A 115343-nucleotide genomic window follows, 5' to 3' on the forward strand; every position below is an offset into this window, starting at 1 on the left:
GACTAAAAAACTTAGCTTACAACACAGGTCAAACTATTTATCAAATTAAGCATAATTTGCTTTCTAATTATTTAATAGGACAACTAAAACGTCCAGATATTGCTATGTCAATGGTTTAGTCTTTAGGCGCTCGGTGCGGCTACGCCGCACCATCGCTTGTGCCAGTTGCGTAAGTCCTACTGTAAATAATTCCTATTTAATGGATTTATTTCCTCAAGGTGTTGGCTATGTTCCCAGTTGTCAATTATTACAACAATTACAACTGCGTCAACGGGATGATTTTCAATCTTTATTTGCTATGCAAACACCCACAGAAGACTTATATGAAAAAGATTTAGGTGCAGTTGCGGCAGTTAAAAAGCAATTTAATCAAAGTCATGTTTTAAAAAATGACAAAGCCACAAAATCAGCAATTATTCCCAATAATCAAAACCTGATTCAAGCTAATAATCTCTTTTTCTTCTGTCATGGTAGTTTCAATTCTAATTCTCCTCTAGATTCCTGCTTACAATTAGCTGATGAAATTCTCACTGTAGCTGATATCATCACTCACATTAAACTAGAAAAATGTCGTTTAGTTACCCTTGCTGCTTGTGAAACTGCCATGACAGATTTTACAAATAATAGTGATCAATATATTGGTTTACCTAATGGTTTTTTGTTAGCTGGTAGCACCAATGTAGTTAGCAGTTTATGGACTGTGAGTGCAACAGCTACAGCTTTGTTAATGGTCAGATTTTATCAAGAATTAAAACATGAATTAAAACATGAAAATAATCTAGTTTTAGCTTTGCAAACTGCCCAAAAATGGTTAAGAGATACAAACATCAGAGGTTTTAAACAATGGTTAGAAACATCATCATTAACTCTTGCTTATCAATCAGAAATCAGTAGATATTTTGATTTTGATATATTTGATATAATCAAAAAAGATCATGGTGAAAATTATCAACCCTTTTCATCACCTGTTTATTGGTCTGCGTTTTGTTGTATTGGTAAAGGAGTTTAATTAATCATGTCAATTAATAAAAAAGCCGCTATTGCTTTTATTCAAGTAATTGAAAATCAAGTTAATTTAATTGCTGATGAAAATTGGCAAGAATTAAATCAATTAAGTAATGAATTACCAGAAGATGATGAAGAAATAACCGAGAAAATAGAAGATTGGTTAAAATCTTATCCATCACTGTGCGAAGCATACAAACAAAAGTTAAAATCAATGGATAAATCTTTAACAGAAGATCATAACATAGGTCCAGGTGGTGCCAAATTAAACTCATCACAAAACCAATCTAGCCAATCTTCTAAAGAACTGATTCAAAATGCTATCAAAGAAAATTCACCTTTATCTAATAAACCCAATTCCAAAAGTGCTATCGCTTAACCCGACCTACTATAATTGATAGAACTTATTCCCATAATCAAAAATCACTATAGGACTCCTATTTGATTTCTGAACACAGAGATCCCCGACTTCTCGAAGAAGTCGGGGATCTGAAACCCTCACGGTTTACAAATCAAATATGATTGCTATATCAAAAAATCACTATCAAAAAATCACCATCAAAACCGTGAAGAATTTTAGTCTTACCCTCTATGCTTTTCATTTGCGACATACTTTCGCACACACACCTGATCAAGTTGTCGAAAAATCCAGCCTTATATGGGATAATTTAGCTGATATAGGTCTATCAGCTTTTCCTGCTACCAGTTTAAAAGATTTCAAATCAAATTTGATTTGTTATGAAAATGGTAAATATACACCTCAAAAGGAGATAGGAAGAAAAACCGAATGGTTAACTAACTCCCAAGATTTAGATTTAGGAAGTTTCTCAACTACAGACGGATTTCAAATTAATGTCAATTTAGAACCATTTTTGTTTAATGATACCTACGCAGTTGATTTAACATTGCTTTCAGAACCAGCAAATATTGATATTAATATATCCCAAATTCAACATTTTAAACCTAGTTGTTTTTTGCCTTACCGAATTCAAGCATCTTTAGGACAAACTTTATGGATTTATGGAGAAGTTGACACAAATAATACATATCAAGATTGTCAGTTATTAGCAGAAAAAATTGCTAATGCTTTAGTTGCTGGTACAAACTTAAATCCTGTTTTTAGAGACTCAGGAGAATTATTTGCTAGTTCATTATTTATCTATCAAGCAAATGATCTAAATGAACCAAATAATCCTGTTAAACAATCTCAAATTTTAATACTTTTAAATAATCAACTAAATAATCAACAAGCTAATACTGTGCAACTTATTACAGATGCTTATGAATGGTTATTAAATTTATTATGCTGTTATCATAAAATCCTCTTTATTAATTACCAAGCAAGTCAAAGTTATACCAATGCAAGAAGTATTTACAGTGATTTAGAGAAGCAAATTCAATATTTTCAAGATTTGATATCTAACAAAATAAAAATATCTGATTTAAACAAACTTTTATCAGAAATTCCTCAAAAAAGTTTTGACTATACAAGATGTTTACAAGATTTACAAATTCATAATACATCAGTGCAGACAAATATTAACAATTACCGAATTTGCTTAGATAAAATCACAGCAATCAATAATAAAATCAGTCCCCAGTTTTGGCAAAATTTCCTAGATAAAGAATGTCAAAAATCGCAAGAACAAATCCAAACTGATATTAACTATCTCACCCCAGGACAAGAATTATTTGGGCAATTTGTTGATACAATTCGTGGTATTGTAGAGACAGAACAAGCTAAAAGCGATCGCTCTTTAGAAACAACGGTACAAGTATTAGGTATAGGTTTTGGTGGTGGTGCAATAATTTCTGGTGTGATAGTTCAACACATAGATAAAATCAATCAACCCATACCAATTATATCTCCCAATAGTCCTCCTAATCCATTTTATGCTTCTTTATTTTTAAGTGTTATTGCTACTATTGTATTTATTTCTTTTGGTTGGTTAATCACTATCCGTAAATAATTTAACTACTGTTTAATTACAGTTAGCAATTAACCACCTCAATCATAATTATGCCCAAGCAATATAAGGTAATCGCGCTGCTACAGATTTAACCTGTTCTGAATTAGCTACTAATTGTCCACAAGCGTCCCAAGTTCCTGCCACAAAAGCGGTTCTTGTACCTTCACTCATCACCACAGGTATAGTAGAATCATTAATTAATACTTGCAATTTTTCCAAATCTATGGTAATGGAGGCTTGAGGGTTAGCCGTGACTAGTTCTTGTAATTGTTTAATGGAATTAGCATCTGTTGTTACGCAAGGAATACCCATAGCTACGCAGTTACCAAAAAAGATTTCGGCAAAACTTTCACCAATTAAGGCTTTGATACCCCATTTAGCCAGTGCTTGGGGTGCGTGTTCCCGTGATGAACCACAGCCAAAGTTACGATTAACGATGAGTATTTTCGCACCTTGATATTGTGGTAAATCAAATGGATGCTGACCATTGAGGGCTGTTCTGTCATCAATAAACGCGCCTTCGCCTAAGCCATCAAAGGTAATGGCTTTTAAATACCGGGCTGGAATGATACGATCTGTATCAATATCATCACCAATTAAAGGAACTGCACAGGCGGATATTTGTTTTACTTCACTTACCATTGTTTTAATGTTGTAATTCAATACACTATTATGCAAATAAAAATGTGGTGCAGGCATCTTGCCTGCTTTTTTCTAGCTTTGTGCTAAAGCACAACTACCAGTTTTATGTGCTAAAGCACAACTACCAGTTTTATGTGCTAAAGCACAACTACGAACCAATGACTTTATATCAGTTCGCGTACATCCGCCACCTCTCCTTTGATGGCTGCCGTAGCTACCATTGCAGGACTCATTAGCAGAGTACGACCTGATGCTGATCCTTGTCTACCTTTAAAATTTCGATTGGATGAGGACGCACTTATTTGTCTACCTTGTAGTTTATCAGGGTTCATGGCTAAACACATAGAACAGCCCGGTTCACGCCATTCAAAACCTGCTTGAATAAAGATTTTATCTAGTCCTTCTGCTTCCGCTTCTTTTTTCACTCTTTCTGAACCAGGAACAACAAACGCTTTTACTCCGGCTGCAACTTGTCTACCTTGGGCTATTTTCGCTGCTTCTCTCAAGTCGCTAATTCTACCGTTGGTACAACTACCAATAAAGCATACATCTATTTTTGTCCCTTGGATGGGTTGACCTGGATGCAAATCCATATAATTATAGGCTTCTTCTGCCACAAACCGATCTTCTTCGGCTAATTGTTCAGGTGTGGGTACTTTCTCGGTTACTCCAATACCTTGGCCTGGTGTAATTCCCCATGTCACAGTAGGAGGAATATCTTGGGCATTAAATACGACAATATCATCATATTCAGCATCCACATCACTACGTAAAGATTCCCACCAAACAACCGCTTTTGACCAATTTTCTCCTTGAGGTGCAAAGTCTCTAGTTTTTAGGTATTCATAAGTAATTTCATCAGGATTGACGTATCCACATCTTGCTCCTCCTTCAATGGCCATGTTACAAACGGTCATACGTTCTTCCATGTTCATTTTAGCAAAGGTTGTACCTGCAAATTCGTAGGCGTATCCTACTCCACCTTTTACGCCTAATGTACGAATAATGTGTAATATTACGTCTTTGGCATAAACTCCGGGTTTGAGTTGACCGTTTACTTCTATTTTACGTACTTTGAGTTTTGATAATGCTAGGGTTTGAGAAGCTAGTACGTCTCTAACTTGACTTGTACCAATCCCAAAGGCGATCGCTCCAAATGCTCCATGACTCGATGTATGACTATCACCACAGGCTATGGTCATTCCTGGCTGTGTTAGTCCTAATTCCGGCGCAATTACATGAACTATACCTTGATTTCCTGAACCTATGTTGTGAAAGGTGATCTTGTTTTCTTGACAACTCTTTTCTAAAGATTGAATCATCTCTTCGGCCATGGTATCCATAAAAGGACGGGCTTGGTTGTCTGTAGGTACAATATGATCTACTGTAGCAACTGTACGTTGGGGAAATAATACCTTTAAACCTCTGTCTTTTAACATAGCAAAGGCTTGGGGACTAGTAACTTCATGAATAAGATGAAGACCAATGAATAATTGTGTCAGTCCTGATGGTAGTGTTCCAACGGTGTGTATATCCCAAACTTTATCAAAGAGTGTTCCCTTGCTCATATCGGAAATACTATAAAAAATGTTTTATTCTACAACGATTATTTTATCATTACTTGATTTCACCTCGATTTTTAATTCTGTGTTTATGATGTCATTCTTCGTTGAGTCAAAATAGTTTTATTCCAGGATGCTATTTTTCTCATATAAATGATTTACTATAAGAATAATTCTGAACTGGAGAATTACTACTTGGTTGCAATTTTCAATTTTCAATTTTCAATTTTTAATTTTTAATTTTTTTTGTAAAATAACCCTTAGTAAAAGATAGCTTTTTCACGCTCACGCAAACACTAGTAATGGCATGATAGACCCAATGATTGTATCAAGCACTACACCTGAACTTGACTCTCTCCGTCAAAAATTAATTGCTGGGTCGGAAAAAGTCCAACAACAGCTTATCACCCAGTTGCTAGAATTGGGTGATGATGGTTTGAATGTATTACAAGAGTTTTTATTACAACGTCGTCATACTCTACCTACTTGGATTGATGGTAAAGTTTATCAAATTCTGTATAATTCTGATACACCTACAAGTCAGGAATTTCTCTTAAATCATTTTCCTCAAGGTCTTGTACCTCTCAAATCGGATGCAGGAATTGAGTACAATTCTTTACAAGAAGCTCTTGTACGTCAGGAATTTCAAGCTGCTGACTTGCTGACTATTCAAAAAATGTGTGAATTAGCAGGTCCCCAAGCAATAAAACGTAAGTGGTTATATTTTACGGAAGTAGAAGGGTTCCCTCGAACAGATTTACAAACTATTAATCGTCTTTGGGTAGTATATTCTGAAGCTAAGTTTGGCTTCTCTGTACAGCGTCAAATTTGGGCGGGTGTCGGTAAAAATTGGGATAATTTCTGGCCGAAAATTGGTTGGAAAAATGGTAATAATTGGACTCGTTACCCAGGAGGTTTTACTTGGGATTTAAGCGCACCAAGAGGACATTTACCTTTGTCTAATCAGTTACGTGGTGTGAGAGTTATTGCTTCTTTGTATGCTCATGCAGCATGGAATGAATAAATAAGTTAATTGTTAACTGTTGACTACTGACTGTTAACTGTTAACTTCTTCTTTGATATCTTATGAGGAGTAATTAGTAAAAATGGCCAAGGTTGTTTTAGAAAATGTAAAGCGAAAATTTAATAATGTCACTGCTATTGAGGATATTAATTTTCAAGTTCCTGATGGTGAATTTTGGGTTTTTGTGGGTCCGTCTGGATGCGGAAAATCAACGATTTTAAGAATAATCGCAGGTTTGGAATCTGTAACTTCTGGTAGATTATTTATAGGCGATCGCTTAGTAAATGATCTTCCCGCAAGACAGCGTGATGTAGCTATGGTTTTCCAAAATTACGCTCTTTATCCCCATAAAACTGTGGCAGAAAATATCGCATTTGGGTTAAAAATGCGAAAGATTGATCAAAATATTATTCAAGAACGAGTTGTAAAAGTCGCTGAATCTCTCGGTTTACAACATCTTTTAGATCGTAAACCTAAAGAACTTTCCGGAGGACAACAACAAAGAGTAGCATTAGGTAGAGCGATCGCACGTCAACCCCAATTATTCTTATTAGATGAACCCCTATCTAACTTAGATGCTCAATTAAGAGATGATACCAGAGCAGAATTAAAACAACTACATCAACAACTAGGAATTACCACAATTTATGTTACCCATGACCAAATTGAAGCAATGACATTAGCCGATAAAATTGTAGTTTTAAATCGCGGACATATTCAACAAATTGGCGATCCTGACAGTGTTTATCAACTTCCTGCTAATGAAATGGTAGCAAGTTTTTTAGGTAACCCTTCCATGAATATTATTCCTGCAACCTATCAACATCATAGCTTTAATTTAAGTGGTCAAGTATTAGATATTCCCCCAGAATTAGAAAATAAACTAACTTTAACCTCTGGAAAAAACATCAACATTGGTATTCGTCCAGAACATTTAAAAATTAGTAGTGAAACCGGAATTAAAGTAGAAATACAAGTAGTAGAACCTTTAGGAAGAGAGACATTAGTTCGCGCTAATTTAACTAATTCCCACCACTTGATAAATATCTTAATCCCTGGAAGTATGCGTTTACATCCAGGAGATAATCTATATTTACAATTGGACTTACAACATTTATTTCTATTTGACGTTACTAGTGGAAATCGAATCTTTCCAGTTTCATAATTCCTAATTATCAACCACTTTAAAACCTGTCTCCTTTAAAATTTCCTGATCTCCTTTTCTGACTATGAGAATAGGGGAACTGTCACCAGTTTCTCTAATTTCCTGTTCCATAATATAAACATAATCTTCATTTACCCAACCAGTAATACATTTACCATCACGACAGGTAATTTTTCCTCCTGTTAATTCTAAACATTTACCACTGTTATCACATCCTTTATAACTAATATTTCCTGTACCATTAACTCCATTCCAAGAATTATGATTTCCTGTGGTTATCGTCCATTTACCATTGCTAACAGTTTGGGTATCTTTGTTATTTTTGTTATTTTTGTTGTTATTATTTAATTGTCCACTAACTACATTAGTTCCCGTAGTTAGTGTTGCTGATGTTTGAATTTCAGGATTATTTCCCTTTTTTATGGATGATTTATCTTGAATAATCTCCATTTTATCCACAATAGATTCTTTGCGGGTTTTGCCACAAGGTTCTGCACTTTCACAGTCATTAACTGATGAGATTTTGTAAAATAAACGCACTTTTTTATTTAAAAACTTCTTTTCTTCCGGGCAAATCTCAAAACTAGCACCAACTTGAGACTCCCTTCCTTGATCATCTGTTAATGTCACATAACAAAGTAAATCTCCATTAACTAATGCTTTTATTGTTCCTGTTTTCGGTTGTTTAGTTTTTGGTTGTGTATTTTCACTACTGAAGGATTTTTCCCCTAATACTTTTTTAGGTTTTTCAGTTTCTTTCGTTTCTTTTACTTCTAATTCTGTTTCTTTTTCAGCAGTGGAAGTTATGCTTACTTCTGGTTTATTATCTGTATTATTAACAGTATTTTGTGATGTTTGTTTTACAGATTCATTACAACTAATCAGAGATAAACAACACAACAATAAAGAACTGATAGAGATGATTTTTTTCATGACTTTTAAATATTTAACCAAGCAATTACAACGGAAACTGCTGTAGCAGAAAGTTTAGACATTGAGTTATTATTTTTACCAGCCTATTCTCCTAACTTTTTAAAAATGCTATCTCTACTGCCATCTCTCAAACTCATCTGAGTGACAAACCAGAAATAGAATCCTTACTCACTCTTAAATTTCAGACTTTTAAAAAAAACTCAAGTTGTAACCTTGTAAAGTATATCATCATCATAAAACTATCATAAAACTATCATAAAACTATCATAAAACTATCATAAAATTATATTAAACCAAAAACTTACCTGTTTTTCAACCGGGCATTAGTCAATATAACATCTTAAAATTACAGCAAATTAATGACAAAATGCGATCATAGAATTTGCCTTCATTCTATAGCAAAATAATTTTATAGCCGATAACTGACTACTGACTACAGATAGCCAACAGCTAATATATTTCCATGAGAAACAAGCCAGCAATCTTCCCCACAGACAACCAGCAGCCATAAATTTTATCACATTCACTTAAACTTGCACCTGAATTGCTAATAATAACGGCTGTTGATCCAAATCAGGAAACTCAACAGACAGACAATAACTAGATTGAAACTCATTAACATCTAACTCAACGCTAGGCATTTCTGAAAACTCAGAAACCACAATATGAGCATCATGATCATGAAGTTTGAAAATACCCATAGTAGGTAATTCACCTTCCACATACAACCGTAGCAACTTACCTAACTTCCGTAACTGCACCTGTACATTTAAAGTACCTACACTAGTCAACCATTGGCGTTCCAGCACCGGTTGATGCCTGGAAACAGGCAAAGTTAAATTTTCCAACAACTGCTTGGCCGCCATCAAAGATAAAACCATTTGTTGACGTGGTAGCAGTTCAAAATAATCACTATCAATATTCGACGCAGCTAAGGAATCTGCCGAACGATAGCTACTTCTCAAAACCAAGCCAGCTAAATCATTAATAGTCTGAGGATCAGCAGGAAACATACTATCCACAACCTGAACTAACTTAGCCCCTAAAGGCAATGAGGAAGTAAGTAACCCTTGACACTTTTCTAACAACTGCCAAAACACCTTTTCTGGCAAAGGAATAGGTAAATTTAGCTTAGATTGGTGTACAGTCCACCCCCACACAGGAACTAGCATCAAAGATTCTTCTTCTACACAATCAAGATAATCTAGTACTTGTGTTTCCCAAGGGAATAAAGGAGGGTTTTGTTGGGCTTGGATTTGTAACCTACGCTTAAGTATAGCATGGAAACGTTCTTGCACAGTAGGAATTTCTCCCAATTGAAAGGTTTGGGGCTTCTTTTCTCAAATATCATAGTTTACCACCACATTTTATTGTTACGCGGTTACTATCATTGAGAATACTATTTACCCCGTCATTATCATCACATTGTAACAACCTAAATTCTTAAGTGTTGAAATTATAATCAGGAAATTATAAATTTCTCATACCTAAGTTAGATGATAGCATCATGAAGATTATGATTCACCATTCATGAGTAGATGCACTAGATCCGGAAACTAAGGAATTACGTATTTCCCAAGCCTGCTCCAAAATCTTAAACCAACGTTTTTGTAACTGTGCCATAGATATTTTCAGGGTTTTGGAAATTTTCTCATCTGTAAATCCCTGTTGTTTTAAATCCAAAATAGATTTCTGTGTATCATCCAACTGATATAAATAAGTTTCCCATTGATGAGGAGTTAAACCTAAATTTTTAGGTAAAGATGCTTCTAACCACTCATGTACCAGTTCCCAACGGTGTAACAAAGCAAAGCGAATTAAATGATACTTGAAACGCTGTTGTAAATAATCACGTTGACGGGCAGTTAAACCTAAAATTGACTCAATTTCCTGGGCTGATAAATCCTGAAGACGAAGAGCAAAATAATCAGCACAGTCAGACTGTTCTTTTTCCTGAAGATAATCCATCAATTCTGTAATTACCAGTGAACGTAAAGTATCTTCTTCCGTTTGTGTTTGTGTCGCCATAGCCAAACGTAGTTTTTGGATCGCTGGTTCTTCCCAACCACTATCACCTTCACCACTACTACTTTCGGAAGCCAGTTCTATGTCTACACTAGTTTCCTGTGGTTGTTGTTGAGAAAAAGTTTGCGCTCTTAAAATAATTAACTGTTGCTGACGACCAGGTAAAGGAATACGACGTTTACCATAGCGTTCAGTAAAAGCCATATATTCAGCTAATTCTAACAAAGTTTGAGGACGATAGGTAGGACCTATTTGGTTTTCCCGTCTAAAAGCATTTAAAGCCTCTAAATAGAAACCTTGTAAAAAATCTTCAATGATAGTTAACCGCCCTTGATAACTTAACTGTTTGTGAGGCGGGTTAACATAGCGATAAACAATGGCACTTAAAGTGCTATGTAATTCAACTCTGCCACGACTTGAGCCTAACTGATAGTAAGTTAAACACTGTTGTAAGCGATGTTTAGCCAAACTCATAGCCGAGGATTCGATATCCCCAGAAGATTGAATACGTTTGCTTTCTTGGCAAATGCGGAGGACTTCGTTGGTAATTCTCACCGAAACATCGTGACAATTTTGTTCAGAAGCCCTAGTAGATTGCTGAAGTTCCCTAAATAGGAATTGAAAGATAACCTCCACGCCGATTGAACTTTTTCCCTGAGTAGTTGCAGTTGCTGTTAAATTCATAATCCTAGTTCTCAAAAAGACTTTAACATACTTGAACAAGATTTGTGAAACTTTAGCAATTAGCTTAATGATTCTAAAAAATAACTTACATTGAGGGTGTAGAGTGCGGGGGAGGAGGATGGTGAGGTACAGGGAGAAAATTCTTTATTCTGACTCCTGGAACTCCCGACTCCTTGTAATGTTTTAGTTATTGCCCACAAGTTGTTAATACTCGTTATGGATTTAGAATCACAAATTCAATTGCTGATAGACAATGCACCCCAGGATGGCATTACACCACAACTTATGGTATCCATCGCTCCTGTTTTGCTTGCCATTGCCCAAAGGTTAAAACATCTCCAATACTTTATTGTCCAGAACGTGGATCAGGATTGGGTTGTTACCACATTAAGCAACCGTGCAAATCCAGGATTAGAAAAGCGAGTGGTTTACGCTGTATCTACCATACAAGATGTTTCCCTAATTTTAGATGCAGGGCTAGACCCTCAAGTGCTGACAACCTCCATGTATGTCACCCAACTTTTATTTCAATTAGTGGCTCTGAAGTCTGTAGATAGTATAATTTTTGTGGAAACGCCAGGAAGTATCACTAAGACTGTAGAAGTGCAAAGAACTGAGTTAGAAAGGTTAATCGAGAAGGAAATACAAAAATATAGACGTAAAATTGCCTCTCAAGTTCCTCCGAATATTGCGTAGAAAGGAGATCAAGGAGTCAGGAGATTGAGGAGTTAGGAGTCAGAATTTTCACCCCGCACTCCGGACTCTGCACCCCTACTCCCTAAATTTTTTAGTAAAGCCGACTGAGAACATAATCGCTCAAATTTATCAGGGCTTGGCGCGATTCTGACGGTTCTAAAATACTAATCTTCTCAGTTGCTAAACTAGCATGGTGAGCAGCTAATTCTCTAGCTTTTTGTATCCCTTGACTATTTTCGATCAGGGCTAAGGCTTGATCTAAATCGCCCTCTTGTGCAAATTCTCTTTCAATTAACACTTCTAAGTGAGCTTTTTCCTGTAACGCAAACAGAACCGGTGCTGTGAGATTACCACTTTTGAGATCAGCAAGAGCAGGTTTACCTAGTGTGTCTATTGAACCTGTGAAGTCAAGAATATCATCTACTATCTGGAAGGCCAAACCTAGATGACGACCATAATGATATAGGTGTTCGGCTATTTCTAAGGATGTTTCACTAATTAAACCTGCGGATTTCGCACTGTTAGCAATTAATGAGGCTGTTTTATAATAGCTTTTTTCTAGGTATGTCTCAATAGACAAACTGCTATCAAAACGATTTAGCCCTTGTTGAATTTCTCCGGCTGCTAAATCCATAATTACTTCTGATAGTAATTTAACCACTTGTAAATTGTCTAAGTTGGCTAAGTACCAAGATGATTGGGCAAAGAGAAAGTCTCCTGCTAAGACGGCAATGCGATTACCAAATAAACTATGAACTGTGGGTACTCCACGTCTTACATCTGATTCATCTACTACGTCATCATGTACTAGACTAGCTGTGTGAATCATCTCTGTAATTTCTGCTAGTCGGCGATGACGTGCTGTTATTGGCTGATCTAGCATGGTTGCTTTGGAGATCAACAATACTATGGCAGGTCTAATACGCTTTCCCCCAGCACCGAATAAATGTTCGGCGGCTGCATAAAGAATGGGGTGACGATTTCCCACTAGCTGTTTTAGGTTATCTGCCAATATTTGCAGGTCTGCTTCCACAGGGGTAAACAGGGAGGTTGCTGGGGTCATGGATGGGCGGACTCTGACTTTAGTTACGAAAGTTTACATAATTATTATAAACACTAAAAACCCTATTCTATCGTTGTTTTATGCTTGTGTGCAGGGTGCAGGTTGCAGACTGCGGACTGCGGACTGCGGACTGCGGAGTTTTGGAAGTCAGCAGTTTAATAATTTGGGTATGGCAAAGAGTTAACCCTGGTAATGTTGTTAAATGAAGAATTAAATAACAGTCAATTAATAGCCGTCTGGTTGTTATTATCGAAAATAAAAGTCCCACTGTCACAATTACGGAAAGGAAAATGCAAGAACCAGATTTTAAAGAAGCTCAATATCAGGAAACTACTATTCCTGGCATTAATACCCCATCTGCTAATCTTACCAAACTTCAACCTCCCAATCAGTCCCAAGAACAATGGCTGAAATATGGACAACAAATTTCTAGTTTTCTAGGTACTTTACCTAATTATGTTGGTAAGTTCTTTAATCAATATCAACAACCAATTGTTAGTATTGGCTTGGTGGTAACGGCAGTAGTATCTGTTAAGGTGTTATTAGCTATTTTAGAAGCTCTTAATGATGTTCCCTTGGTAGCTCCTACTTTTGAGTTAATTGGTATTGGATATTCTGTATGGTTTATCTACCGTTATTTACTCAAGGCTTCTAGTAGACAAGAGTTATCTGGTGAAATTACTACCCTCAAGTCTCAAGTTATGGGTAAAAATTCTCCTGAGTCTTAGTTTTTGTAATTTTTGATGTAATTTTCGATTTTTTGTAACCTGCCTTTGTCTTTTTTGGACTTGGGCAGGTTATTATACTAGCTATCAGCTATCAGCACATTATCATGACTATAAAACTCTTAAAATGCTGGGAATGCTATGAATTGTGTCCATTGCAGCAATTTCTTTTAAGGCTTGACGAAAATTTCCTTCACGCACATCATGGGTAACAACGACTATTTCTGCCATTTCTCCTTCAAAACCTGTTTGTACTATAGATTCTAAGCTGACTTTGTAGTTACCAAAACAAGTTCCTATCTTCCCGATCACTCCTGCTTGATCTTTGGTGAGGAAGCGTGTATAAAATCTAGTAACTATTTCGGAAATTGGTGTAATTTTACAGTAGTGTTGATGTCTACAAGCTAATAAGGGATTTGTTTTAGCTGTGTTTATTTTTAGGTGAGCTAGTAGGTGTAGAACATCAGCACACACGGCACTCGCTGTCGCTCCTGCACCTGCACCAGGTCCAAATAACATTACTTGACCTATTGGTTCACCTTCTACCAAAATAGCATTATAAACTCCATTAATGCTGGCTAATGGATGACTTTCCGGTACGAGAGTTGGATGTACTCTTACGGAAAGTTGAGTATTGCTATCATCTAAATGTTTGGCTATGGCTAATAATTTAATCACAAATCCTAATTTTGTGGCATAGGTAATATCGGTTTTTGTGACGCTTCTAATCCCTTCACAATATACATCTTCTCTATTAATACGTCCATTAAAACCTAATGAGGCTAAAATTGCTATTTTATCTGCTGCATCTAAACCATCTACATCGGCCGTAGGATCTGCTTCGGCATATCCTAAATTCTGGGCATCTGCTAATACATCATTAAAATCACTACCTTCATGAAGCATTCTGGTGAGAATGTAATTAGTTGTACCATTAACTATCCCCATGACTGCATTTATTCTATTTACGCTTAATGCCTGTTTTAAAGGTTGAATTACGGGAATACCACCACCTACGGCAGCTTCTAACATTACATAAACGCCTGCTGCGTTAGCAGCATCAAATATTTCTGCTCCAAATCGAGATATTACTGCTTTATTAGCTGTAACAATATGCTTACCATTTTTAATGGCTGTTAAAATCAAGGTTCGGGCAGGTTCTAAACCTCCTAATAATTCCACTACAATATCAATTTCTGGATCATTGACGATCGCTGGTAAATCTGTAGTGAGAATGTGATCAGATAATTGTACAGCACGGGGTTTATCGAGCGATCGCACTCCCACACGATAAATTTCCACTTCTTTTAAAAGAGAATTACGCCCTGTTACATCTTGCAATAATTGTACTGTACCTGTTCCCACAGTACCTAATCCTAAAATGCCCAATTTAATAGTCACAATAATTACAGTTCTCCTGAAAACTTAAATAAACTTAGATAAAATCTTATACGATCGACAATGATAACAACTGAAAGCACTCTAAGTGATAGCTTGAGAAAATTATACCGATTGAAAAGAGAGAATTTGATAGCGTAATAATCTTAACTGACTGAGCAACTCCACTTGAGCAGTAGCTACTTCATCACTTTCACCTCCCATTTGCCCAAATAGACGTTTAACTACAGGATAGGTAGGTAGAGTATTAGCTGTAATATCTTCTTGAGAAGCTAGGATAAAACCTGTTTCTTGAGCAAGTTGACGGTAGGTATTCAGAGTAAAAGTGCTATCCACATTACCATAGGTTTCTGATATAGTAGAATTAAGCATTAACAATTTAACAATGAAATTTACCACCTGATAGGATAGTAAAATGGGTACAAAATCAGAGATTGCCAGTTTACCGCCTGGTTTTAAAACTCGTTTTGCTTCTTGGAAAAAACGCTGTCTGCTAGGAAAATGAAAGATACATTCCACTGCTAAGACAACATCAAAGGAAGCATCATCAAAGGGGAGTTGACAGGCATCACCTTGTACAAATTCAATTGTATTAGAATTAATAGCTTTAACTTCAGATTTAGCGCGGTCTAGTTGACGTTCATCAATATTTATACCAACTAAGGACATATTATGAAAACGCTCATTCAAACTAGCGATAGTTCCACCAAAACCACAACCAGCATCTAAGAGAGAATGACCATCTTTGATATTACCTGAATCACAAACACGGCGACAAAGTTCTTCTGCTGCTATGGCAAAATTGGACACTGAACCATCAGCTTCTTTAGGATTTTCCCAATATCCCCAGTGTACATGACGACCGAAAGCTGCGACTATTTCGGCTGTTTGGGCATTATTTTGGCTAAATTGTTGGATAAGTTTGTCAAAATAGGGTAGATATAGATTAGTTTCAGCCATGATGGAATTATATATTAATGGTTTACTCAAGGTTTTATTTTGTATTAATAAGAGTCATTAGGGACAAACCCCCTGTAGTTGCCCAAGGAGTTAGGGGAAATAATTAATGATTCTTTCTTGTATAAGTAGCAAATTACGTTATTATGTGAAAGTTGTAAATCCTGTTTATGTAAAATTAGTGCATTTTGGTGAATTATGACATTAAATGGCATCAAATTTCATAAAAAAATTGTTTAATATGTTTAATAAAAAAATTGTAGGTAGAGAAACACCCCACCTACAAAAGTTCTATGAGTTGTTATACAACCGAGATTAATATGTTTCAACGTGCCAACGGTGTGCTTTTTTCAAATCTTTTTGATAAGCACTCCAATTAACACCTTCTTTAGCAGCAGCAGCACTTAGAGCAGCATCAATACCATCTTCCATGCCACGTAAACCGCAGATGTAAGTATGAGTTTTTTCATCCTTAATTAAATGCCATAACTGATCTGCATATTCAGCGACTCGATCTTGAATGTACATTCTACCGCCTTGAGCATTCTTTTGTTCGCGGCTGATGGCATAAGTTAAGCGGAAGTTTTCAGGATACTTTTCTTGCATAGCTTCCAACTCTTCCTTATAAAGAATATTAGGAGTAGTGGGTACACCAAACAATAACCAAGCAAAACCCTGAAATTGATATTCTGGGTTAGCTGCTCTTTCTGTATCATTAAACATCCGCCACAAGTAAGTCCGCATAGGAGCAATACCTGTACCAGTAGCTAACATAATTACATTAGCATCTGGGTCATCGGGTAGTAACATTTCTTTACCCACAGGTCCAGTTATTTTTACATCTGCACCTGGTTTAAGTTGGGTTAAGTAAGTAGAACAAACACCATAAACTGTTTCACCGCTTTCTGGATGTTTATATTCTAACTGTCTTACACACAGAGAAATGGTTTTATCATCAACATCATCACCATGACGGGTGGAAGCAATAGAATAGAGTCTCAGTTTTTCAGGTTTACCGTTTTTATCCACACCAGGAGGAATAATACCGATACTTTGACCTTCTATATACTTTAAGTTACTCCCAGAAAGGTCAAATTTGATATGTTGAACAATACCAATTCCACCTTCTTTAACTAAAGGCTCATTAGAGATACACTTACCAACAAATGGAGCATTAGGACGGTAAGTATTTACAGGAACTTCCTGTTTAGCTTTCCCTTGAGTCATAGTCTTACCTTTTTTATCTTTAGCAGGTGACTTAGCAAAGCCTTTTGCTTCGCCTTCAGAACTCACAGGTGTGCTTTTACCATGATCCTCACTCTTAGTAGCTACCTCTACAGGAAGTTCACTAACAGTGTTGCTAACATTCACTACTTCGGTTTCTGTAGTTGGCTCAACTTTTCTACCGACTTGTTGTAACGCTGTTACAGGGTGAATGCTGACAATTTTACCACCAAGACGAGTAATCCTTCGCATTTCTTGATTCATGCGATTGTAAGGTACTCTGATGAATACACTGCCACTTTTACGAATTTGGTAGTTTGTCAGTTCGGTTTCTGCGTTTTGATGCAAACCCACCACTTCGTAAATGAAGATGCGGCTACCTGATTCTACACTGGCAGCACCTTCAACAGCACCTTGATTGTACATTCCTTCTAACACTCCGATATGAAACTTAACCGTTTATAAAAAAACAATCCCATCTTTGTATCAGCTTTATTTTACCGGATTGTCGGCCAATAAAACTGGACTTGTGGGAAAATGACATTATTACTAATTTAACAATGTCTTGCTCAGTAAACTCGTCAAAAACAAGGTAGGCATGGTAAAAAACACACCTGATTACCTTCTAAATTAGAGGATAAGTCTTTGAGAGAATGTCAATGATGAATCACTTTAATCTTTTCTTCTGCAACTACAGATTTTTAGACTTTCGGACCTTAATCTACAATTATATGATCTTTTGATGCTAAGTAGTTGTGGAAAATAAATTATCGGGTGCGAAGTACGGAGTAATACTTCTGACTCAATCTGACTCAATAACTCCCGGCTCCCATACTTACGGCTGATAGCTGATAGCTAACTCCTTTAAAAATCCTAAATTTGTATCACATAAAGCAGAATGTTTATTAACTTCCTGGTAGGTGATATTTATTTTTGCTCAAAATTCTTGTAAGATTACACCCTCTTCTGTTAAAATCTAGTACAACACTAAGATGAAATACTTACCAGCAGTGAAATTAAGCTAATTAAGACGAGTAATAACTATATTCTGTATAGTTAATGTTACCCGATCAAATGTGTAATTAATTATTATGCTGGATAGAAAAGATACAAAGTTTACCACAGTGTACACTCGTATCTTGAAAATCTACTGTGAGAAAATTTATTGATTGTCAATTTTTTTAGTATTTTAGAGGAGATTTATGACAACTAAGCCCGAACGCGTGGTATTAATTGGAGTAGCTGGAGACTCTGGATGCGGTAAATCTACGTTTTTACGTCGTTTAATAGATTTATTTGGTGAAGAGTTTATGACGGTTATCTGTTTGGATGACTATCATTGTTTAGACCGCAAACAACGCAAAGAGACTGGTATTACTGCACTTGACCCCAGAGCCAATAACTTTGACCTAATGTATGAGCAAATCAAGGCGTTAAAGTCTGGTCAAAGAATTCATAAACCAATTTATAACCATGAGACTGGTATGATCGATCCTCCAGAATGGATTGAGCCTAATCATATTATTGTGGTGGAAGGTTTACATCCTCTCTATGATGAAAGAGTAAGAGAGTTATTAGACTTTAGTGTTTACTTTGACATTAGTGATGAGGTTAAAATTGCTTGGAAGATTCAACGCGATATGGCTGAAAGAGGTCATCGCTATGAAGATGTTCTGGCGCAAATTAATTCTCGTAAGCCTGATTTTGAAAAATTTATTGAACCACAACGGGAATTTGCCGATATTGTTCTGCAAGTTTTACCCACAAATTTAATTAAAAACGATACAGAACGCAAGGTTTTACGGGTACGGATGTTACAACGAGAAGGTAAGGAGGGTTTTGCACCTACTTATCTATTTGATGAGGGTTCAACTATTCAATGGACTCCTTGTGGACGTAAGTTAACCTGTTCTTATCCTGGTATTCATTTGTACTATGGATCTGATGTTTACTACGGTCGTTATGTGTCTGTGTTAGAGGTTGATGGTCAGTTTGACAATTTAGATGAAGTAATCTACATTGAAAATCATTTAAGTAATACTTCTACTAAGTATAAAGGTGAATTGACTCACTTGTTATTACAACATAGAGAATATCCTGGTTCTAATAATGGTACTGGTTTGTTCCAAGTGTTAGCTGGTTTGAAAATGCGTACTGCTTATGAAAGATTAACTGCTGCTGAAGCTAAGATGGCGGTAGAAGTGTAATAAGGAGTTAGGAGTCAGAATTTTCACTCCGCACTCAATGGTCAAAAGTCAAAAGTCAAGAGTCAGAATAAAAAATTTTGACTTTTGACTTTTCCTTACTCTCCGCACTTGGCATTGAGGTTATAAATAATAGTTTAATCAGCATAACATCACAGACTAAAACATCAATTCTACAAATCTTGTGTAACTGACAAAATTGGGAAATTCCCCATGGTATCCTGAAAGTATCCACAAGGTATAACATCTTATGTTACAAATATGTTAAACCTAGAGAATTGGCTTGTGAGCGATCGCTCCATACCATACCATATATAAAGCGATTCTAACTTAGCTATTACCTCCAGGATTATTTTACCTTATAGGTATTAATTCCATGAAATAATAAACCCACTCCCCAACCTAATAGGGGAAAAATTGCCCAAAAATATCCAGGACTAGTAAACAAATTTAGCGAAATCAAAAATCCATTTATTATCAAAAAAGCAGTTAAATGTGATTGAAATTCTTGACGTTTTTCTCTTTTAGACATTGTTTCCTGTTTAACCGATACTTGTGTTTTTAACCATTCTTGTTCTGCAATTTTAATTGCCTCTGAAGAAACACCTAATTCTGATGCTATTTCTATAATTTGTTCCTTGGTAAATTCTCCCTCTTGCTTACGTTTAAAAGCTACTTCGAGAATTTGCTGCATTTCCTGTGAATTGTAAGTCATTATCAATACCTAAAATGGTAAAAAATACTTTTGAGAGTTACTTTTGAAGCGGTAGATACACAAATATTAAAACAGAAATATATTGTTATTTACGTTATATCTAATCAACTATTAATGTAGTATTTAAAAACACAAATTTATTGATTTAGTCAGATCCCGGACTTCTTAAAGAAGTCCGGGATCTCAAGGGGATCTCAAGGTAAAAATTTACCATCCCAAACGTTTACTAATATCAGCAACATTAATCACAGATGCAACTAATTTATAACAACATTCTTGACGACTTTGCAATGAAGGCTGAAAAGGTTCACTTAAACTAATAGTTAATCTAAATTTATCAGCCTCAAAGTTTTCTAAATTGAGTTTTTCTATTACCTGTTCACAGGAATATATTCCCTCTTGCAAATAATTAAGTTTATTTATCCATATAGGATCAGTAATGGGTAAATCATAAGAATTACCACATAAAGAAAATAAACATCTAAAATTTTTCTTACCTTGAGAATTATGAGAATTATATTTGATGTGCCATTTTAATATTTCAGGATTAATCATTGCTAAAGAAGATTTTAACGGAGTTCTTTCTAAATCTTCATAGAGGATAAATTTATCAAAATTACCTAATAATACTGGTTGAGAAGAATTTTTTTCTATTTCTGGTTTAATTAAGTTTCGTGCTTGTTCTAAACTAGTTTGTCCTAAAATCTGCCATTTATAACTATAGTGAATCAGATAATTTTCTGGATGATGACATTTTGGTTGATGTTTGATTATCGGTATTCTAATAATATCAAATAATGCAGGTTCTTTACCATCTCTATCTGTGAAATGTTCTTGATATAAAGTTCCATCTTGTTTATTAGAAATTGGCCGTAACCATCCTGAACCATCGGTTTTTATTCCTGCTATGCAAATTCCACCATGTTTAGTAGATTTAGCCAGACAAATAATATCAACTGTTAGCATTTTTTTATCTTCTTTACACCCTAGTTACTAAAATTTACAGCAGTTTCCGTTAACCCTTGTAACACAGACATCTTGCTGTGTTCATAGTGTACCTCATGTAGATGGAATGTGCTATATATAATATAACAAAAGTATTGTAGTATTGTAGGGTGCGTCAGATATGACAAATCTGTTTATTAATAGAATTTACCCAGTCTGACGCACCTTATGTATCTATATATATAAGCTGTTGTGCTTTTAACTTGAATAATTAATACAAGCAAGATGCTTGTGCTACTGTAACTTTAGGTTTTTTAATTATACAGTGAGTGCTGCACATTAGCTTAACAAAAGTATTGTAGGGTGCGTCAGATATGACAAATCTGTTTATTAATAGAATTTACTCAGTGTGACGCACCTTATGTATCTATATATATAACAAAAGTAAATTATTTGTGAATAATAATATTACTGATTTATCAAAGTTATCAAAAAAAACAAGATCCCCGACTTCTTTAAGAAGTCGGGGATCAGAACCTACAAATGATGAATTTTGATACTTTTTTCTAGATTATTTTGCAAATATTCAGCTACTAAGCGACGATGACAATTATGGGGTTTTAACTCACTACACAATAAACAACTTTTATCTATGATATCTATAGATAATTTCCTTTCAATTTGTCTTTGTGTAATCAGTTGATTGAATTTTTCTTCATAGCTATGCCAAGTAATTTGCTTTTTTTTGTAAGCATCTAAAATATCTGGAGTTGGTGCTAAATCAAGAATATGGATATATTCAATTCCCGCAATTTTCTGAAGAAAATATTGTAAATCTTGCTTTTTGGCAAATCCCGCAAGTTGAGAAACATTATTTAATCTGGTATCAATTACTCGTCTTACTCCTGATTTAATCAAAGTTTCAAAAAATTGTTCTGCCTTTTTTTGGGTAAAACCAATGGTATATAAATTAATTGATTCATTCATAATTTTCTTCTACTTCTGTATAAGCTACTTTTTCACTATGTAATTGATAGGCTTTTTCTACTAATTCTCCACGAGAAAATGTTTTATCTAAACTTTGGGTATTTGACATATCAAATAAAGAAAGTTGTTGAGATTTACCAAGTAAATCTGGTAATAACTTATATAAATTATGTTGTTTTAAAACTCTGTTTTCTAATTCCTCATTAGTTTCTAAATCTCCATTTTTATGAATATGTAAAATATCTAAATCAGCGGTTTTATCAGCATTTTTCAAATGGGGACAAATTAAAATTGCTCGATGACAAACAATGGGATCCTGTTCGGCACACATTAAACTAATTTGATATTTTTGTGAACCTTGAATCACACGAGTTAAACCAATTTTAAAAGCCTCCGTTGCTGCTATTAAATCATATCTAGCCATACCATTTACATAACATTTTCTATCTTGGGGACGGGCACCTAAATTATTTCCTAAAGGAACATAAGCAATGTTAACATTTTTTAATACTGCTTGTAATGCTGCTTGATTAAATTGGGGAAATCGGCGACTATAGGGACTAGAACGTACATCAGCTAAGGCTGTTACTTGATGTTTTTGTAACAGTTCTATAAACGTTTCAATTGTATGATTAGAATGACCAATGGTGAATATTTTCATATAGCACAATTCCTTAGGAGTCAGATCCCGGACTTCTTAGAGAAGTGTGGGATCTTGTAGTGATAATTATAAAATTCACTAGTCAATTTTAAGTTAACATGGTTAAATAAACATAACAATCAATTATTATTATACATCATGAAAAAATATACAACACTCACAACTGCTTTTGTAGCTACCTGCGCTATTATGCTCACTGGTTGCGGAGGTGGTAATAATAACAATAATTCTGCTACGAATACAACTCCTACCACAGCAAGAGATAATACATCAAATAATACATCTAATGGTATTCCTTTAGGTATTGCTTTTGCACAAACCAGTAATGTAGCTTTATTGGGACAAGAAGGAATTGCTGGTGTGAAAATTGCGGAAAAATATTTTAATGATCAAGGTGGTATTAATGGTACACCAGTTAAACTAGTAGTGCAAGATACTGGAGGAGATGAAGCAGGAGCAATTAACGCTTTTCAAACATTAATTAATAAAGATAAAGTGGTGGGTATTGTCGGTCCTACTTTATCACAACAGGCTTTTAGTGCTGATCCGGTGGCTGATCGTGCTAAAGTTCCTGTAGTTGGAGGTTCTAATACTGCTGTTGGTATTCCCGAAATTGGAGATTATATTGCTCGTGTATCTTCTCCTATTTCTGTAGTTGCTCCTAATGCAGTGAAAGCAGCAATGAAACAAAATCCTAATATTAAAAAAGTGGCAGTTTTTTACGCCCAAAATGATGCTTTTAATAAATCAGAAACAGAGATTTTTCAAAATGCGGTTAAGTCTTTAGGTTTAGAAATTGTCACAGTACAAAAGTTTCAAACTACAGATACAGATTTTCAAAGTCAAGTCACTAATGCTATTAATTTAAAACCTGATTTAATGATTGTTTCTGGTTTGACTGCTGATGGTGGTAATTTGGTGAGACAATTACGAGAATTAGGTTACAAAGGTTTAATTATTGGTGGTAATGGTTTAAATACTTCTAATGTTTTACCTATTTGTAAAGCTTTTTGTGATGGTTTGATTATTGCTCAGGCATATAGTCCAGAGCATACTAATGATATTAATAAAATGTTTCGCAAAACTTATGTGGAATTATACAAAAAAGAACCTCCTCAATTGAGCGCTCAGGCTTTTACTGCGGTTCAGGTTTTTGTGGAAGCTCTCAAGGCTTTAGATAATAAGAGTAAGCTGAATAAATTACCATTACCAGAGTTAAGAACTCAATTAAATAAACAACTTCTCTCTGGTAAGTATGATACTCCTTTGGGAGAAATATCTTTTACTCCTGCTGGGGAAGTTGTGCAAAAAGATTTCTATGTAGCACAAATTAAAATGGACAAAGATGGCAATAATGGTAAATTTGTATTCATTAAATAAGCAATGCAAGCAAGATGCTTGCGCTACTATAATTTATTGCACATCAATTTAACATTAATTAAATTAAATAGAATTACATGGACATTTCTGTAGTTTTTCAAAACTTGTTAAATGGGTTATCCATTGGCGGTGTTTACGCTATTTTCGCTTTAGGATATACCTTAGTTTACTCAATTTTAGGAATTATTAATTTAGCTCATGGAGCAATTTTTACTTTAGGTGCATATTTTACTTATGCACTGATGGGTAATAATTTCGGTTTTAATGGTTTATTAGCTAATGCTGCTTTACCTATTAAATTACCTTTTTTTATGGCTTTAATTTTAGGTAGTGGTTTAGCTGGTTTAGCTGGGGTAATTATGGAAAGAGTCGCTTTTAAACCTTTGCGAGATAAGGGTTCAGACTCTTTACTAACTGTGGTTTCTAGTCTAGGTGTGGGGGTAGTAATTGTCAATTTAATTCAATATTTAGTAGGTGCGGAAAGTTATACTTTTCCAGGAGATACTTTTGGTAATTTACCCCCAGCAATTAATTTTGGCAGTGCAGAAAATCCTATTCCTATTCGCACTGTACAATTAATCATTTTTGGGGTTTCTGTGGTGATTGTTTCCCTAATGACCTATTTTATTAGTTATACTAAATACGGAAAGGCAATGCAAGCGATCGCTGAAGATCAAATAACTGCCAGTTTATTAGGAATAAACCCGGATAAATTCATTGTTCTGACCTTTTTTATTAGTAGTTTTTTAGCAGGTTTAGCGGGAACTTTAGTAGCTTCTAGTGTGAGTATTGCAGGTCCCTATTTTGGGATTGGTTTTGGTTTAAGAGGTTTAGCGGTAATAGTTTTAGGAGGTTTAGGAAGTATTCCCGGAGCAGTTTTAGGAGGGTTACTTATTGGGGTAATAGAAGCATTTGTTCCTAGCGAATATTCTGGTTATAAAGATGCTGTAGCTTTTGGTATTTTATTCATTATGCTAGTAGTTAGACCTCAAGGTTTATTAGGGAAGAAGTTTGTACAAAAGGTGTAGAATTATCCCCTATATTCCCATTAAAATCTATTTAAACTTTTTGTGTTAATACTGGTGAAACCTGGATTTTTGGTAATGGTTTTAATGGAGTATTAATAGGGGAATAACGACAATAACAAATAACCACTGATTCAAAAGTACCCACAGGTAAATCTGGTACATATTCTTCTACCTTGGAAACTTCCCAATCACCAATTCTATAATGTGTACTTGCACCTGGAAATTCAGGATCTACATATTCTTCAATTTGACGAAATTCCTTGAGTCTATAACCAGGTTCGGGAATAGGTTTTTTAGAACCATCATAATGTTCAGCTAGGATATCAGTGCAAGCTCCAGTATGAGATAATAACATTCTTTCCCAGTTTTCTAACTGTCCTTTATCCGCTTTAAAAATAATATATTTACTCATTTTCTGATTCCTCATCATAATTAAGAAATTCTGTTTCACCTGCGAAAATACAATCCACTTTGAGAATTTTATTATTAGTAGGTTCTACTTTCAATAATTGCCATCCGTATTTATCAGCCATTTCTTGACATTTATCTCTATCTGTTGCTGCGTGTCTGGAAATTTTTTCTTCATATGTCATTATGATTCTACCTGTTGAGATTTTTTATCTTGAGAAATAGCTCTTTTGAGAATAACCTTGGCTAATTGAGGAACACTGAGAAATTCTCTGGCTGCCCAATCTTCTAAGTATTTATACTCATCTTCTTCTATGCGAATTGTCATTTGGGGTTTTTTGGAAGGCATATCTCACCATGATTCACTACTTCTTAATTATCGTTCCTATTAGTATGATTGACTAATAATGAATCAAAATAGTTAGAGGTGAATCACTTGTAAATACAGTATCAACAGGTAGCTTATTTGTCAACTATATAAAAATCTGACATTAATCTAAAATTTTCTATCTTAAAAGTTGACATTGTTAAATTAATGTTCTAAGCTAATCATATAACCAGGCTCTGTTTGGAGGTCGAACTATGGATGGGGATAGATTTCACGGGCTTTCAGGACTTTATCAGAAGCCATATCAACAAATGTGTGAAGCGAAGTTTGATCTGAAGATATGTATTTGGATAACTATGGGGGCCTTCTTAAAGGATCTTAAGAAAAAAGGTGCTGCTCTAACTTTACTCAAGGTAAGTGATCTTATTTCTGAGCTTATAGGAGAAGAGTTTCAGGTAAAAAACCCGTTTTTGTTTTGGACTAAAGCCGAAATGTGTAAAGTATTGGCTAAAAATGGTCAATACGATTTACCAACTTTAACTATGTCCTGTGACAGTCCACATCGGCAAAAGCCAGTTCAGTGTGGTTACTGCTCCTCTTGTCTTCTAAGACGACAATCACTTGCAGCCTCAATCATCAAAGATAGAACTCGCTATGTAGTCTTACATGGAGAGCGACCAGTGAAACACCCTAGCCTATATTTCCTGAATATGCAAGCTCAGGTTCGCACTCTTGACTCTTTGTTTGCTATTTCCGATAACCCCTGGAAAAGTATCACCAAAAAGTTTCCAGTGCTGGATGATATTGTTGATCAAACAGCTATAGTAGAGAATTTATTACCAATCGAGATGCAAAATCGTCTAATTCAACTCTACAGAAATTATGTTTCCGAATGGAATGCGGTAGAGTCTCTAATTTCAAAGGGACTTTTAAACCAATACAGTGATCTCCAGATATCTAGCAAATATACTGTCTTATCTCAACCTCAATAAAGTTGAGGAAAAACATCATGGCTACCAACATTGTGGATAACATTGACCTGCGGACATTAGGAGAACTTCTCCAACAAGCGCGTAAAAAGTGCGGTATAACTCAAGCTGATGCAGCCAAAATTATTGACGCTGCACGTACCACTATGATTGCTATTGAAAAAGGGGAACGTCGTATTAAAGCGAACGAACTCATTAAACTAGCTCGCGCCTATGGACGTTCAGTAAGTGAGTTTGTGCGTCAACGTCCAATAGTACAACCTTTTGAAGTACAATTTCGCGCAATTTATCAACGCAGTCAAGAACAACAGACAGAAATTGAACCATTTATTTCTCAATTAGAGGAATTATGTCAGAATTACCTAGAACTTGAGAATATTATGAAAGCACCAATACCGCGCAACTATCCTTTTGAATATCAAGTAACAGATATGCCCATCAAAACTGCTGCGGAAAGTATAGCCGTTGCAGAACGTCAGAGATTAGGCTTAGGTGATGCTCCCATTTCTCAACTACGCGACATATTAGAACAAGATGTAGGTTTAAGGATCTTCTATTTGCCAATGCCAGCAAAATATTCAGAAATATATAGTTATAATGAGCAAGTTGGTGGTTGTATGGCCATAAATGCCCATCATCCAGAAGAACGTCGGCGCTGGTCAATGGCGCATGGATATCTGCATTTTTTAGCACATCGGCAAAAACCAGAGTTTCATTTTGATGGTCAATATCAACGTTCTCCCGAAAGTGAACAACTAGCAGAAACTTTTCCTAAGTATTTCTTAATGCCAACCAGTGGGCTATTAAAACGGTTTAATGATATGTACCGTACACACGGCAAATTTACGCCTACTAATCTGTTTACATTAGCACATTATTATGGTGTATCTGTACAAGCTCTAGTTTATCGGTTACAAGAAATGGAATTGTTACCTTCAGGAACTTGGGATAAACTACAATATCAGGGTTTAAAAGTTAGAAAAGTACAGGAAGAACTGGGTTTAGAACAAATTCCCCAAAGGGTTGATATGATGCCATTACACTATCAACATCTAGCAATTGAAGCATTAGATCAGGGTTTAATTACAGAAGGGCGTTTTGCTGAATTTCTCCATGTTGATCGTTTAGAATCGCGTCGTATTGCGGAAGTATTACGGGAATATTCAAGCGGAATGATGGAAGAAGATACGGATTTTGATTTGCGTCAAACACAAACTACTGGGAAGTGAGGAGTTTATATAAATTGTGATAAACATCAATCACTCCCATATTATTCTTGATGCTTGTTGTATTCTTAACCTGTGTGCATCTGGTCAATTTCTGGCAATTTTAAAATCTCTTCCTGCCGAAATTGTTATTACTACAGTTGTACAAGAAAATGAATTAAAAACACTGCAAAAACTTCAAGAAGAAGACAATGATGCTGTGTTAGAATTTGAGACAGCTATTACACAAGGTTTATTAAAAATTGTAGATTTTGAATCAGAAGAAGAGAGAGAATCATTTGTAAACTATGTTTTTGATCTCGATGATGGTGAAGCGGCAACTTTGGCTATTGCAGTACATCGAAAATGGGCAGTGGCCACTGATGACAACAAAGCTATCAAGTTTATTAAAAAGAATTTTCCTGATATTAAAATTTTATCAACTCCAGAAATAATTAAATATTGGTCAGAAAAAGAAAGCATTGATCATTTAATATTAAATAATGTACTCAATTCAATTAAAACTAAAGGACGTTATCAACCTCCAAAAAATGATCCTTGGCGAAATTGGTGGATAAATGCTTGTAATTGAGGATTAATTATTACCAGTATTACCAGAAATTCACGTCAAAATGGTTTATTTGGTTTTTCATTAAGTTGTTGGCAAAATTCCAAATCATCATCTACTGAATCTTGAAATGCTTGTTTTAATTCCTCTACACTCCTACCTTGAAATGTAATTACAGCACATTCCATCTACATGAGGTACACTATCAACACAGCGCCTGTGTTACAAGGGTTTGATCATTAATTTATGTGGTATTATTATCTAGCAAGATGTCCATATATTCCCCAAAATTGTATTTCTCATAATTCCTATGTCTGAATTTTTCTCAACTTACGGTTCTTTAATTGTCTCAATGGTTCTGGGATCATTATTAGGACTTTCTCTTTACCTCCCTTTAATGACTGGACAATTATCTCTAGCTAGTCCTGGTTTTTATGCTTTAGGTGGCTATATTTCCGCAATTCTTTCGACTAAGGTTTTTACCTCAAGCAATATCTCAAATCATAATTTATTTCCTATTCCCTTATTACTGTTAGAAATGTTAATTGCTGGCATAATATCGGGATTATTAGGTATTGCTGTAGGTCTACCTGTATTAAGATTAAGAGGTATTTATTTAGCGATCGCTACCATAGCATTTGTAGAAGTTTTACGAGTAATTTCTCTCAATTTAGATATTACCGGAGGTGCAGTAGGTATTTTCAATATTCCCCAACCTTTTAACAGCCAAGTTGAATATTTATGGATAGCATTACCATTATTAATTATTAGCATGGTGATATTTTATCGCTTAGAAAAAATCAGAGTTGGTAGGGCATTTATCGCCCTTTGTGAAGATGAATTAGCGGCCAGTGCTATGGGAATTAACCCCCGTTATTACAAAGTTTTAGCCTTTACTTTAGGATGTATTTTAGCTGGGGTTGTAGGGGCAATTAGTGCCCATTTTCTCAATACTTGGAATGCTCGTCAAGGAACATTTGACGCGAGTATTATCTATTTAACCTTTGTTTTAATTGGAGGTTCACGCAGTTTTTTAGGTGCGGTATTAGGAGGAATGGTATTTACTGCTTTACCAGAGGTATTAAGAAATTTAGCTGATACTGCTGGCCTACCTAATTGGTTATCTCACTTTTTACGAGATGGTAGGTTAATTATTTTTGGTTTGTTAATTGTCATTGGTACAATATTTTTTCCTCAAGGTTTAGTTACTCCTAATATTTTCCAAAATAACCTTTTCAAGAAAAGGTCTTAAATATAAGTTGGGTATAAGTTGGGTATAAGTTGGGTATAAGTTGGGTATAAGTTGGGTTCAGACAGGAAACCCAGCATTATATGCAGCAGTTTCCGTTATTATGAGGTACAAATGTTAATGATAAAACCCTTGTAACACAGGCATCTTGCTGTGTTCATAGTGTACCTCATGTAGATGGAATGTGCTGTAAATAACTATTCACCATTAATTTAGTAACGTCATAGCAAATTCCCACTTCCTGCTATTCAGACTTACTCACATCTGTTACTCGCCAATTTAATTTTAGGTTAACCCAAAAATTCCAAATTGTAGCTACAGCGATCGCCATTAACTTAGCTAAATATTGATTCATCCCCAAACTATTATACAGCAAATTAATTACTAAGGCTTGAATAATGATACCAGCTAAACAAACCACATTAAACTTCAGAAACCTTTTCAAACGTTGACGTTTTCCCTGTTGTTTGCGGGAAATATCACCAAAAGTCCACACATCATTCCACAGGAAATTATTGAGAATTGCTACTTCTGCTGACAAAATTGTACTCCGAGTTAAACCTAAAGTAATTACAGTACGCAGTAAATGGAATATAGCTAAATCAACAAATACACCACTAAACCCTACTGCACCAAAGCGGAGGAAACGACCAATGGGGAAATTGATTTTCTGGCGAATTTTCCCTAGTCTACCCGTAGATACCCGTAATCTAATTAGATGTTGAATATACTCTATATATTGTTTCCATGTTACCTTGCTTTCACCTTCATTACGTTCGCAGAATACATATCCTACCTCCGCAATTTCTCGAATATTGCCCCGACCGATCACTTCTAATAGAATCTTATAGCCTACAGGATTCATGGTGACATCAGCGATCGCACTCCGCCGCACCATAAAATAACCACTCATCGGATCAGTAACTCTACCTAACACTCCTGGTAGTATAATTAAACCTAAAACCTGCGCCCCACGAGATAAAAAGCGTCTTACCACACTCCAACTACTCACCCCGCCACCATCTACGTGACGACTAGCTAAAGCCAAGTCTGCTCCCGCTTTTATCTGATCTACTAATTGAGTCAATACCTCTGGAGGATGCTGCAAATCACCATCTATTACACCTAATATCTGCCCTCTAGCTGCTTGCCATCCGCGAATTACTGCCGAAGAAAGTCCCCGTTCCTCCACTCGTCGCATTACTCTTAACTGGGGATAATCAGGTACAAGAGATTGTGCTACCTGCCAAGTGAGATCAGGACTATCATCATCCACTATAATTAGTTCATAATTATTCAGCATTACTTCATCAAGAAGTGTGCTTAAAATAGATACAATTTTCTCAATATTGTCACGTTCTTTATAAGTAGGAATTACTAAAGATAGAAAAATGGCATCATTTTCGTCTATATTCTGTGTAACTTCAGGAATTTTTAATGTACCCGTTGGAACTGTTAATAAAGAATTAAATGGGTTTATATTCATAAAATATCTTTGAAGTTACAATTACTCACATGAAAGCGTTATTTTTCACAGATTTTTCAGACTGAAAAAAGAAAGTCGTGTTCATTCAACAGTAGAAATTCTTGCTTATAATAACAGCATTTACACTCATTTACACTATAGTTTACAAACATGACATTTATAATTCTTATAATTTTTATAATTTTAGGACTTAGACAAATGTGATACCAAAAATCTGATGTAGGGTACATCAGACATCAAGAATATGTTTATTTACATGATTTATGCTATATGATGCACCCTAGAATTGACTATCTAATTTGTAAGTATGAAGCTATATAATAAAATCTGTGAAAACAACGTGATTAATCTTACAGCACATTCCATCTACATGAAGTACACTATGAACACAGCAAGATGCCTGTGTTACAAGGGTTTTATCATTAACACCTGTACCTCATAATAACGGAAACTGTTGTATATAGCAACAGCTAATTTTTTTAGCAGATTAAATAATGATAAAGCACAAGACACAAACAGACTTTCACCTCAGTCACCTGTCACCTGCTATAATAGTCATCTTGACTAAATAATCAATAAAATGTCTGAAAATACATCACCAACCAACAAGCAGATTATTTTAGAAAGCAAAGCAATAACCCGCAACTTCGGCGGTTTAGTTGCTGTAAATAATGTTTCCTTGACAGTGAACCAACATGAAATATTTGGGTTAATTGGGCCCAATGGTGCAGGCAAAACTACCATGTTTAATTTAATCACTGGTTTAATTCCACCTGACCGTGGTGAATTATTATTTGCAGGTCAAGTAATTTCTCAATTATCACCTCATGAAATTGCTAACTTAGGTATTGCTAGAACCTTTCAAAATATTCGCTTATTTGGTGAATTGTCCGCATTAGAAAATGTCATTATTGGTGGTCATTTACATACTAAAAGTAATATAATTACTGGTGTTTTAGGTTTACCTAATGCAGCTAAAGAAGAGCAAAAAATCCGTGAAGAAGCCTTAGAATTATTAGAGTTAATCGGCTTAGGAAATCGTAGTCAAGAAAAAGCTAAAAACTTTGCCTATGGTGATCAACGTCGTTTAGAAATTGCCCGTGCATTAGCTTTGCAACCGCAAATTCTACTATTAGATGAACCAGCAGCAGGAATGAACCCTAGCGAAAAACATGAATTAAGTGAATTTATTAGAAATTTACGCGATCGCTTCAATTTAACCATAATTCTCATTGAACATCATGTACCATTAGTTATGGGTTTATGTGACAGAATTGCAGTATTAAATTTTGGACAACTAATAGCTTTAGGTGAACCTACTCTAATCAGAAATAACCCCGCCGTCATTCAAGCCTATTTAGGAGACAATAAAAATGATTAATCAGCAAAAAAAATTAATAGATGAAATTATCTTAGAATTACAAGAGATCAATGTAAATTATGGTGCTATTCAAGCCTTAAAAAAAATTAATTTAACGATTAAAAAAGGCGAAGTAGTAACATTAATTGGCGCAAATGGCGCAGGTAAAACTACTACACTCAGAGCAATTTCTCAAATAGTAAAATCCAAAAGTGGTAATATTATCTATAGTGGCAGAAACATTACTCACCGTCCTCCCCATGAAATTGTGAAACTAGGTTTAGCCCATTGTCCAGAAGGACGGAGAATATTAGCAAAACAAACAGTATTGGATAACCTTTTGTTAGGTGCTTACATTCGTTCAGATCAGGAAATTAAAAGCGATATTCAAAAACAATTTGATTTATTTCCTCGGTTAGCACAAAGACGAAATCAACTATCAGGAACTTTAAGCGGAGGTGAACAACAAATGTTAGCGATCGCCAGGGCTTTAATGAGTAGACCAAAACTGTTACTTTTAGATGAACCCAGTTTAGGGTTAGCACCTACCATTGTTAAAGAAATTTTCGCAATTATTCAAAATTTGCGCGCCACAGGAGTTACCATTTTACTAGTAGAACAAAATGCTAATTTAGCTTTACAAATTGCCGATCGCGGTTATGTTCTCGACGCTGGTTCTATTACTTTATCTGGTATAGCATCAGACCTGATTAAAGATGAGAGAGTTAAACAGGCTTATCTAGGATAATAAGCTAATGTCTAGCACTGACTGTATAACCAAAAAACCTGAAATTACAGTAGCACAAGCATCTTGCTTGTATTCATTATCCAAATGAACAGCACAACAACTTACCATCTGTTAACAAATAACTTCAATGATCAACTTATGTATTTACAACTATGAAGAAATCACCAGCTATCATTATCCTAAATCAACATAGTTTAAACATTGGCCGTAAAATTACTGATATTTTACCCAATTCACAACTTTATGGTTTAAATAATCGCACGGAAAATGTAGATATTACTTTTACTAATTTCGGGGAAACTGTGCGAGAACTATTTATCTCTGGTACTCCCATTATCGGTATTTGTGCAGCCGGAATTTTAATTAGAACTCTTGCCCCTTTATTAACAAATAAAGCCCAAGAACCTCCTATTTTAGCTATAGCTGAAGATGGTAGTGCCGTAGTCCCACTTTTAGGTGGTTTAAATGGAGTAAATGACTTGGCCAGGGAAATTTCTCAAACATTAAATGTGCAACCTGCTATTACTACCACTGGAGACTTACGCTTTAGAACTGCTTTATTATCTCCCCCAACTGGTTATTATTTAGCTAACGGGGAAAATGGCAAAAAATTCATTGCTGATTTATTAGCTGGTGCTACAGTTAAAGTAATCGGAAATGCCCCTTGGTTAACCAATAGTAATTTACCGATTGATGATCATAGTGAATTAACTATTATAGTCACAGAAAAGACAATTATTCCTCAAGTAAATACTTTATTATATCATCCTCAAAATCTCATTTTAGCCATTTCTCAAATTACATCAGAGTCTTTAAATCAAATTTATCAATTATTAGGAAATAACCAAGTTTCTCAACATTCTTTATCCTTAATTATTGCTCCTTTAAATTTAGCTGCAAATCCTATATTAACAGATATGGTCAATATTTTAAATCTACCAATTCGGTTTTTACCCAATAGCCAAAATTGCGATTTTCAGAGTTTAGCTAATCAATATAGTTGGAATATTATCACGTCTTTATCTGATCATCTGGCTATTTTTCAATCTTCTCACATTGTTGATCCTGAGAATATTGGACAACCTAGAGGTAAATTAGCAATTATTGGTACCGGTCCAGGTGCATCAAAATGGTTATCTCCCGAAGTTAAACAAATTTTAACATCAGCCACAGATTTAGTAGGTTATAAAACATACATTAATTTAATTGGTAAATTAGCGGATGGTAAAAATATCCATGAGTCAGATAATCGAGAGGAGATATATCGGGCAAAACAAGCCTTAAATTTAGCAGCCCAGGGAAAATATGTAGCTGTAGTTTCTTCAGGAGATCCTGGTATTTACGCTATGGCCGCAGCAGTATTTGAAGCTATAGATAAGTATTCACAACCAGAATGGCAAAGTATAGAAATTCAAGTTACTCCTGGTATATCTGCTATGCAAGCCGCAGCAGCTAGTATAGGTGCTCCCTTGGGACATGATTTTTGTGTAATTTCCCTATCAGACATTTTAAAACCTTGGGATATTATATCGCAACGTATTAGTAAAGCAGCAGAAAGTGATTTGGCGATCGCCTTTTATAATCCTGTATCAAAAGAACGCACTTGGCAACTAGCGGCAGCAAAAAAGATATTATTAGAACATCGCAAACCGCAAACTCCAGTTATTTTAGGCAAAAACATGGGAAGAACAGGACAAAAAATTAATGTAATTACTTTAGAGGAATTAGAACCAAATTTAGCGGATATGCGAACAGTAATCATTATTGGTTCTTCCCATACTCGCAAAATTCAACAAAATGATTATCAAAACTGGGTTTATACATCTCGTAGTTATAGTTATCCTCCACATATGTGAAGTGAAAAAATAGATCCTCTAGTCCCCGACTTTGAAAACGCCCTGCTACAAAAGGAGGAATAAATTCCTCACTACAAAAGGAGGACTAAAGTCCTCACTACAAAAGGAGGAATAAATTCCTCACTACGGTTAGCTGTTGTGCGATCGCCGATCCCGTACATTGCGTTAATGAAATGTAACGCAACTTTACTTATGTAATTTATACAAGATGTTTATACAAGATATCTATTATACATCCCACTATCGAATATCTATTAACTTTACATAAAAAGGTAGTATAATATAATATGAGCGATCGCCTGTGCCAGTTGCGTAAGTCCTATTTGCATAAAAAAGTAGCATAATATGAGCGATCGCTTCTCTTCGAGATACTGTGCGAATGCTCGCTGTAGACACCGCAATTTTGGAGAATCAAAACGCTCTGGTTAGTAAGAAGCGATCGCTACCACTACATCTATATACCCAATTTACTCAGCATGATTAGGTAAATTATTAGGATCAAATCCTTGCGATTGCAAATAAGCTATTAACCTTTCTTTCTCCTGACGTTCCTGTTCTGCCCGTTGACGTTCCTGTTCTGCCCGTTGACGTTCCTGTTCAATCAGTTCTAAAGCCCAAGGTAACAAATTACCTGTTTGATCCCACCATCGCAACCAATAGCCAGTACGACCTTCTTTTGTACCTTGCCAAGTTCCTAAAAATAGTCCCATTGACGCAATCCAATGACGACCATTTTCGTCTGGTTGCTTTAATTCATAACGTCCATTTTCCAGTTGATAGTATTCTAATAATCCTCCATCTGGATCAAAAATGATATAAATAGGAACTTGCAAAATCTGTTCATAAAAAAACCATTTTCCCGGCGGATAGGTACGTTTAAATGAATATTCCCCGCCGTCTTTATCTGACAAAAATTCCATAACCACAGCCGGTACATCCCCTTCTAAATAAGGTGTATAGCTTTTCCGTCCTGGTAATATTTCTTTAACTGAAGGTATATATAGCCAATCTGGTGCTTTGGCGATAAATTGATTATTTAATGTGGCACATAAAGCAAAATTAATAGCAATTAACATCTGTGGTTGAATAAAACCACTGATTTCTAAACTTTCACACAAAGCACCTGCTAAAAGTGGTTGTCCTGTATTGTCCACTGGTTCATCCTCTAGTTGAAAATCATCGGGTAACGCTTCCCATGAGATAACCAGTCCCATCTGTGATTTGCTGTCACTAAGTAGGGTTGCCATAAAAGTTACCTTTGCTTGATTTATTTTTATTCTATCATCTGAACTTGGGAGCATCCCCATTTTCAAAAAATAAACTTAGCCACTCTTTTCTTCCTGTTCTTCGTACTTAGGCATTCGATCCCGTTAAGGATACATGGTTTATTCATTACAGTCAGCTATTGTGCGATCGCCGATCCCGTAGGTTGCGTTAATGAAATGTAACCCACCTTTGCTTATGTAATTTATACAAGATTTCTATTATACATCCCACTATCCAATATCTATTAACTTTACATAAAACTTTACATAAAAAGGTAGTATAATATAAGCGATCGCCTGTAGCTTGAGTAATTCTTTACATAAAAAAGTAGCATAATATGAGCGATCGCTATCAAATTAGGTTCTTTCGGAGATTTTATGGTAATTGAAGATTGATTACCACAAAACCCTTAACGGGCAAGGCTTATACGCTATTATACCCAATATTTTTAATGAAATGCCGACAGAATAAGGCTTTCAATAACTTTAAACTGGTTTCTCCATAAAAAGTACCAAAGAACCGTTTTTTTATCTATCTGCTAATTATATCATTAGTATCAAGAATCATCTATTAATTCGCAACATCCAACACCCAAAAATATGGCTTACCTCCTACTGTATGACATATCCAGCAAGATTTTTAACTTTTTTACTGATTATTAGCCACTAATCACATTTCATCTGCTATAATAATTCTTGGGTTAACAAATTATATTTTTTAATCTTACCTAGAATAGATAGGTACTCATCTACACCTAAAATAACCTTTAATAGTTTAGATACAATAGTAACCATAGGTGCGAAGAGATATACTAGAGAATTTTCGCAGTTTTTCTGGCAGTGAATAAAGTTTTATCTATATATGCAATATAATATTGTTTTAATAATTTGAGTTGATAAATGATCACTTAAGGTACAAAGACTGTAAACTAGTTTTCACTAGCTGAGTGATACATCTTGTTCACGCCAAGTTAAGACATTCAATTACATTGTTTACTGAGTATATAAAATAATCTTTCTGGCAAAAAGATTATTTTGCAATGCCTAAATATAGCTAGAAATTTCCATAGACAGATTAACAATGAAGAAATTATTGATTTCTTTGTGTAAATTGTCATGGTTAACAAAATCTTGATTAAATTTTGATTAAAGGAGAGTTATTATGTCTGAATTTTTGCACCAAGTTACTCGTAGGAAGTTTATCATCACTGCTGGAGTTTCTGCCGGTGCTGTATTACTGAAAGGTTGTGTAGGCAACCCACCAGAACCAGGTAATACTGGTGGTACATCAACTCAAACTGCAACTCAACCAGCAGCTAATATTAGTCCTGAACAACAACCAGAAACCACAAAAGTTAAATTAGGATATATTCCTATTGTAGAATCTGCACCATTAATTATTGCCCAAGAAAAAGGCTTTTTTGCCAAGCATGGCATGACAGAAGTAGAAATTTCTAAACAAGCATCCTGGGGTTCTGCACGGGATAACTTAGAAATTGGTTCTGCTGGTGGTGGTATTGATGGTGGCCAATGGCAAATGCCCATGCCACATTTAATTACTGAAGGAAAAATTACCAAAGGTAATAAACCAATACCAATGTATGTACTGGCACAGTTGGTTACTCATGGTAATGCAATAGCGATCGCCAACAAACATCTAGGCAAAGGTATTGGCCTAAAACTAGAGGGGGCAAAATCCTTATTTGCCCAAATGAAATCTGCCACACCCTTTACCGCAGCCTTCACATTTCCCCATGTGAACCAAGATTTATGGATACGCTACTGGTTAGCAGCTAGTGGAATTGATCCGGATACAGATGTGAAATTATTAACCGTACCTGCGGCACAAACGGTAGCAAACATGAAAACCGGCACAATGGATGCCTTTAGCACCGGAGATCCTTGGCCATTCCGTTTGGTTAATGACAAAATTGGCTTCATGGCGGCCTTAACTGCGGAAATTTGGAAAAATCACCCTGAAGAATATTTTGCCTTGAGAGGGGATTGGGTTGATAAAAATCCCAAGGCCACTAAAGCCTTATTAAAAGGAATCATGGAGGCACAGCAATGGTTAGATAACTTTGACAACCGTAAGGAAGCAGCAGAAATTCTGGCAGCTAAAAAATATTTTGGCTTATCTTCCCCTGAAATTTTAGCTAATCCATATCAAGGTAAATATGATATGGGTGATGGTCGCAAAATAGATGATAAATCAATGGCTGCCTATTATTGGAAAGATGCTAAAGGTAGTGTATCTTATCCTTATCAAAGTCATGATTTATGGTTTATTACCGAAAATGTACGTTGGGGATTCTTGCCACAAGATTACATCACCAATGGTGCAGCTAAAGCCAAGGAACTCATCAAAAAAGTTAACCGCGAAGATATTTGGAAAGAAGCAGCTAAGGAATTAGGAATACCTGCGGCTGACATTCCTAGCAGTACCTCTCGCGGAGTGGAAGAATTTTTTGATGGTGTGAAATTCGACCCTGAGAAACCTGAAGAGTATCTCAAGAGTTTGAAAATCAAAAAAGTCAGCATCTAACCAAATTAATCATAAGTAGTTATTAGTCATTAAGTTAAGTCAATATTCAGTCATCAGCTAATAATTCAAGATAGGTAAGATCATCGAATTATTATTCAATAAAAAGATAGTCAATTGCCTAAAAAATATGAAGTTATATTAGCTGATTACTCAAAAAATATGTTATTAGTCATTAAGTTATTCACCGTTAATAAATTTGAGATAAATTTGAGGAAAAATCATGACCGTAGCCCAAAAACGCTCCCCTGCTTCTAAACTAGAGAATAACTTTTTATCAAATTTGCAAAAGCAATTTCCGGAACTATTTCCACCAGCGATCGCATTAGCTGTTTTTATAGCTATTTGGCAACTGTTTTCTTGGACACCAGGTGCAACATTACCAGGACCAATTCAAGTTATTCAAGATACTTGGATTTTGATTTTATACCCTTTCTATGATAAAGGTGGCACTGATAAAGGTTTATTTTGGCAAATTTTTGCTAGTTTACAACGGGTAGCTATTAGCTATACATTAGCCGCTATAGTTGGTATTGGTTTAGGCATTTTAATTGGTGTCAATAAAACCATGTCTAAAGCCTTAGATCCCATATTTCAGTTACTCAGAACTGTACCTCCTTTAGCTTGGGTTCCTATTTCCTTAGCTGCTTTAAGACAAAACGAACCAGCCGCATTATTCGTAATTTTCATTACTGCAATTTGGCCAATTTTAATTAACACTGCGGTAGGAGTAAAAGAAATTCCCAGCGATTACAACAACGTGGCTAAAGTTTTGCAACTTTCTAAAAAAGAATACTTTATTAATATCTTAATTCCTGCTGCTTTACCTTACATCTTTACTGGTTTGAGAATAGCTATTGGTTTAGCTTGGTTAGCGATTATTGCAGCAGAAATCGTTATGTCTGGTATTGTGGGTATCGGGTTTTTCATCTGGGATGCTTATCAAAATAACAACGTTAGTGAAGTAATTTTGGCACTAGTATATATCGGCGTTGTGGGTTTAATCTTAGATAAATTAATGGCAGCCTTACAAAACTGGATTTTACCAGAACAAAAGTAAAGGTTAACAGATCGAGGAGTCAGTAGATCAAGAAGTTACAAGAAAGAATTGAAAACTATTAAATTAATTTTTGATTCTTTCACCAATTACCAATCATTAAAAAAGCATTAAAACTATGTCAGTATTTGTTGCAGTTGATCAAATTGATAAAGTATTTGAATTAACCGGAGGCGGTCAATATATCGCTCTCAAAAACATTAATTTAGAAATCAGAAAGGGTGAATTTGTTTCTTTAATTGGTCACTCCGGTTGTGGAAAATCTACCCTTTTAAATATGATCGCTGGGTTAGATTTACCCACAGAAGGTTTAGTAACTTTAGAAGGTCAAAAAGTTAAAAAACCTGGACCAGATCGCATGGTAGTTTTTCAAAACTATTCACTATTACCTTGGCGAACTGTAAGAGAAAATATCGCCTTAGCAGTAGATTCAGTATTACATGGAATGCCTGTTTCTGAAAGGAAAACAATAGTTGAAAGACACATAGATATGGTGGGTTTACGTCCCCATGCTGATAAACAACCAACTATGTTATCTGGAGGACAAAAACAACGGGTAGCGATCGCTCGCGCTTTGGCAATTCGTCCTAAACTATTACTATTAGATGAACCTTTCGGTGCGTTAGATGCCTTAACTCGCGGTAATTTGCAAGAACAATTAATGCAAATTTGTGAAGAAAACCAAGTTACCGCAGTGATGGTGACACATGATGTAGATGAAGCCGTTTTGTTATCTGATAGAATCGTCATGTTAACTAACGGACCAGAATCGAAAATTGGCGACATTTTAGAAGTAGATATTCCTCGTCCTCGCAAACGCATGGAAGTAGTAGAACATCCCAGTTACTACACCTTACGTAGTGAAATGATCTACTTTTTAAATCAACAGAAAAGAATTAAAAAATTACGTGCGAGAAAAACACCAGCGATCGCCCGTCATGGTTTAGAAAAAGTAAATTTAGAAATTGGTTTTCTGCCCATTACAGCTTGTGCGCCCCTAGCAGTAGCTAAAGAAAAAGGTTTCTTTACCAAACATGGTTTAGATGAAGTTTCCCTAGTCAGAGAAAGCAACTGGCGCGGTATTGTAGATGGTATTTCTGGAGGTTATTTAGATGCTGCCCAAATGCCATCAGGAATGCCCATTTGGTTATCATTAGGAGGCAACAAAAACCAACCATTACCAGTGGTGACTTCCTTAACCATGACACGCAATGGTAACGCCATTACCCTAGCGAAAAGATTTTATGAACAAGGTGTACACAGTCTTTCTGACTTTAAAAACTACCTCCTCAAAACCCGTGATCAACTGCACAGAATGGGAGTAGTACATCCAGCATCCATGCACAATTTACTACTGCGTTATTGGTTAGCAGCAGGAGGAATTGATCCTGATGTTGACGTGGAAATGAAAAATATTCCTCCAGCGCAAATGGTAGTAGATTTAAAGGGTGGAACAATTGACGGTTATTGTGTAGGAGAACCTTGGAATTATCGCGCTGCAATTGAAGGTTCAGGCTTTACCATTGCCACAGACTTAGAAGTTTGGTTAGGACATCCTGGTAAAGTTCTAGCAGTCAGAGAAGACTGGGCTAACGCTTATCCCAATACCCATATTGCCTTAACCAAAGCATTATTAGAAGCCTGTAAATATTGCGCTGATCCTAACAATGCCCAAGAAGTGAGATTAATATTAGCAAGTCGGGAATATGTCAGCACCGACATTGAATTTATTCAACTCGAAGATCCTCACAGTGGTGCTTGCGATTTAGATCATCCCATGCGCGAATATGCCCATCATCAATTCTATGGTAGTTCTGCCATTAATCGTCCTAGCAGAAGTGAACAAACTTGGATTATGACACAATTAGCAAGATGGGGAGAAACACCTTTCCCTCGCAATTGGGTAGAAATTGTCGAAAGAGTTTGTCGAGTAGGTGTATTTAGTACCGCAGCTAGAGAATTAGGTTTAGATATTAGCTATACTCGTCAACCCATTGAATTATTTGATGGTAAACCTTTTAACGCTGATGATCCTTTTGCCTATCTCACAAGTTTAGAAATCAAACGTGATTTTTCTGTGGCAGAAGTTGTTTTAGATGCACCACGTAAAATTGCAGCGTAAAGCAGAGAGTCAGGAGTCAAGAGTCAGGAGTCAGAATAAAGAATTTTCACTCCGCACTCCACACTCCACACTCCACACCAGCAATTGTCAATTATCATCAAAACTATGCAAAACCCTACTCTGACTTTTACCAACACTCCTACTGAAAAGCAAATGAAATCACCTACCCAAATTCGTACTCGTCAGCCCTTTTTACAAATTCAAGATGTTACTAAAACATACCCCACTAAAAAAGGACCTTTTACCGTTCTTGATGGAGTGAATTTAGAAGTAGAACAGGGTGAATTTATCTGTGTAATTGGCCACTCTGGTTGTGGCAAATCAACTTTATTAAACATGGTTTCTGGTTTTAATACTCCTAGCACTGGCCAGGTATTATTAGAAGGACAACCTATTGTTAAACCAGGCCCAGATCGCATGGTGGTGTTTCAAAACTATGCTTTATTACCTTGGAGAACAGCTTTTGAAAATATTTATTTAGCTGTAAACGCTGTTTATCCTACTAAACCAGAAGCAGAAAAACGGGCTATTGTGAGAGATCATTTAGCAATGGTGGGTTTAGCAGATGCTATGGAAAAGAAACCCATGCAAATGTCTGGAGGGATGAGACAACGGGTTTCTATTGCGCGGGCTTTAGCTATTCGTCCCAAAGTGTTGATTTTAGATGAACCTTTTGGGGCGTTAGATGCTATTACTAAGGAAGAATTGCAAGAGGAATTGTTAAAGATTTGGAGTGATAATCGTTGTACAGTTTTGATGATTACTCATGATATTGATGAGGCCTTATTCTTGGCTGATAAGTTAGTAATGATGACTAATGGACCTCATGCCAAAATTGGGGAAGTGATGGAAATTCCTTTTTCTCGGCCTAGAGATAGAGCGAGAATTATGGAAGATCCTCAATATTATCAGTTGCGGAATTATGCGTTAGACTTCTTGTTTAACCGTTTCGCTCATGATGATGTAGGTTAGTCAGTATTGCAGATGATCCCTTATTTCTCTAATAATTAAGGGATCTCAATAATATAGTTTTATTGCAATTTTATATTACAAACATTTTTTAAGTTTCTCTCTCTGTCGCTTAACCCAATCTAAAAAATACTAACTGATTATATTCTTTTATCTCCAAATTTTTTTAGCAACTCAGAAACTTGTTGAGAATTTGAACTAGTCCAAATAGTATCTAAACCTTCTGTAGCGTGTGAATAAAAACCATCTTCTAACCAGTCTTGTTCCCATTGTTCTATTAACATCCTTTACTAGTCAATTTATAGTAAGCTAATGTGCAGCACTCACTGTATAATTAAAAAACCTGAATTTACAGTAGCACAAGCATCTTGCTTGTATTAATTATTCAAGTTAAAGGCACAACAGCTTACCAACAGTATCTTAATCCTCTACTCATATATTTCCTGTTAAAGATCGCAACATATAATATAATTATCCATCATAAAACTATTGTCAATATCTTTAAGTACACTGTCAATTATTTTAAAAATAAATAGAGCAAAAGTAGTGTCCGTTGGGTTAAGCAAAAGCGCAACCCAAAAACAGCTTTAATGAACTAATGATAAAAATGATTGATAAGTGCTTGTTTTTACGAGCATCTTTTTTTGCGGATTATTATAGATTATTTTATAGATTATTTTATAGATTATTGATTGGACTCTTCCTTGCTATAATCTGAAATTCAGATTAAGTTCACAAATTACCACTTGAGTAATGATTATTCCATATCAAACTTGATATTGTGTAGCCTATATGTCACAATGAAAGTAATATTTTAAGAGCAAATATCAAATGCAAGCAACACAACTTTCTTTTTTACCCCAAGAGGATGATCATCATCCTAGAAAACAGCAAAAGAAGCCAAAATTAGGGCGTTATGAGCGTATTAAGCGCGAACTAGATCAAGAAAATTCTGATCCATATAAGATATTTACTGATGTTAGTTGCCCAATAAGTCCATTATCTGAATATACTTTTGTAGATCTGTTTTGTGGTGCTGGAGGAATGACACAAGGTTTAGTACAAGCAGGATTTACACCATTAGCTAGTTTAGAAATTAGTCCTATTGCTTCTGCTACTCACAAAAAAAATTTTCCAAAATGTCATCATTTTTGTGGAGATATTGAACAATTTTCTGCTCAAGATTGGCTGGAAAAAATCGGTTCACCTCAAGTTAATGTTGTTGTTGGTGGTCCACCATGTCAAGGATTTTCAGTAGCAGGAAAACGTGATCCAAAAGATCCTAGAAATAGATTATTTTATGAATTTGTGCGTGTGGTTTCCGAAATACGTCCTTGGTATGTAGTAATGGAAAATGTACCGGGTATTTTAACAATACAAAAAGGAGATGTAAAGACAGCAATTATTGAGGCTTTTGAGTCTATTGGTTATCCTCATATTTCCGTAGCAATTTTAGAATCTGCTGATTATGGAGTACCACAAATTCGCCCCAGAGCTATTTTTATTGCTAATAGATTTGGAATGCCTAATCCTTATCCTCAAGCACAATTAAACCAAGAAGAATACAAACCTATTGAGTCGGCAATTTCTGATTTACCAGAATATACTCCCATACCAGAAATTAATCACGAGTGGACTAAACATTCACAGGAGTATATGGAACGTTTAGCAAAAGTTCCTCCAGGTGGTTCTTTATATGAAAAATATGCTGATGCTTTTAAAAGACAATATCCTGGTAAACCGAGTATGACGGTGAAAGAAAATCATGGTGGTACACATATTCACCCTTATTTAAACCGTGTAATTTCTGCTAGGGAAATGGCGAGATTACAAACATTTCCCGATTCATTTATTTTTGAAGGGACTATGAAAAAAGCTATGTGGCAAATTGGAAATGCTGTTCCACCACGTTTAGCAGAATGTATTGTTTATGCTCTAATTCCTTACTTAAATGATATTTTCTTAAACCACAAACCTACAGTTAATTTTGCTGATTTTCAACAAACTCACCTATCTTTTGATTAAGTGCATTACGCCAAGTTTCAAAATCATACCACCCACAACCAATACAACCTTTTTCAGCTTCATCGCCTCGTTGATGTTGAGAAGGCCAATCTTCACTTCCTTGATACCAGAATTTAATTCCAAAAGGTGTACCTCGTTTACCAATTTTAATACATCGTTCACAACTTCTTGATTTTAAAAGATTATGATTCCCAGAAGCATCTTTTTTGAGTAATTGAAACTTTTTTCTAATTTCGCTTTCACTCATAGGTGTTAAATATGGACTTTCACTTTTTCCCCAACGTTCCATAGGAAAACGATGATCAATTACTAACTCATGTTTTTCTCTTTGTCTTTGTTCTATGACATCTGTATATGAATAAACTTCGAGAATTTTTTTTATTAACTGACGAGGAATATTAGTAGGAGCATTTGCTTCTTGTCTTTCTCCTGTCCATCTATCCCAGTCTGTTTTCTTTTGACACACTTCGCAATATTCTTTTTTCGTTGCAATTACAAGTCCAAGACGCTGTTTAGTTCCACGTTGTAATCCCTGTATTCCACCACCACCTGCATACTGTTCTGATGCAATTTTTTTTCCTTCATGTGTACGACAATGCCATTTTTGATCTGATAGTAGTTCAAAAACTTTTGATTGAAATCTAGCATTTTTAAGTTCATTTCTAATTTTTTTGATCAAATCTTCTTCAGTCATTTTATTTTATCAGTTTCAATTTCCAGATTTTGCAGCATAACAGAAACACTAATACCTAAGCCATCTGCAAGACTTACCAGCGCAGTTAGAGAAGGGTTTCTCACTCCACGTTCTATACCAGAGATGTAAGTACGGTCTAAGTTAGCACGTAGTCCTAACTCTTCTTGGGAAATTCCTAACTCTGTTCTGTGTTGTCTGACCAGATAACCTAAAGCATTCAGAATTTTTTGTTTTGATTTGTCCATTTGCTTATTTTGAATGCTTGTGGACTATCAGTCTATAGACAATGTGTCACATTAATGGTTTTTATCCATAAAATTGACAAACACCACCAAATTCAATTTTTAATTGCCAATTTGAGCTAGTCCTAAGTTGACAATTTTATAGACAAAGCTATACATTTGTTGACAAAAGTCAATATATTTTAGTTGAAAAAATCAAATACTTGATATATAATCCTAACATATCAAGTATTGAATTAACACTGTCAAGTGAAGCGAAAACCAAGCAATAACGGTGATAGTCTTTTCAAGAATCTTGGTAAAAGAAAGACGCGTTGGGCACTCATAGTGTAAGTCTACAGAGGGATAACCGCTCCCATGCTCCCATTGAAGTAGAAAGTAAAGTCTAGTTTTGTCTAGGTTTTATATAGCAGATTACAGAACTTAGGCAACTGGCACATTGGTAGGGTGTGGTTCGACAAGCTTACCAACCACGTCACACAGTATAAATCATGTAAATAACCAAATTGTTGATATCTGACGCACCCCATAACAGATTTTTTAGTGTGACAGTTGCGTAAGTCCTATATAACAGCAGTTTCCGTTATTATGAGGTACAGATGTTAATGATAAAACCCTTGTAACACAGGCATACTTCGACAATCTCAGTACAAGTCTTGCTGTGTTTATAGTGTACCTCATGTAGATGGAATCTGCTGTATTATAAGCATTGCATAGTTTTATTACTCAACCTCCTTGCTTTTGCTTATGCTATTGTAGTAGAATAAAACTTAAATATTACACTTCCCTTTATCCAAATATGAGCATCTACCCAGATTTTCAAGCACAAGGCTATGATGTTATTGGAGAATTAGGACGCAACCGCGAAGGTGGTAGAATTACTTGGTTAGCAACAAATCTTAACACAAATCAACCAGAAGTAATCAAACAGTTTTGTTTTGCTCAAGCGGGTTCAAATTGGTCCGGTTCAGAAGCCCACGCACGAGAAATACAGGTACTTAAGGGATTAAATCATCCTGGTATTCCCAGTTACTTGCATTCCTTTGAAACCTCCGATGGTTTTTGTCTGGTTCAAGAGTATATTCATGCTTCTACTTTAGCAGAACCTCGCAGCTTTTCACCAGCAGAAATTAAACAAATTGCTATTAAGATTTTAGAAATTCTGGTATATTTACAAAATCGGATTCCGTCGGTAATTCATCGAGATATTAAACCAGAAAACATTTTAGTAGATGAACAAATCAATGTCTATTTAATTGACTTTGGTTTTGCTCGTATTGGTAGTCATGATGTGGCTGGAAGTAGTGTATTTAAAGGAACTCCTGGTTTTATTCCGCCAGAGCAAATGTTTAAACCGACAAATGCTACAGATTTGTATGCTTTGGGTGTAACTTTAATCTGTTTATTAACAGGAATTAAGTCAACAAAAATAGATCAATTACAAGATGCAGATGATCCTTATTTAATTAATTTTCGTCATCTTTTACCCCGGTTGAGTTTGCGGTTTATCGGTTGGTTGGAAAAAATGGTACAACCGAAACAAAAAGACCGATTTACTAATGCAGAAGCAGCTTTAGAATCACTCAAACCCCTTGATGTTATTCGTCTACCAGCAGTTGATTTTAGTGAGACGGTTTTAGAGTTTAAAGCCAATAGGCTGGGGGAAAAATTAAGAAGGGATATTACTATTAAAAATCCTATACCAGATACTTTATTAGAAGGTAAATGGGAAGTTGCACCCCATCCTCAAGACCCTCCCCATACACCAGATCATCATGCTTGGATTTCGCTTAGACCTGCTCAGTTTAGCAGGAATCATATTCGTTGTCAGGTTGAGGTGGATACGAGTAAATTAATGGCGGATAAGCGGTATAAACGTCAATTAATTCTTCATAGTAATGCTTATCCAGCCAGTCATACTTTAACTGTGAAGGTGCAAACGGCAGCTTTACCAATTGAGAAGACAAAATTGCCTTATTCGCTTTTAATTGGGAACTTTTTACTGGCTGTGGCTGTGCCTGTGGCTGCGCAGCGTGGGTCTGTGGAGGCTTTTTGGGTGCTTGCGTCTATTTTGATTTTTGGGTCTATGGCTGCGTTTGAGACCACTAAACTGACACTACCCGTATCAGGATTGGGAATTAGTGTAGGAACGGGAATAATAATAGGCTTTAACACATTTATTTTGTTAGCACTCACTGGAACAGGTTTAACCACACTTTTCATGCTGCTTTATCCACCCCTAAAAAGACGTAAATTAATTGCTAAATATCGTCAGTCTGAGAAATCTTTAATTAAGCCGTGAAAATATCAGTCATGTAGGTTGGGTTAAGCAACAGCGCAACCCAACAAAAGATATAATGAAGATGTCTGAATCAGGATATCCAGGATTTAAGGATTTTCAGGATGAGTGATTTTTGCTGAATAGGATAGCTATTATTGGTATCAACTTAACGTAACACCTTTAATCCACCTGGGAATGAATTACCACATAGCAAAAGTTATCTAAAGATAACTGAAATAATCCGAAAAATTTTTAGTAAACTTTAGTTTACTTTTGAAACTTTGCGTCTAACGCAAGTGCTTCGCTTCGCTGATGCGCGAAATAAATATCATACCCTAATTCAGCAACGCCCAAAAATAGCCCAAAAATAGCCCAAAAATAGCCCAAAAATAAATTAATAAAATACTTGCCAAGTAGATTTAAATACTGTTATCATATTGACTGATATCATGCCCGCCCCATCACTTAGGATATAGTTCATCATTGTATTGCCTTTTCCCAATTACCAATTACCCATTACCAGCCTCAACAAATATGATAAGTGTTCAACGGGACATGATATGATATATCACTTGTTACATCAAGTAAGGTGTATTTTTTATCATGGTCAAAAAACAACCAGGAAAACCCAAAGAAGCTAAAACTTATGGTCATAATCAGGAGCATCCATTAAGGCCAGATATTGGTACTGAAGCACAATTTAAGAAGAAAAAACCGCCAGTAACTTATCGCTATGATTCCTCTTTAGCACCGTCGTTAGAGTGGGATGATCACCCTGCTAGGGAACAAGCTGAATCGGAAATTAATGCTATTAGTAATTATTTAACGGAACTTTCTATACAGTTACAAAAAATAAATGATATTGAATCTAATTTAGATACTGAAAGTAAAAAAGCATTACAAGAATTAAAACAGCAATTAATTAAACAAGTTAATAAAGCCCAAGAATCATTAGATAAACTTCAATCTATGAGTCAACCTTTCCTGAATTGGACTGGTAAAGCTGAAAGGTTATCTTTTGATGTTCCTACCTTACCCTTATTTGTTCATGAAAGATTATCAACAAGGGCAATTATTGAAACTCTTAAAAGTCATAAATCTCAACTACCAGCAGAACAATTAAATTTATTTAGTGACCCCCAATGGTCAATTACTGACCAAATTCTGAGAGCTTATGAACACCAAGGGGACTGGGTAAACCGCATGATTTTGGGTGATTCCCTAGTAACAATGAACTCCTTACTACAGTATGAGGGTTTGGGTGGTAAAGTGCAGATGATTTACATGGATCCGCCCTATGGTGTGAAGTTTGGTAGTAATTTTCAGCCTTTTGTTAGGAAGCGGGATGTTAAACATAATGATGATGAAGATTTTACCCGTGAACCAGAAATGGTTCAGGCTTATAGGGATACTTGGGAATTAGGGTTACATTCTTATTTAACTTATTTAAGAGATAGGTTGTTGTTGGCTAGGGAGTTACTGACTGATAGCGGTAGTGTTTTTGTGCAAATTAGTGATGAGAATGTTCATCATGTTAGGGAATTAATAGAGGAAATTTTTGGACAAGAAAATTTTATTTCCCAAATTCCTTTTGTTACTTCATCTGGATTAGGTTCTAATTTATTGAAATCTGTACATGATTATATAATTTGGTTTGCTAAAGATAAAGAAAAAATAAAATATAATCAAGTTTATGAACTCAATCAAGATTTATTAAATTATTCTCAAGTAGATATTGAAGATGGAGTAACTAGAGGATTAAGTAATGAAGAAAAATTTAATGTGTCATTACTACCTAATAATGCAAAAGCATTTAGAACAGCAGATTTGAATTCATCAGGTGCTACTCAAACCTGTATTTTTACTTATGAATTTAATGGTAAAAAATATAATCCCGCTTCCAATAGAAGTTGGAAAACTAATTTAGAGGGAATGAAAAATTTAGAAAAAGCTAATCGTTTAGTAGCTGTTGGAAACACTTTAACTTATAAAAGGTATCATACTGATTTTCCAGTTAGAGAAATTTCTAACTTTTGGAAAGATACAATGCAAAGCACATTTGCAGCTAAAAACATTTATGTTGTTCAAACTTATACAAAAGTCATAGAACGCTGCCTCCTGATGACCACCTACCCCGGCGACCTTGTACTAGATATCACCTGTGGTAGTGGTACAACAGCCTATGTAGCCGAACAATGGGGACGGCGTTGGATAACTTGCGATGTAAGTCGAGTACCCCTAGCTTTAGCCCGGCAAAGACTATTAACAGCAACATTTCCCTGGTATGAACTCAAAGATGGTAACTCACCCGCCGGGGGGTTTGTTTACAAGCGCAAACAGAATAATAAAGGTGAAGAAATAGGGGGAATAGTCCCACACATCACCCTCAAGAGTATTGCTAATAATGAACCACCGGATGAAGAAATTTTAGTTGACCGTCCTGAAATAGATAACAACATTGTCAGAGTATGCAGTCCCTTTACTGTTGAGGGAACAATACCGCCACCAGTGGAAATGGAAGACCAGGAAGCACCGGAAACAGAAACGGTTGATATTGATAGCACAGCTTCATTCACTGACAGGATGCTGGAGGTATTACGGAAGTCTCCCAAACTGCATTTACCTAATAACAATACTGTCACCTTCACCAGTGTTAGACAACCTATCAAGAGTCAACACCTATCTGCTGAAGCAATGGTAGATGATAAACCAGTGGCTTTTGTGTTTGGACCCGAAAACGGTGCTATTGCAGAGGGAATACTTTTTCATGCAGCACAGGAGGCTAAAGCCAAACAATACCATCATTTGTATGTTATCGGTTTTGCGATCGCTGCTAAAGCCCGTCAATTTGTGGAACACTGCCATGAAACGATGGATATTCCCGCCACCTATATTCAAGCTACACCTGATTTATTAATGGGTGATTTACTCAAGAATATGAGAAGTTCCCAGATATTTAGCGTCTGTGGTTTACCAGAAATTAAAATTAGCAAAAATAAGGAGGATAAATACCAAGTTGAATTATTAGGTTTAGATATCTTTGACCCCGTAACAATGGACGTTGACCACCAACAAGGTAAGAATGTACCAGCGTGGTTTTTAGATACCGATTACAACAGTTTATGTTTTTATGTTAGACAAGCATTCTTCCCTCGTACAAGTGCTTGGGATAGCATCAAAAAAGCCTTAAAAGGTAGTTATGAAGATTCTGTTTGGGAACACCTAGCAGGAACTACTAGCGCACCTTTTGAAGCCGGAGAACATAAACAAATTGCGGTTAAAGTGATTGATGATAGAGGGAATGAATTGTTGGTTGTTAAAGAAATAAAATAATAGGAATAATCATGAAAATTTTTCTATACATCAGTGGTACTTTATCAAGTCTACTTTTATTCATGAGTGGTTGGGAAATGGTATCAATTAAAACTGAATCTTCCTCAGAAATACTTGGTCGTCAAACTATTCATGAAGTTTTTTATAACCGCATAGGAAGTGCTGCAATTGGATTAGGTTTGTTTACTGGCCCAGCTTTATTTGGACTAGCTACTTTAATTGGAGAAAAAAATAACAAAAAAAGTTAACAAATATTCATGATAAACCCATTATAGTGCGGGCATCTTGCCCGCAAGAATTATACAAATTAAATGCACAACAGCTTATTCTTATCTCCTCCTAATTCTTCCTCCTGACTCCTGACTCCTAGCCCTCACGAAAAGACTTTTTCAGCAAACCCTAATTATTACTCCTTGTAACTCTCTTGAATCAGAATCGCTATATTATTAATTATGAAGATAATAAAAAGGAATCAAAACCATGCAAACCATAGACATTAAAGCAGCCATACACCAAATTAATCAACTCCTAGAGATAGCAGCTACAGGAGAGGAAATAATTATTACCAAAGATAATCAACCAATGGTAAAATTAGTTTCCGTAGAAACTCCTAAAAAACGTCCACCTTTATTTGGTAGTGACAAAAATATTATTACCATTAGTGATGACTTTGATGAACCTACCATTTCACCATAATGACCCATTTGATAGGTTATTAATCGCCCAAGCGATAACAGAGAATATACCGATTTTAAATAGAGATATTGCTTTTGATAATTATAACATTAACCGAATTTGGGATTAACTAAAATGACCTATGAAGTCAACGAACCCATTCTAAACTCTCCCTTTGATGAACCCTCGCGTTATTGGTTTATCAGAGAAGGTTATGAACCCGAATTAAAACAAGGCCGCCGTCCTGCTATTGTTTATCCTCCCCGTGAAGGTGATATTAATTGGAATTTAGGAAAAGTTCTTAAACCTTCTCCTCCAGATGAATTTGCCCCTGGTTATGAAATGGTGTTAGTCAATCACATCAGGGAACGAGTCAAAGATTGGAGACAGCAACGTTATCCAGGAGTTACCCGCACCACCTTAGAACTGTTGGAATATTGGAATAGAGACGGTAGAGAAAGACGGTTATTTTTTGCCCAACGGGAAGCTGTAGAAACTGTAATCTTCTTGAAAGAAGCACGGGCTGATTTTCTTCAAGGTATTCATATACCCTCTGATGAACCCATAGACACCACACTAAAGGCTTTTATCCGCTATGCCTGTAAAATGGCCACAGGTTCAGGGAAAACCACCGTTATGGGAATGTTAGCAGCGTGGTCAATTCTTAATAAAGTTAATAGTCGTTCTGATTCCCGGTTTTCTGATGTAGTTTTGATAGTTTGCCCCAACGTCACCATTAAAGGCAGATTGCAAGAATTAAACCCCAACAATGGGGAAGCGAGTTTATATCGTACCCGTGACCTTGTACCATCCAATTTAATGGATAAACTCAGACAAGGTAAAGTTTTAGTTACTAACTGGCATATCTTTGAAAAAAGAACGCCTAGTACATCTGGAGATGACCCCGCCAAAGTTGTTAAAGTTGGTGTTCCTACCATAACCACAGAAACTATTAAAATTGCTGCTAAAAACGAAACTGCTAGAGGTACAAGATATTTAACCCTAGAAAGTTTACAACAACAAATTGCCATGGGGCAATTAGAAATTAGAGATGAGAAAAAAGATAAACAAGGTAATTTAATTTCAGTTCAGGTTAAGGCAACTCGATATTTAGAAAGTGATGCTGCTTGGATTAAACGAATTTTAGCCGATGCTATTGGTAATAAAGGTAATATTTTAGTATTTAACGATGAAGCCCATCATGCCTATAGAATTGCACCCAATGAAAAAGAAGATGACACAGATGATGATGAAATAGAAGAATACCAAGAAAAAGAAGCAACTATTTGGGTAGAAGGATTAGACCGTATTCATAAATATCGTGGCATTAACTTCTGTGTGGATTTATCAGCAACTCCTTATTATTTAAAATCAGCTAGACAAGATGGAAATAAACCTTTTGAATGGGTAATCAGTGATTTTAGTTTAATGGATGCTATTGAATCAGGTTTAGTAAAAATTCCCCAATTACCCATTAGAGACACCACAGGAGCAGAAATTTCGGACTTAGCATATTTTAATATTTGGAAGTGGATCATGCAGAAAATGACCCCAACAGAACGGGGTAAAAAAGGTGCAAGTCCTAAAGCAGAAGCAGTATTAAAATATACGGAATTTCCCATCACAATTTTAGGGAAAGAATGGGAAAAAATACGTCAACAATGGTTAGAAAGTGATGACCCTAGACCACCAGTATTTATCATTGTTTGTAAAAATACTAAAATAGCTAAATGTATTTATGATTGGATAGCAGAAAATCAAAAACCTGTCAATGTTCCACCTTGTAAAATTGAAACTTTAAGGAATACAGAAACAGAAATTAATACTATTCGTGTTGATTCTAAGGTAGTGGAAGAATTAGAATCTGGTAACACCAAATCTGATGAATCAAAATGGATGCGTTTTACTTTAGATACTATTGGTAAAACAGAATGGCTAAAGGATAACCAAGGTAAAAGTATCTACCCGGAAAACTTTGTAGAATTAGCTATTAAATTAAACCGTCCTTTACACCCACCAGGGCGCGATATTCGCTGTATTATTTCTGTGGGTATGCTAACGGAAGGCTGGGATTGTTTAGACTCAGAAACTGAAATTTTAACTCCTTCAGGATGGGTAGGAAGGGGACAAATAAAAGAAGGTGATTTAGTCTATTCACTCAACAAGGAAACAGAAAAATTAGAGCTAGTTCCAGTTTTAGAATATGGAGAAAGAAAAGTTAGACCTGATGAATGTATGGTTAAGATGGAAAGCCAACATTTGAACATCAGAGTAACAGAAGGGCATCAATTCCATATTAAATACCGCAACCCTAAAGATGGTGGTAATCTTAGCAAAAGTTTCCTGACCAAAACTGCTTATGAAATCTATGAAAGACGTAGTGCTTACTCCTTACCTTTAGCCGCAGAAACAGCATTTTCTTTTGTGGGAATCCCTTTAAATGATGATGAGATTCGTTTTATTGCTTGGTTTATGACAGATGGTGGTTTTTCTGGAGCTAAAGTTTTCATATCTCAGTCAAAACACTACCATAATGAAATTAGAGATTTATTAAATCGTTTAGAATTAGATTATACTGAACAGATAATCCAACCAGGAGAAAACAGTTTTGCTAATGCTAAACCTTATTATCGTTTTGTAATTCCTAAAGGTACACACAAAGGTTCACTAAACAGAAACGGTTGGATTAAATATCAAGACTATTTAGATAAGGATGTTTCTCCTTTACTACATCAAATGACTAGAGAACAATTTTTAATTTTCTGGGAAGAATTATTAAAAGGTGATGGAGAACAGCTTAAAAATAAATCAGGGTGGTTATGGTGTTGCGAAAAATCTCAAGTAGATGCTTATACTCAGATGGCTATTGTTAGGGGATTATCTGCAAGTTACCATGACAGAATAACCAACTCAGGAAAAGTTGTTTATCGAGTTAGTGTCAGAGATAGACAATGGATAACAACTGACCCCAATGATTATCGTTCTTCCAAAGCAGAATTAGAAAAACCATTACCTGAAGAAACTGTTTGGTGTATTCGTAACCAGAACTCAACAATTATTACCAGACGACATGGAAAAATTGTGATTTTAGGAAATTGCAACACAGTAACTCATATAATTGGTATTCGTCCTTTTATGTCACAGTTATTGTGTGAGCAAGTAGTTGGTAGAGCATTAAGAAGACGTAATTATGATTTAACAACAGATAATAAGTTTGAAGAAGAAACCGCTAAAATTTTTGGTGTTCCTTTTGAGGTGATACCCTTCAAAGAAAATCCATTAGGAGCAAAGCGCAAGCCAGAAAAACGTTATCATGTTTATGCAGTGCCAGGAAAATCACAATATAAAATTGAATTTCCCAGAGTTAAAGGTTATACCCAAGCAATTCAAAATAGGGTGACAGTTAATTGGGAGGCGATCGCTCCTTTAGAGATTGATCCTTTTAGAATAGCACCAGAAGTAGAAGTTAAATATACCATACCCAACAATCAAGGTAGACCGAGTTTAGCAGGTCCAGGGAAACTGGAAAGCATTGACCTTAACCCCTACCGCAAAGATAAACGGTTTCAAGAGTTAGCATTTGATTTAGCTAAGGATTTAACTGTAACTTATGTCAAATCAGAAAACTGTGAAGCACCACCCCATGTATTGTTTCCACAACTAAGGGCAATATGCGATCGCTACCTATCAGAAAAAGTAACAGCTTTTGCACCGGCGGACATATTAGATGTGTTTTTGTCACCTTATTATGGTTGGGTAATTGAGAGATTAGTAGAGGCAATACACCCTGATAAAAATGCTGGAGAAACCCCAGAAATACCAATTTATGACACTCATCGCGGCAAGGGTTCAACAGATGATGTGGACTTTTGGACGAGTAAAGATATTAGAGAAGTGGTGAAATCTCATGTTAATTGTATTGTTGCGGATACTTGGCAGTGGGAACAAGCAGCAGCTTATATTATTGACACCCATCCAGCAGTAGAAGCATTTGTTAAAAATGCCGGATTAGGTTTTACAATTCCCTACTTTGATAATGGAGAAAACCATGATTATATACCTGATTTTATTATTAGATTTAACACACCACAGCTTAATTATCTCATCCTAGAAACAAAGGGTTATGACTTATTAAGAGATGTTAAAAAACAAGCAGCTATGCGATGGTGTCATGCTGTTAATGCCGATGGTAAACATGGTTATTGGCAATATGCTATGACTGGATTAAAGGAGGTGAGACAGTTGATTGATGAAGCAGTAAAAATGTGTTTTTACAAGCTATAGCAATCATATTTGATTTGTAAACCGTGAGGGTTTCAGATCCCCGACTTCTTGAAGAAGTCGGGGATCTCTGTGTTCAGAAATCAAATAAGAGTCCTGAACACAGGCATCTTGCTGTGTTCATAGTGTACATCATGTAGATGGAATGTGCTGTAATTTAGACTTGTTAAAACACCTCTAAGCACATCCTCCTCAAATTTCTAAATCATAGATTTCACGACAAAATTGCGGAATATATTTAACATTTCTAAGCTAATTTCATGCCCCATTTCAAATTCATGATATTCTACTTTTACTCCTAACTTTTCTGTGACTTCTTTGGCTTTTAGGGCATCTTCTAAAGGTACTACTTGATCCTGTGTACCGTGCATAATTAAAGTTGGTGGAAAATCCCTTGTTTCTAAACTTTTTACACTGGGATGTAAGTAACCACTCATCACAACTAACCCAGCTAAAGGTAAGTTTAAACCTACATCTAACGTCATTGCCCCACCTTGGGAAAAACCACTGAGAATGGTTTTATTTAAGGGTATTCCAGTTTCATTTTCTAAGGATAATAACCAATCTATTAATAATTGTCGGCTTTCTGATAAACCTGCAAATATATTTTCCGCTCTTAAATCATACCAGGCTTTACCGCTTGGATTATAAGGGTAGGCATAGGGCGCATGGGGAAATATAAATTGATAATTTGGTAATTTGAAATAGGGAAATAATGAGGCAACATCGTTCGCATCTGCACCCCAACCATGTAAGGTGATAACTAAACCTTGGGGTTCGGTTTGGGCGGGAAATTTGATAAATTCTAATGTTTGATTCATGGTATTTTGTAAGGTGATAAGCTGTTGTGCCTTTAACTTGAATAATTAATACAAGCAAGATGCTTGTGCTACTGTAACTTCAGGTTTTTTAATTATACAGTGCTGCACATTAGCTTAGGTGAGAAATTGAAAACTCAGTCAAAAATTGAAAGGCGATTAGAAGTTGATAATTCCTATAAATTCCAACCTAGTGCATTGGCTATTTGTCCAGATAATTCTAAGGGATTAAATGGTTTAGCGATCGCACTTTTAACTCCTAATTCTGCATAGCGAACACGATCAGCTATTTGAATTTTAGCAGTTAACAAAATCACAGGAATTGATTGAGTTTGGGGATTAGATTGTAATTTATCAAACACAGCTAATCCATCCATATCAGGCATCATCACATCTAATAAAATAGCATCTGGTTGATGTTTTTCCGCCATGATGATCCCGTCTTTTCCAGAACTAACTGTGATCACTTCCCAACCTGCTACTGTTTCTATACAGATTTTAGCAATTTCTTGAATATATTCTTCATTGTCTACTACTAAAATTTTTTTACTCATCGTTGATTTTCGGTATTTGGTAATTGGTAATTACAAATGTATCCTTTTTACTGTTAGTTATCACCTAAATTATGAGTTATACGTTGTAATAAGTCCATAATTCTTTGTTCAAATTCTTGAGTTGTGATTCTCCCCTTGGTTAAAAATTCTGTATATCCTAATTTTAAACGATTGTGTTCCGATTCATCCAAATCCTTAGCCGAATAAATCACTAAAGGAATATTACACAGTTGATTATGTTGTTTTAACCAATCTACTACAGTAAAGCCATCACTGCCTGGCAAAATTAAATCCAGAATTAATAAATCTGGGTGAACTTTTTGACTTAAATGAATTGCTTCTTGTCCAGTTTTTGCTAAAAATGTTTCAATTTCATGCCTTTCAAATACTGTAACTAATAATTTTGCCAGATTTTGATCATCTTCTACTATTAATATCTTCAATTTTTTCAAAGGTTCAGAAATAACTTGTTTTAAGGAATGTAATAATGATATTTCCTCTATGGGTTTACTGATCCAATCTACAAAATCTTTACTAGTGGCATGGCTATGATTTTGTTTGTAAACACTACAAATAACAATCGGTATATGTTGAGTATCTTCACGTTCTTTTAAGATGGCCATTGTTTCCCAACCATTCATTTCTGGCATTAATAAATCTAGTAAAATAACATCAGGTTGATAGGTAATTGCGGAGGCGATCGCTTCTTCTCCACTAGCCACTGTAATCACTCGATATCCACCTTTTTTTAATAAGGATTTTAACTCTGCTAAAATTGCTTGATCATCATCACATACTAACACTAAAGGCGATTTATTTTTATTGATAACTGGTGTTCTATTAACACTTTGGTTAACTGCTATATCAGGATAAATTGCTAAAATTGGCAAAGTAAGATAAAAACTACTACCTGATCCTAAAACACTTTCTACCCAAATAGAACCATCATGTTGTTGCACTATACTTTTACAAATTGCTAATCCTAAACCTGTACCATCATGATTCCTAGAATCAGAAGAATCTACCTGTTGAAATCTCTCAAAAATACTATGTAATTTATCTGCTGGAATACCTCTACCAGAATCTTTTACTGTCACTAATAATTGATCCTCTTGTTGTTCTACTATTAAATAAACTGTGGAACCAGCAACAGAAAATTTAATGGCATTACTCAATAAATTAGTAAAAACTTGCACAATTCTATCAGGATCAGCCCAAATTTTTACAGGCAAACTAGAAATAGATAAATTAACGTTAACCTTATCTGCTAAAGACTGCATCACATTTAACGCTGAATTAATCAAATCTGATAAATTACAAATTTCTTTTTCCATTTTCACTTTACCAGATTCAATTCTTTCAATATCTAAAATATCATTAATTAACCTCACTAACCTTTCTGTACTATCTGTAGCAATTTGTAATAAACGCCTACCTTGTTCTGAATTTGTAGGTAATAACCCACTATTTAACATCCCTAAAGAACCATGAATTGATGTTAATGGAGTGCGTAATTCATGACTAACCACAGAAACAAATTCATCTTTCATTTTTTCAATTTGTCTTCTTTCTGTTATATCCCTTAAAATTACAGTATAAACACTTTCTGCACCCACATCTAATTTAGAAATAGATGCTTCTGCGGCAAATTCACTACCATCTTGACGACGGCCAAATATTTCGCGTCTTTCCCCCATCCTCCTTGCTGAATTATTTGTTTTTCCAAAATCATCTACATAATTATGATGCGCTTGTACAAATCTTAAAGGTAATAATAAATCTAAAGATTTACCAATAACATCTTCGGCGTTATAACCAAAAATCTTTTCTGCTCCTTGATTAAATAAGGTAATCTTCTGATCATTATCAATAGAAATAATGGCATCATCAGCAATACTTAAAATGCCTTGAAATCGAGTTTGAGAAATTCTTAATGCTTCCTGTTCTATTTGTAATTGATAATTGACAGCAATTAATTCTGCTGTGCGTTCTGCTACTCTTAATTCTAATTCATTTTTAGCTTTTTGTAAGGCTAACTCTGTTTGTTTACGTCCGGTAATATCACGAGCAATAATTTGGATTGATTCTACTCCTTTATATCTCAAAGGAGCCATAACAATTTGTACATCAATCACGGTTTTATCTAATTTAATAAATTCTACTTCATGTAAAGTAATTGATTGTTGATTTCTCAAAACACTTTGTAGATGATCTTGAATTTGTATTTGATAACCTTCTTGGACAAAATTCATTATTGATTTACCTAATAATTCTGCTTTTGTACTCACACCAAATAATCCTAATGTAGCACTATTCAAAAAGACAAAATTACCCTGTTGCACAATAAAAATCCCATCGGGATAAACTTCTACCAATTTATGGTAATTATCTTCAATATGTTCACCATGACTTTTGCGTTCTACTAGTTGATGATTTTCACTTTTTTCTATTCTCTTTCTTAATCTTACCCGTTCTAAACGGTTAATAATTCTAGTAATTAATTCTGCTTCAATAATTGGCTTATTTACAAAATCATCAGCCCCTGCACTAAATACTTCATTAACCACTTCGGCATTATTATGAACTGTGAGAAATAAAATTGGTAGCTCACTTCCTTGAGGTTGATTCCTAATCATTTGACATAATTGTATCCCATTAATATGTGGCATCTCCACATCTAAAATTAACATATCTAATTGTTGATTTTCCCACATTGACAACAATTCACGTGAGTCATTGAGAGTAATAATTTTCATCCCCCAAGGAGTTAATAATGTCTGTAATAATCCTAAAATTTGCGGATCATCATCTACTACTAAAATTGTGGCTTCAATGTGATTATGATTAAAATTCGTCGTTACAGTTTGACTTAAATTATTAGTAATTGTTTCTTGATGATGACTTTCTACAGCCTGTTTGAGTAAGTTGATTAATTTTTCTAGCTGAGATATTTCTTTATTTGTTAAACCTTTACTAGACCTTAGTAATTTTTCAATTTTTTTGGCTAACTCTGACCCGGAATTTAAACCGAAAGTCCCTAAAGAACCCGCTAAAGAATGGGCAGATTGATAGGCTTCTGTTTGTAATTCTCGGTGATTGATAAATTTTTCTATGCTAGTTATTTGTTGATCAATTCTGTCTTCAAATTTTAACCAAATATCGTTAATTTTTGCCATAGTTATGGTATCTTTACTGTTATTATCTTTTGCTTTTCCTAGAGAGTTTTTTTCATCTTCTTTTTCTTCCTCAGATTTAAGACGATAGCCAATACCATAAACTGTTTCTATAAAATCACTGGATGCTCCTGCATTTCTTAATTTCATTCGCAAGCCTTTAATATGAGTGCGAACTGCTTCTTCTCCAGGAGTATCTTCATAAGACCAAAGATGTTCTAAAATCATCCCACAACTAAATACTCGCCGATTATTTCGCATAAATAATTCTAATAAGGCGTATTCTTTGGGGGTTAATGCCAAAATTTGTTGATTATAAGTAACTTCACAACTACTAGGATCTAATCGTAAATTTGCACATTCTAAAATTGGCTTAGAAGATACATTTCCTCTGCGTAATAAAGCCCGTACACGGGCGACTAATTCTTCTTCATCAAATGGTTTTACTACATAGTCGTCCGCACCAGCATCTAAACCAATGGCTTTTTCATGACTAGTATCACAACCTGTTAATAATAAAATGGGAACTTGTTGACTACTAGAACGAATTTTCCGACATAAACTAATTCCATCTAACTGGGGTAAGATGACATCTAATAAAATTAAATCATATTCGTAGGTTGTAATTAGTTCCCATGCTGTATTACCATCAGTTGCTACTTCTACCGCATAATTTTGATTTTCCAGAATCATGGTAAGTGTATAAGCATTTAATTTATCATCTTCAACAACTAAAATTTTCATTTCTAATGATTCCCTGATCTAAGAGTTTTTAAATTTTTAAATTGTTAAAATTGTTAAAATTGTTAAAATTGTTAAAATTGTAGTCAGCATTTCACTATCATTAGTTAATGTTAGTTAGCTAATATTATTTGGTCAATATCTTAAAAGACAATAATGCACAAATGTTAACGAAAAGTTAACTATCTGGTCATTAGTTATGATCCTTTAAATGTTATTGTGGAAATTTCAGTCTTTTTACAGATGACTAATAACTCAATTTTGAGAAAAGACTGAAAAATTGTGGATAATCTAAAAATAATGATCAGATCAATTATACTTGATATTTGAAGATTTTCCCTATGCTCTGGAGCATAATTTAAGTATTTATTCACTATTAATAAGTATTAATAAATGTTAAGTTTAATGAATATATCTAACAAAATGTTAAGATGAAGATTGTTTCTATCGCTTCAGGGACGGCTACTTGCTAAATGCCACTAAAATTTACTGATTTCTTTTATATTTTCATCTTCTACTTATCTCTGAAAACTCGCTATATTAACAATTAATTAGTAAAGTTAAGAAACAATTATCCCTATGGAAAGAACCGAAATAAATTTCTTTACCCAACCTACAGATATTCCCCCAGGACATCTGAATATTATGGGTTATATTGATAAATCGGAAGTTAATGGTCCTGGTTGTCGGGCTGTAATTTGGGTACAAGGTTGTAAAAAAGAATGTCCGGGTTGCTTTAATCCCAATTCTTGGGATTTTGAAATTAACCAATTGGTGGCTATTGATACTCTGGTAGAAAATATTCTCAGTAATCCTTTCAATACCGGTGTCACTTTTTCTGGTGGTGAGCCTTTTTGGCAAGCATCGGCTTTAGCGGAAGTAGCTAGAAAGGTGAAAGCTAAAGGTTTAAATGTGATGTCTTTTAGCGGGTTTACTTTAGAACAGTTAAAATCTAAATCTGCACCTCCTGGTTCTCAAGAATTATTGGCGGAATTAGACATTTTAATTGATGGTCCTTTTGTGGAATCTTTGGCTATTAATTCTCCTAATTCTCCGGTTTCTTCTAGTAACCAAAGGGTGAATATTTTTAATCCAGATTTTGAAAATAAAATTAGTTGGGCTAGTGATCAAATTGAGGTACATATTCTTAAAGATGGTAGTCGCATTGTTACTGGTTATCAAGGTTTATTGGAATTAACTTAAGCTATCAGCTATCAGCTATCAGTAGTCAGTTTAAAAATTTCTCAGCAAGTCCTTTGTATTTGTTTCTTTTTATTCCTTGTATTTCAACATTTCAGGTAAATGGCTGTTCGCGTAGCGTCCTGTTAGAAATTAGCTGATACCTGACTGCTGAATGCTGAATGCTTGCAACAAGATCCTAAATTTTTTTTATTTTGTCTAATCATATTTTGCTAATAGTTGACCAAAAATCTGGGATACAAGCCCCGTCCTTGACGGCTTTTCTTGATTTTTAATATACTCCTTTAGCACCTTGAGGTCGGTGAATATATCAATACATTAATAATAAACGATCAGGATGTAAATGGACATACCAAGGAAAGGCTTGATCTTTAATTGTTGCCCATTTTTCTTTATAAATTTCTGCTTGTAAATGATAATCATGAAGATCATGACTAGGAGAATTAAGTTTTAAAAATACTGTCATTCTATGGGGTGTTTCACTAGTCCGTGCTATATAACAGGGAAAAGTGTTAATTTGTTGGGTATTTTGAGTGATAATTAAATGATGGGCGCGAATACCAATATAAGATATTTCTGAGGTGATTTGTTGATTAATTTCTAATGTACAATTCCAATCAATTGCTGCTATTTGTGAAGGTGAAATAATCTGAGTACGGGAGAAGTTTTTACAACCTGTAATTCGGGCAACATTCATGTTAGCTGGTTTTTGAAATATCTCATATTTAGTACCATAATGGGCAGTTGTTCCCTGAGCTAATACTAATAAATTGGGACATAAACGATAGGCTTCTTCCATGTTATGAGTCACGAATAAAGTTGCACCTTGATAATCTGCTAATATTTCTGTAACTTGTTGTTCTAATTGACTGCGTAAATGGGTATCTAGGGCTGAAAATGGCTCATCTAAAAGCAGGGCTTGGGGTTGACTTGCTAAGGCTCTGGCTAGGGCAACTCGTTGCTGTTGTCCACCAGAAAGTTGATGAGGATAGCGATCGCCTAAACCTTGTAAGTGCATAGCTATTAATTGTTTTTCTACTTCTTCTTTAATTTTGATTTTTGATGATTTTTGTGGAAGACCAAAAGCGATATTTTCAGCTACAGTAATATGGGGAAACAGGGCATAATTTTGAAATAAAAACCCGATTTTGCGTTCACGAATGGGTAAGTTAATTTTTTTTTCTGAATCAAATAATACTCTACCATTTAAAATAATTTTTCCTTTAGTTGGAGTTTCTATTCCTGCAATACAACGTAAAATCATACTTTTACCTGCTCCAGAACTACCCAATAATCCCAAAGGTTGATCATTACTATTAAAACTAACTTGCAGATGAAAATTAGCCAGCTTTTTCTGAATATCAACTATTAAACTAGATGATGAATTTTCTGTTGAACTTTCTGTAAAAATAGGTGAAGATTCATGGACGTGATCAGGTTTTTTGTTATTTGGTTTTACCCCTTTATGCTGGTGAGAAAATTCTTGCCAAAAATTAGCGGTGATAATTCCAGATAGAGAGATAATCATAATAACAGTTGACCAAAACCAAGCATCATTAATTACTCCTGCTTCCATAGCGAAATAAATGGCCATCGGAATAGTTTGGGTTTGTCCAGGAATATTACCAGCTAACATTAATGTTGCTCCAAATTCGCCTAAAGCACGAGCAAAAGTTAGAGTAACAGCCGCAATAATTCCTGGCAATGCTAAAGGTAAACTGACACGCCAAAAAATAGTTAATTCCTGCGCTCCTAAAGTTCTAGCTACTCGTAATAAATTAGCATCAATTTGAGAAAAAGCAGCTAAAGCAGTTTTGTACATTAAGGGAAAAGAAACTACAGTAGCAGCGATCGCTCCTCCATACCAAGTAAACACAACATTGGCATTTAATGGTTCTAAAAATTTACCAATTGGTCCATTTCTGCCAAATAAAATCAATAATAAAAAGCCCACAACAGTAGGAGGTAAAATTAAAGGAGCAACTAATATTCCTTCAATAATAGATTTACCTTTACCATGATATCCTAACATCCAATAAGCAGTTGCAATACCGAGAAAAAAGGTAATAAAAGTGGCAAATAAAGCAGTTTTTAGTGATATCCATAAAGGAGATAAATCTTGGGGCATATTTTTAACTTTGTTTATTTCGTGAATTATAGTGAAATATATATTATATAATATAATAACACTAGGTAATTTTCAGATAAATTTTGAGATAATACCATGCAAAATCCTTTTCCTGGGATGAACCCATATTTAGAACAAGCTGAATTATGGCATCAAGTACATAATCGGTTAATAGTAGCTATAGCTGATGAATTAACTCCAAAAATCGCGCCTAAATATAGAGTTTCTCTAAAAGAGCGAGTTTACACAAGTGTGGATGATATTTTATTAGTCGGAATTGCCGATGTAGGAGTTAGTAAAAGGAATAATTTAATAAATAATTTAATAAATAATTCAGGAAATCATTCAGGAAATAATCTAGGAAATAATCAAGATTTAACTGCGATAAAAATAGCCGAACCTACAAAAGTTAAACTACTTATATCTGGAGAAGTAATTGAGAGATTTTTAGAAATTAAAGCTACTCAAAGTCGGGAAATAGTGACGATAATTGAAATACTTTCACCTAAAAACAAACTATCTAAAGAAGGGAGATTAATTTATGAAAATAAACGACAAAAAATTTTGAAATCTGCCACACACTTAATAGAAATTGACTTATTAAGAGCAGGTTACCGAATTTTAGTTAGTCGTAGTTACCAACGTCCTAAAGCAGACCTTTATAGTTTTGATTTACCACAACCTATTCCTTTACTTCCCGTACCTTTATATTCAGAAGAAACAGAACCTATCATAGATTTACAAACATTATTGAATGAAATTTATGAAGGAGTAAGATTTGATTTAGCAATTGATTATACTCAGAGTTTAAAACCAGAATTATCTTCTCAACAACAAAGTTGGATCAGAGAAATTTTACAAGTTTAATATTATAGTAAGCTGTTGTGCTTTTAACTTGAATAATTAATACAAGCAAGATGCTTGTGCTACTGTAACTTCAGGTTTTTTAATTATACAGTGAGTGCTGCACATTAGCTTAGTGCAGGCATCTTGCCAGCAATTATTAATTTACAATTATCCCCGACTTCTTCAAGAAATCAGGGATATAATTAATGTCTGATTAATGATTATTCTTCATCAGGATAAGGTTCATCTATACTCATTACCCAAGGAATGCCATTATTAATAGGAGAACTAATACTAATTTGTGCCTTATTAGCAAAACGCTTCAATTTTTCTGCTAAATGGGGAACGGTTGTCATCACATTTTGATAGCTATTAATATCATGACAAACCAGAACTAAGGTTAAAATACCACTTTGGATTTTGAAATACCAATGACAACTAGACAATACAATCTTGACTATCTTATCACAAGCTAGGTAAAAGCTGTTTTTAGTTGCTTCTTCCAACTGAGTCAGTAATATTTCACTGATTTGTGTTGTTTTAAAAGAAGGCAAATCATCTGGAGATAGATAAGGTTTAGTCATAATAGTTCTTCCTTATTCAAAAGAACAGAATACTGACATCAATTTGATCATTAAACTCATTATTTAACTATCAATTATGCCAGATTTATTCATAGTTAGTAAATCTTGCATCTGATCACCGTTCACTCCATAGCTACTTTATATAATTTTTCATCTGGAATATCCTATTTTCTACATATTTTCTTCAGCAAATTTACAAAAATATATGAAGTTTCTTATCGTAGTGGTCAGTATTTATTGTTCAGCATTCAGCCGTCAAATTGGCTTTGTATAGGGGATATAGATATTAACTTAAATAAATTTTGGCTTGGATAGATTACTGATTCAGTATATAAAAAACATTATGGTAGTTAGTAAATGTTGACAATGAACAATTTTGACAAATTAATCAGTAAAGGATAAACATTTTATTTTCTATTTATATTTTATGTTTTATTGATTATCAGAGAAATATCAATATTTCTAATTTTGGCAAACTGTTTATTATCTAACATTCTGGTAAATTCTATGGCAAAATGGCTACTGATAGAAGTGAATAATCTTTTCAAACGTGATAGAATAGTCCGTAATTTAGAGATTTTTCAAGATGTAATTGTAATTTCTTTGTGTGTGAGTTTATTTTGTGTGATGTTACTCCGTTTAGGGGATATGTTTTTATCATTTTTACATCCTTTAGATTTAAGACAAGTAACATCAGATATTTTGTTTATTTTGATTCTAGTGGAGTTATTTAGGTTATTAATTGATTACTTACAAGCGCGAAGCATTTCCGTTGGTGCAGCAGTGGAGATTACCATTGTTTCAGCATTAAGAGAAGTAATTTTAAGAGGTGTTTTAGAAATTCCCAGGGAGCAAATTTTCGGACTTTCTTTATTTTTAGCTGTGTTAGCAGGTATTTTGATACTTTTACCATTAATGTCCCCATTATTTCATTATATGAAAATTAATGATCAGGAAATAGAAAGTTAAGAGAAATGATCCTGAAAATTACTGATAACTTTGTAAAAGATTTTCACCATTAAAATGGATTAAATGAGTTGCATCTTCCGCTATCCATACATCAGTTTCCCAGGCAATTTCTGTTAAATACTCCTTCATTGCTTGACGATTAAGAAAAGCTGTCACCATAACAATGGGTATGTGACAGTTTTTACATAAAGTTTTCAGTTCTGTTTTCCGTTTAGCATCAATGGGACCATGAGATGTGACAGCTTCAATTAAAATTAACCAGTTTTCAGAGGGAAAATGAATCATTATATCGGGCATTTTTCCATGAGGATCAATTTTCATGCCTAATTCTGCTAAAGCTAATTGATCAAAATGGGCAAATTTATCATCTGTATCACCCACATAAATTATTTTACTATTAGGTGTAAATCGTGGACAAAAATCATTAATTATTTTCTCAATTAGAATATTTTGACCACCTGGTGAAAGTGTGATTAATGTATCATTAATGTCCATTTTTATTCTTTCATTAAAATTTATTCAGCACAACTTGATAAAAATATGATATAAGTAATACAGGTTATTAAGCAATACCTTGATCATCAAAATTAACATCGTTCATAAAAATGGTTCAAAAAATCGCCTTATTTAATCATAAAGGTGGTGTAAGCAAAACCACCACTACATTTAACTTAGGTTGGATGCTTGCTGCAAAAGGAAAAAGAGTCATTCTTGTAGATACTGATCCCCAATGTAATCTTACAGGAATGGCACTAAAAGAAGAAACAGAAGAAGATGAAGCCAGAATAGAAAACATTTATCAAACTTTTTCTAATATTAAAACTGGTTTAGCTCCTGCTTTTGAATCTCAACCAAGAGCTATTAAAGCTGTAGATTGTATTCAGATAGAAGAGAATCTGTTTTTATTACCTGGCCATGTGGGTTTTGGTGAATACGAAGTAACATTAGGTATTGCACAAGAACTCAGTGGTTCAATTCAGACACTTAAAAATTTACCTGGTGCAATTTCTGATCTTTTAGAAAAAACAGCTAATAAATTTAATGCTGACTACATTTTAATTGATATGAGTCCCAGCTTAGGATCAATTAATCAAAATTTATTAATGACAAGTGACTTTTTCTTAGTACCAACAACTGCTGATTTCTTTTCAGTCATGGCCATAGATTCTTTAGCTAGAATATTACCAAAATGGTGTGCTTGGGCAAGAATGGCCAGCGCAAATCCTGTATTAAAGGAATCTGCTTATCCATTTCCAGAATTTAGGTTAAAATTTTTAGGAACTATAGTTCAAAACTATAGAATTAAGAATGCTAAAGAAACAGGAGCATTTCAAACTTGGATAGAAAAAATAGAAAGAACAATTACTTTAAAATTATTACCTGTTTTAGATAAAAATGGTCTTTTATTGCCTGAAGAAACTTATAAAAAACAAGTAATTAGTAATTATACCTTAGCAAAAATTCCTGACTTTAATAGTTTGATTGCTCTTTCTCAACAATATAGTAAACCAGTCTATGAACTGACTGATAAAGAATTAGTGTACACAGGTAGCGTTTTAGTAAATTATAAAGCAAAACGGGACGAGTTTAAGGCTACTTTTTCCGATTTAGCAGATAAAATTATTGCACTATCATCTACCTATGCAGTCAGCCATTGATCAATTTCGTATTAGTATTGAGCGTGTTAGAGATTTAATTTCTCTGCATAATTCTATTAAATCTCAAGCTACTGCTGCTTTAGATTTATCAGATATATTAAGGGCAGCTTTAGTTCTCGTTGTCAGTGCATTAGATTACTATATTCATGAAGTTGTAACTTTAGGAATGTTAGAAATATATCGTGGCACACGCTCAGAACCCTCCGTTAATCGTAATGCTACTCAATCAGCTTTTTCTCGGTTTCAAGTTTCCTTAGGTAATGCGAGTGAAGATAGAAAAGTTGCCATAGATATTGGTTCATGGATATTAACTGAAATACAACAGAATTATGGAGATGATTTTTTACAACAATCTCATGAAATTTCTCACTTAATTCCTATTATTTCCAATACTATTTTAAATAGATTAAATAACAATTCATGGTTAGAAGCTGAAATTAGAGAAAGTTTGAGTTATAAAAGTTTTCAAGATCCAGATAAAATTGCTGATGCTATTAGGTTAATATCAGATAAAAAATTGTGGGATGAGGTAGCTAATAAAATGGGTAGAACAACTAAAGATGTTAAACAACAACTTAATTTTATTGTAGATCGCAGAAATAAAATTGCCCATGACGCAGATATAGATCCTAGTTTTGGTTTAGGAAATCGCTGGCCTATAGATGAATTAATGGTTAATGATGCAGTAGATTTTATTGAGCAGGTTGTTGAGAGTATTCATCAAATTTTATAAATGCCTTTTATAAATGTGTGATTTTCTCAAAAATATCCCTCCAATTACTGACAATAATCATCTATAATAGCAATCTATCAATTTACATCACCCTGATCAAATGACTAACTCTCCTCACATCCAACTCCCCGAACTCCTAGCACCTGCGGGTAACTGGGAATGCGCTAAAGCAGCAGTAGAAAATGGCGCTGATGCAATTTATTTTGGTTTAGATAAATTTAACGCCAGAATGCGATCGCAAAATTTCACTCTTGCTGATTTACCTGAATTAATGGCATTTCTCCATCTCCGAGGAGTCAAAGGATATATTACATTAAACACCCTAATTTTCCCCCTAGAACTCACGGAAGCCCAGCGATACCTCAAAACTATCATCGCGGCGGGAGTTGATGGGGTTATTGTGCAAGATATTGGTATTTGTCGTTTAATTCGTCATCTGTCTCCAGATTTTCCTATTCACGCATCAACGCAAATGACAATTACTAGCGCGGTAGGAGTACAATTTGCTAAATCTTTAGGATGTCAATTAGTAGTTTTAGCGCGAGAATGTTCAATTAAAGAAATTAATAAAATTCAACAACAAATAGCTGAAAAAAATATTATTTTACCTTTAGAAGTTTTTATTCATGGTGCTTTATGTGTGGCCTATTCTGGACAATGTTTAACTAGTGAAGCATTAGGAGGACGTTCTGCAAATAGAGGAGAATGCGCTCAGGCTTGTAGAATGCCTTATGATTTAATTGTAGATGGTAAAATGATAGATTTAGGTGATCAGAAATATCTCCTTAGTCCTCAAGATTTATCAGGTTTGGAAGTATTACCAGAATTGGTAAAATCAGGAGTCACTTCTTTGAAAATTGAAGGAAGATTGAAAGCACCTGAATATGTTGCTAATGTCACTCAAGTTTATCGCAAAGCATTAGATAATCTAGCTAATTCCTTGACTAATAAAGCTAATAAAGCTAATAAAATTAATCAACAAGATCAATATAATCTGGAAATGGCATTTTCTCGCGGACTTTATCCCGGTTGGTTTAATGGTATTAATAATCAAGAATTAGTTCATGCCAGATTTGGTAAAAAACGCGGTGTTTATTTAGGTGAAGTAACTAAAATTTATCAAGAACAAATTACTATTAAAATCGCTGCACCTGTAAAACCTGGAGATGGTATAGTTTTTGATTGTGGACATCCAGAAATGCAAGAAGAAGGAGGAAGAATATATACAGTTTTAGCAAAAGGTAAGGAGGTAATTTTAACTTTTGGTAAGGGTAGTTTGAATTTTAAAAATATTCATATTGGTGATAAAGTTTGGAAAACTTCTGATCCTGAATTAGATAAAAAATTGCGGCAAAGTTATAGTGGTGAACATCCCCAATTTACTAGACCTATCAATATAGAAATCTATGGAGAAATTGATGATAAATTAATTGCGATCGCTCATGATGAATTAGGTAATATAGTTAAGGTAGAATCGGAAATATCACTAGTTTCAGCCCATACTAAACCTTTAACCACTGAAAAATTAACAGAACAATTTTCCCGGTTAGGTAACACACCATTTCATTTAGAAAATTTACAAAATCACTTAATTGGTAATATTATGTTACCTGTGAGTGAATTAAATAAAATGCGTCGAGAACTTGTCACAAAGCTAGAAGAATTAAGAACACAACCGACATTATGGATATTAAATCATCAAGCAAAATGGCAAGAGATCATCATTAATAAATCTTCAGTGCATTTTGCTGATCCAGAATTGATTATTTTAGTCAGAAATATCCAACAATTACAAGCAGTCTTAACCACAGATATTAACACAATATACTGTGAATTTGAAAATCCTCGCACCTACAAGGAAGCAGTACAAATAGTTAAAGATTCAGGAAAAAAAGTCAATATCTTTGTTGCACCTCCACGGATTACTAAACCAGGAGAGAATTGGATTTTAAAACAAGTCAAAGACTCTCAAGCTGATGGTTATTTAATCAGAAATTATGACCAATTAGAATATTTTGCTGATGAAAAATGTATTGGTGATTTTTCTTTAAATGTAGCAAACCCATTAACAGCAGATTATTTACAAACAGAATTTAATTTAACAAGATTAACCGCTTCCTATGATTTGAACATTCATCAATTGGAAGATTTAATTACCAGTTATCCTCCACAATTTTTAGAAGTGACAATACATCAACGTATTCCCATGTTTCATCTGGAACATTGCGTATTTTGTGCATTTTTATCTGAGGGAACAGACTATACAAATTGTGGTAGACCCTGTGAAAAGTATGATGTGAAAATGAAGGATCGAGTTGGTACTGAACACATTTTAAAAGCTGATGTGGGATGTCGAAATACAGTATATAATGGTACTCCTCAAACTGGTGCAGAATATGTACATAGATTAATAGGTTTGGGTGTACAATATTTGCGGGTGGAATTTTTAAATGAAACACCAGCACAACTGCAAGAAACAATACATTTTTATCAACAATTGTTAGCAGGAGAAATTACAGGTTTTCATCTGTGGAAACAATTGAAGTTACAAAATCAATTAGGTGTAACTCGTGGCGCTTTAAGTAATCAATATTAATTGGTTAATTACTTTGAAGATCATTACCAATTTAAGGTAAAATACATATTTCACATACTTTTTTCAATCTTTCAAGATTATGGGTAACAGATTTGGTCATCTTTTCCGTATTACAACTTTTGGTGAATCTCACGGTGGAGGAGTGGGAGTAATTATTGATGGTTGTCCTCCGCAATTAGAAATTTCTGCTGAAGAAATTCAATTTGAATTAGATAGAAGAAAACCAGGACAAAGCAAAATTACCACACCTCGTAAAGAAGCAGATAGTTGTGAAATTTTATCTGGAGTATTTGAGGGGAAAACATTAGGAACTCCTATCTCTATTTTAGTGAGAAATAAAGATACTCGTTCTCAAGACTATGATGAAATGGCGCAAAAATATCGCCCTTCCCATGCAGATGCTACCTATGATGCTAAATATGGTTTCAGAAATTGGCAAGGTGGAGGAAGATCGTCAGCACGTGAGACCATAGGTAGAGTTGCTGCTGGTGCGATCGCTAAAAAAATTCTGCGTCAAATTGCTAATGTGGAAATTATTGCCTATGTTAAAAGTATCAAAGATTTAGAGGCAATTGTTGATACAAATACCGTCACTTTAGCGGATGTAGAAAGTAATATTGTCCGTTGTCCCAATGGCGAAATTGCTGATAAAATGATTGAATTAATTGAAAAAACTGGTAGAGATGGTAACTCTATTGGTGGTGTGGTTGAATGTGTCGTGAGGAACGTTCCTAAAGGTTTGGGAGAACCGGTTTTCGACAAGTTAGAAGCAGACTTGGCAAAAGCGGTAATGTCACTTCCTGCAAGTAAAGGTTTTGAAATTGGTTCAGGTTTTCAGGGAACTTTATTAACAGGTTTTGAACACAATGACGAATTTTATATCGCTGAAAATGGCGACATTAGAACAGTAACTAACCGTTCTGGAGGTATTCAAGGAGGAATTTCTAATGGAGAAAATATCATTTTCAGGGTAGCTTTTAAACCTACAGCTACTATTAGAAAGGAACAAAAAACGGTAACACAAGCAGGAGAAGAAACCGTTTTAGCTGGAAAAGGTAGACATGATCCTTGTGTTTTACCCCGCGCAGTACCGATGGTTGATGCCATGGTAGCTTTAGTTTTGTGCGATCATCTGTTAAGGCATCATGGACAGTGTAAAGTATTGTCATAGATTCTAAACTTTGCTATTTATGTAGTGCAAGCATCTTGCTTGCATTAGACATCTTGTGAAAATGATATCTTACCTGTTATTACCTATACTGGAGTTGATAAAAATATGCTTTATTATCTTTTACCATCTGTTCCTCCCCCCAATATAGCAGTTTTGCCACCTGATCATCTTGTTGATACTCAAGTTTCAGATCCTTCTGACAATCAGATAGTTGATCATGCTAACAAGATCAAGAATAATAGTCATAATAACTCATCTTTATGTTATCCTCCAGAAACTTTTTTCTGTGAATTTTCTTCTTTCAAAGAAACAGAAAATAATCTCCAATGGAAAAATTCAGAAGGCAAATTACAGCTATCCGTAGGAAAACAAACCATTTCCCAAACTAATAAAAATCAAAATACTCCTAATATTCCCAATATTCAAAACATTATTGAATTTAAACCGCGTGATAGCAAAAATCAAGAATCTATTCCTAAACTCATCCAACCACCAGTAGAAATAATGCCAAAACCTACTTCTGATAATACATCTATCTCTCGACAAAGGATAGTAGAAGTAGTAGCAGACCGTCAAGAATATGATCAGGTTAGACGTATAGTAATAGCAGAAGGTCGTGTTGTGGTAAGATTTGATGGTGCAATAATTGATGCCGATCGCTTACAAATAAATTTAGATAATCTCATTGCCGTGGGCGAAGGTAATGTATCATTAACCAGAGGTAATCAATTATTGCAGGGTCAACGCTTTACTTATGATTTTATCCAAGATAGTGGCCAATTGCAAAACGGTAAAGGAGAATTATTCTTACCTACCACTGGTACAGATTTTGCTTTCTCTCCTACCTTACCTACAGATGTTAGCGCTGGTGGTATTCCTACTACCCCCCCTCAACAAAATAATCGTCAAAATCAACCTTTATCTAATGTTACCAGTCCAGGCGGTATTCAATTTGGTGTAGCAGGACAATCAGGCGCAAGTAATATTCCTAGTACACCATCAGGAGGAAAAATTAAACGCATACGTTTTGAAGCAAATAAAGTGAACTTTTATCCTGGTGGTTTTCAAGCAGAAGACGTGAGAATTACCAATGACCCTTTTTCACCCCCAGAACTGGAAATAAGGGCTAAAAAAGTCAATGTAACGCGGGAAGCACCACTAATTGATCGGGTAACAACCCAAGGACAAAAGTTGGTTTTTGATCAAAAAGTGGTTATTCCTATCCCTATTAATAATCGTAAAATAGATCGTCGTCAAGGTCAATTTGACCCGCTTGCCTCTGTGGGATACGATAATGGTGAGCGTGGAGGTATATATCTACAGCGTAGTTTTGAGACTCTTAATGATGATAATAAAACCTTAGTCATCACACCGCAATTATATGTACAGAAAGCACTACAAGGTAAGGGGCATTTTGCCGATTTTTTTGGTGTCAATGCTAAATTAAATATGGCTTTTAGTCCCAAAACTATTTTACAGGGGCGCGGCGAATTAACCACTTTTGATTTTAATCAGGTGGAAAATCGTTTTCGCGGAAATTTGCGCTTACGTCAATTTCTAGGAGATATCAACCCCTACACTCTCAATCTCGAATCAAGTTACCGCGATTTGTTGTATAATGGTAGTCTAGGTTATCAAACTGTACAAAGTAGCTTGGGCGCTGTTGTCACTTCTCCAATTATTCCTTTGGGTAGCAGTGGTGTTAATGTCAGTTATCAGGTTGGAGGACAGCTAATTAATGCTAACACAGATCGCGCTAGTCTTCTCAATCCAGTTAGAGAAAATGATCGGGTTTTTTTAAGTCGTTTACAAGGTAGTGTAGCTTTAAGCAGTGCTATCAATTTATGGCAAGGAAAATCTTTACCATCTACATCCCAACAAGGTTTAAAATATTCTCCTAACTCTTTACTACCTAATTTACAAGCGATCGCTGGCATTACTGGTACAGCCAGTTATTATAGTAGTGGTGATAATCAGTCTACTTTAACTGCTACTATTGGTTTAAATGGACAATTTGGTAATTTCTCCCGTTCCTATTTAGACTACACTGCTTTTAATATCAGTTATTCTCAAACTACTAATACAGGTTTATCTCCATTTCTATTTGATAGGTTTGTTGATAATAAAGTTTTAAGTTTTGGTTTTTCTCAACAACTTTATGGTCCAGTTAAGTTAGGGTTACAAACCTCTATTAATCTTGATACAGGTAAGGAAACCAGCACTGATTATATTTTAGAATATAGTCGTCGCACCTATGGTATCGTTTTACGTTATAATCCTGTCTTAGAATTGGGTAGTTTTAATATCCGCATTAGTGATTTTAATTGGTTAGGTGGTACAGATCCTTTTTCTGATGGCATATTTAAACCTGTCCTTCGTGGAGTTACTCAGGATAACTAATAATTTTAAATTATAGTTTAAATGATTTTATATAAGTTTTTTAAAAACTCGCGCCCTTAATTTTGGGGTTTTGGGGGCGATCGCTGTGGTATTATAACCATATTAAATATAATGGAACATTTGCAACAAAAATTTTTGGTAAAGATTTCCATTATAAAAATATCATTCTTAAACAATATCTGATCTCGCGCTAAAAGTCAACTATTTCGGTCCGCAAAAAAATTAAGAAAATCTCAAATATCAACTTTTAATATTTTCATCTGGTGTTATTGCCAAACATGAGAAATATTAACCAGAAAAAATCTTCATTGATCAATATAAATGATAAGTCTAAATTATAAGTTTAATAATTTTATATAAGTTTTTTAAAAACTCGCGCCCTTAATTTTGGGGTTTTAGGGGCGATCGCTGTGGTATTATAACCATATTAAATATAATGGAATATTTGCAACAAAAATTTTCAGTACAGATTTCCATTATAAAAATATCATTCTTAAACAATATCTGATCTCGCGCTAAAAGTCAACTATTTCGGTCCGCAAAAAAATTAAGAAAATCTCAAATATCAACTTTTAATATTTTCATCTGGTGTTATTGCCAAACATGAGAAATATTAACCAGAAAAAATCTTCATTGATCAATATAAATGATAAGTCTAAATTATAAGTTTAATAATTTTATATAAGTTTTTTAAAAACTCGCGCCCTTAATTTTGGGGTTTTAGGGGCGATCGCTGTGGTATTATAACCATATTAAATATAATGGAATATTTGCGATAAAAATTTTTGGTAAAGATTTCCATTATAAAAATATCATTCTTAAACAATATCTGATCTCGCGCTAAAAGTCAACTATTTCGGTCCGCAAAAAAATTAAGAAAATCTCAAATATAGCTTGTTCCATCATAGCTAATGTAACAAATTGTAAATACGGTAATTATAGGGATTTTCGTGAAATAGAGTATAACATAATAGCTGACACAAGGGTGCAAAATTGGGAGTTGGGAGTTAGTAAAATTAGACAATTTTAACAGACCTTTTGGACAGGGAACTGATTCCTTGGCTGATGTTAGGAGTCAGAATAAAGAATGTTCTCCCTACTCCCCACTCGCTACTCCCTACTTAAACAATTAACTTAAAAGTTCCTATGGTCAATTCTACCTTTGTTCCTACAGTTTATATTAATCCTCTCACTGGTAACGATAATAATACTGGTACAAGATCATTTCCATTTAAAACTATCACTCACGCTTTAAAAGATGCTAAAATACCAGTTATTATTCAATTAGGAGCGGGAAATTATAACAGTGCTAATGGAGAATTATTTCCCCTAATTATTCCTGTAGGTGCTTTATTAGTAGGTAATGAAGCAAATAAGGGTAAGGATATTATCATTTCTGGAAGTGGAGAATATCAAAGTCCAAGTTTTGGTAAACAAAATATTACCCTCTTATTACTGGGTGATGCTAGTCTCTTAGGTGTAACTGTAATTAATTCTACAGCTAAGGGCACAGGTGTATGGATTGAATCTGCTGTACCGACGGTAGCCAATTGTACCTTCCAAAATTGTCTGCGGGAGGGTTTATTTATGACGGGTAATGCTAAACCGGGAATTATGGATAATGTGTTTATCAATAACCAAGTTAGTGGTTTAGTGATAGCTAGAAATAGTAAAGGTGATATTCTCAGGAATGAATTTACTAATAATGGTTTAGGAATAGCTATTAGTGATAATGCTGCTCCTTTGGTGGCTAATAATAGAATATCTAATAATAAAACAGCGATCGCTCTATCTCGTGATGCTAAACCTGTATTACGTCAAAATCTGATTACTAATAATAGTCAAGGTGGACTGTTAATTAATGGTAATGCTTTACCTGACCTTGGGCAACCCGAAGATCCTGCGGATAATGTTTTTCGAGAACAAGGAAGTTTTGATTTACACAATATTACCGCACAAACAATTATTTCTGTCGGTAATCAATTAAATCCTCCTCAAGTGCTGGGTTTTGTTGATTTTATGGCTGCTACTACGGATACTCCTATTCAACTAGGCGTTAGTACTAGCTTTTCTGATTTAGATGGACATTGGGCTGCTGCTTTTGTAGAATCTATGTCTAAGAAAGGATTTATTAGTGGGTTTCCTGATGGTACATTTCAACCTGCTACACCTATAACTCGCGCCCAATATGCAGCATTAATTAATAAAACTTTTCAACTTCCAGAAAGTAACCAAATCAATGAATTTAAAGATATTAAATCTGATTTCTGGGCTGCTAAAGCTATTAGTAGTGCAGCAAGTAATGGGTTTTTAAGAGGTTTTCCTGATGGTACATTCCGTCCAGGAAATAATCTCACGAAAATTCAGGCTTTGGTATCTATTGTCAATGGTTTGGGTTTAACTGGTAGTCATAGCAATGTGTTAACGGTATATAGCGATCGCGCTCAAATTCCCAGTTATGCGACTACAGCCACAGCCATAGCTACTGAAAAACTAATTGTAGTCAATTATCCGCAAATAGATCAGTTAGAACCCATGCGAGAAATTACTCGTGCAGAAATAGCTGCTTTAATTTATCAAGCATTGGTAGCTACTGGACAAGAACCTGGTATTTCTTCTCCTTATATAGTCAAACCTGAGATGGAAACCAATAGCTTTTATGATTTGTTAGGACATTGGGCAGAAACTTTTATTCTTAGTTTAGTAAGTATCAATCTTACTAAAGGTTTTGATGATGGAACATATAAACCAGATCAAACTATGAACCGCGCCCAGTATACTGCATTAATCGCTGCGGCATTCAATCCTCCTGCAAAACGTGAAGCAGTACAATTTACCGATGTCCCCCAGGATTTTTGGGCTGCTAAAGCTATTGACGTTGCAGCACGGGGAGGTTTCGTCAGTGGTTTTAGCGATCGCACCTTCCGCCCATCTCAAAACGTCCAACGTCTCCAAGTCATCGTTTCCCTAGTCAATGGTTTAGGTTTGACTAGCGATCATCCCAGTAAATTTACTTACGTAGATCAGGATAAAATTCCCGAATATGCCCGCAGTGCTGTTAACATAGCTACCAGCCAAAAAATCATCGTCAATTATCCAGATCCAAAATTACTAGAACCCAACCGCGAAGCCACTCGCGCTGAAGTCGCAGCTATGGTATATCAAGCATTAGTAGTCACTCAACGCACGAAAGCTGTTGATTCACCTTATATTGTGTCCTAAATAGGACTTACCCAATATAATATGTCACTTAAACCCTGATTCTGCCCTAAGGGAAATTCATGAATTACCCCTACTGTTGTTCCCTGTTGTGTAAGTCCTACTAAATTTTTGTAATATAATTGCAGATCAGCAATTAACCTGTACAATGGAAAACACTACCTCAAAATTTGTGGTGACACAGGAATTTACTCCTGTAACTTACCAGACTTAGGTTAGATGCGATGGGTGAACATTTTATACCTATTGCCAATGAACTGAAAACCCATGTCAACAATACCCCTAAAACCTCCTGCAGAATTAGCCTTGCAATTAATAACCCACTACAGTTTTGATCTGGGTGGATATAAACCCCATGACTTAATTACACTCTGGCAGTCAGAATATGCTGTAAACTGGTTACACTTAGCAGTAATTGAAGCATTGTATCAAGGCCGTTATAAGGCAGTTTCCGTACAGCAAATTCTCAACTTTTGGCAACGCAAGGGTGAGGCTACTTATCATTTTAATATGGAATTTGAACGGATGATTTGCAGCAAGTTTCCCCAACGACTCACCGCACCATCTTTGGCTGTATTACCTACTTTACCACAGCATAAACCAGTAACTCAGAAAGTTCCGGTTATTGAAAAAAATAGCGTTAATCGGTTATTACCCGCTCAAATAAGCAATCATGGTTCAGAGGCGTATATTGCATCTACGGATATTGAAAATATTAAATATAATACTCAATATCATATTCCAGCACAGGATCAATTAGTGGTGAATGTAAGTAATGAAAGTAACTCAGTAATAGAGAAACAACCGCAAAGACAAAGTTATCAACCTTATCAGCCTAGATATCAAGCTAACTGTCAACCTGTTAATTCAGGAGGTGGAAATCATCCACCTATTGGTCAGTTTACACCGCAAAAGAGCGATCGCATAGAATCTTTTACTTCTAAACTTAAAGCCATGACTATGGAAAATTTAGAGTTTGCTTTTTAAATACTATCTCAGTGCAGGGTGTAATTTTTTTACTATAAATTTTTCTCCTAACTCCCGACTCCTACTATATTAGATATTTAACATAAATGCGATCGCATCTAGTAGTTTCTACACCAGTTGTAGCGAGATAACCATAACTTTCATAGAGAAAAATAGATCATAAAAAATAAAAACCGTGAAAAACCATTCACGGTTAGTAAAATGTGGTGTGAGGAGACTTAACTGATATAATCATACTTCATGTTTGATGCAACTTCATGAAAATTTTTCAAGAGTTGACAGTTGACAGGGCAAGATGCCTGTGTTACAAGGGCTTTATCATTAACATCTGTACCTCATAATAACGGAAACTGCTGCAAGTCATTATTTTTGCACAATATGAAGTTTAGTAAAATTTATTACCCTAGCAAAGCACCACCACAACTAGAACCACAACCTGCGGTACAACCATAACAATATTCAGCAGTTTGTACTTCATTGATCATATTTAAAGTACCATAATCCAATAATTTAGCCACTGTTAAAAATTCCCCATCTTTACTTTTACCAGGAATATTCATCATTTGATTAAAATCGCAATCATAAATATTACCTAAATAGTCAATAGAAATTTGTTGACGACACATTAAATTATCAACCGTACTTAAATTAAAATTATTTTCTAAAAATTGCAAATAACTAAAATAGAGATTTTTCCTTTCTAAATATAACTTAGTGCGTCCCACAGGAATATTAGTTATCGTCAGTAAATGATTAAAAACCACATGAAACTGCTGATATAAAAACCTTTTATAGTCTAATTCTAAACTTTCCTGGGCTGGAGGTAGACTAAAACTTTCATTACTTGGTAATTGAGGATTATACACCAAATCCAATATTAATTGATCATCCTTACCATAACCAAGATTATTTAACCATTGTAAAGCCTTAATTGATTGGTTAAAAACCCCATTTCCGCGCATTTTATCAACATTATCAGCCAAATAACAAGGAAGAGAAGCCACAATTCTCACCTTATTTTCTGCCAAAAAATCTGGTAAATGACCAAAACCTTCTCCAAAATAAATCGTTAAATTTGATCTAACAATTACCTCCTTATTCACTTCTCTAGCTGCTGTAATTAACTTGTGAAAACCATAATTCATCTCTGGTGCGCCTCCAGTTAAATCAATAGTTTTAATTTCTGGAAAACGACGAATTAAAGTAATTAATTGTTCACAAACTTCTGGACTTAATTCTTCAGTTCTTTTAGGACTTGCTTCCACATGACAATGACTACAAGCCAAATTACAAATTTTACCCAAATTAATTTGTAAAACTTCAACAGACTGTTTTGTTAAAGGTGTAGTTAGCTGTTTTTCAAAAGGTGTAATTGTGTTCATCTTCCTGGTATTCCTAGTTAATAATAGTAGATGTAGATCTATCTAACAAAGTACGAAATTATCTGCGTCTTTCTGCGTTCAATTCTGTCCACTGATACAGCAATTAAATCACGCAAAGCTAACAACAACCACCACCATCATAATACCAAGTAGAATCAGTAACAATAATTTCCTCTGGATTAAAAACTGCCAGTTTAGCGGCGGTTTTATCACAAACTGCTGCGGGAATACCACGTTGTAAAATATGCCCGTTATGATCATCAAAAAAAGGTTTATCACCTGTATAAATTGCTGTTTTACCAGTGAAAATACAAGCACCATCTTCAGGAATTGGTACTTTAAAAGCTACAGAATCTAAACTTTCTAAAAGTAAGTTTTCTGTCAGTTCATAATTGTATTTATCTAAGACACGATAAGGACGACGGGCGCGAATTTCAATTTGTCCAAAACCTGCATCAATAATTAATTGAGTATATTCTTGATATGTCAATGCACCAGATAAACATAAAGCCCGTAAATGTTCATTTTGTTGTAAATGTTGCGGGATAGAACGAGTGGCGATAGGATCACTCATTTGTAGTCTTCCACCTGGTTTTAAAATGCGATAGGCTTCTTTTAAAGCAGTGGTTAAATCGGCAGGTTCAAAAATATTAAAAAGGCAATTTTGGGCAACTATATCTACAGCATTATTATCAATGGGTAAATTAAAAGCATCTCCTTCACGAATTTCTACAAAACTAACATCAAACCAGGGATTTTCTTTAGCTGCAATTTGTAAATTTCTCATGGCTGCTTCTCTCATTTCTTCTACAGGTTCAACTGCTATTATCGCTCCTGGACGACGAGAAAAATAGGCGAATTGTAAAGCTTCTAAACCACCACCTACACCGACATAAACTACTGTAGGTTGATTGGTTAATTCTCGAATATGTACTGTAGTTCCACAACCATAATTCATTTCTTGCATAGCCAAAGGAATTTTTAGTTCTGGTAATTGTAAAGGACTACTTTGTACACAACATAATCCTATTTCTGGCGTTTGGGCTACTTGACTATAAAATTCGGCAGCGGTTTCTAAATATGTCATATTTGCTAATTAGTAACTGGTGAAATTAGTTGTTTATTTATATTACCAGATAATTGTAAATTTGGCAATTATATATGATTAATCATTCCTATTTTTGATAATTTCTCCCAATGATACTTAATGCTATTATCTGCTATTCTTGGTATTACCAGATTCAGATCCCCGCCTTCTTAGAGAATTATATCTGGAACTAGCCCAACAAGACAAAAATATACGTCACTCTTACTTGACTTTGATCCGAAAATCAGATATGCTACCGATAACATCGAAGGGGAGTAGCTGCTAACTATTACAGCCTTTTTGTACAGACTGAAAAAGTTAGCGTATTTGAATCAACACACTGGTGATGAACCTGGTTCAGATAGCAAATAATCAATAAATCATTAATTTGTATTTAATGGCAATTTGAAAGCGAGACCTTCACTAAATTTCACATTTACAAGTGTGGAGTTCAGTGAAGTTTGTCAACTTTCTACTAGCTCCACACGGGTAAAAAACCTTAAGGAGTTTCTCAGAATGTTAACAGCTTTTACCGCAGGTTTACTATTAATCACAATTTCTGAATTAGGCGATAAAACGTTTTTTATTGCTGTAATATTGTCCATGCAACATCCTCGCAAATTAGTATTTGCTGGTGTGATAGCAGCATTAGCAGCAATGACTATTCTTTCAGTAATATTCGGAAAAGTAGTATCTTTTTTACCACAGCAATACATCCATTATGGGGAAATAGTGTTATTTATTGCCTTCGGGTTAAAATTACTCTATGATGCTAGTAAAATGCCTGCGGCGGATAATCACGAAGTAGTAGAAGAGGCAGAGGAAGCAGTAGAAAAAGCAGGTTTAGGTGCAGATAAACCGAAAAATATTTGGTCAGTTTTACTGAAATCTTTTGTATTAACATTTATAGCAGAATGGGGCGATCGCACACAAATAGCCACCATCGCTTTAGCAGCCAGTAATGATCCCATTGGTGTGACAATAGGAGCAGTATTAGGACATTCAATTTGTGCAGCGATCGCCGTCATTGGTGGTAAATTAATTGCAGGTAAAATTTCCGAGAAACAAATCACCTTTTTAGGGGGATGTTTATTTATCATCTTTGGTGTAGTTGCGGCCATAGAAAAATCATAACATCATAGGGTGCGTTAGCGAGATCGTGACGCACCATATTAATAGTACACAAGATATCACTATAATAAGAACATTAACCTTAACAATTAACTGTAAGCTTATCCATCTAAATTTATTCAGGAGTTAGCAACAGGACTCACGCAAGTGGCACATTAGTAGGGTACATCAGACAGTATAGATCATGTAAATAACCAAATTTTTGATATCTGACGCACCCACTCAACAGATTTTTTAGTGTGACACTTGACTTGCGTAAGTCCTAAGCAAGACTAAGCCCTGACCCATATTTTAAGCTAATGTGCAGCACTGACTGTATAATTAAAAAACCTGAAGTTACAGTAGCACAAGCATCTTGCTTGTATTAATTATTCAAGTTAAAGGCACAACAGCTTATCTATAATTAAGGAGAAGGAGATCCAGAAGGAGTAGGATCAGGACTAGACACAACACCAGCAGCTTTATTAATTTCATCTTTATATTGAGCAGGTGCTAAAGCGACAGCGCTGGCAAATAAAGGTTTAGCTTCATCCACCTTACCACGATCCTTAAAAAACATAGCTTTAGCTAAAACAGGTCTAAAATCTTCAGCATCCTTCTTAATAGCCTCATCATACACAGCTATAGCTTCCTTATCTTTATTTTGAAAACCATAGACAGTACCTAATAAAATCTGCACAGCTACCACATCAATAGCATCAGGTTTAATAGCATTTGCTTGATTAGCAGCCGCTAGAGTATCCTGTAACAAGCCAATAGCTGCTTCTGGACGTTTTTGGCTCAATTGTAACTTTACCATGCCTTGTAACGCCTTTAAATCCCCCGCTTTTGTAGCTAAAACAGCCCGGTAACTTTGCGCTGCACCTTCCTTATCCCCAATTTGTTCCTTAGCTTGAGCTAATAAAACAGCATATTCTGAATTTTCTGGATTTAACTTAGCTAACTTTTCCAGTGGTTCAATTACTACTTGAATATCCGCAGGTTTCACTTCACCAGGCTTTTTTTGACTTAATAATTGTAAACGCGACTGTAATAGACCTTTTAAAGCTGTTTGATTTTCCGGTTCTTTCTTTAAAACCGACTCATAACCGCGAATTTCATCTTCAATCTTTGACTTTTGGTCAAAAGAGGAGGTATTTTCACCACTATTAGAACTATTTGTTGCTGAAGAATGAGGACTACTTAAAGGAGCAAGAATAGGTATGAGAGAAACACCCAAAAATCCTAAAACCGCCACAATTAATATAACTCTAACTAGCAAACGATTATTTGTATTAGACACAAGCAGCACCAACCTATGATCATTAATTAATTATTAACTTTTATCAACCCAATCACTTTCAAGATATCAGGGATCTTGTGCGGAACTTTCTAAAAGTTTACGGAATACAGTAATTTATCCGTGGATTTTATAACAAATTAATATCTATCCTGCTAAAGTAAGTGATGACTTTAGGAAGATTCCTGACAATTATAGCTATGCTATGCTTGCGATAGGCTCATGGCCTTAACCATGACTAGATCACAGACGCTAAATTACACATTGACCAAATGTGAGATTTTGCGTCTTTCTGTTAATATAAAAACGTTTCTGGTTACTAGATAAAAAGCAATATACTTGATATCAGTCCCAGTGACAATTCCAGGGGCAATAATTTTGTTATTGCTTCTATGATTACCTGATTTTATTAAATCCCAATTATGGGATATATCTCCGCCGCAAGGAGTTTTTATGAATTCCGACCTGATGCCATCTTCTCAAAGTTCCAATTCCGCAACCCCTGAGTCCATCTCTAATAAGATTGAATCTTCTACTAATGTTATTAAAATAGTAGATAAATCTTCTAAATTGGATAAATCCTCTCTTAATCACCATGAAACTGATAATAGTGAACATGGACTTAATCGAGAACAGCCAATTCCACCTCCTAGTGAACCTACTCAATATCGAGCTATAGGACTAATTAGAGGTATTTACCGCGCCAGTAGTGAACAATTTACCCAAGGTACATTAGTCACAACGGATGGGGTAGAACTTAATTCCGTTCTTTTAGGTCGCATTATGAGTTTAGTCAAAAATCATTTAGACCTAAACAAAGAACATTTATGGGTAGTTTATCCACGTACAAGACAAGAAAGTGATGCCTTACATCTGCAAATTGTGGGCGTGTGGGAACCAGAAAATCTCGCTAAACAAGGACTAGAATACCATAGTGCAGAGGTGAGCTTCCAAAAGTCTGATGTGATTAAACCATCTTCAGCCATTCCTGATGGTGGTTTTTCAGTGCGTGGTGAAGTAGTTTATCAGTCTTTTGAGGAAAAGAGCTTGGTAGTGAAAATCAAACAAGCACCTCGGAAAGCTGGTGACAAACCTAAATACTTCAAGTTAAAACTTAAAGGTGTCTTAACCACAAAAGCAGTGGGCAAATTTTGGGATTTTCATGTCAAGCGACAAGCAGATATTTTGATCATTGATCATGCAGAAGCGATCACTGACCTGCCTAAAAAAGTCAAACCCTCATTTAGACCAGGATTTCGTAGTGGCAGTATAGGGAGAAAACCATTCCCTCCTAGACGCATCGGTGACACACCTCGTCCTACTAAAAGAATAGGTGCTGACTCTACCATAGCAGCTAAACCTATACCTAAAGTACCCACTCCTAAACCTATCAAAAAACCTAAATCACAGGAATAGGTAATTGACAATTGACAATTGACAATTGACAAAATTGCAATTACGTAGTGCAGGCATCTTGCCTGCAAACCTGATTAATATATATTAGACAGATTAGCGTTATCATGGTAGCAGAAAAAGTGGCAACTAAATTAACAGAAAGATTTGAAAAAGCAGTGGTTTATGCAATACAATTACATTCTTTACAAGTACGAAAACAAAGAGATATTCCCTATGCAACTCATTTATTGAGTGTGTCATCTTTAGTATTAGAAGATGAGGGAGATGAAGATGAAGCGATCGCTGCATTATTACATGATGCTATTGAAGATCAAGGAGGGTTAGAAACTAGAAAAGTAATATTAGAATATTTTGGAGAAAGAGTCACAGCAATAATAGATGGTTGTACAGAAGAAATTGTTAAACATCAATCACATTGGCGCGATCGCAAATTAAATTATTTAGAAAAAATTCGCACTGGTTCAACTTCTTCCCGTCGTGTTGCTTTAGCAGACAAACTCCATAATTCCCGCTCTATTTTAATGGATAAAAGACAAAAAGGAGATGTAATTTGGGATAAATTTGGTGGTCAAAGATCAGGAACTTTATGGTTTTATCGCGCTTTTTTAGACATTTACAAAGCTGATAATTTCCCATCTATATTAGTAGCAGAATTAGAACAAGTAATATTGGAACTGGAAAAATAAATAGTAAAGATCCCCAACTTCTTAAAGAAGTCGGGGATCTGAATTTGGTTATTTAACCCAAGTTGCTAGTTATTAATTTTCGGATATTTTGTAGTTTGTAGGGTGCATCAGACAGAATAATTTAGGTTAAAATCACCAATTTTAAGATTCTGATGCACCCTACTTCATCTAACTGGCAACTTATTTTCAAAAATAGTCAATAACACAAAACCCAATAGATGATGATGTTCTAAACAAGTTAATCCCACATTTTTCCCCATTTCTTCCCTTTCTTTTTGACTATAAAATCTCACTCCTGTGGGAGAATATGACCTAATTCCGCATCCTGAAGAATTATTAAAACTAATATCCACTAAATAAAATCTACCCCCAGGAGAAAGTACCCTTTTCACCTCACTTAAAACCTGTTCTGGATGGGCATAATGTAAAAAACTAATAGTATTAAAAACCGCATCAAATTGTCCTTGTGCAAATGGTAAATTTTCCGCATTACCTTCTAGATAAATTAACCGGGGATGATGACGGTTATTTATTCTAGCAATACGTAACATTTGCGGCGATAAATCTAAACCTGTGGCTGTAATTCCGGGAAAATAATTTGCTAATCTATCTAATAATCTTCCTGTTCCACAGCCTAAATCTAAAATATTTGCATGGGGTGATAGTTCAACTTTTGTCAGCAATATTTTATGAATTGCTTGATAAATAAAAGAGGGAAAAGTCCAATCATAGCTATTAGCCCAACGATCAAAAAGTTCTTTTTTATTATTGATAAAATTATTAATCATGGTTCGTATAATTTTGTATTTGCTTTGATTATAGCATTTTTGCAGATCCCGGACTTCTTTGAGAAGTCCGGGATCTTTGCTAATTTATCAATTATAACCAGTCTCGATAGGCTGAAATTTCATGTACTCCAATTTCAAAAGGTGAACCTTTGCCAAAGGGAGGATAAACGCGAATTTTCGCATTTTTACTGAATCTTTCTAACCTATTACCCAACTGGGGAATATTACTTACTATATGCCAATAACTCACTAGATCGGGACAATCTATAATTAACATTAAATTCGTGGAATTTTGCGTTATGTACCAGTGACAATTAGATAGTAGTATTTGAGTAATGCGATAGCCACGCTCCCCGAAGGCATCCCACGCTAAATAAAAACATCTACCAATTGACTGTTCTAATGCTAGATGTAACATTTTATCTTCCTTTGTTACCTGCTGAGGAGGTAAATCATCCGGAGGAAGAAAAGACAATTTAGACATAATTTCGCACCTCTTCATTATAGCGCGATAAACTTTCTCGATTTTTTTGTAATGACAATGATGATGGTTTTAGAACCAGTGTACCAATATTCAATTCATCGTGAAATCTTTTGATCTTGTCTCGACAAGTTTGGACATCACCAATAATGGAATGATCAATTAAATAGTCCACATCAAAACAGATGTTTTGGCGATTAAATGTTAATTGTTCAGGACTTTTCTGCATTACTAACCTAGAATTATGATTCATTTTCTCACTAAAATCACGAATAAAAGGTAATGCTTCATTTACCGCTTCATCGTAGGTTTTAGCTACAAAAAAGAACCGTGCTAATAATAATTTTTCCGCACCACTACGATTAACTTCCTGATACTTATGTACCGTTTTCTTTAATCGTTCTAAAGAAAATGGTGGACCCCCCATTAAACCAAAAGAATTATTAGCAGCAAATTCTATAGCTTGATCATCACCACTAGCAATATATACTGGAATTGGTTTTTGTAGTGGCCGAGGTTGAATAGTTAAATGTTCGCATTGATAATATTTACCATCAAATGAAACATCGGTTTCATATAATAGTTTTTGAATCAAAGCGATCGCTTCTAACATTCTAGTGCGGGATTCATCCATATTCACACCAAAATGTTTATTTTGATCAGGAAAAGGTCCCCCCTTTGCTACCCCAAACATCAATCTTCCACTACAAAGATTATCCAAAGTTGCCACATCTTCAGCCACTAAAATAGGCTGATGAAATGGTAATAAAACCGCCGCACTTCCTAATTTAATTTGTGAAGTAGCACCTGCTAAATGTGCCATTAACAATAAAATTGAAGGACTCAGATGAAACTCATTAAAATGATGTTCAGTGATCCAAGCCTCCTCAAAACCCAAGTTTTCAGCGTGTTTCACTAATAAAACTTGTTCAAAGATAGTGCGACGGGCATCCTGATGATGATTTTCGTAATTGCAAAAAAGTCCTGTTTTCATCATGCCTAAAATATTACGAATCAAATATTAAGCTGCCACTAATTGCAACTCTAACCATAACCGAGGTTCAGACTGTTTTAACGTGGAATAAGGATCACGCAATAATCGTTTAGTGTTGATGAAGACTACTTGAATTAAACCCATATTTTCGGCTAATTCTCGCAATATTTCTTTATGGACTTGTACATGAGGAAGTTTATCATCTTGACAATAAATTCCAATGTACTGAAAGCGTTTTGCTGGTCTTCCCCAAAAGCTAGTAATCACTTTCACATAGCAGTCAGACAATAGATTACCTATTGTGGGATAATAGTCATTAACGACTCTGACAAATTCTTGGGCTAGGATGTCTTCAGTAATCATTTTATTGATACTTCTGTAACTTCCATAACTTTAATTGGTATAACTAGCATAACACAAAATTGTCAAATAAAGCTAACAAAGTTCATAAAAAATTTATAATTGATAATTGAATAAGCTGTTGTAATTTTAATTTGGATCATAAATGCAAGCAAGATGCTTGCACTACAGTAATTTTAGGTTTTTTAGTTATACAGTGAGTGCTGCACATTAGCTTAATGAAGATCCCCGACTTATTAAATAAGTCGGGGATCTAAATTTAGCGAGAATTGCGTTCAGCCACTAAAACATCAGCAATAATATCAGGTAAAGTTCTTAAATCAGTATATCCTTCGGAACCAAGAATAGGAGAAATAAAAGTATAGTTAGGATCACACATTCCTGTATCATAAACCTGCATAAACCAACGATCAGGAAATCCTTCCACACCTAATTCTACAATATACCAACTTTCACCCATTAATCGAGAATTAATAATAGTAAACCAATCTCGATATTCATCAGCAATATTCCAGTCGGCTAACAGAAATTCTAAAGCTATATGTCCTGCTTCATGGGAAGTCAATAACATTATTACTCCTGAGTAGCAACTTCACTAGGAATTTCAGGATATAAACCTAATTGTTTAGCTAATTGTTTAGCTACAAAAAATAAAAATTGCGCCCCATCTTGGTTTCCTTGATGGGCAAACATTGTCGCAACTTGTAACATTGTTTGTACTAAACCTGAATCTATTAATTCTGGTTGTGCTTCCAAAACTTCTGGTTCTTGACCATTTGGACATTGTAGAAGTTCATCAATTAAATTAAAATATTGTGTTTGGCGTTCTTGTGTCATGGTAATTTACTTTATGGTGAGTAAGTGAAAATTCATCAAAATTAGCAAAATTAGTCTAAATAATTGTTACCAATTAATCAAACTTTAATAAATAAAAAAGTCAGAAAATGATATTTTAGCTAACCACTCATAGCTGACTCTTGAGTGCAGGGTGAAAATTCTTTATTCTGACTTGGTGACTCCTGATTCCTAAATCATTGTTCAATACTTTGCTGCCACATTCTTTCTAACAAAGCAATTTGTGATTTTAAAACTGCACTACGATAGATTAAATATCTATCATAACCAATAATCATCACACCAATAAAAATAGGTATTCCTAAAAATAACCATTGTATAATTGTCAGGAAATTATGTTTATTAAAAAAACGCTGAATCTTATACAATAAATTATCTTGAGATTTCCTCACTGGAGATACAAAAGATTCCAGATTGAAAGATGTTCCTGTGGTAGATAAAGATTGAGAACCTATATTAATCTTTGGGGATTCACAGGATAAATTCTGTGTTTTAACTAACTCTCTTTGCCCTAAAACTACACCAATTATTAATATTGATGGTGAAATTAATGCTAAAGTTACTAAACCAACTGTTAGCGCGTTTAAAAGTTTAATTTTCATCATAATTATCTGAGAATTATCATAAGAAAAATGATTTTAGTAGACTCAGACACATTTTTTGTGAAAAAACCTGCTGAGAAAAATAGAAAATTTTTAGAAAACTTTTCATAAAATTTTTCCAATAAATCTCACTGTTTAGTTAGAATGAATACGGAAATAGAGAGTTAAGAAGTCCCCCCTAATTCCAGAGACTTGCATCTCAAGAACTTCGGGGGGTAGAGGGGAATCTCTGCGTAAATCCTATATGCTTTATATCAGTTGCTTTTTTTAGAAAAATTAAAGTACCCCAAATTAAAATTATTAGAATTATTAAAAAACTACTCAAAGCCTCAAACATTTATGAAATAAGCAAAATAAAAAATATTTGGTGTGGGGGTGCTAGTATTTTTCTTGGAGGGGACTAGCATTTTTGGGGGGGGAGGACGGGCAAATTTGTACTCAACTCTCTAACAATCGAACATCTTTATTAAAGGTACTTGTAGGTCAATTCATGGAGTTAATTTCGAGTAAAATTGAGTGAAGTTGAGTGAAAATTGTACTCAAATTACAGCATTTCCTGACAAATATAAACTGAGAATACCTTCAATAATCAAAAATACAATTAGGATTTTATAAATAGTAGTCTAGGCATCTTGCGAGCTAATTTGTGTTATAAATTGTATTAATTGCTTATTTATAATAACCATTAAATTATATAATCAATAACAAATATAAGGTTTTGAAAATTTACAGTATTAATTGACTAAAATCTGATAAAATCAAGATCAATACTTATAAATTTCTGAGGTTAATAAATGAGAATTGCTAAAGATGTAACAGAATTAATTGGAAATACTCCCTTAATTCAACTTAATAAAATTCCCCAAAGTGAAGGAGTAGTAGCGAGAATATTGGTAAAATTAGAAAGTATGAATCCTGCGGCTTCTGTTAAAGATAGAATTGGTGTAAGTATGGTTATTTCCGCAGAGAAAGAAGGTTTAATTTCTCCTGGAAAAACAATTTTAGTAGAACCAACTTCGGGTAATACTGGTATTGCCTTAGCGATGGTGGCTGCTGCTAAAGGTTATCGCCTAATCTTAACTATGCCAGAAACCATGAGTCAAGAAAGAAGGGCAATGTTAAAAGCCTATGGTGCAATTTTAGAATTAACACCTGGAACTGAAGGAATGCGCGGAGCAATTAACAAAGCAGAGGAAATTGTCGCTAATACTCCTAATGCTTTTATGTTACAACAATTCCGTAATCCAGCCAACCCTAAAATTCACAGAGAAACCACTGCTGAAGAAATTTGGCATGATACAGAAGGTAAGATAGATATCTTTATTTCTGGTGTAGGAACTGGAGGAACAATTACAGGAGTGGCAGAAGTTTTAAAACAGCGTAAACCTGATGTGAAAATTATTGCAGTCGAACCGGAAAATAGTCCTGTTCTTTCTGGAGGTAAACCAGGATCTCATAAAATTCAAGGAATAGGTGCGGGTTTTGTTCCTGATGTTTTAAAAACAGATTTAATTGATGAAATAGTATTAGTTAATGATCAAAATGCGATCGCTTATGGTAGAAGATTAGCTAGGGAAGAAGGACTATTATCTGGTATATCTTCTGGTGCGGCTTTATGTGCTGCAATTGAAGTGGGTAAACGTCCAGAAAATGCTGGTAAATTAATAGTCATAATTCAACCTTCTTTTGGTGAACGTTATTTAAGTACCGTCTTGTTTCAAGACTTAATGAGTTAATAAAATATAGATCCCCGACTTAAGAAGTCGGGGATCTGTCGGTTAGTAATTTGCGGAAATTAGTAGCCCCAAACGGATATATTTTATTGAACAGGAAATTAAATATTTATTTGTGAAACAATTAATTTTAGTTTTACCTTTACAGCAGATTCCATCTACATGAGGCAGACTATGAACACAGCAAGATGCCTGTGTTACAAGGGTTTTATCATTAACATCTTTTGATTTATATCTTCATCAGAAATACATATTCCGCGTAATTACTGGTATAAAAACAGGCAAGATGCCTGTGATACTGGTTAACCTAATCATACAACCATGTATTTTTACCAAAGTCTTCTTTATTAGATTCTGGTTTTTCCTTCATCACTGGTAATTGTCGGTGATCTTTTTTATAGTGTGATTGTGCTGGATGATAAATATCTTTTTTGACTATTGCTGGTGGTGCGGTTGGTTGTTTTAACAATTCAATTTCTTCCAGTAAATTAGAATTAGAATGGGCTAATTGCAAAGCTGTTTTTTTAGTTTCATCTAATTCTTGATTTAACTTTTCTGTGAATGCTTGTTTTTCGGCTAAGGCTATTTGTAAATCATTAACTTGTTGTTGTAATGCCATTCCTTTTTCTTGTAAGGTAATAATAGTATCTTGCAAATCTTTGATTTTTGCTAATAATCGAGATTCTTGTACACTAATAAAATCACTTGCGGTACTTTGGGTAATATCTTGTGTCACTGTTGCTGTTTCTTTCACTGGTTCTGCTGCAATTTCTATTACAGAGTCAGTGGAGGAAGGTGTATATTTTTGGGCTTGGGTTTGTGTCTCTATTTGCGCTTCTGCTTGAATTAAGTCAGCTAATTTTTTCCTAGCCATGATTTTATTTACTCCAATAATATGATGATTATACCAAAAATCGGTTACTGAATATAAAAAGTTAATTACCAGCGAATATAATTCGCTACTAAGCTGTTGTGCTTTTAATTTGGATAATAGATGCAAGCAAGATGCTTGCACTACTGTAATTTTAGTGACCACCTGCGTAGCTAGGTTTTGTCTGTGTAAATAGGATTTCTACTTATCAAGTATCAAGTATCAATTCTTCTCTTCTTCCTCAAATAATTCTAAATCAAACCAAAATGTAGTACCAATACCCACTTCACTCACTAAATTAACTTGGCTATGATGTCTATCAATAATATTCCTGACAATTGATAAACCTAAACCAGTTCCTTCTAAGGTATGTACTCTATTTTCTACTCGGAAAAAACGATCAAATATGGCTTCTTGATCTTCTGGTGCAATACCAATTCCCGTATCACTAATTTCTATTCTCACTTTACCTGCTTGCCGTGAAGATGAATTTAATTGATAAGCACGAATAACTACTTTACCACCAGCAGGAGTGAATTTTAAGGCATTACCAATTAAGTTACCAAAAACTTGCAGTAATAAATCATAATTGCCTAAAATCAGTGGTAAATTAGCTGTTAATTCTTGCAATAATTCAATTTCTTTTTCTTTAGCGTTTAATTGATAGGTTCTTAATGTTTGTTCTATGGCTTGGGATAAGTCAACTTTATCAAAGTTGTAGGTTTTTCCAGATTCTAATTTTGATAAGTCTAACACATCATTAACTAAACGAGTTAATCTATCTGTTTCGTTATTTACTGTTTGCAAAAAGTCTTTTCTTTCTTCTAAACTTAAATCTTCGGCATAATCATGTAAGGTTTCTATATAGGTTTTGATATTAAATAATGGTGTGCGTAATTCATGGGAAATGTTGCTAATAAATTGACTTTTTGCCTCATTTAGTTCTACTTCACGGGTGATATCTTGCACGGTAATAGCGATGCCTTTAATACTTTCTCTTTGTAAGTCTAAGACGGTGGTTAATAAAATTCTCACTGTGCGATCGCTATGCTCGCCATAGGTATCACTGGGTTTGTTTAAAGGTATTCTAAATTCGGCACTTTCACATTCATTATTAGCCATTTCATATAAGGTTCTGGTAATTTCCATTTGCACTGTTTGGGGTAAATTATGCAAGATGTTATCACCAATAACTTCTGTAGCTTCCCAACCAAAAATTCTCCTAGCTGTAGGATTAACCAAGACTACTTGCATATTATTATCAATCAATACTGCACCATCGGCAATTGTGGAAACTAAGGTTTCTAATTTGGCTTTTTCGGCTGTTAATTCCTCTATGTTTTGTTCTTCATAACTTTCTAATTTTTCTGCCATTTCATTAAAGCTCAAAATTAATTCTCCTAATTCTCCTCCCAATGGTAAATCTATTCTTTGCTTAAAATTTCCGGCGGCTATTTGTTTGACTCCCACTAATAATTCTTTGATGGGTTTTGTAATGGTTAAAGCATTAATTACGCCAGCCAAAATTACCATTACCCAAATAGTAATAAATACTGCAATTGTCACATCACGAGTTAAATTACTAGAAATTACTGCGGTTTGGTTTGGGTTAATACCAACTGCTAATACTCCTATATATTTATTATTTACTATTAAAGGAACAAATACGTCAGTAACAGCACCATCGGGTGTATTATGTTGTCTAACTAATGGTTGATCTGTATTTGCAGGATAATCTTCTGGTAGTTGAATACGACGTTTAATAGTTAAAGAATTTTCTACTTCTGGTTCCCAAAAAGGAATACCAAAAAATATTTTTCCAGTTTCATCTGCATACAACAAATAACGCACGCTGGATGTGGTGCTGTAAAATCGTTGGGAAAATTGCGCTACTGCTGTTAAGTTATGATCTGCGATTAAAGGAGTAACGTTAGCGGCTAATAGCAGTCCTAAATCACGTCCAAATCGGGTATCATTGAGACGTGCATCTTGTTGAATGGTATTAACTGCCCAAAAGGTTAAACCACTCATCACAAGGGAAACCATGAGGGTAGCAACAGCTAAAAGTTTGGTTTGTAAGGTAAATTCAGACCACCAATTACCCATAGTTGTGGTAATGGCAGTTATGGCTTTAGATGTACTAGAAGCAAAGGCTTCGCGGAAGTTTCTGAAAATAACTAGCATCTTAAAATACAGTTGTTAGTAGTTTGTGGTTTTTCACCTAACAAATCAAAATTAACAGTTAATTGCCCAAATATGCTAGGAATATACTAGAAATTAGAATTTACAGTTATATTTATAACATAGTCTATAAATAACATTACGGGAAATAATGGTAATTTTGTGAAATGATTTCAGATCCCCGACTTCTCTAAGAAGTGGGGGATATTATTTATTATTCCCTAGTTTTTCACTAAAATATAGGCATTGGTATATTCTGGTAATTTCTGAATATAACGATTAAATTCTCTTGTACTAGCAAATGTACCTGCTAAAAAATCTAGTTGATAGAGATTAGGTAAAAACGCACCTCCTGTATCTGCTATGACTCCCATTTTTAACTGTTTATTTTTCCCTTGATTATCTTCTATGACGATAATTCTTCCTAAGCCAATATTTAACACATCTCCTGCAAATGTGACTCCTGGTTTAATAGATATTTTAGCATCTATTTTATGTCCATAACCTTTAATGGAATCCACTTCTTTAAAGTACCAATATCGTTTTTGATCTGTGGGTTTTAAACCTTTGATATAAGACATTCCATTATTTTTATCTACATTTAAAAATTCCTGAGTTCCATCTGTGAATTTAACTAATACTGTTCCCTGCATTAATGCCGCTTCTAAACCGTTTCTAGTTAAATAAGCAATGGGTTTAACTTTCCCAAATTCTTTACCTCCTGGTTCATAAATGCCCGATAATACATCTTGTTTAGTGTATTTAGTATAGAATTTCTCTTGTTTTAATTCATCTTTTAACGCATAAATTGGCGTATTGAATTTTGCTGTTTTTGTCCGTGAACCAGGATGAATAAATGCTGCATATTTGGTAATTCTGAGTTTTTGTTGTTGGGGATTTTCTGGGTTATGCGCTGACCATTTGATCACCCGAAAATTATTGTTAATAAATTGGGGATCTTGTAATCTGGTAACACGATTATTACCTATATCTTCTTGCAAAACAACAATCATAAAATCTAATGTTTTCAAAATATCTTTAACTGTTATTCCTTGGGTAATTAATATTCCTATACGTTGTACATCAGGATCTTCTTGACTATGTTCTGCAAAGTATTTTCTGGTATTTGTCAGTACGGTTAATAAATCTTGCTGATTAAAGTTAATTGGATTATTGGGTAATTTTCCAGGAGTTAAAACTTGATTACTATTAACACTATATTTATATTCTTGCCATTCATTAATTACTGAATATAAGGTTGTTTTTTGATTGTTTTTATCTTGTTTATCTTTTGGTTGAGATGTAGTTGCTACTGCTGTAATTACAGGTTTATTGATGCTATTTTCAGTTAAATTTGTGGGAACTGTGCTAAATATATTTTCTATATTTTCTTGGATGTTTTCAGGGTTTTTGACTCTGGTATTTTGTGCAGTTTGATAATTTTGATAAGCATGATAACTACCAATATTAATAAACAATAATGTAGTGATACCTAATGTTATTTGAAATTTGGGATTAAGAAAAATATTCATAAGTGATGATGGGAAAAGGTAAGGATGAAAGTAGATATATTTTTGATTTTACAGCAAAATGAGCAATTCAACCGGAACAATAAGAAAAATTTTTCTGAGATCCTCCACTTCTTAAAAAAGTGGAGGATCTAGTAGGTTGCTATTATTAATCATCCATTTCTTTTAAGGTAGCAAGTGCTGAGGGAGATAAACGACTAAGATAACGGAAAATCCAATATTTAAAAATAGTATCTAAGATTACGGGAAATGTGGCAATAAATAGAAATATATAGTTAGTATTTGCTGTAATTCCTAAGTGTTCTGCTATTCCTTCTAGTATTACTTCCCATCCATGTGGAGAGTGAAAACCGACAAATATATCTGTTAATAATATAATGAGAAATGCTTTAGCACTATCACTTAATCCATAAACAATTTTATCTAGTACATATTGGACATAAATAATATCTTTTTTGTTCAAGATAATGACTAAGGTAAAGGTAATTAAAGATAAGAGATCCGCGAAAATATTACTAATGGCATTAATACTTTCTTCTCGAAATTTAGCGGCTATTTCTTGGGCTTTTTCTTTAATTTTCTCCTGTTTTTTATCTGGAGTCAGATGTTCTTGTGGATGTAATAATTGCTGAAATTTCAGTTCTGATGTGAATATTTTCAACTCATGTAAGGCTTTTTCTTCCATGTCTGAATTGAGAAAAATTTGTGTGATATGTTCATGATTAACTTTTTCAATAATGGGAATAAATAGTACTTGTTTAGATAGTTTTTGGGTTAATAAAGGTACAAGAACTAGCATAATAAAAAATCTAGTGGCTATGATTGTTCTTTGGCGAGAAATGCGATATTTATTGAGAAATTCTATATCTGCTTCCGCTGAAAAGTCATTAGCAATTTGTTTAAGAGTTCTACCAATTGATCTAGGGAATATACCTGTTTTGATAAATTTAAAGGGTTGGGAATAACCCTGATTATGGACTGAAGAAAATGGTTTTTTCATGGTTATCTAATAGGTAGAAATTAACTAGTGTTTTTGCTATTTTGTCTTGAATAAAAATATCATTCACAGCAACAGTCATATATACCATAGATTTTACTGTTTATGGCTAATAGTTAATAGCTGATAGCTAAATACTACTATTAAAAAGGATTATATTCAAGTGTAAAATAGATGCCATTTTCTTGCAATGTATCTCCTGATCTGGGGATTGTGACTAAGGGAATACCCCAATCAAGTCTAGCATTAAGTTTATTACCTACTGAAAAACGTAAGCCTAAGCCAACGGATGAGAGGGTTTTTTTAGAAATTGTCACTTCAGAATCTGCATGATTCCAAAGTGTACCAAAGTCAAAAAATGGGACTAATTGTACGGTGGTTTGCCATTGAGGAATTTTTAATATGGGAGTTCTCACTTCAGCAGAAGCAAAGAATCCATTATCAGCTAATAAATTATCTTGACGATATCCTCTCACAGTTTGTTGTCCTCCAATACTGATTTGTTCTAGGGGTAAAAGTGGACGATCTGCTAGTTGCAAATCTCCCCTGAATAGTAATGTGGTATCTGGTGTTAAGAGACGTAAATATTGAGCTTGTCCGCGCCAACTAATAAACCTACCATCAGGGGCTTTTGTATTATTTGTATTAATTGTGGGGTCAAAAAGATTAAGTCCTAAGCTGAATTGTGATCTTAGGGCAAATACTTGTTCATTATTCCTATTGGTATATTCTTGAAAAAGTCTGAGGGCAGAAATTTTGGTTTCTCCTTGATCATTTGCACCAATAGATAGGGGATATGGAATGTTTAAAAGTGATGTTTTAGATTCTTGTCGAGAAGCAGTAATACCTAAATTAATTTCTTGATTTGGTGTTCGTTTAATTGGTTGACGATAGGTAAATTGATAGTTACGAGATTCTGATTGAATATCTAAAGTATTAAATGGGTTTTCAATAATATTACTGTTGGTTGAACTATAGTTTAAACTAATAGTTCCATTGTAGAGATTAACAGGAATTACATAACTGAGATCATCTAAGGAGTTACTACCATCAGTGTTGACATAACCTATATGAAAGCGATCGCCAAATCCTAAAAAATTATTATGACTTAATTGGGCTTGTCGTCTAATAGTTCCCACACTAGGCGATCGCTGATTATCAACTCCCAAGATAGCATAAAAGGTTTTTGCTTCTCTAACTTTCACCTCTAAAATACTAACTCCCGGACGAGATCCCGCCGATAATTCTGCTGATAAATTCGCAATTAAAGGATCTAATTGCAGCATTTGTAAAGACCTTAATAAGCGATTTTGATTTAAGGGAGTTGTGGTTGCTAATCCTAATCTGTTGCGAAGATAACTTTCTTTTAATCTCTGTAATCCTGTAATATTAATTGCTTCTATTTCACCCTCTATAACTTCAATTTTTACAATTCCATCTTTTAATTCTTGAGGAGGAATAAATGCTCCAGAAGTAATATAACCTTCTTTAATATATAGTTGAGTGATTGCCTCTTGTGCTTTTAACAATTCAGCGAAAGAAATCGGTTTTTTAGTGTAAGGTTCTAATACTTCCATTAATTTTTGTCCACTAAAAACCGTACTACCAATAATTTGAAATTGCGAAACTGTAATAGTTCCTGGAATTTTCTCTAAAGATGGTTGGGGAATATTAGAATTTTCGGGAGTTTTTGGCAATAATTCTTCTAAAGATGGCAAAGGTTGAACTTCTGGTAAAGGTTGGGTATTAGGTAATGCGGATGGATCTTGAGGTACATTATTGGTAGGATTTTGTGCAATATTTTCCCTGACTATGTCCCCTTTAACGGGTAATAATGAATTTGTAAAAATAACTAGAGAATTTATGCCAAAAAATAACGAGTTAAATACCGTTAACTTTTGCTTCGAGTTAAAACTATGATTATTGACAGATTTTTTTGCCACGACAATACATCCACCTTCAGGAAATTTATATATAATATAATATAATGTCATATCATATATTATCGTAGAAATCTTTGATATATGTTAGGAATTGGCACCAGTATGTTACTACTGGTCTGTTAGGCTAAAAATTGTAAGTTTGACGGAAAATAGAGAGCCTAGAAACTATAAACCTCCTCCACAAATAGAAAATTGACAGACCACTAGTGGTAGGTTTAACAGACAATTGACCCGTAAAAATCAATAAAGAATTAACAACTTATACTCACAGGACTTACCCAAATGGCACATTAGCAGGGTGCAGAATTGTATTTATTATGTAATAAAATGTACCTTAATAACCAACTGATCTACAGTCACCTTTAAGGATTTTATGACACAATCTACAATTTAGTTACAGTATAAATACTTTAGTATTGTATATTTTTGTTTAAGTACTGAGGTTAGTTAATTTATAAATATATAACCTATCTTCCGCACCCTCAACTGTCACAATCGGTTTTTACCGTTTTTTATGATAACATGAGGTTGTATTTTATACTAATTATTAAAAAATTAACGGATGTAGGATGCCAGAAAGGCATAATTTATATCCAAAAATCAAGAGAAAATTAAGTTATAATACCATGTGACACCCCAGGGTGCGGAATGTGGGATATAAATATATAAATATATGGTATATTTAATCATATTTTGTGACTAGCTAGGTTAAGGAATATGTAACATTTCTTATTTGAAAATTTCTGATCTAGGAAGTAGAATTACTGTTCTAAGACTGTAGCAATCAAAAATAAGCAACAACACAAAAAATTATGGCTATGAATCTGACTCTACAACATTTGTTTACTCAACCTGCATTAAAAGTAATTAGCGGTTTAAATAATTTTGATGCTGCTCATGTAGCTGCTATCGTTAAAGCTGCTGACTTAGGTGGTGCAACTTTTGTAGATATCGCTGCTGATGTAGATTTAATTCAGGTGGCTAAAAGTTTAACTCGTTTACCTGTGTGTGTTTCTGCCGTTGAACCACAGAAATTTGTTTCTGCGGTAGCTGCGGGCGCTGATTTAATTGAAATCGGTAATTTCGATTCTTTCTATGCTCAAGGTCGTAAATTTGAGGCGGAGGAAGTTTTGGCATTAACTCACGAAACTCGCACCTTGCTGCCCGAAATTACCCTGTCTGTGACTGTTCCCCATATCCTCACTTTGGATAAACAAGTACAATTGGCGGAAGAGTTAGTAAAAGCTGGTGCGGATATTATTCAAACTGAAGGCGGTACTAGCAGTCAACCTAGTCATGGTGGTACTTTGGGATTAGTGGAAAAAGCAACTCCTACTTTAGCTGCTGCTTATGAGATTTCCCGCGCTGTATCTGTGCCTGTTTTATGCGCTTCGGGAATTTCTAATGTTACTGCTCCTTTAGCGATCGCTGCTGGTGCATCCGGTGTGGGTGTAGGTTCGGCTATTAATCAACTTAATAGCGAAATAGCAATGATTGCTGCTGTCCGTGCTTTGGTAGAATCTTTAGCAACTGTTAAGACTCGTACTTTTGCTTAAAGATTGGTGATTGGGATTCGGTAAAATATAATTCTCCCAACTCCTGACTACCTGTAGAGGTTTAGCAGTGCTAAACCCCTACCGACTCCTGACTCCTAAAAAATGCTTTTCAATGTCTCAATTACCTGATCCTGTTGTTCCTGTGTCAGTTCTGGGAACATCGGTAATGATAAAACTTCTTGACAGGCTTTTTCTGCTATGGGTAATTGTCCAGGTTTATAATGTAAGTATCTATACACTGGTTGTAAATGTAGTGGTAATGGATAATACAACATAGTATTAACTCCTTGTTCCTGTAATTGGTTTTTTACCCAGTCTCTATATTTATCACCTGCTCCGTTACGGTTTTCGCCAGTGATGCGGATAGTGTACTGATTCCACACTCCTACTCCACTGGGTAGTTCTTGAGGAACAATAATGTTAGCAATTTGACTAAGATGTTGGTAATAATAATTAGCGATTTGTTGACGTTTGCTATTCCATAGGTCAAGATAACGCAGTTTAATTTGTAGGATAGTGGCTTGAATAGCATCTAAACGACTATTAACACCAATTTCTTCATGAATATATCGGGTTTTACTGCCATGTTCCCTTAAAATGCGTAATTGAGTAGCGATCGCTGGATCATTAGTAGTTATAGCACCCCCATCACCACAACCACCAAGATTTTTTGTGGGGTAAAAACTAAAACAACCTACATGACCAATACTACCAACTTTTTGCCCTGCCCAAGTTGCCCCAGTGGCTTGAGCGCAGTCTTCAATTACTGCTAAATTATTAGCTTGGGCAATTTCCATCAAAGCTGTCATATCTACTGGTAATCCAAATAGATGTACTGGTATAATTACTTTAGTTTGGTGATTGATAGCTGCTGTAACTTTTTCTACATCTAAATTAAAAGTAGTAGCATCAATATCTACAAATACAGGTTTAGCACCTACGGCTGTAATGACTTCTGTGGTTGCAAAAAAACTAAAGGGTGTAGTAATTACCTCATCTCCTGCACCAATATTTAATGCTCGTAAGGCTAAGTATAACGCATCAGTACCAGAATTACAGGCTACACATTCAGGGACACCATGATAATCTGCAAATTGTCTTTCAAAATCTGTTACTGCTGGTCCACCAATATAACGCCCAGATGCAAGAACTTCTAAAACTGCTGTACTAATTTCTGCTTCAATATTAGCATATTGTTGTTTAATATCAAAAGCGGGAACAGGATTGAGATTTTTAATCATGAGGTTTTATGGAAATGAGAGGATAATTAATTGACAATGGGCAATTGATAATTGACAATTGATCATTGATGGTTAGCACTAATCTGAAAAATACAAATCTCTGTAATTTTACACTGTTCCCTGTTCCCTAATGTATGCCAGAGTTAATTAAACTAGATATGGTAGATTTAGCTTTAGTTGTAGGCTTAATGCTTATAGCTATGGGGATATCTTTATGGGAACAATTAGGTTTAGAATTGGGGTTAGCGATCGCTACTGGCAGAAGTATCCTCCAACTAATAGTTTTGGGTTACATTTTGGAGTTTATTTTCGCCATTAATAATGTTTGGGCAGTTTTAGCAATTTTGACTATCATTCTTACGATTTCTGCCATTATTACCCGTAATCGTATTAGTCAGAAAATTCCCTATCTTCTACCTTTGGTTTGGGTAGTAATTTTTATCAGTACAGGGATGACTTTGCTGTACACAAATTTTTTAATTATTCAACCACAAAGATGGTATGAACCACGTTATATCATACCTTTAGGGGGGATATTATTAGGTAATGCTATGAATACGGCTATTATAGCAGGAGAAAGACTCGTTAGTAATATTAATAAATCTACTAATGAAATAGAAACTCATTTAAGTTTAGGTGCAACTCCTGAACAAGCAGTTAAAAGTTATCGTCAAGAAGCTATACGTGCAGCTATTTTACCAGGGATTAATCAAATGATGTTGGTCGGAATGATCACTATACCAACCTTTGCCAGTGGACAATTATTGGCGGGTATTAATCCATTAGAAGCTTTATCTTATGAAACTTTAATTGTTTTGATGGTAGGTTTTAGCAATTTGTTGAGTACAGTTTTACTAACTAAAGGTATATGTATACAATTTTTTAATCAGGCTATGCAATTAGTGAAATAAAGACATAGGAGTGAAAATTATCTACAGGGGTTTTGGTGGTTATGCACTGGCAAAGTCATCAACTATTATTATACCAAGTTCTTATGGATAATGCAAGTGAAGTGTTGTGTTTGTGAAAATATAAATTCTTTAATTTTCCATTGTGATTATTTTCATCAAAGATAAACTTATAAGTTTCGTGACAAAGTTGAGGTTCTTTAAACTTACATTTTATCTACTTATGTACAAAAACATGATTTTTAGACATAAATTCTTCCAGAGAATACTACAGCAAATGTATCACTTTTTGAACACTTTTGTCAAGGGGCTGAAACCCTGATAATTTCGTTGATTTATTGACATCATTCTCAAGATTATTGAGAATAAACGCCTTATTTTCTCAATAAATACCAGTTGCAACTTTTTTGAGAAAAAATCATTGAAAAATCCTATGATAACTATAGCTTCTAAATATACTAAAAAATCATTGAGCGATCGCCCACGATTTTCTGTATTAAATTTTACATATCAAGCAAATATTTATAGGATATTAATTTAATATCAAGCTGGTATATTATTTCATGATGGTTATTATTAGACGCTTTGAGTCTTTATTTTTTCAGCGTTGATTATAGTAAAAGCTAATTTTGTTAGCAAATTAATTAAGGATAAAACACATACTATATCAGACATAATAGACGATAATCATGTTTCAAGTTTCATAGGACCGAGATATTTAGTGAGAAAAGGTGAAAAGACCTCATATATTAAAGTTAATGGTTGTCCATGATGCCAAAATAAATAATGACGACCCCAAAAAGGTCCTTTTTGATTAAAACCAGACTCCAAGGCATCCGAATAACCATAATAAATACCCTGGACATCCCTATATAACTCAGTTCTTAATCGAGCTAAACTTGCCCAAATTGGCAAAGATTTATTTTGCAAATACTCATCTACATGACTAGCTTCCCACCAGGAAGCGGCATAATATAACCTTTGTCCTGAAGCAGTTCGCACCCAGACTTGACGACGTATACGTGGACCTGGCAACATTTTAATGATATCCGGGGCATGATCTAAACTCATACCAATGGGTGACATATCAATTACGTCAACCTCTGTTGTTTCTCCAGTGAGTAGTTGTACGTGCCTAGTGGGAGAACCATCACCCAATAGGAGTAACTGCCAAGTAGGTGCTAACTGTTGATGAGGTAAACCGCTCTTAACCACATCCTCTCCACCTTGCCATAAGGTATCCAGACAATGCCAATCACAAGGTAGTATTATGTTATGTTTGGGCTGATCAGTAGTAGTAGTCAATTTTTAGTCAATTTCCTTTACAAAACTTCATCTGTTTTTATCATAGAATTAAAAATTAAAAATGGGTAGATTGGTCATTGGTAAAATAATGTTCTGACTCCTGTAAAAAAAACCACCTAACACGAGGTTAGATGGTGACACAGTGGATAAACCTGCTTTGAGTGAATATGTGATCATATTCGCATCAAAATATTTAAATATGCGGATGGCGAGACTCGAACTCGCAAGGCAAAGCCACACGCACCTCAAGCGTGCGCGTATACCAATTCCGCCACATCCGCAGGTTTCTATAAGAAGACATCATAACATAAAAAAAGTTGATTGGGTACAATGTTGGGAAAATTTTTTTGATAATTTTTTAAGAAATTTGAGGACAAAGCAGAAAATACAGGAAACAGGTAATATACAACAGGTTAAGATGATGAGGATTGAGAGAAAATGTCAGTCTAGGGTTAGTAATATCAAAGCTAGAAAAAATGAAGTTTGAGAAAATATTAATTGCCAATAGGGGAGAAATAGCCCTTCGCGTTCTCCGAGCTTGTGAAGAAATGGGTATTGCTACTGTGGCTATTCACTCTACAGTAGATCGTAATGCTCTTCATGTTCAATTAGCTGATGAAGCTGTATGTATTGGTGAACCTGCTAGTAGTAAAAGCTATTTAAACATTCCTAATATTATTGCTGCTGCTTTAACTCGCAATGCTACAGCTATTCATCCTGGTTATGGTTTTTTATCAGAAAATGCTAAGTTTGCAGAAATTTGTGCGGATCATAAAATTGTCTTTATTGGACCTAGCCCTGATTCTATAAGATTGATGGGTGATAAGTCCACTGCTAAGGAAACTATGCAAAAAGCAGGAGTTCCCACTGTTCCTGGTAGTGATGGTTTGGTGGAAACTGAAGAAGATGGTTTAGCGATCGCTAAAAAAATCGGTTATCCTGTAATGATCAAAGCTACTGCTGGTGGTGGTGGCCGAGGAATGCGTTTAGTCCGCTCTGAACATGAATTTGTCAAGTTGTTTCATGCTGCTCAAGGGGAAGCTGGTGCAGCGTTTGGTAACGCGGGAGTATATATAGAAAAGTTTATTGAACGTCCGCGTCACATCGAATTTCAAATATTGGCCGACAGCTACGGAAATGTGATTCATTTAGGAGAAAGAGACTGTTCTATTCAACGTCGTAACCAAAAACTCTTAGAAGAAGCTCCCAGTCCGGCCTTAGACTCAGAACTGCGACAAAAAATGGGAGAAGCTGCGGTTAAAGCTGCCCAGTTTATCAATTATACTGGTGCGGGAACTATCGAATTTTTACTAGATAAACATGGTAAATTCTACTTTATGGAAATGAATACCCGTATCCAAGTAGAACATCCGGTAACGGAAATGATTACTGGTATAGATTTACTTGTAGAACAAATTCGTATCGCTCAAGGAGAAAAGCTGAGACTCAGACAGGATCAGGTAATTCTCAAGGGACACGCTATTGAATGCCGTATTAATGCTGAAGATCCTGATCATGATTTTAGACCAGCACCGGGGCGAATTAGTGGTTATCTTCCACCAGGAGGACCTGGAGTAAGAATAGATTCCCATGTATATACTGATTATCAAATTCCGCCTTATTATGATTCACTCATAGGTAAGTTAATTGTCTGGGGACAAGACCGCAGTACGGCTATTAATCGCATGAAACGCGCTTTAAGGGAATGTGCTATTACTGGACTCCCTACTACAATAGCTTTCCATCAGAAGATTATGGAACACCCCCAGTTTTTACAGGGTAATATCTGTACCAGTTTCATTCAAGATATGAAAGGTTAGCGTATAGGTGACAGGTGACAGAGAATTATATTTTCGTCAATCACCAATCACTAATCAAAAACTAGCTTAAACGGGATAACATGGTTAATATACCTTGTTGTCCTAATAAAAACTCTCTAATTAGGCTAAAAACACCTACCCAAATAATAGGAGTGATATCTACTCCGCCAATAGGCTTGACTAATTTTCTCAACACTGCTAAAAAAGGTTCTGTTGGCCAAGCTATGAGATTAAAAGGAAACCGATTTAATTCGATTTGGGGATACCACGTTAAAATAATACGGAAAATAAATAGAAATGTCATGATTCCCAAAAAAGGTCCGAGAATCCAAGTAGTCACATCAATAAGAGTCATAGTTTAAGTCATCATTTGTAATTACTAATTCCTGATTATTTTACCATCTGGATCAAGTTACAATAATTCCACATCTTGCAAGTTTATTATCTGACTGTTAATACCCAACTTCTACCCACTTGCTAAAAGTTTGGAAAAAGTTTGATAAAACACTTGCCATCAAAAAATATTCATGTTATATTATTGAAGTGTGTGAGGAGTAATGTTGAGTATAAATCAAAAAGCGTTTGGGGTGGAAACACGGTAACACTCCCGAACGCTTTTTGAGTGAGGTAAAATCGCATTTATAGCTATATTGAACACAAAACAGAAATTTCCGTCCATTCATCTTCTGTCAGTGGTTTAACTTCCATCTTGATATGAAAACACTCACAAGCAGCAGTAATTAATGTATCTATAATATTTTGCTGAGACAAATTTTGAAACAAGTTTGTTGTATTTTGTTTGTGTATAAACGAATCAAATCCAAAAACCATGTTATATAAATTTGCATCTTGCGCGATCGGAATTGAACCATGTTGTAATATTGCTTCGCCTCGTCGCAGTTGAGCACTACCTATAAACTTGCGGCCATCTGGTAAAATTAAATCTGCACCAGTGGCAGTACCAAAACAATTAGGGTTGTGAATATAACCGCGTCCAGCTTGACCATAGTTTAAATCAAAACCGAGCGATCGCCAACCAGTAATCAAAAATTGACAGATGCGAGTATAGGCTTGCATCCGACTTTTTCCCATACTAGAAGCTATCACAGCATAGCATAAATCACCTTGATGTAAAACTGCCCTACCACCACTAGGACGACGTACCACATCGAGTTTATCACCTTGCCAGATGAGATCATGCCAAAACTGAGGATATTGTTTTTGATGATAACCCAAAGAAATAGCCGATGGTGACCAAGTATAAAAGCGCAGAGTGGGAGGATGGTTTGCACACTCGTGCTGTTTTAACAACCATTTATCAATAGCCATCTGAATATTACCACAAGCAGGCAATAAAGGTATTAGTCGCCAAACGTTCTGATTATACATAGTCTGAATACAAAGTTATCTGCTGGGAACTTAAATTAAAGGTTCTAACTTACCCGTACGCCGATTATACTGATAACCTTTCAAAGTTAAACTGGGATGGGGAAGGACACAATATTTTTTAGCATCAATCACAATTGATACTACATTCTCTCCAGAAGTACAGGAGACATCAGTTAATTCCCAACTTTTAATTAGCTCTATATTTGGGTCACTGGAAGAACTAGAAGTAGGTTTTGGCTGTGGTTGTGGTAGAGAACTAGAAGTAGGTTTTGGCTGTGGTTGTGGTAGAGAACTAGAAGTAGGTTTTGGCTGTGGTTGTGGTAGAGAACTAGAAGTAGGTTTTGGCTGTGGTTGTGCTTCAGAAGAAGATTTTTTAATATAACGTCTTGCAAATATTTCTGAGGCTTTTTGGTAATCTGAAAGTGCGTTTTGATAGTTACCGGTTAAAGTATAAGCTATAGCACGATTAATATAAGCATTAAAATCATCAGGATCAATAATAATACCTAGAGTTGACACTCTTATGGCTGCTGGATAGTCTTTTAAATTATTAAATACATCAGCCTGGATAGTGTATCCATAGCTATTGCGAGGATCAAGACGAATAGCTTGCTTAGAAGATTCCAAGGCCGCTTGATACTTTCCTAGCTTAATGTAAGCCATACCTTGATGGGCATAAGCAGCAGCATAATTGGGATTAAGACGAATTGCCCGATTAAAATCCTCAAGGGCTGCTTGATCATTTTGTAAGAATATCTGACTCCAACCCCGGTTGAGGTAGGCATCTAAGTAATTAGGATCAAGAACAATAACTTGGTTAAAATCCGTAAGGGCTTCTTGATGTTTGCTTACCCAGGTGTATGAATATCCCCTTTTGAAGTATGCTTCTATATATTTAGGATCAAGTTTAATTGCTTGGGTGAAATCTTCTGCCGCTTGCCGATAATTATATTGATCTAGTTCAGTAACACCCCTAGCATAAAAGTCTCTGGCGGATTGAGGATTGTTTAAATTATTAGCCGGTTTATCCGTAGGAGTACTATCTTTATTAATTGGGATGTTATTAATAATTGGCTCATTTGTAGCTAAAAAAGTATTAATAGGAATCCCCGCATTAAATCCCGTTTTCTGTGTCACCACTGCTCCGGTTTCTGTTTTATTCTTAGCTGAAGTATCAGCTAACCCGTGAATTGCCACAACCCTCCCAGCAATATCAAACACCGGACCGCCACTATTACCAGTTATAGTTCTGGCATCATAAATCAAACCATAGCCATTAATAGCATTACTAGCGCGAGAAACAACCAGACCGGTGGTGAAGGCAAAGTCTCTAGCAGATCCAACTTTACCAAACACTGCTGGAAAACCGCCCACAAAAACATCAGCACCCTCTACCATTTGGTCAGAGTTTCCTAAAGTAGCAATGGGATAATCTTCTGTAGCCACAAAAGTAGCTAAAGCTAAATCTGCATCATTTTTAGTTTTCTGTAATACCTTAACATCTTTAACAGGGTAATCTTTGCCCGTGTTTGTGCGTATAGAATAAGTAGTATCTGTTGCACAAGTAACTTTTCCTGCCCGTCCTAAGTCATCACATACCACATGATTAGCAGTGAGAACAGTATAAACATTACCTTGTTTAGCAATAATTACACCTGAACCTCCAGGGGTAAGATCACCCTCTGCATTAATTTGAACAGAGGTATTTTTAGCAATTTGAGCAATCTTTTGGGTACTAACAGTATCAGCAGCAGATATTGGTAAAGAAATTACAATATTTGCGATTACTGCCGTAGTTAACACGGTATAATGTACCCTGGTAAAATATAAATTCATACTCTGAGTTTTCTTGTAACTACTGGTAGCTAAGTTTTATCTTGGTTGACCATTTCTTGTTCTTTGAGAAAATCAAGAACACTGTCAATAGGAATAGCCCAGCTGAGAGATTCCATTTGCAAATAATCTTCTTTTTTTGGTGTAGTACCATCAGTAAAGGTAAAAGCATCAATACCTTGAAAAGGATATTTTAATAGACCATTGATACCAATTAGTTCCCCCTGCTGATTTAAGGCAGGACCTCCACTCATGCCTTGAAAAACATCATTAGTGCTACCTAGTTGATAACCACCAGGTAGAGTTTTGGCAAGATGCATTTTAATAGTTCCACTTTTGAGTTGAAACGCTTTAACTCCCCAATGGCGAGTTTCTTCCATTTTAGTGATATTCTGGCCATTAAAGACAAAATGCCAAGCCGGAAAGCCAGAGGCATATACTGTTTCACCCTCAGAAATAACTTTTGACTTTGGCAATGCTACCACTTGATAATCCTCTGGACTAGTAAATTTCACCAGGGCTAAGTCCAAGTTTTTCGCATTAACGCTATTAACTTGCTCTGCTGGGTAAATGTTACCATCAGCAGTCAAAATTTCATAACCATCTTCAGGACTATCAGCAACTACGTGATTATTTGTTAATACTGTATAAGTTTGCCCTTCATGTTTAATAACTACCCCTGAGCCAGAACCAAATTTAGTGAAAATTCTGACAGTTACTTGATTGGCAATTGCGGCTGCGGTAATATCAAAATTTGTAGAAGACGTAGCACCCAAAACTACTGGGTGAGAATGGCCATACAACTGAATCACAGAAAAAGTTGTAATAAATATTAAAAACAATCTGCGAGCTATAGGATAAAACATGATTTCTAGGGAAAAAATAGGGATTAAATCATGCCTACAAATTATAACGACTTATATATTAGCAATTAGGGAAGAAATCAAAACTTCATTTCTTCCTTAATTACTAATTAAACTAATTAACCAATGATCTTTTTCCCGGATTAACTCATACAGCACATTCTATCTACATGAGGTAGACTATGAACACAGCAAGATGCCTGTGTTACAAGGGTTTTATCATTAACATCTGTACCTCATAATAACGGAAACTGCTCTATTCAGTTGCAATTTGAGTTAATAAGAGTTAATAATTACAAACCACGTGAGTCATCCCGCCTATTAGTTTTGCTTGCAGGTTGCTGGGTAGAGAGAACACGGTTGCTTTTGAGCACATCTTGCAACTTGATCTGCATACGACCTTCTGTTTCACGGACTACGCCGCCACTAGAACCTTCACGACTAATCCGCATGATTTGGGCTAAAATCTCGTCAGCCTTCCTAGCGTTTTCTGGTTTCAATGTAAACAGAGTATTGTCTTTATTACAACCTGTGTCATTGGCAGCAGCTACACAAATGACAGCACTCTTGTTGACTCGACCAGTCATCAACACAACATCTTTCAGACTACCACCACTTTTAGTTACAGCCTGATTGAACTTAGGTGTCACAGCTTGGCAACGATTTTGGGCAGTATATTTATCACCGAAATACTTAGAGCTATCGGAAGTCCAGATAATTACGGGAATTGGATCTCCACCGGGTCGCTGACCTATGGTAGCTACATTACCATTACCCTGGGATACACAGCTAAATTTAGTTCCTGTATAGACTTCCTCAGAGGGATCTACATTTGAATTATTAGTACTAGTATCCACCGTATTATCTACGGGTGGCAGAGCCCGAACTGTAGAACCCAAACCAACAATGCTAGATAAGGCTAAGGTAGCAAGTACAATGGCTGTTTTCAGTTGATATTTCATAACACGCTCCTGTGCAATTTGTAATTTAATTAATTGCCATAAGTTTAGCTTTGTATTCTAACTGCTGAATTAATCTAGCATGGGTAATACTTTCCAAACATCCTCTTAGTCATTATAAACCACGAGTAGCAGGTTGAATTCTAGCAGCACGTTTACCTTTTACTAGTAAAGAACTCAATTTGACCTGGAAACGACTCCCGGTTTCCCGAATTACCCCAGCGCTAGAACCTTCACGACTGATTTGAGCTATTTGGGCAAGAACTTGGTATGGTCTCTGGGCATTTTTCGGGTTTAAAGTGAATAGAGTATTACCACCATCACAACCAGTATCTTCTACAGAAAGTACGCAAATGACAGTTTTAGATCCTACTTTACCGCTGGTCAACACAACATCTTTGAGGCTACCACCACTATCAGTTACAGCCTGATTAAATCTTTCTGTCACGATTTGGCAACGGCTGTTAGGACTAATGTTCTGACCAAAATATTTGGAACTGTCTGAAGTCCAGATGATTACGGGAATAGGTTGTCCTCCGGGTCGCTGACCTACGGTGGCTACGTTACCATTTTCATCAGGTACACAGGTGAATTGAGTTCCTGTATAATATTCCTCGGACGGATCTACTTCTGACGCAGCACTACTATTATCTGTTATTACTGGATCTGCCTGAACCACAGATCCCAAAGTAAAGGTGCTGGATAAGGCTAAAGTAGCAATTACAATCGCTGTTTTCAATTGATTTTTCATAAGACCTCATACCTAATAAATGTCAAAAACAATGGGTGTAAGACTAAAACTTTAACTTTTTTGAACTAGCCATAATATTTGACTCTATCTGACTAGATTTTTATGATTTAAACCTACATACCAATTTGTACTATAAACCTCCTCTTCCTTGTATTCCAGTGGTTCTAGGAGAAACTTGCACGGCTTTGAGACTGCGAGTAGCCGGATTATATCGGTAGATGTCAGCTGTTAAATCAGGATGGGGAGTAATACAGTAATTTTTACCACTCATGATGATGGTCACTGGTTTTGGATTAGAGTTACACGCTACAGGTTCTAGTTCCCATTGTCTTAGTAGCTTTATGTTATCAGCATCAGATGGTAAACTAGCGATCGCTGAAGGATCCGCTGTTTCCGTGTTTATGCCATCAAACATTGTGTTATTCTTCGTCGCATTCTGTAAGTTGTAACGGCCATTATTAGCAATGACATTTTCACCTGGGTTATTACTATTGCCCAAGTCAGGTAAAGCTTCATGAATGAGAACAACTCCATCCCGTTTGTTATTCTGAATTGTATTTTTACGCAGTACAGGTTTAGCGGATTCGGAGATTATTATACCATATTTGTTTTGGATGATTTGGTTTTCCTTGAGGGTGGGTGTGGAAGTATGGCCAATGGCTAAACCAAAGCCATTATTTTGAAATAAATTATTACTAATTTCCCCCTGGCTTGTTTTCGTTATAGAAATACCATTAGCAGAATTTTTCAGAAATTGGTTATTTTCAATACGAGGAATCCCAGCACCTGTAACAAAAACTCCTTCTCTAGCATTACTGATAAAGCTACTATTTCTAATGATGGGGTTTGTAGATTCTACCCATATACCTGTACCTCTTTCATTGGTGTTGGTGACGGTTACACCTTCGATCGTGGTATCCTGATTTGCTAGGATAGTAATATTCTGTTTAGCAAAAACGCTACTGATATAATCACCACCACCGGAAATAACTACTCTTTCACCTCTGTTGGACTTATCACCCCGTAATGTTACGCCGGGTTTGAGTAATATCGGGAATGATTCGTTGCTATAATTACCAGGAGCCAACTGAATGACAGTACCGGGTTTGGCTTGACTCAAGGCAGAAGTAATGGTTTTATAGGGTTTTGCTGATGTTCCAGCTTGATCAGAATTTGTACCACTAACAGGGTCAACATAAATCACTGGTGCAACTGGAACTTGTGCAACTGGAACTTGTGCTGTTAGGGGAAATGTTACACCCAATAAACCAGATACAGCTAAGGTTGTCACTAAAAAACAGGTTCGTTGATGAGATTTATTACTCATGAATTACTCCTTGATTTGAGGAATATGTGTTCAATATACTACAAAAGTAGATGTAAATACTAGGAATTTTACTAAACTTAATATATATCTTACTTATATATTTGAATCTATCTGACTAGATTTTTTTATTTAAACCTAATAATTAATGGTTATCTAATCTAAGTCTTGAGATTTCTGCACTTGCGTTTATAATAGCAAATTTGCCCAACAAACCCTCGTCTATGTTGCGTTTCGTTCTTTAACTTTGTGTTTAATTTGTGTTTAATAAATTTATTGAATTTATAGTGACTCAAAGTAAGCACTTGTCGAACTGATTTAGACCTAATTATCCGATATAAAAAAGCTAATTAATGCTAACAAAAGTTCGCCTTTTCTTCCTACTTTATCCTAGAAGTGTGGGCAATATTTAGTCCAGAGGCTAACACGGTTAATTTAACCGCAGTTCGACTAGCTCACTGACCACTTCTTTTTTTTTAAATTTGTTGCCGCGTTTAAATCTCTGCCGCACTCAAAACCGCATTTACCACATTTAAATACTCTTTGTGATAGTGGTAATTGAGATTTTTTCTCTCCACAATCAGAGCAAGTTTTACTACTAGGATAAAATCGATCCACAACTACTA

General features: G+C 35.0%; 98 protein-coding genes, 1 tRNA gene and 1 pseudogene. 44 read left to right on the plus strand and 56 right to left on the minus strand.

Annotated elements, in window-relative coordinates; all coding sequences use genetic code 11:
- Positions 1 to 133 precede the first annotated feature (133 nt).
- The 3 genes from H6F32_RS05140 to H6F32_RS05150 all read left to right on the plus strand — a co-directional run bounded on the left by H6F32_RS05140 (position 134) and on the right by H6F32_RS05150 (position 2975).
- Complete coding sequence (locus tag H6F32_RS05140) at positions 134 to 1009, plus strand: CHAT domain-containing protein (protein ID WP_313926409.1); 876 nt, start codon at positions 134 to 136, stop codon at positions 1007 to 1009.
- 6 nt (positions 1010 to 1015) lie between these two features.
- Positions 1016 to 1384, plus strand: coding sequence for a hypothetical protein (locus H6F32_RS05145; protein ID WP_190368268.1), 369 nt, complete (start codon positions 1016 to 1018; stop codon positions 1382 to 1384).
- A gap of 187 nt (positions 1385 to 1571) precedes the next feature.
- Positions 1572 to 2975: a hypothetical protein gene (locus H6F32_RS05150; protein WP_190368269.1), complete on the plus strand. Its 1404-nt coding sequence runs from the start codon at positions 1572 to 1574 to the stop codon at positions 2973 to 2975.
- A 48-nt stretch (positions 2976 to 3023) separates the two neighbouring features.
- Here H6F32_RS05150 and leuD read toward each other — a convergent pair whose 3' ends face one another.
- A complete protein-coding gene (gene leuD, locus H6F32_RS05155; protein ID WP_190368270.1) occupies positions 3024 to 3617 on the minus strand; it encodes a 3-isopropylmalate dehydratase small subunit in 594 nt (197 codons plus the stop codon).
- A 164-nt stretch (positions 3618 to 3781) separates the two neighbouring features.
- Positions 3782 to 5185 (minus strand): 3-isopropylmalate dehydratase large subunit, encoded by a 1404-nt coding sequence (leuC, locus tag H6F32_RS05160; RefSeq protein WP_190368271.1) that lies wholly within the window; start codon positions 5183 to 5185, stop codon positions 3782 to 3784.
- Positions 5186 to 5486: 301 nt separating this feature from the next.
- Here leuC and H6F32_RS05165 point away from each other — a divergent pair, with 301 nt between their 5' ends.
- Both H6F32_RS05165 and H6F32_RS05170 read left to right on the plus strand, forming a co-directional pair.
- Complete coding sequence (locus tag H6F32_RS05165) at positions 5487 to 6203, plus strand: GUN4 domain-containing protein (protein WP_190368272.1); 717 nt, start codon at positions 5487 to 5489, stop codon at positions 6201 to 6203.
- Positions 6204 to 6285: 82 nt separating this feature from the next.
- On the plus strand, positions 6286 to 7368 hold the full coding sequence (locus tag H6F32_RS05170) for an ABC transporter ATP-binding protein (protein ID WP_190368273.1): 1083 nt from the start codon (positions 6286 to 6288) through the stop codon (positions 7366 to 7368).
- Between the two features lie 3 nt (positions 7369 to 7371).
- On the opposite strand, the gene H6F32_RS05175 is transcribed toward H6F32_RS05170, so the two are convergent.
- From H6F32_RS05175 to hetZ, 3 genes are all read right to left on the minus strand, one after another.
- Positions 7372 to 8301, minus strand: coding sequence for a hypothetical protein (locus tag H6F32_RS05175; RefSeq protein WP_190368274.1), 930 nt, complete (start codon positions 8299 to 8301; stop codon positions 7372 to 7374).
- A 527-nt stretch (positions 8302 to 8828) separates the two neighbouring features.
- The gene (locus H6F32_RS05180) at positions 8829 to 9599 is read right to left on the minus strand and encodes a PatU (RefSeq protein ID WP_313926413.1); all 771 of its coding nucleotides are present in this window, start codon (positions 9597 to 9599) and stop codon (positions 8829 to 8831) included.
- Positions 9600 to 9822: 223 nt separating this feature from the next.
- Positions 9823 to 11010, minus strand: a complete 1188-nt coding sequence (gene hetZ, locus H6F32_RS05185) for a heterocyst differentiation protein HetZ (protein ID WP_190368276.1) — start codon at positions 11008 to 11010, stop codon at positions 9823 to 9825.
- Positions 11011 to 11226: 216 nt separating this feature from the next.
- Between hetZ and H6F32_RS05190 the strand changes: the two genes are divergently transcribed.
- Entirely contained in the window at positions 11227 to 11706 is a 480-nt protein-coding gene (locus H6F32_RS05190) for a hypothetical protein (protein ID WP_190368277.1), read from the plus strand.
- Between the two features lie 91 nt (positions 11707 to 11797).
- Here the strand turns inward: H6F32_RS05190 and sds are convergent, their stop codons facing one another.
- Complete coding sequence (sds, locus tag H6F32_RS05195; protein WP_190368278.1) at positions 11798 to 12769, minus strand: solanesyl diphosphate synthase; 972 nt, start codon at positions 12767 to 12769, stop codon at positions 11798 to 11800.
- Between the two features lie 290 nt (positions 12770 to 13059).
- Here sds and H6F32_RS05200 point away from each other — a divergent pair, with 290 nt between their 5' ends.
- Entirely contained in the window at positions 13060 to 13497 is a 438-nt protein-coding gene (locus H6F32_RS05200; protein WP_190368279.1) for a CAAD domain-containing protein, read from the plus strand.
- A 108-nt stretch (positions 13498 to 13605) separates the two neighbouring features.
- On the opposite strand, the gene H6F32_RS05205 is transcribed toward H6F32_RS05200, so the two are convergent.
- The 3 genes from H6F32_RS05205 to petH form a co-directional block, all read right to left on the minus strand.
- Positions 13606 to 14895 carry a homoserine dehydrogenase gene (locus H6F32_RS05205; protein ID WP_190368280.1) on the minus strand — a complete coding sequence of 430 codons (1290 nt, stop codon included), beginning with the start codon at positions 14893 to 14895 and terminating at the stop codon, positions 13606 to 13608.
- A gap of 102 nt (positions 14896 to 14997) precedes the next feature.
- Positions 14998 to 15882: a class I SAM-dependent methyltransferase gene (locus tag H6F32_RS05210; RefSeq protein WP_242031057.1), complete on the minus strand. Its 885-nt coding sequence runs from the start codon at positions 15880 to 15882 to the stop codon at positions 14998 to 15000.
- A gap of 282 nt (positions 15883 to 16164) precedes the next feature.
- Positions 16165 to 17499, minus strand: coding sequence for a ferredoxin--NADP reductase (gene petH, locus H6F32_RS05215; protein ID WP_190368281.1), 1335 nt, complete (start codon positions 17497 to 17499; stop codon positions 16165 to 16167).
- A 776-nt stretch (positions 17500 to 18275) separates the two neighbouring features.
- On the opposite strand from petH, the gene H6F32_RS05220 reads away from it, so the two are divergent.
- On the plus strand, positions 18276 to 19280 hold the full coding sequence (locus tag H6F32_RS05220) for a phosphoribulokinase (RefSeq protein ID WP_190368282.1): 1005 nt from the start codon (positions 18276 to 18278) through the stop codon (positions 19278 to 19280).
- 346 nt (positions 19281 to 19626) lie between these two features.
- On the opposite strand, the gene H6F32_RS05225 is transcribed toward H6F32_RS05220, so the two are convergent.
- The 4 genes from H6F32_RS05225 to H6F32_RS05240 form a co-directional block, all read right to left on the minus strand.
- Positions 19627 to 19992 carry a 2TM domain-containing protein gene (locus H6F32_RS05225; RefSeq protein ID WP_190368283.1) on the minus strand — a complete coding sequence of 122 codons (366 nt, stop codon included), beginning with the start codon at positions 19990 to 19992 and terminating at the stop codon, positions 19627 to 19629.
- Between the two features lie 207 nt (positions 19993 to 20199).
- Entirely contained in the window at positions 20200 to 20958 is a 759-nt protein-coding gene (locus H6F32_RS05230) for a dual OB domain-containing protein (RefSeq protein ID WP_190368284.1), read from the minus strand.
- Between the two features lie 516 nt (positions 20959 to 21474).
- Entirely contained in the window at positions 21475 to 21924 is a 450-nt protein-coding gene (locus H6F32_RS05235; RefSeq protein ID WP_190368285.1) for a DUF488 family protein, read from the minus strand.
- Complete coding sequence (locus H6F32_RS05240; protein ID WP_190368286.1) at positions 21917 to 22585, minus strand: DUF488 family protein; 669 nt, start codon at positions 22583 to 22585, stop codon at positions 21917 to 21919. Before H6F32_RS05240 ends, H6F32_RS05235 begins: the two co-directional genes overlap by 8 nt.
- Before the next feature lie 138 nt (positions 22586 to 22723).
- Between H6F32_RS05240 and H6F32_RS05245 the strand changes: the two genes are divergently transcribed.
- Both H6F32_RS05245 and H6F32_RS05250 read left to right on the plus strand, forming a co-directional pair.
- Positions 22724 to 23965 carry an ABC transporter substrate-binding protein gene (locus H6F32_RS05245; RefSeq protein ID WP_190368287.1) on the plus strand — a complete coding sequence of 414 codons (1242 nt, stop codon included), beginning with the start codon at positions 22724 to 22726 and terminating at the stop codon, positions 23963 to 23965.
- A gap of 77 nt (positions 23966 to 24042) precedes the next feature.
- A complete protein-coding gene (locus H6F32_RS05250) occupies positions 24043 to 24993 on the plus strand; it encodes a branched-chain amino acid ABC transporter permease (protein ID WP_190368288.1) in 951 nt (316 codons plus the stop codon).
- A 31-nt stretch (positions 24994 to 25024) separates the two neighbouring features.
- Here H6F32_RS05250 and H6F32_RS05255 read toward each other — a convergent pair whose 3' ends face one another.
- Genes H6F32_RS05255 through H6F32_RS05265 form a run of 3 tightly spaced genes read right to left on the minus strand, consistent with a single transcriptional unit; the run spans position 25025 to position 25750 of the window.
- A complete protein-coding gene (locus H6F32_RS05255; RefSeq protein ID WP_190368289.1) occupies positions 25025 to 25405 on the minus strand; it encodes a hypothetical protein in 381 nt (126 codons plus the stop codon).
- Complete coding sequence (locus H6F32_RS05260; RefSeq protein ID WP_190368290.1) at positions 25398 to 25586, minus strand: hypothetical protein; 189 nt, start codon at positions 25584 to 25586, stop codon at positions 25398 to 25400. Before H6F32_RS05260 ends, H6F32_RS05255 begins: the two co-directional genes overlap by 8 nt.
- Positions 25586 to 25750: a hypothetical protein gene (locus tag H6F32_RS05265; protein ID WP_190368291.1), complete on the minus strand. Its 165-nt coding sequence runs from the start codon at positions 25748 to 25750 to the stop codon at positions 25586 to 25588. The genes H6F32_RS05260 and H6F32_RS05265 overlap by 1 nt, the downstream gene beginning before the upstream one ends.
- Before the next feature lie 233 nt (positions 25751 to 25983).
- Between H6F32_RS05265 and H6F32_RS05270 the strand changes: the two genes are divergently transcribed.
- The 3 genes from H6F32_RS05270 to H6F32_RS05280 are packed head-to-tail and all read left to right on the plus strand — an operon-like array spanning position 25984 to position 28515.
- Positions 25984 to 26721, plus strand: a complete 738-nt coding sequence (locus tag H6F32_RS05270) for a 7-cyano-7-deazaguanine synthase (protein ID WP_242031058.1) — start codon at positions 25984 to 25986, stop codon at positions 26719 to 26721.
- 17 nt (positions 26722 to 26738) lie between these two features.
- Complete coding sequence (locus H6F32_RS05275) at positions 26739 to 27947, plus strand: XRE family transcriptional regulator (protein ID WP_190368292.1); 1209 nt, start codon at positions 26739 to 26741, stop codon at positions 27945 to 27947.
- Between the two features lie 16 nt (positions 27948 to 27963).
- On the plus strand, positions 27964 to 28515 hold the full coding sequence (locus H6F32_RS05280; protein ID WP_313926421.1) for a hypothetical protein: 552 nt from the start codon (positions 27964 to 27966) through the stop codon (positions 28513 to 28515).
- 35 nt (positions 28516 to 28550) lie between these two features.
- Here the strand turns inward: H6F32_RS05280 and H6F32_RS20880 are convergent, their stop codons facing one another.
- On the minus strand, positions 28551 to 28679 hold the full coding sequence (locus H6F32_RS20880) for a hypothetical protein (RefSeq protein ID WP_277875050.1): 129 nt from the start codon (positions 28677 to 28679) through the stop codon (positions 28551 to 28553).
- A 122-nt stretch (positions 28680 to 28801) separates the two neighbouring features.
- Here H6F32_RS20880 and H6F32_RS05290 point away from each other — a divergent pair, with 122 nt between their 5' ends.
- The gene (locus H6F32_RS05290) at positions 28802 to 29743 is read left to right on the plus strand and encodes a branched-chain amino acid ABC transporter permease (RefSeq protein WP_190368293.1); all 942 of its coding nucleotides are present in this window, start codon (positions 28802 to 28804) and stop codon (positions 29741 to 29743) included.
- A 241-nt stretch (positions 29744 to 29984) separates the two neighbouring features.
- Here H6F32_RS05290 and H6F32_RS05295 read toward each other — a convergent pair whose 3' ends face one another.
- Positions 29985 to 31226: a glycosyltransferase family 2 protein gene (locus tag H6F32_RS05295; RefSeq protein ID WP_190368294.1), complete on the minus strand. Its 1242-nt coding sequence runs from the start codon at positions 31224 to 31226 to the stop codon at positions 29985 to 29987.
- Positions 31227 to 31806: 580 nt separating this feature from the next.
- Between H6F32_RS05295 and H6F32_RS05300 the strand changes: the two genes are divergently transcribed.
- From H6F32_RS05300 to cobJ, 3 genes are all read left to right on the plus strand, one after another.
- The gene (locus H6F32_RS05300; RefSeq protein WP_190368295.1) at positions 31807 to 32607 is read left to right on the plus strand and encodes an ABC transporter ATP-binding protein; all 801 of its coding nucleotides are present in this window, start codon (positions 31807 to 31809) and stop codon (positions 32605 to 32607) included.
- Positions 32600 to 33334: an ABC transporter ATP-binding protein gene (locus H6F32_RS05305; RefSeq protein ID WP_190368296.1), complete on the plus strand. Its 735-nt coding sequence runs from the start codon at positions 32600 to 32602 to the stop codon at positions 33332 to 33334. Before H6F32_RS05300 ends, H6F32_RS05305 begins: the two co-directional genes overlap by 8 nt.
- 152 nt (positions 33335 to 33486) lie before the next feature.
- Complete coding sequence (gene cobJ, locus H6F32_RS05310; protein WP_190368297.1) at positions 33487 to 35190, plus strand: precorrin-3B C(17)-methyltransferase; 1704 nt, start codon at positions 33487 to 33489, stop codon at positions 35188 to 35190.
- A gap of 240 nt (positions 35191 to 35430) precedes the next feature.
- Here cobJ and H6F32_RS05315 read toward each other — a convergent pair whose 3' ends face one another.
- Together H6F32_RS05315 and H6F32_RS05320 are read right to left on the minus strand one after the other, a co-directional pair.
- Positions 35431 to 35586 (minus strand): hypothetical protein, encoded by a 156-nt coding sequence (locus tag H6F32_RS05315; protein ID WP_190368298.1) that lies wholly within the window; start codon positions 35584 to 35586, stop codon positions 35431 to 35433.
- A 71-nt stretch (positions 35587 to 35657) separates the two neighbouring features.
- On the minus strand, positions 35658 to 36437 hold the full coding sequence (locus H6F32_RS05320; RefSeq protein WP_190368299.1) for a Uma2 family endonuclease: 780 nt from the start codon (positions 36435 to 36437) through the stop codon (positions 35658 to 35660).
- A 1180-nt stretch (positions 36438 to 37617) separates the two neighbouring features.
- Here H6F32_RS05320 and H6F32_RS05325 point away from each other — a divergent pair.
- From H6F32_RS05325 to H6F32_RS05340, 4 genes are all read left to right on the plus strand, one after another.
- Positions 37618 to 39000 carry a CmpA/NrtA family ABC transporter substrate-binding protein gene (locus H6F32_RS05325; RefSeq protein ID WP_190368300.1) on the plus strand — a complete coding sequence of 461 codons (1383 nt, stop codon included), beginning with the start codon at positions 37618 to 37620 and terminating at the stop codon, positions 38998 to 39000.
- A 220-nt stretch (positions 39001 to 39220) separates the two neighbouring features.
- Entirely contained in the window at positions 39221 to 40057 is an 837-nt protein-coding gene (gene ntrB, locus H6F32_RS05330) for a nitrate ABC transporter permease (RefSeq protein WP_190368301.1), read from the plus strand.
- A gap of 115 nt (positions 40058 to 40172) precedes the next feature.
- The gene (locus tag H6F32_RS05335) at positions 40173 to 42176 is read left to right on the plus strand and encodes a nitrate ABC transporter ATP-binding protein (RefSeq protein WP_190368302.1); all 2004 of its coding nucleotides are present in this window, start codon (positions 40173 to 40175) and stop codon (positions 42174 to 42176) included.
- 105 nt (positions 42177 to 42281) lie between these two features.
- Positions 42282 to 43148: a nitrate ABC transporter ATP-binding protein gene (locus H6F32_RS05340; protein WP_190368303.1), complete on the plus strand. Its 867-nt coding sequence runs from the start codon at positions 42282 to 42284 to the stop codon at positions 43146 to 43148.
- Positions 43149 to 43285: 137 nt separating this feature from the next.
- Here H6F32_RS05340 and H6F32_RS05345 read toward each other — a convergent pair whose 3' ends face one another.
- Positions 43286 to 43429 carry a hypothetical protein gene (locus H6F32_RS05345; RefSeq protein WP_190368304.1) on the minus strand — a complete coding sequence of 48 codons (144 nt, stop codon included), beginning with the start codon at positions 43427 to 43429 and terminating at the stop codon, positions 43286 to 43288.
- A gap of 547 nt (positions 43430 to 43976) precedes the next feature.
- Here H6F32_RS05345 and H6F32_RS05350 point away from each other — a divergent pair.
- Complete coding sequence (locus tag H6F32_RS05350; RefSeq protein ID WP_190368305.1) at positions 43977 to 45170, plus strand: DNA cytosine methyltransferase; 1194 nt, start codon at positions 43977 to 43979, stop codon at positions 45168 to 45170.
- On the opposite strand, the gene H6F32_RS05355 is transcribed toward H6F32_RS05350, so the two are convergent.
- On the minus strand, positions 45127 to 45864 hold the full coding sequence (locus tag H6F32_RS05355) for a restriction endonuclease (protein WP_190368306.1): 738 nt from the start codon (positions 45862 to 45864) through the stop codon (positions 45127 to 45129). The genes H6F32_RS05350 and H6F32_RS05355 overlap by 44 nt on opposite strands.
- Entirely contained in the window at positions 45861 to 46109 is a 249-nt protein-coding gene (locus tag H6F32_RS05360; protein WP_190368307.1) for a helix-turn-helix domain-containing protein, read from the minus strand. The genes H6F32_RS05355 and H6F32_RS05360 overlap by 4 nt, the downstream gene beginning before the upstream one ends.
- Before the next feature lie 796 nt (positions 46110 to 46905).
- Between H6F32_RS05360 and H6F32_RS05365 the strand changes: the two genes are divergently transcribed.
- The 5 genes from H6F32_RS05365 (at position 46906) to H6F32_RS20250 (ending at position 56679) form a co-directional block, all read left to right on the plus strand.
- A complete protein-coding gene (locus H6F32_RS05365) occupies positions 46906 to 48408 on the plus strand; it encodes a serine/threonine-protein kinase (RefSeq protein ID WP_190368308.1) in 1503 nt (500 codons plus the stop codon).
- 582 nt (positions 48409 to 48990) lie between these two features.
- Positions 48991 to 51720: a site-specific DNA-methyltransferase gene (locus tag H6F32_RS05370; RefSeq protein ID WP_190368309.1), complete on the plus strand. Its 2730-nt coding sequence runs from the start codon at positions 48991 to 48993 to the stop codon at positions 51718 to 51720.
- Positions 51721 to 51731: 11 nt separating this feature from the next.
- Positions 51732 to 51968, plus strand: a complete 237-nt coding sequence (locus H6F32_RS05375) for a hypothetical protein (RefSeq protein ID WP_190368310.1) — start codon at positions 51732 to 51734, stop codon at positions 51966 to 51968.
- Positions 51969 to 52200: 232 nt separating this feature from the next.
- Complete coding sequence (locus tag H6F32_RS05380) at positions 52201 to 52416, plus strand: type II toxin-antitoxin system Phd/YefM family antitoxin (RefSeq protein WP_190368311.1); 216 nt, start codon at positions 52201 to 52203, stop codon at positions 52414 to 52416.
- A gap of 114 nt (positions 52417 to 52530) precedes the next feature.
- Positions 52531 to 56679: a DEAD/DEAH box helicase family protein gene (locus H6F32_RS20250; RefSeq protein WP_199294487.1), complete on the plus strand. Its 4149-nt coding sequence runs from the start codon at positions 52531 to 52533 to the stop codon at positions 56677 to 56679.
- Between the two features lie 197 nt (positions 56680 to 56876).
- Here the strand turns inward: H6F32_RS20250 and H6F32_RS05395 are convergent, their stop codons facing one another.
- The 3 genes from H6F32_RS05395 to H6F32_RS05405 all read right to left on the minus strand — a co-directional run bounded on the left by H6F32_RS05395 (position 56877) and on the right by H6F32_RS05405 (position 61965).
- Positions 56877 to 57497 (minus strand): alpha/beta hydrolase, encoded by a 621-nt coding sequence (locus H6F32_RS05395; protein WP_190368312.1) that lies wholly within the window; start codon positions 57495 to 57497, stop codon positions 56877 to 56879.
- 173 nt (positions 57498 to 57670) lie between these two features.
- Complete coding sequence (locus tag H6F32_RS05400; protein WP_190368313.1) at positions 57671 to 58048, minus strand: response regulator; 378 nt, start codon at positions 58046 to 58048, stop codon at positions 57671 to 57673.
- A gap of 53 nt (positions 58049 to 58101) precedes the next feature.
- The gene (locus tag H6F32_RS05405) at positions 58102 to 61965 is read right to left on the minus strand and encodes a response regulator (protein WP_190368314.1); all 3864 of its coding nucleotides are present in this window, start codon (positions 61963 to 61965) and stop codon (positions 58102 to 58104) included.
- A 576-nt stretch (positions 61966 to 62541) separates the two neighbouring features.
- On the opposite strand from H6F32_RS05405, the gene H6F32_RS05410 reads away from it, so the two are divergent.
- Positions 62542 to 63165 carry a 4Fe-4S single cluster domain-containing protein gene (locus tag H6F32_RS05410; RefSeq protein ID WP_190368315.1) on the plus strand — a complete coding sequence of 208 codons (624 nt, stop codon included), beginning with the start codon at positions 62542 to 62544 and terminating at the stop codon, positions 63163 to 63165.
- Positions 63166 to 63472: 307 nt separating this feature from the next.
- Here H6F32_RS05410 and modB read toward each other — a convergent pair whose 3' ends face one another.
- Positions 63473 to 65290 carry a molybdate ABC transporter permease subunit gene (gene modB, locus H6F32_RS05415; protein WP_190368316.1) on the minus strand — a complete coding sequence of 606 codons (1818 nt, stop codon included), beginning with the start codon at positions 65288 to 65290 and terminating at the stop codon, positions 63473 to 63475.
- Positions 65291 to 65386: 96 nt separating this feature from the next.
- Here modB and H6F32_RS05420 point away from each other — a divergent pair, with 96 nt between their 5' ends.
- Positions 65387 to 66157, plus strand: a complete 771-nt coding sequence (locus H6F32_RS05420) for a DUF4058 family protein (RefSeq protein ID WP_190368317.1) — start codon at positions 65387 to 65389, stop codon at positions 66155 to 66157.
- A 200-nt stretch (positions 66158 to 66357) separates the two neighbouring features.
- Here the strand turns inward: H6F32_RS05420 and H6F32_RS05425 are convergent, their stop codons facing one another.
- Entirely contained in the window at positions 66358 to 66720 is a 363-nt protein-coding gene (locus H6F32_RS05425; RefSeq protein ID WP_190368318.1) for a hypothetical protein, read from the minus strand.
- A gap of 507 nt (positions 66721 to 67227) precedes the next feature.
- On the opposite strand from H6F32_RS05425, the gene H6F32_RS05430 reads away from it, so the two are divergent.
- Entirely contained in the window at positions 67228 to 67689 is a 462-nt protein-coding gene (locus tag H6F32_RS05430; protein ID WP_190368319.1) for a phosphate-starvation-inducible PsiE family protein, read from the plus strand.
- A gap of 18 nt (positions 67690 to 67707) precedes the next feature.
- On the opposite strand, the gene H6F32_RS05435 is transcribed toward H6F32_RS05430, so the two are convergent.
- Positions 67708 to 68184, minus strand: coding sequence for a BsuBI/PstI family type II restriction endonuclease (locus H6F32_RS05435; protein WP_190368320.1), 477 nt, complete (start codon positions 68182 to 68184; stop codon positions 67708 to 67710).
- A 110-nt stretch (positions 68185 to 68294) separates the two neighbouring features.
- On the opposite strand from H6F32_RS05435, the gene H6F32_RS05440 reads away from it, so the two are divergent.
- From H6F32_RS05440 to H6F32_RS05470, 7 genes are all read left to right on the plus strand, one after another.
- On the plus strand, positions 68295 to 69347 hold the full coding sequence (locus H6F32_RS05440) for a ParA family protein (RefSeq protein WP_190368321.1): 1053 nt from the start codon (positions 68295 to 68297) through the stop codon (positions 69345 to 69347).
- Positions 69331 to 70080, plus strand: a complete 750-nt coding sequence (locus H6F32_RS05445; protein WP_190368322.1) for a HEPN domain-containing protein — start codon at positions 69331 to 69333, stop codon at positions 70078 to 70080. The genes H6F32_RS05440 and H6F32_RS05445 overlap by 17 nt, the downstream gene beginning before the upstream one ends.
- Positions 70081 to 70180: 100 nt before the next feature.
- Positions 70181 to 72676: a U32 family peptidase gene (locus H6F32_RS05450; RefSeq protein ID WP_190368323.1), complete on the plus strand. Its 2496-nt coding sequence runs from the start codon at positions 70181 to 70183 to the stop codon at positions 72674 to 72676.
- A 79-nt stretch (positions 72677 to 72755) separates the two neighbouring features.
- Complete coding sequence (aroC, locus tag H6F32_RS05455) at positions 72756 to 73847, plus strand: chorismate synthase (RefSeq protein WP_190368324.1); 1092 nt, start codon at positions 72756 to 72758, stop codon at positions 73845 to 73847.
- A gap of 105 nt (positions 73848 to 73952) precedes the next feature.
- Positions 73953 to 76247: a DUF3769 domain-containing protein gene (locus tag H6F32_RS05460; RefSeq protein ID WP_190368325.1), complete on the plus strand. Its 2295-nt coding sequence runs from the start codon at positions 73953 to 73955 to the stop codon at positions 76245 to 76247.
- Positions 76248 to 77393: 1146 nt separating this feature from the next.
- Positions 77394 to 79469, plus strand: coding sequence for an S-layer homology domain-containing protein (locus H6F32_RS05465; protein ID WP_190368326.1), 2076 nt, complete (start codon positions 77394 to 77396; stop codon positions 79467 to 79469).
- A 264-nt stretch (positions 79470 to 79733) separates the two neighbouring features.
- Positions 79734 to 80453, plus strand: coding sequence for a hypothetical protein (locus tag H6F32_RS05470; protein WP_190368327.1), 720 nt, complete (start codon positions 79734 to 79736; stop codon positions 80451 to 80453).
- Between the two features lie 64 nt (positions 80454 to 80517).
- Here the strand turns inward: H6F32_RS05470 and H6F32_RS20430 are convergent.
- The 3 genes and pseudogenes from H6F32_RS20430 to arsM form a co-directional block, all read right to left on the minus strand.
- Positions 80518 to 80610: pseudogene (locus H6F32_RS20430) on the minus strand (GNAT family N-acetyltransferase); the annotation flags it as partial.
- Between the two features lie 241 nt (positions 80611 to 80851).
- A complete protein-coding gene (arsS, locus tag H6F32_RS05475) occupies positions 80852 to 81835 on the minus strand; it encodes an arsenosugar biosynthesis radical SAM (seleno)protein ArsS (RefSeq protein WP_190368328.1) in 984 nt (327 codons plus the stop codon).
- A 118-nt stretch (positions 81836 to 81953) separates the two neighbouring features.
- The gene (gene arsM, locus H6F32_RS05480) at positions 81954 to 82922 is read right to left on the minus strand and encodes an arsenosugar biosynthesis arsenite methyltransferase ArsM (protein ID WP_190368329.1); all 969 of its coding nucleotides are present in this window, start codon (positions 82920 to 82922) and stop codon (positions 81954 to 81956) included.
- Positions 82923 to 83438: 516 nt separating this feature from the next.
- On the opposite strand from arsM, the gene H6F32_RS05485 reads away from it, so the two are divergent.
- A complete protein-coding gene (locus tag H6F32_RS05485; protein ID WP_190368330.1) occupies positions 83439 to 84056 on the plus strand; it encodes a TMEM165/GDT1 family protein in 618 nt (205 codons plus the stop codon).
- Between the two features lie 400 nt (positions 84057 to 84456).
- Here H6F32_RS05485 and H6F32_RS05490 read toward each other — a convergent pair whose 3' ends face one another.
- Positions 84457 to 85335, minus strand: coding sequence for a lipopolysaccharide assembly protein LapB (locus H6F32_RS05490; protein ID WP_190368331.1), 879 nt, complete (start codon positions 85333 to 85335; stop codon positions 84457 to 84459).
- 450 nt (positions 85336 to 85785) lie between these two features.
- On the opposite strand from H6F32_RS05490, the gene H6F32_RS05495 reads away from it, so the two are divergent.
- Both H6F32_RS05495 and H6F32_RS05500 read left to right on the plus strand, forming a co-directional pair.
- A complete protein-coding gene (locus tag H6F32_RS05495) occupies positions 85786 to 86748 on the plus strand; it encodes a hypothetical protein (RefSeq protein WP_190368332.1) in 963 nt (320 codons plus the stop codon).
- Positions 86749 to 86852: 104 nt separating this feature from the next.
- Positions 86853 to 87434: an HD domain-containing protein gene (locus H6F32_RS05500; RefSeq protein ID WP_190368333.1), complete on the plus strand. Its 582-nt coding sequence runs from the start codon at positions 86853 to 86855 to the stop codon at positions 87432 to 87434.
- A 164-nt stretch (positions 87435 to 87598) separates the two neighbouring features.
- On the opposite strand, the gene H6F32_RS05505 is transcribed toward H6F32_RS05500, so the two are convergent.
- The 7 genes from H6F32_RS05505 to H6F32_RS05535 all read right to left on the minus strand — a co-directional run bounded on the left by H6F32_RS05505 (position 87599) and on the right by H6F32_RS05535 (position 91517).
- Entirely contained in the window at positions 87599 to 88222 is a 624-nt protein-coding gene (locus H6F32_RS05505) for a class I SAM-dependent methyltransferase (protein WP_190368334.1), read from the minus strand.
- 91 nt (positions 88223 to 88313) lie between these two features.
- Positions 88314 to 88706, minus strand: a complete 393-nt coding sequence (locus H6F32_RS05510) for a hypothetical protein (RefSeq protein WP_190368335.1) — start codon at positions 88704 to 88706, stop codon at positions 88314 to 88316.
- Positions 88699 to 89697 (minus strand): LLM class flavin-dependent oxidoreductase, encoded by a 999-nt coding sequence (locus H6F32_RS05515; RefSeq protein WP_190368391.1) that lies wholly within the window; start codon positions 89695 to 89697, stop codon positions 88699 to 88701. Before H6F32_RS05515 ends, H6F32_RS05510 begins: the two co-directional genes overlap by 8 nt.
- Positions 89698 to 89724: 27 nt before the next feature.
- On the minus strand, positions 89725 to 90060 hold the full coding sequence (locus H6F32_RS05520) for a hypothetical protein (RefSeq protein ID WP_190368336.1): 336 nt from the start codon (positions 90058 to 90060) through the stop codon (positions 89725 to 89727).
- Between the two features lie 256 nt (positions 90061 to 90316).
- Positions 90317 to 90628 (minus strand): hypothetical protein, encoded by a 312-nt coding sequence (locus tag H6F32_RS05525; RefSeq protein ID WP_190368337.1) that lies wholly within the window; start codon positions 90626 to 90628, stop codon positions 90317 to 90319.
- 2 nt (positions 90629 to 90630) lie between these two features.
- Positions 90631 to 90894, minus strand: a complete 264-nt coding sequence (locus H6F32_RS05530; protein WP_190368338.1) for a hypothetical protein — start codon at positions 90892 to 90894, stop codon at positions 90631 to 90633.
- 194 nt (positions 90895 to 91088) lie between these two features.
- Positions 91089 to 91517: a hypothetical protein gene (locus H6F32_RS05535; protein WP_242031059.1), complete on the minus strand. Its 429-nt coding sequence runs from the start codon at positions 91515 to 91517 to the stop codon at positions 91089 to 91091.
- A gap of 791 nt (positions 91518 to 92308) precedes the next feature.
- On the opposite strand from H6F32_RS05535, the gene cysK reads away from it, so the two are divergent.
- Positions 92309 to 93250 (plus strand): cysteine synthase A, encoded by a 942-nt coding sequence (gene cysK / locus H6F32_RS05540; RefSeq protein ID WP_190368339.1) that lies wholly within the window; start codon positions 92309 to 92311, stop codon positions 93248 to 93250.
- Between the two features lie 304 nt (positions 93251 to 93554).
- Here cysK and H6F32_RS05545 read toward each other — a convergent pair whose 3' ends face one another.
- The 5 genes from H6F32_RS05545 to H6F32_RS05565 form a co-directional block, all read right to left on the minus strand.
- Positions 93555 to 94121 (minus strand): hypothetical protein, encoded by a 567-nt coding sequence (locus tag H6F32_RS05545; protein ID WP_190368340.1) that lies wholly within the window; start codon positions 94119 to 94121, stop codon positions 93555 to 93557.
- Between the two features lie 219 nt (positions 94122 to 94340).
- Positions 94341 to 96302, minus strand: a complete 1962-nt coding sequence (gene nblS, locus H6F32_RS05550; protein ID WP_190368341.1) for a two-component system sensor histidine kinase NblS — start codon at positions 96300 to 96302, stop codon at positions 94341 to 94343.
- Positions 96303 to 96520: 218 nt separating this feature from the next.
- Entirely contained in the window at positions 96521 to 97831 is a 1311-nt protein-coding gene (locus H6F32_RS05555; RefSeq protein ID WP_190368342.1) for a hypothetical protein, read from the minus strand.
- 145 nt (positions 97832 to 97976) lie between these two features.
- Positions 97977 to 98828, minus strand: coding sequence for a CemA family protein (locus H6F32_RS05560; RefSeq protein ID WP_190368343.1), 852 nt, complete (start codon positions 98826 to 98828; stop codon positions 97977 to 97979).
- Between the two features lie 140 nt (positions 98829 to 98968).
- Complete coding sequence (locus H6F32_RS05565; RefSeq protein ID WP_190368344.1) at positions 98969 to 100819, minus strand: ShlB/FhaC/HecB family hemolysin secretion/activation protein; 1851 nt, start codon at positions 100817 to 100819, stop codon at positions 98969 to 98971.
- A gap of 761 nt (positions 100820 to 101580) precedes the next feature.
- Here H6F32_RS05565 and H6F32_RS05570 point away from each other — a divergent pair.
- On the plus strand, positions 101581 to 102324 hold the full coding sequence (locus tag H6F32_RS05570) for a DUF561 domain-containing protein (protein WP_190368345.1): 744 nt from the start codon (positions 101581 to 101583) through the stop codon (positions 102322 to 102324).
- Positions 102325 to 102419: 95 nt separating this feature from the next.
- Here H6F32_RS05570 and H6F32_RS05575 read toward each other — a convergent pair whose 3' ends face one another.
- Positions 102420 to 103565 carry a DegT/DnrJ/EryC1/StrS aminotransferase family protein gene (locus tag H6F32_RS05575; RefSeq protein WP_190368346.1) on the minus strand — a complete coding sequence of 382 codons (1146 nt, stop codon included), beginning with the start codon at positions 103563 to 103565 and terminating at the stop codon, positions 102420 to 102422.
- A 134-nt stretch (positions 103566 to 103699) separates the two neighbouring features.
- Between H6F32_RS05575 and H6F32_RS05580 the strand changes: the two genes are divergently transcribed.
- Positions 103700 to 104476: an ABC transporter permease gene (locus tag H6F32_RS05580; RefSeq protein ID WP_190368347.1), complete on the plus strand. Its 777-nt coding sequence runs from the start codon at positions 103700 to 103702 to the stop codon at positions 104474 to 104476.
- A gap of 684 nt (positions 104477 to 105160) precedes the next feature.
- Here H6F32_RS05580 and H6F32_RS05585 read toward each other — a convergent pair.
- Both H6F32_RS05585 and H6F32_RS05590 read right to left on the minus strand, forming a co-directional pair.
- Positions 105161 to 105778, minus strand: coding sequence for a chorismate lyase (locus H6F32_RS05585; RefSeq protein ID WP_190368348.1), 618 nt, complete (start codon positions 105776 to 105778; stop codon positions 105161 to 105163).
- 200 nt (positions 105779 to 105978) lie between these two features.
- A tRNA-Leu gene (locus H6F32_RS05590) sits at positions 105979 to 106059 on the minus strand.
- Positions 106060 to 106254: 195 nt separating this feature from the next.
- On the opposite strand from H6F32_RS05590, the gene accC reads away from it, so the two are divergent.
- Complete coding sequence (gene accC / locus H6F32_RS05595; protein WP_190368349.1) at positions 106255 to 107598, plus strand: acetyl-CoA carboxylase biotin carboxylase subunit; 1344 nt, start codon at positions 106255 to 106257, stop codon at positions 107596 to 107598.
- 61 nt (positions 107599 to 107659) lie between these two features.
- Here accC and H6F32_RS05600 read toward each other — a convergent pair whose 3' ends face one another.
- The 8 genes from H6F32_RS05600 to H6F32_RS05635 form a co-directional block, all read right to left on the minus strand.
- The gene (locus H6F32_RS05600) at positions 107660 to 107953 is read right to left on the minus strand and encodes a YggT family protein (RefSeq protein ID WP_190368350.1); all 294 of its coding nucleotides are present in this window, start codon (positions 107951 to 107953) and stop codon (positions 107660 to 107662) included.
- A 290-nt stretch (positions 107954 to 108243) separates the two neighbouring features.
- Positions 108244 to 108987, minus strand: coding sequence for a biotin/lipoate A/B protein ligase family protein (locus tag H6F32_RS05605; RefSeq protein WP_190368351.1), 744 nt, complete (start codon positions 108985 to 108987; stop codon positions 108244 to 108246).
- Between the two features lie 30 nt (positions 108988 to 109017).
- Positions 109018 to 110823, minus strand: a complete 1806-nt coding sequence (locus H6F32_RS05610) for a tetratricopeptide repeat-containing serine protease family protein (protein ID WP_190368352.1) — start codon at positions 110821 to 110823, stop codon at positions 109018 to 109020.
- Between the two features lie 29 nt (positions 110824 to 110852).
- Positions 110853 to 111686, minus strand: coding sequence for a serine protease (locus H6F32_RS05615; protein WP_190368353.1), 834 nt, complete (start codon positions 111684 to 111686; stop codon positions 110853 to 110855).
- A gap of 290 nt (positions 111687 to 111976) precedes the next feature.
- A complete protein-coding gene (locus tag H6F32_RS05620) occupies positions 111977 to 112645 on the minus strand; it encodes a COP23 domain-containing protein (protein WP_190368354.1) in 669 nt (222 codons plus the stop codon).
- Between the two features lie 112 nt (positions 112646 to 112757).
- On the minus strand, positions 112758 to 113393 hold the full coding sequence (locus H6F32_RS05625; protein WP_190368355.1) for a COP23 domain-containing protein: 636 nt from the start codon (positions 113391 to 113393) through the stop codon (positions 112758 to 112760).
- Between the two features lie 130 nt (positions 113394 to 113523).
- Complete coding sequence (locus H6F32_RS05630; protein WP_190368356.1) at positions 113524 to 114720, minus strand: DUF1565 domain-containing protein; 1197 nt, start codon at positions 114718 to 114720, stop codon at positions 113524 to 113526.
- Positions 114721 to 115167: 447 nt separating this feature from the next.
- Positions 115168 to 115335, minus strand: coding sequence for a zinc ribbon domain-containing protein (locus H6F32_RS05635; protein WP_313926445.1), 168 nt, complete (start codon positions 115333 to 115335; stop codon positions 115168 to 115170).
- Positions 115336 to 115343 lie beyond the last annotated feature (8 nt).

The organism is Anabaena sp. FACHB-1237, assembly GCF_014696225.1.
Classification (GTDB): Bacteria; Cyanobacteriota; Cyanobacteriia; order Cyanobacteriales; family Nostocaceae; genus FACHB-1237.

Coding starts and splice junctions, on each gene's coding strand:
- H6F32_RS05365 (WP_190368308.1), top strand. CDS start 46,906: ATGAGCATCTACCCAGATTTTCAAGCACAAGGCTATGATGTTATTGGA.
- H6F32_RS05320 (WP_190368299.1), bottom strand. CDS start 36,437: ATGGCAACCCTACTTAGTGACAGCAAATCACAGATGGGACTGGTTATC.
- H6F32_RS05305 (WP_190368296.1), top strand. CDS start 32,600: ATGATTAATCAGCAAAAAAAATTAATAGATGAAATTATCTTAGAATTA.
- H6F32_RS05520 (WP_190368336.1), bottom strand. CDS start 90,060: ATGATTACTGAAGACATCCTAGCCCAAGAATTTGTCAGAGTCGTTAAT.
- H6F32_RS05300 (WP_190368295.1), top strand. CDS start 31,807: ATGTCTGAAAATACATCACCAACCAACAAGCAGATTATTTTAGAAAGC.
- ntrB (WP_190368301.1), top strand. CDS start 39,221: ATGACCGTAGCCCAAAAACGCTCCCCTGCTTCTAAACTAGAGAATAAC.
- H6F32_RS05380 (WP_190368311.1), top strand. CDS start 52,201: ATGCAAACCATAGACATTAAAGCAGCCATACACCAAATTAATCAACTC.
- H6F32_RS05555 (WP_190368342.1), bottom strand. CDS start 97,831: ATGAATATTTTTCTTAATCCCAAATTTCAAATAACATTAGGTATCACT.
- H6F32_RS05630 (WP_190368356.1), bottom strand. CDS start 114,720: ATGAGTAATAAATCTCATCAACGAACCTGTTTTTTAGTGACAACCTTA.
- leuC (WP_190368271.1), bottom strand. CDS start 5,185: ATGAGCAAGGGAACACTCTTTGATAAAGTTTGGGATATACACACCGTT.
- H6F32_RS05450 (WP_190368323.1), top strand. CDS start 70,181: ATGACTAACTCTCCTCACATCCAACTCCCCGAACTCCTAGCACCTGCG.
- H6F32_RS05360 (WP_190368307.1), bottom strand. CDS start 46,109: ATGGACAAATCAAAACAAAAAATTCTGAATGCTTTAGGTTATCTGGTC.
- H6F32_RS05295 (WP_190368294.1), bottom strand. CDS start 31,226: ATGAATATAAACCCATTTAATTCTTTATTAACAGTTCCAACGGGTACA.
- H6F32_RS05600 (WP_190368350.1), bottom strand. CDS start 107,953: ATGACTCTTATTGATGTGACTACTTGGATTCTCGGACCTTTTTTGGGA.
- H6F32_RS05250 (WP_190368288.1), top strand. CDS start 24,043: ATGGACATTTCTGTAGTTTTTCAAAACTTGTTAAATGGGTTATCCATT.
- H6F32_RS05230 (WP_190368284.1), bottom strand. CDS start 20,958: ATGCTAACAGTTGATATTATTTGTCTGGCTAAATCTACTAAACATGGT.
- H6F32_RS05420 (WP_190368317.1), top strand. CDS start 65,387: ATGCAAAATCCTTTTCCTGGGATGAACCCATATTTAGAACAAGCTGAA.
- H6F32_RS05505 (WP_190368334.1), bottom strand. CDS start 88,222: ATGATTAATAATTTTATCAATAATAAAAAAGAACTTTTTGATCGTTGG.
- petH (WP_190368281.1), bottom strand. CDS start 17,499: ATGTACAATCAAGGTGCTGTTGAAGGTGCTGCCAGTGTAGAATCAGGT.
- H6F32_RS05245 (WP_190368287.1), top strand. CDS start 22,724: ATGAAAAAATATACAACACTCACAACTGCTTTTGTAGCTACCTGCGCT.
- H6F32_RS05255 (WP_190368289.1), bottom strand. CDS start 25,405: ATGAGTAAATATATTATTTTTAAAGCGGATAAAGGACAGTTAGAAAAC.
- H6F32_RS05575 (WP_190368346.1), bottom strand. CDS start 103,565: ATGATTAAAAATCTCAATCCTGTTCCCGCTTTTGATATTAAACAACAA.
- H6F32_RS05200 (WP_190368279.1), top strand. CDS start 13,060: ATGCAAGAACCAGATTTTAAAGAAGCTCAATATCAGGAAACTACTATT.
- H6F32_RS05235 (WP_190368285.1), bottom strand. CDS start 21,924: ATGAATGAATCAATTAATTTATATACCATTGGTTTTACCCAAAAAAAG.
- H6F32_RS05370 (WP_190368309.1), top strand. CDS start 48,991: ATGGTCAAAAAACAACCAGGAAAACCCAAAGAAGCTAAAACTTATGGT.
- hetZ (WP_190368276.1), bottom strand. CDS start 11,010: ATGAATTTAACAGCAACTGCAACTACTCAGGGAAAAAGTTCAATCGGC.
- H6F32_RS05190 (WP_190368277.1), top strand. CDS start 11,227: ATGGATTTAGAATCACAAATTCAATTGCTGATAGACAATGCACCCCAG.
- H6F32_RS05265 (WP_190368291.1), bottom strand. CDS start 25,750: ATGCCTTCCAAAAAACCCCAAATGACAATTCGCATAGAAGAAGATGAG.
- H6F32_RS05510 (WP_190368335.1), bottom strand. CDS start 88,706: ATGTCTAAATTGTCTTTTCTTCCTCCGGATGATTTACCTCCTCAGCAG.
- H6F32_RS05445 (WP_190368322.1), top strand. CDS start 69,331: ATGCAGTCAGCCATTGATCAATTTCGTATTAGTATTGAGCGTGTTAGA.
- nblS (WP_190368341.1), bottom strand. CDS start 96,302: ATGCTAGTTATTTTCAGAAACTTCCGCGAAGCCTTTGCTTCTAGTACA.
- H6F32_RS05355 (WP_190368306.1), bottom strand. CDS start 45,864: ATGACTGAAGAAGATTTGATCAAAAAAATTAGAAATGAACTTAAAAAT.
- H6F32_RS05260 (WP_190368290.1), bottom strand. CDS start 25,586: ATGACATATGAAGAAAAAATTTCCAGACACGCAGCAACAGATAGAGAT.
- H6F32_RS05515 (WP_190368391.1), bottom strand. CDS start 89,697: ATGAAAACAGGACTTTTTTGCAATTACGAAAATCATCATCAGGATGCC.
- H6F32_RS05625 (WP_190368355.1), bottom strand. CDS start 113,393: ATGAAAAATCAATTGAAAACAGCGATTGTAATTGCTACTTTAGCCTTA.
- H6F32_RS05545 (WP_190368340.1), bottom strand. CDS start 94,121: ATGGCTAGGAAAAAATTAGCTGACTTAATTCAAGCAGAAGCGCAAATA.
- cysK (WP_190368339.1), top strand. CDS start 92,309: ATGAGAATTGCTAAAGATGTAACAGAATTAATTGGAAATACTCCCTTA.
- H6F32_RS05340 (WP_190368303.1), top strand. CDS start 42,282: ATGCAAAACCCTACTCTGACTTTTACCAACACTCCTACTGAAAAGCAA.
- H6F32_RS05615 (WP_190368353.1), bottom strand. CDS start 111,686: ATGTTTTATCCTATAGCTCGCAGATTGTTTTTAATATTTATTACAACT.
- H6F32_RS05620 (WP_190368354.1), bottom strand. CDS start 112,645: ATGAAATATCAACTGAAAACAGCCATTGTACTTGCTACCTTAGCCTTA.
- arsS (WP_190368328.1), bottom strand. CDS start 81,835: ATGAACACAATTACACCTTTTGAAAAACAGCTAACTACACCTTTAACA.
- H6F32_RS05410 (WP_190368315.1), top strand. CDS start 62,542: ATGGAAAGAACCGAAATAAATTTCTTTACCCAACCTACAGATATTCCC.
- arsM (WP_190368329.1), bottom strand. CDS start 82,922: ATGACATATTTAGAAACCGCTGCCGAATTTTATAGTCAAGTAGCCCAA.
- H6F32_RS05610 (WP_190368352.1), bottom strand. CDS start 110,823: ATGAATTTATATTTTACCAGGGTACATTATACCGTGTTAACTACGGCA.
- leuD (WP_190368270.1), bottom strand. CDS start 3,617: ATGGTAAGTGAAGTAAAACAAATATCCGCCTGTGCAGTTCCTTTAATT.
- sds (WP_190368278.1), bottom strand. CDS start 12,769: ATGACCCCAGCAACCTCCCTGTTTACCCCTGTGGAAGCAGACCTGCAA.
- H6F32_RS05345 (WP_190368304.1), bottom strand. CDS start 43,429: ATGTTAATAGAACAATGGGAACAAGACTGGTTAGAAGATGGTTTTTAT.
- H6F32_RS05275 (WP_190368292.1), top strand. CDS start 26,739: ATGGCTACCAACATTGTGGATAACATTGACCTGCGGACATTAGGAGAA.
- H6F32_RS20250 (WP_199294487.1), top strand. CDS start 52,531: ATGACCTATGAAGTCAACGAACCCATTCTAAACTCTCCCTTTGATGAA.
- H6F32_RS05495 (WP_190368332.1), top strand. CDS start 85,786: ATGAATTCCGACCTGATGCCATCTTCTCAAAGTTCCAATTCCGCAACC.
- H6F32_RS05560 (WP_190368343.1), bottom strand. CDS start 98,828: ATGAAAAAACCATTTTCTTCAGTCCATAATCAGGGTTATTCCCAACCC.
- H6F32_RS05605 (WP_190368351.1), bottom strand. CDS start 108,987: ATGTATAATCAGAACGTTTGGCGACTAATACCTTTATTGCCTGCTTGT.
- cobJ (WP_190368297.1), top strand. CDS start 33,487: ATGAAGAAATCACCAGCTATCATTATCCTAAATCAACATAGTTTAAAC.
- H6F32_RS05395 (WP_190368312.1), bottom strand. CDS start 57,497: ATGAATCAAACATTAGAATTTATCAAATTTCCCGCCCAAACCGAACCC.
- H6F32_RS05565 (WP_190368344.1), bottom strand. CDS start 100,819: ATGACATTATATTATATTATATATAAATTTCCTGAAGGTGGATGTATT.
- H6F32_RS05485 (WP_190368330.1), top strand. CDS start 83,439: ATGTTAACAGCTTTTACCGCAGGTTTACTATTAATCACAATTTCTGAA.
- H6F32_RS20880 (WP_277875050.1), bottom strand. CDS start 28,679: ATGGAATGTGCTGTAATTACATTTCAAGGTAGGAGTGTAGAGGAATTA.
- H6F32_RS05525 (WP_190368337.1), bottom strand. CDS start 90,628: ATGTTATTGACTTCCCATGAAGCAGGACATATAGCTTTAGAATTTCTG.
- H6F32_RS05570 (WP_190368345.1), top strand. CDS start 101,581: ATGGCTATGAATCTGACTCTACAACATTTGTTTACTCAACCTGCATTA.
- H6F32_RS05240 (WP_190368286.1), bottom strand. CDS start 22,585: ATGAAAATATTCACCATTGGTCATTCTAATCATACAATTGAAACGTTT.
- H6F32_RS05220 (WP_190368282.1), top strand. CDS start 18,276: ATGACAACTAAGCCCGAACGCGTGGTATTAATTGGAGTAGCTGGAGAC.
- modB (WP_190368316.1), bottom strand. CDS start 65,290: ATGCCCCAAGATTTATCTCCTTTATGGATATCACTAAAAACTGCTTTA.
- H6F32_RS05225 (WP_190368283.1), bottom strand. CDS start 19,992: ATGACTTACAATTCACAGGAAATGCAGCAAATTCTCGAAGTAGCTTTT.
- H6F32_RS05335 (WP_190368302.1), top strand. CDS start 40,173: ATGTCAGTATTTGTTGCAGTTGATCAAATTGATAAAGTATTTGAATTA.
- H6F32_RS05500 (WP_190368333.1), top strand. CDS start 86,853: ATGGTAGCAGAAAAAGTGGCAACTAAATTAACAGAAAGATTTGAAAAA.
- H6F32_RS05175 (WP_190368274.1), bottom strand. CDS start 8,301: ATGAAAAAAATCATCTCTATCAGTTCTTTATTGTTGTGTTGTTTATCT.
- aroC (WP_190368324.1), top strand. CDS start 72,756: ATGGGTAACAGATTTGGTCATCTTTTCCGTATTACAACTTTTGGTGAA.
- H6F32_RS05145 (WP_190368268.1), top strand. CDS start 1,016: ATGTCAATTAATAAAAAAGCCGCTATTGCTTTTATTCAAGTAATTGAA.
- H6F32_RS05375 (WP_190368310.1), top strand. CDS start 51,732: ATGAAAATTTTTCTATACATCAGTGGTACTTTATCAAGTCTACTTTTA.
- H6F32_RS05465 (WP_190368326.1), top strand. CDS start 77,394: ATGGTCAATTCTACCTTTGTTCCTACAGTTTATATTAATCCTCTCACT.
- H6F32_RS05460 (WP_190368325.1), top strand. CDS start 73,953: ATGCTTTATTATCTTTTACCATCTGTTCCTCCCCCCAATATAGCAGTT.
- H6F32_RS05580 (WP_190368347.1), top strand. CDS start 103,700: ATGCCAGAGTTAATTAAACTAGATATGGTAGATTTAGCTTTAGTTGTA.
- H6F32_RS05290 (WP_190368293.1), top strand. CDS start 28,802: ATGTCTGAATTTTTCTCAACTTACGGTTCTTTAATTGTCTCAATGGTT.
- H6F32_RS05530 (WP_190368338.1), bottom strand. CDS start 90,894: ATGACACAAGAACGCCAAACACAATATTTTAATTTAATTGATGAACTT.
- H6F32_RS05165 (WP_190368272.1), top strand. CDS start 5,487: ATGATAGACCCAATGATTGTATCAAGCACTACACCTGAACTTGACTCT.
- H6F32_RS05170 (WP_190368273.1), top strand. CDS start 6,286: ATGGCCAAGGTTGTTTTAGAAAATGTAAAGCGAAAATTTAATAATGTC.
- H6F32_RS05430 (WP_190368319.1), top strand. CDS start 67,228: ATGGCAAAATGGCTACTGATAGAAGTGAATAATCTTTTCAAACGTGAT.
- H6F32_RS05425 (WP_190368318.1), bottom strand. CDS start 66,720: ATGACTAAACCTTATCTATCTCCAGATGATTTGCCTTCTTTTAAAACA.
- H6F32_RS05350 (WP_190368305.1), top strand. CDS start 43,977: ATGCAAGCAACACAACTTTCTTTTTTACCCCAAGAGGATGATCATCAT.
- H6F32_RS05535 (WP_242031059.1), bottom strand. CDS start 91,517: ATGATGAAAATTAAACTTTTAAACGCGCTAACAGTTGGTTTAGTAACT.
- H6F32_RS05405 (WP_190368314.1), bottom strand. CDS start 61,965: ATGAAAATTTTAGTTGTTGAAGATGATAAATTAAATGCTTATACACTT.
- H6F32_RS05440 (WP_190368321.1), top strand. CDS start 68,295: ATGGTTCAAAAAATCGCCTTATTTAATCATAAAGGTGGTGTAAGCAAA.
- H6F32_RS05470 (WP_190368327.1), top strand. CDS start 79,734: ATGTCAACAATACCCCTAAAACCTCCTGCAGAATTAGCCTTGCAATTA.
- H6F32_RS05325 (WP_190368300.1), top strand. CDS start 37,618: ATGTCTGAATTTTTGCACCAAGTTACTCGTAGGAAGTTTATCATCACT.
- accC (WP_190368349.1), top strand. CDS start 106,255: ATGAAGTTTGAGAAAATATTAATTGCCAATAGGGGAGAAATAGCCCTT.
- H6F32_RS05435 (WP_190368320.1), bottom strand. CDS start 68,184: ATGGACATTAATGATACATTAATCACACTTTCACCAGGTGGTCAAAAT.
- H6F32_RS05270 (WP_242031058.1), top strand. CDS start 25,984: ATGGATGGGGATAGATTTCACGGGCTTTCAGGACTTTATCAGAAGCCA.
- H6F32_RS05400 (WP_190368313.1), bottom strand. CDS start 58,048: ATGAGTAAAAAAATTTTAGTAGTAGACAATGAAGAATATATTCAAGAA.